Annotated in this window: 102 protein-coding genes and 1 pseudogene (2 of these 103 running past the window's edge); 42 read left to right on the forward strand and 61 right to left on the reverse strand. The window is 71.8% G+C overall.

The window, feature by feature from the left end:
• Positions 1–537, reverse strand: the beginning of a protein-coding gene (locus ACZ5VD_RS19340; RefSeq protein WP_468549006.1) for a serine/threonine-protein kinase. It extends 1,059 nt beyond the left edge of the window; 537 of the gene's 1,596 nt are visible here — the first part of the coding sequence; its start codon is at positions 535–537; the stop codon falls past the left edge of the window.
• Positions 538–943: 406 nt separating this feature from the next.
• Here ACZ5VD_RS19340 and ACZ5VD_RS19345 point away from each other — a divergent pair, with 406 nt between their 5' ends.
• The gene (locus tag ACZ5VD_RS19345) at positions 944–1,165 is read left to right on the forward strand and encodes a CarD family transcriptional regulator (protein ID WP_468549007.1); all 222 of its coding nucleotides are present in this window, start codon (positions 944–946) and stop codon (positions 1,163–1,165) included.
• Positions 1,166–1,720: 555 nt separating this feature from the next.
• On the opposite strand, the gene ACZ5VD_RS19350 is transcribed toward ACZ5VD_RS19345, so the two are convergent.
• The 4 genes from ACZ5VD_RS19350 to ACZ5VD_RS19365 form a co-directional block, all read right to left on the reverse strand.
• On the reverse strand, positions 1,721–2,581 hold the full coding sequence (locus tag ACZ5VD_RS19350; protein WP_468549008.1) for a PaaX family transcriptional regulator: 861 nt from the start codon (positions 2,579–2,581) through the stop codon (positions 1,721–1,723).
• A gap of 52 nt (positions 2,582–2,633) precedes the next feature.
• Positions 2,634–4,025 (reverse strand): alpha/beta hydrolase family protein, encoded by a 1,392-nt coding sequence (locus ACZ5VD_RS19355; RefSeq protein ID WP_468682777.1) that lies wholly within the window; start codon positions 4,023–4,025, stop codon positions 2,634–2,636.
• On the reverse strand, positions 4,022–5,392 hold the full coding sequence (locus ACZ5VD_RS19360; RefSeq protein WP_468549010.1) for an MFS transporter: 1,371 nt from the start codon (positions 5,390–5,392) through the stop codon (positions 4,022–4,024). The genes ACZ5VD_RS19355 and ACZ5VD_RS19360 overlap by 4 nt, the downstream gene beginning before the upstream one ends.
• Before the next feature lie 150 nt (positions 5,393–5,542).
• On the reverse strand, positions 5,543–5,974 hold the full coding sequence (locus ACZ5VD_RS19365; RefSeq protein WP_468549011.1) for a hypothetical protein: 432 nt from the start codon (positions 5,972–5,974) through the stop codon (positions 5,543–5,545).
• A 205-nt stretch (positions 5,975–6,179) separates the two neighbouring features.
• On the opposite strand from ACZ5VD_RS19365, the gene ACZ5VD_RS19370 reads away from it, so the two are divergent.
• Positions 6,180–6,665 (forward strand): cation:proton antiporter regulatory subunit, encoded by a 486-nt coding sequence (locus ACZ5VD_RS19370; RefSeq protein ID WP_468549012.1) that lies wholly within the window; start codon positions 6,180–6,182, stop codon positions 6,663–6,665.
• Between the two features lie 31 nt (positions 6,666–6,696).
• Here ACZ5VD_RS19370 and ACZ5VD_RS19375 read toward each other — a convergent pair whose 3' ends face one another.
• The 3 genes from ACZ5VD_RS19375 to ACZ5VD_RS19385 form a co-directional block, all read right to left on the reverse strand.
• Complete coding sequence (locus ACZ5VD_RS19375; RefSeq protein WP_468549217.1) at positions 6,697–7,767, reverse strand: PucR family transcriptional regulator; 1,071 nt, start codon at positions 7,765–7,767, stop codon at positions 6,697–6,699.
• Positions 7,768–7,885: 118 nt separating this feature from the next.
• On the reverse strand, positions 7,886–9,106 hold the full coding sequence (locus tag ACZ5VD_RS19380) for a cation:proton antiporter (protein WP_468549013.1): 1,221 nt from the start codon (positions 9,104–9,106) through the stop codon (positions 7,886–7,888).
• Between the two features lie 484 nt (positions 9,107–9,590).
• The gene (locus ACZ5VD_RS19385) at positions 9,591–9,875 is read right to left on the reverse strand and encodes a DUF3040 domain-containing protein (protein ID WP_468549014.1); all 285 of its coding nucleotides are present in this window, start codon (positions 9,873–9,875) and stop codon (positions 9,591–9,593) included.
• Between the two features lie 205 nt (positions 9,876–10,080).
• Between ACZ5VD_RS19385 and ACZ5VD_RS19390 the strand changes: the two genes are divergently transcribed.
• Positions 10,081–11,064 carry a HAMP domain-containing sensor histidine kinase gene (locus tag ACZ5VD_RS19390; protein ID WP_468682778.1) on the forward strand — a complete coding sequence of 328 codons (984 nt, stop codon included), beginning with the start codon at positions 10,081–10,083 and terminating at the stop codon, positions 11,062–11,064.
• A gap of 3 nt (positions 11,065–11,067) precedes the next feature.
• Here the strand turns inward: ACZ5VD_RS19390 and ACZ5VD_RS19395 are convergent, their stop codons facing one another.
• The 3 genes from ACZ5VD_RS19395 to ACZ5VD_RS19405 form a co-directional block, all read right to left on the reverse strand.
• The gene (locus ACZ5VD_RS19395) at positions 11,068–12,399 is read right to left on the reverse strand and encodes a cation:proton antiporter (RefSeq protein WP_468682779.1); all 1,332 of its coding nucleotides are present in this window, start codon (positions 12,397–12,399) and stop codon (positions 11,068–11,070) included.
• Positions 12,400–12,590: 191 nt separating this feature from the next.
• A complete protein-coding gene (locus ACZ5VD_RS19400; protein ID WP_468549017.1) occupies positions 12,591–13,817 on the reverse strand; it encodes a DegT/DnrJ/EryC1/StrS family aminotransferase in 1,227 nt (408 codons plus the stop codon).
• 153 nt (positions 13,818–13,970) lie between these two features.
• Positions 13,971–15,086, reverse strand: coding sequence for a GNAT family N-acetyltransferase (locus ACZ5VD_RS19405; protein ID WP_468549018.1), 1,116 nt, complete (start codon positions 15,084–15,086; stop codon positions 13,971–13,973).
• Between the two features lie 238 nt (positions 15,087–15,324).
• Between ACZ5VD_RS19405 and ACZ5VD_RS19410 the strand changes: the two genes are divergently transcribed.
• Positions 15,325–15,834 carry a glutathione peroxidase gene (locus ACZ5VD_RS19410; protein ID WP_468682780.1) on the forward strand — a complete coding sequence of 170 codons (510 nt, stop codon included), beginning with the start codon at positions 15,325–15,327 and terminating at the stop codon, positions 15,832–15,834.
• A gap of 82 nt (positions 15,835–15,916) precedes the next feature.
• A complete protein-coding gene (locus tag ACZ5VD_RS19415) occupies positions 15,917–16,801 on the forward strand; it encodes a MerR family transcriptional regulator (protein ID WP_468682781.1) in 885 nt (294 codons plus the stop codon).
• Between the two features lie 157 nt (positions 16,802–16,958).
• Here ACZ5VD_RS19415 and ACZ5VD_RS19420 read toward each other — a convergent pair whose 3' ends face one another.
• From ACZ5VD_RS19420 to ACZ5VD_RS19430, 3 genes are all read right to left on the reverse strand, one after another.
• Positions 16,959–17,153 (reverse strand): DUF397 domain-containing protein, encoded by a 195-nt coding sequence (locus ACZ5VD_RS19420; RefSeq protein WP_468549021.1) that lies wholly within the window; start codon positions 17,151–17,153, stop codon positions 16,959–16,961.
• Between the two features lie 177 nt (positions 17,154–17,330).
• The gene (locus tag ACZ5VD_RS19425) at positions 17,331–18,188 is read right to left on the reverse strand and encodes a helix-turn-helix domain-containing protein (RefSeq protein ID WP_468549022.1); all 858 of its coding nucleotides are present in this window, start codon (positions 18,186–18,188) and stop codon (positions 17,331–17,333) included.
• 392 nt (positions 18,189–18,580) lie between these two features.
• A complete protein-coding gene (locus tag ACZ5VD_RS19430; protein ID WP_468549023.1) occupies positions 18,581–19,336 on the reverse strand; it encodes a GOLPH3/VPS74 family protein in 756 nt (251 codons plus the stop codon).
• A 228-nt stretch (positions 19,337–19,564) separates the two neighbouring features.
• Between ACZ5VD_RS19430 and ACZ5VD_RS19435 the strand changes: the two genes are divergently transcribed.
• On the forward strand, positions 19,565–22,288 hold the full coding sequence (locus tag ACZ5VD_RS19435) for a D-alanyl-D-alanine carboxypeptidase (RefSeq protein ID WP_468682782.1): 2,724 nt from the start codon (positions 19,565–19,567) through the stop codon (positions 22,286–22,288).
• Positions 22,289–22,463: 175 nt separating this feature from the next.
• Complete coding sequence (locus ACZ5VD_RS19440; protein WP_468549025.1) at positions 22,464–24,320, forward strand: MFS transporter; 1,857 nt, start codon at positions 22,464–22,466, stop codon at positions 24,318–24,320.
• 106 nt (positions 24,321–24,426) lie between these two features.
• Here the strand turns inward: ACZ5VD_RS19440 and ACZ5VD_RS19445 are convergent, their stop codons facing one another.
• Positions 24,427–25,329: a hypothetical protein gene (locus tag ACZ5VD_RS19445; protein ID WP_468549026.1), complete on the reverse strand. Its 903-nt coding sequence runs from the start codon at positions 25,327–25,329 to the stop codon at positions 24,427–24,429.
• 80 nt (positions 25,330–25,409) lie between these two features.
• On the opposite strand from ACZ5VD_RS19445, the gene ACZ5VD_RS19450 reads away from it, so the two are divergent.
• Together ACZ5VD_RS19450 and ACZ5VD_RS19455 are read left to right on the forward strand one after the other, a co-directional pair.
• Positions 25,410–26,195 (forward strand): SDR family oxidoreductase, encoded by a 786-nt coding sequence (locus tag ACZ5VD_RS19450; RefSeq protein ID WP_468549027.1) that lies wholly within the window; start codon positions 25,410–25,412, stop codon positions 26,193–26,195.
• 175 nt (positions 26,196–26,370) lie between these two features.
• The gene (locus ACZ5VD_RS19455) at positions 26,371–27,945 is read left to right on the forward strand and encodes a sodium:solute symporter family protein (protein WP_468549028.1); all 1,575 of its coding nucleotides are present in this window, start codon (positions 26,371–26,373) and stop codon (positions 27,943–27,945) included.
• A 28-nt stretch (positions 27,946–27,973) separates the two neighbouring features.
• On the opposite strand, the gene ACZ5VD_RS19460 is transcribed toward ACZ5VD_RS19455, so the two are convergent.
• Positions 27,974–29,089, reverse strand: a complete 1,116-nt coding sequence (locus ACZ5VD_RS19460) for an ADP-ribosylglycohydrolase family protein (RefSeq protein ID WP_468549029.1) — start codon at positions 29,087–29,089, stop codon at positions 27,974–27,976.
• A gap of 228 nt (positions 29,090–29,317) precedes the next feature.
• Between ACZ5VD_RS19460 and ACZ5VD_RS19465 the strand changes: the two genes are divergently transcribed.
• Positions 29,318–29,824, forward strand: a complete 507-nt coding sequence (locus tag ACZ5VD_RS19465) for a DUF2165 domain-containing protein (RefSeq protein WP_468549030.1) — start codon at positions 29,318–29,320, stop codon at positions 29,822–29,824.
• Positions 29,825–29,875: 51 nt separating this feature from the next.
• Here the strand turns inward: ACZ5VD_RS19465 and ACZ5VD_RS19470 are convergent, their stop codons facing one another.
• The 5 genes from ACZ5VD_RS19470 to ACZ5VD_RS19490 all read right to left on the reverse strand — a co-directional run bounded on the left by ACZ5VD_RS19470 (position 29,876) and on the right by ACZ5VD_RS19490 (position 35,313).
• On the reverse strand, positions 29,876–30,064 hold the full coding sequence (locus tag ACZ5VD_RS19470) for a hypothetical protein (protein ID WP_468682783.1): 189 nt from the start codon (positions 30,062–30,064) through the stop codon (positions 29,876–29,878).
• Positions 30,065–30,070: 6 nt separating this feature from the next.
• On the reverse strand, positions 30,071–30,643 hold the full coding sequence (locus ACZ5VD_RS19475) for a hypothetical protein (RefSeq protein WP_468682784.1): 573 nt from the start codon (positions 30,641–30,643) through the stop codon (positions 30,071–30,073).
• A 76-nt stretch (positions 30,644–30,719) separates the two neighbouring features.
• The gene (locus ACZ5VD_RS19480) at positions 30,720–31,598 is read right to left on the reverse strand and encodes a DUF4231 domain-containing protein (RefSeq protein WP_468682785.1); all 879 of its coding nucleotides are present in this window, start codon (positions 31,596–31,598) and stop codon (positions 30,720–30,722) included.
• Positions 31,599–31,699: 101 nt separating this feature from the next.
• Positions 31,700–34,303, reverse strand: a complete 2,604-nt coding sequence (locus ACZ5VD_RS19485) for a bifunctional FO biosynthesis protein CofGH (protein WP_468549034.1) — start codon at positions 34,301–34,303, stop codon at positions 31,700–31,702.
• 164 nt (positions 34,304–34,467) lie between these two features.
• A complete protein-coding gene (locus ACZ5VD_RS19490; RefSeq protein WP_468682786.1) occupies positions 34,468–35,313 on the reverse strand; it encodes an LLM class F420-dependent oxidoreductase in 846 nt (281 codons plus the stop codon).
• A 143-nt stretch (positions 35,314–35,456) separates the two neighbouring features.
• Here ACZ5VD_RS19490 and ACZ5VD_RS19495 point away from each other — a divergent pair, with 143 nt between their 5' ends.
• Complete coding sequence (locus ACZ5VD_RS19495) at positions 35,457–36,989, forward strand: CehA/McbA family metallohydrolase (RefSeq protein ID WP_468549036.1); 1,533 nt, start codon at positions 35,457–35,459, stop codon at positions 36,987–36,989.
• Positions 36,990–36,995: 6 nt separating this feature from the next.
• Here ACZ5VD_RS19495 and ACZ5VD_RS19500 read toward each other — a convergent pair whose 3' ends face one another.
• The 6 genes from ACZ5VD_RS19500 to ACZ5VD_RS19525 all read right to left on the reverse strand — a co-directional run bounded on the left by ACZ5VD_RS19500 (position 36,996) and on the right by ACZ5VD_RS19525 (position 41,059).
• A complete protein-coding gene (locus ACZ5VD_RS19500; RefSeq protein WP_468549037.1) occupies positions 36,996–37,421 on the reverse strand; it encodes a hypothetical protein in 426 nt (141 codons plus the stop codon).
• Positions 37,422–37,434: 13 nt separating this feature from the next.
• Positions 37,435–37,968, reverse strand: a complete 534-nt coding sequence (locus ACZ5VD_RS19505) for a protease inhibitor I42 family protein (RefSeq protein ID WP_468682787.1) — start codon at positions 37,966–37,968, stop codon at positions 37,435–37,437.
• A gap of 19 nt (positions 37,969–37,987) precedes the next feature.
• A complete protein-coding gene (locus tag ACZ5VD_RS19510) occupies positions 37,988–38,380 on the reverse strand; it encodes a type VII secretion target (RefSeq protein ID WP_468549039.1) in 393 nt (130 codons plus the stop codon).
• 40 nt (positions 38,381–38,420) lie between these two features.
• Positions 38,421–38,549, reverse strand: coding sequence for a hypothetical protein (locus ACZ5VD_RS19515; RefSeq protein ID WP_468682788.1), 129 nt, complete (start codon positions 38,547–38,549; stop codon positions 38,421–38,423).
• Between the two features lie 9 nt (positions 38,550–38,558).
• Positions 38,559–40,010: a peptidoglycan-binding protein gene (locus tag ACZ5VD_RS19520; RefSeq protein WP_468682789.1), complete on the reverse strand. Its 1,452-nt coding sequence runs from the start codon at positions 40,008–40,010 to the stop codon at positions 38,559–38,561.
• Between the two features lie 221 nt (positions 40,011–40,231).
• The gene (locus tag ACZ5VD_RS19525; protein ID WP_468682790.1) at positions 40,232–41,059 is read right to left on the reverse strand and encodes an endonuclease/exonuclease/phosphatase family protein; all 828 of its coding nucleotides are present in this window, start codon (positions 41,057–41,059) and stop codon (positions 40,232–40,234) included.
• A gap of 270 nt (positions 41,060–41,329) precedes the next feature.
• Here ACZ5VD_RS19525 and ACZ5VD_RS19530 point away from each other — a divergent pair, with 270 nt between their 5' ends.
• The gene (locus ACZ5VD_RS19530) at positions 41,330–41,524 is read left to right on the forward strand and encodes a DUF397 domain-containing protein (RefSeq protein ID WP_468549042.1); all 195 of its coding nucleotides are present in this window, start codon (positions 41,330–41,332) and stop codon (positions 41,522–41,524) included.
• Positions 41,525–41,535: 11 nt separating this feature from the next.
• Positions 41,536–41,871 carry a hypothetical protein gene (locus tag ACZ5VD_RS19535; RefSeq protein WP_468682791.1) on the forward strand — a complete coding sequence of 112 codons (336 nt, stop codon included), beginning with the start codon at positions 41,536–41,538 and terminating at the stop codon, positions 41,869–41,871.
• A 15-nt stretch (positions 41,872–41,886) separates the two neighbouring features.
• Here ACZ5VD_RS19535 and ACZ5VD_RS19540 read toward each other — a convergent pair whose 3' ends face one another.
• On the reverse strand, positions 41,887–42,327 hold the full coding sequence (locus ACZ5VD_RS19540) for a hypothetical protein (RefSeq protein WP_468682792.1): 441 nt from the start codon (positions 42,325–42,327) through the stop codon (positions 41,887–41,889).
• Between the two features lie 117 nt (positions 42,328–42,444).
• On the opposite strand from ACZ5VD_RS19540, the gene ACZ5VD_RS19545 reads away from it, so the two are divergent.
• On the forward strand, positions 42,445–42,837 hold the full coding sequence (locus ACZ5VD_RS19545; protein ID WP_468549045.1) for a nitroreductase/quinone reductase family protein: 393 nt from the start codon (positions 42,445–42,447) through the stop codon (positions 42,835–42,837).
• Positions 42,838–42,955: 118 nt separating this feature from the next.
• Here the strand turns inward: ACZ5VD_RS19545 and ACZ5VD_RS19550 are convergent, their stop codons facing one another.
• From ACZ5VD_RS19550 to ACZ5VD_RS19565, 4 genes are all read right to left on the reverse strand, one after another.
• On the reverse strand, positions 42,956–44,407 hold the full coding sequence (locus tag ACZ5VD_RS19550) for an aldehyde dehydrogenase family protein (protein WP_468549046.1): 1,452 nt from the start codon (positions 44,405–44,407) through the stop codon (positions 42,956–42,958).
• Positions 44,408–44,433: 26 nt separating this feature from the next.
• Entirely contained in the window at positions 44,434–46,164 is a 1,731-nt protein-coding gene (locus ACZ5VD_RS19555) for an N-acyl-D-amino-acid deacylase family protein (protein ID WP_468682793.1), read from the reverse strand.
• A 120-nt stretch (positions 46,165–46,284) separates the two neighbouring features.
• The gene (locus ACZ5VD_RS19560) at positions 46,285–47,403 is read right to left on the reverse strand and encodes an LLM class flavin-dependent oxidoreductase (RefSeq protein ID WP_468549048.1); all 1,119 of its coding nucleotides are present in this window, start codon (positions 47,401–47,403) and stop codon (positions 46,285–46,287) included.
• 134 nt (positions 47,404–47,537) lie between these two features.
• Complete coding sequence (locus tag ACZ5VD_RS19565) at positions 47,538–48,314, reverse strand: SDR family NAD(P)-dependent oxidoreductase (RefSeq protein ID WP_468549049.1); 777 nt, start codon at positions 48,312–48,314, stop codon at positions 47,538–47,540.
• Between the two features lie 211 nt (positions 48,315–48,525).
• Between ACZ5VD_RS19565 and ACZ5VD_RS19570 the strand changes: the two genes are divergently transcribed.
• Both ACZ5VD_RS19570 and ACZ5VD_RS19575 read left to right on the forward strand, forming a co-directional pair.
• Complete coding sequence (locus ACZ5VD_RS19570) at positions 48,526–49,260, forward strand: hypothetical protein (RefSeq protein ID WP_468682794.1); 735 nt, start codon at positions 48,526–48,528, stop codon at positions 49,258–49,260.
• Positions 49,261–49,313: 53 nt separating this feature from the next.
• Complete coding sequence (locus ACZ5VD_RS19575; protein WP_468682795.1) at positions 49,314–50,105, forward strand: hypothetical protein; 792 nt, start codon at positions 49,314–49,316, stop codon at positions 50,103–50,105.
• A 47-nt stretch (positions 50,106–50,152) separates the two neighbouring features.
• Here ACZ5VD_RS19575 and ACZ5VD_RS19580 read toward each other — a convergent pair whose 3' ends face one another.
• From ACZ5VD_RS19580 to ACZ5VD_RS19590, 3 genes are all read right to left on the reverse strand, one after another.
• Positions 50,153–50,803 carry a LuxR C-terminal-related transcriptional regulator gene (locus ACZ5VD_RS19580; protein ID WP_468549052.1) on the reverse strand — a complete coding sequence of 217 codons (651 nt, stop codon included), beginning with the start codon at positions 50,801–50,803 and terminating at the stop codon, positions 50,153–50,155.
• Between the two features lie 150 nt (positions 50,804–50,953).
• Complete coding sequence (locus tag ACZ5VD_RS19585) at positions 50,954–51,883, reverse strand: TIGR03619 family F420-dependent LLM class oxidoreductase (protein ID WP_468549053.1); 930 nt, start codon at positions 51,881–51,883, stop codon at positions 50,954–50,956.
• Positions 51,880–53,109 (reverse strand): amidohydrolase family protein, encoded by a 1,230-nt coding sequence (locus tag ACZ5VD_RS19590; protein ID WP_468549054.1) that lies wholly within the window; start codon positions 53,107–53,109, stop codon positions 51,880–51,882. Before ACZ5VD_RS19590 ends, ACZ5VD_RS19585 begins: the two co-directional genes overlap by 4 nt.
• Before the next feature lie 212 nt (positions 53,110–53,321).
• On the opposite strand from ACZ5VD_RS19590, the gene afsR reads away from it, so the two are divergent.
• The gene (gene afsR / locus ACZ5VD_RS19595; RefSeq protein ID WP_468682796.1) at positions 53,322–56,339 is read left to right on the forward strand and encodes an SARP-family global regulator AfsR; all 3,018 of its coding nucleotides are present in this window, start codon (positions 53,322–53,324) and stop codon (positions 56,337–56,339) included.
• 231 nt (positions 56,340–56,570) lie between these two features.
• Positions 56,571–56,756, forward strand: a complete 186-nt coding sequence (locus ACZ5VD_RS19600; RefSeq protein ID WP_468549056.1) for a hypothetical protein — start codon at positions 56,571–56,573, stop codon at positions 56,754–56,756.
• Between the two features lie 189 nt (positions 56,757–56,945).
• On the opposite strand, the gene ACZ5VD_RS19605 is transcribed toward ACZ5VD_RS19600, so the two are convergent.
• Entirely contained in the window at positions 56,946–58,541 is a 1,596-nt protein-coding gene (locus tag ACZ5VD_RS19605; protein WP_468549057.1) for a FadD3 family acyl-CoA ligase, read from the reverse strand.
• Between the two features lie 94 nt (positions 58,542–58,635).
• Here ACZ5VD_RS19605 and ACZ5VD_RS19610 point away from each other — a divergent pair, with 94 nt between their 5' ends.
• Genes ACZ5VD_RS19610 through ACZ5VD_RS19625 form a run of 4 tightly spaced genes read left to right on the forward strand, consistent with a single transcriptional unit; the run spans position 58,636 to position 61,981 of the window.
• Positions 58,636–59,784, forward strand: a complete 1,149-nt coding sequence (locus tag ACZ5VD_RS19610) for a lipid-transfer protein (protein ID WP_468549058.1) — start codon at positions 58,636–58,638, stop codon at positions 59,782–59,784.
• Between the two features lie 5 nt (positions 59,785–59,789).
• The gene (locus ACZ5VD_RS19615; RefSeq protein WP_468549059.1) at positions 59,790–60,209 is read left to right on the forward strand and encodes a Zn-ribbon domain-containing OB-fold protein; all 420 of its coding nucleotides are present in this window, start codon (positions 59,790–59,792) and stop codon (positions 60,207–60,209) included.
• Positions 60,206–60,976: an enoyl-CoA hydratase/isomerase family protein gene (locus ACZ5VD_RS19620; RefSeq protein WP_468549060.1), complete on the forward strand. Its 771-nt coding sequence runs from the start codon at positions 60,206–60,208 to the stop codon at positions 60,974–60,976. Before ACZ5VD_RS19615 ends, ACZ5VD_RS19620 begins: the two co-directional genes overlap by 4 nt.
• 36 nt (positions 60,977–61,012) lie before the next feature.
• Positions 61,013–61,981, forward strand: coding sequence for an alpha/beta fold hydrolase (locus tag ACZ5VD_RS19625; protein WP_468682797.1), 969 nt, complete (start codon positions 61,013–61,015; stop codon positions 61,979–61,981).
• A gap of 136 nt (positions 61,982–62,117) precedes the next feature.
• Here the strand turns inward: ACZ5VD_RS19625 and ACZ5VD_RS19630 are convergent, their stop codons facing one another.
• The 3 genes from ACZ5VD_RS19630 to kbpA form a co-directional block, all read right to left on the reverse strand.
• On the reverse strand, positions 62,118–62,648 hold the full coding sequence (locus tag ACZ5VD_RS19630) for a hypothetical protein (RefSeq protein WP_468549062.1): 531 nt from the start codon (positions 62,646–62,648) through the stop codon (positions 62,118–62,120).
• A 41-nt stretch (positions 62,649–62,689) separates the two neighbouring features.
• On the reverse strand, positions 62,690–65,053 hold the full coding sequence (afsK, locus tag ACZ5VD_RS19635) for a protein serine/threonine kinase AfsK (protein WP_468549063.1): 2,364 nt from the start codon (positions 65,051–65,053) through the stop codon (positions 62,690–62,692).
• Between the two features lie 180 nt (positions 65,054–65,233).
• Positions 65,234–65,971 carry an AfsK-binding protein KbpA gene (kbpA, locus tag ACZ5VD_RS19640; RefSeq protein ID WP_468549064.1) on the reverse strand — a complete coding sequence of 246 codons (738 nt, stop codon included), beginning with the start codon at positions 65,969–65,971 and terminating at the stop codon, positions 65,234–65,236.
• Positions 65,972–66,105: 134 nt separating this feature from the next.
• Between kbpA and ACZ5VD_RS19645 the strand changes: the two genes are divergently transcribed.
• Complete coding sequence (locus tag ACZ5VD_RS19645) at positions 66,106–66,741, forward strand: TetR family transcriptional regulator (RefSeq protein WP_468549218.1); 636 nt, start codon at positions 66,106–66,108, stop codon at positions 66,739–66,741.
• Between the two features lie 102 nt (positions 66,742–66,843).
• Here ACZ5VD_RS19645 and ACZ5VD_RS19650 read toward each other — a convergent pair whose 3' ends face one another.
• Together ACZ5VD_RS19650 and ACZ5VD_RS19655 are read right to left on the reverse strand one after the other, a co-directional pair.
• Entirely contained in the window at positions 66,844–67,314 is a 471-nt protein-coding gene (locus tag ACZ5VD_RS19650; RefSeq protein WP_468549065.1) for a nitroreductase family deazaflavin-dependent oxidoreductase, read from the reverse strand.
• Entirely contained in the window at positions 67,311–68,579 is a 1,269-nt protein-coding gene (locus ACZ5VD_RS19655; RefSeq protein ID WP_468682798.1) for an acyl-CoA dehydrogenase family protein, read from the reverse strand. Before ACZ5VD_RS19655 ends, ACZ5VD_RS19650 begins: the two co-directional genes overlap by 4 nt.
• Positions 68,580–68,699: 120 nt before the next feature.
• Here ACZ5VD_RS19655 and ACZ5VD_RS19660 point away from each other — a divergent pair, with 120 nt between their 5' ends.
• From ACZ5VD_RS19660 to ACZ5VD_RS19675, 4 genes are all read left to right on the forward strand, one after another.
• Positions 68,700–69,878 (forward strand): thiolase C-terminal domain-containing protein, encoded by a 1,179-nt coding sequence (locus ACZ5VD_RS19660; protein ID WP_468682799.1) that lies wholly within the window; start codon positions 68,700–68,702, stop codon positions 69,876–69,878.
• Between the two features lie 79 nt (positions 69,879–69,957).
• On the forward strand, positions 69,958–70,749 hold the full coding sequence (locus ACZ5VD_RS19665) for a hypothetical protein (RefSeq protein ID WP_468682800.1): 792 nt from the start codon (positions 69,958–69,960) through the stop codon (positions 70,747–70,749).
• Positions 70,750–70,831: 82 nt separating this feature from the next.
• Entirely contained in the window at positions 70,832–71,257 is a 426-nt protein-coding gene (locus ACZ5VD_RS19670; protein WP_468682801.1) for a pyridoxamine 5'-phosphate oxidase family protein, read from the forward strand.
• 36 nt (positions 71,258–71,293) lie between these two features.
• Entirely contained in the window at positions 71,294–71,962 is a 669-nt protein-coding gene (locus ACZ5VD_RS19675) for a pyridoxine/pyridoxamine 5'-phosphate oxidase (protein WP_468682802.1), read from the forward strand.
• A gap of 44 nt (positions 71,963–72,006) precedes the next feature.
• On the opposite strand, the gene ACZ5VD_RS19680 is transcribed toward ACZ5VD_RS19675, so the two are convergent.
• The 3 genes from ACZ5VD_RS19680 to ACZ5VD_RS19690 form a co-directional block, all read right to left on the reverse strand.
• Positions 72,007–72,633 (reverse strand): GNAT family N-acetyltransferase, encoded by a 627-nt coding sequence (locus tag ACZ5VD_RS19680; protein ID WP_468549071.1) that lies wholly within the window; start codon positions 72,631–72,633, stop codon positions 72,007–72,009.
• 95 nt (positions 72,634–72,728) lie between these two features.
• Positions 72,729–73,145 (reverse strand): Zn-ribbon domain-containing OB-fold protein, encoded by a 417-nt coding sequence (locus tag ACZ5VD_RS19685; protein WP_468682803.1) that lies wholly within the window; start codon positions 73,143–73,145, stop codon positions 72,729–72,731.
• Entirely contained in the window at positions 73,142–73,591 is a 450-nt protein-coding gene (locus ACZ5VD_RS19690; RefSeq protein WP_468549073.1) for a DoxX family protein, read from the reverse strand. Before ACZ5VD_RS19690 ends, ACZ5VD_RS19685 begins: the two co-directional genes overlap by 4 nt.
• 522 nt (positions 73,592–74,113) lie before the next feature.
• Here ACZ5VD_RS19690 and ACZ5VD_RS19695 point away from each other — a divergent pair.
• The 4 genes from ACZ5VD_RS19695 to ACZ5VD_RS19710 all read left to right on the forward strand — a co-directional run bounded on the left by ACZ5VD_RS19695 (position 74,114) and on the right by ACZ5VD_RS19710 (position 80,701).
• Complete coding sequence (locus tag ACZ5VD_RS19695; protein WP_468682804.1) at positions 74,114–75,736, forward strand: subtype B tannase; 1,623 nt, start codon at positions 74,114–74,116, stop codon at positions 75,734–75,736.
• Positions 75,737–76,177: 441 nt separating this feature from the next.
• Entirely contained in the window at positions 76,178–77,401 is a 1,224-nt protein-coding gene (locus ACZ5VD_RS19700; protein WP_468682805.1) for a flavin-containing monooxygenase, read from the forward strand.
• Positions 77,402–77,595: 194 nt separating this feature from the next.
• Complete coding sequence (locus ACZ5VD_RS19705) at positions 77,596–79,821, forward strand: acetate--CoA ligase family protein (protein WP_468549076.1); 2,226 nt, start codon at positions 77,596–77,598, stop codon at positions 79,819–79,821.
• A gap of 58 nt (positions 79,822–79,879) precedes the next feature.
• Complete coding sequence (locus ACZ5VD_RS19710; protein ID WP_468682806.1) at positions 79,880–80,701, forward strand: enoyl-CoA hydratase/isomerase family protein; 822 nt, start codon at positions 79,880–79,882, stop codon at positions 80,699–80,701.
• Between the two features lie 41 nt (positions 80,702–80,742).
• Here ACZ5VD_RS19710 and ACZ5VD_RS19715 read toward each other — a convergent pair whose 3' ends face one another.
• Positions 80,743–81,765, reverse strand: a complete 1,023-nt coding sequence (locus ACZ5VD_RS19715; RefSeq protein ID WP_468682807.1) for a hypothetical protein — start codon at positions 81,763–81,765, stop codon at positions 80,743–80,745.
• A gap of 78 nt (positions 81,766–81,843) precedes the next feature.
• Between ACZ5VD_RS19715 and ACZ5VD_RS19720 the strand changes: the two genes are divergently transcribed.
• Positions 81,844–82,440 (forward strand): flavin reductase family protein, encoded by a 597-nt coding sequence (locus ACZ5VD_RS19720; protein ID WP_468549079.1) that lies wholly within the window; start codon positions 81,844–81,846, stop codon positions 82,438–82,440.
• 113 nt (positions 82,441–82,553) lie between these two features.
• Here ACZ5VD_RS19720 and ACZ5VD_RS19725 read toward each other — a convergent pair whose 3' ends face one another.
• Complete coding sequence (locus tag ACZ5VD_RS19725) at positions 82,554–83,939, reverse strand: MFS transporter (protein WP_468682808.1); 1,386 nt, start codon at positions 83,937–83,939, stop codon at positions 82,554–82,556.
• Between the two features lie 72 nt (positions 83,940–84,011).
• Between ACZ5VD_RS19725 and ACZ5VD_RS19730 the strand changes: the two genes are divergently transcribed.
• On the forward strand, positions 84,012–85,202 hold the full coding sequence (locus ACZ5VD_RS19730; RefSeq protein WP_468682809.1) for a GlxA family transcriptional regulator: 1,191 nt from the start codon (positions 84,012–84,014) through the stop codon (positions 85,200–85,202).
• Here ACZ5VD_RS19730 and ACZ5VD_RS19735 read toward each other — a convergent pair.
• From ACZ5VD_RS19735 to ACZ5VD_RS19750, 4 genes and pseudogenes are all read right to left on the reverse strand, one after another.
• A pseudogene (locus ACZ5VD_RS19735) lies at positions 85,128–86,489 on the reverse strand (MFS transporter); the annotation flags it as partial. The gene ACZ5VD_RS19730 and the pseudogene ACZ5VD_RS19735 overlap by 75 nt on opposite strands.
• 172 nt (positions 86,490–86,661) lie before the next feature.
• A complete protein-coding gene (locus ACZ5VD_RS19740; protein ID WP_468549082.1) occupies positions 86,662–87,711 on the reverse strand; it encodes a Zn-dependent alcohol dehydrogenase in 1,050 nt (349 codons plus the stop codon).
• On the reverse strand, positions 87,711–88,865 hold the full coding sequence (locus tag ACZ5VD_RS19745; RefSeq protein WP_468682810.1) for an acyl-CoA dehydrogenase family protein: 1,155 nt from the start codon (positions 88,863–88,865) through the stop codon (positions 87,711–87,713). The genes ACZ5VD_RS19740 and ACZ5VD_RS19745 overlap by 1 nt, the downstream gene beginning before the upstream one ends.
• Positions 88,866–89,031: 166 nt before the next feature.
• Positions 89,032–89,946 carry an SDR family NAD(P)-dependent oxidoreductase gene (locus ACZ5VD_RS19750; protein WP_468549084.1) on the reverse strand — a complete coding sequence of 305 codons (915 nt, stop codon included), beginning with the start codon at positions 89,944–89,946 and terminating at the stop codon, positions 89,032–89,034.
• Between the two features lie 84 nt (positions 89,947–90,030).
• Between ACZ5VD_RS19750 and ACZ5VD_RS19755 the strand changes: the two genes are divergently transcribed.
• Positions 90,031–90,966, forward strand: a complete 936-nt coding sequence (locus tag ACZ5VD_RS19755; RefSeq protein ID WP_468682811.1) for a cyclase family protein — start codon at positions 90,031–90,033, stop codon at positions 90,964–90,966.
• A gap of 501 nt (positions 90,967–91,467) precedes the next feature.
• Here ACZ5VD_RS19755 and ACZ5VD_RS19760 read toward each other — a convergent pair.
• From ACZ5VD_RS19760 to ACZ5VD_RS19770, 3 genes are all read right to left on the reverse strand, one after another.
• Complete coding sequence (locus ACZ5VD_RS19760) at positions 91,468–91,932, reverse strand: ATP-binding protein (RefSeq protein ID WP_468549219.1); 465 nt, start codon at positions 91,930–91,932, stop codon at positions 91,468–91,470.
• A 518-nt stretch (positions 91,933–92,450) separates the two neighbouring features.
• Complete coding sequence (locus ACZ5VD_RS19765) at positions 92,451–93,359, reverse strand: acyl-CoA dehydrogenase family protein (RefSeq protein ID WP_468682812.1); 909 nt, start codon at positions 93,357–93,359, stop codon at positions 92,451–92,453.
• 1 nt (position 93,360) lies between these two features.
• Positions 93,361–94,494 (reverse strand): acyl-CoA dehydrogenase family protein, encoded by a 1,134-nt coding sequence (locus tag ACZ5VD_RS19770; protein ID WP_468549087.1) that lies wholly within the window; start codon positions 94,492–94,494, stop codon positions 93,361–93,363.
• A gap of 139 nt (positions 94,495–94,633) precedes the next feature.
• On the opposite strand from ACZ5VD_RS19770, the gene ACZ5VD_RS19775 reads away from it, so the two are divergent.
• Positions 94,634–96,145 carry a class I adenylate-forming enzyme family protein gene (locus ACZ5VD_RS19775; RefSeq protein WP_468682813.1) on the forward strand — a complete coding sequence of 504 codons (1,512 nt, stop codon included), beginning with the start codon at positions 94,634–94,636 and terminating at the stop codon, positions 96,143–96,145.
• 19 nt (positions 96,146–96,164) lie between these two features.
• Here the strand turns inward: ACZ5VD_RS19775 and ACZ5VD_RS19780 are convergent, their stop codons facing one another.
• Together ACZ5VD_RS19780 and ACZ5VD_RS19785 are read right to left on the reverse strand one after the other, a co-directional pair.
• Complete coding sequence (locus ACZ5VD_RS19780) at positions 96,165–96,677, reverse strand: EF-hand domain-containing protein (RefSeq protein WP_468549089.1); 513 nt, start codon at positions 96,675–96,677, stop codon at positions 96,165–96,167.
• A 207-nt stretch (positions 96,678–96,884) separates the two neighbouring features.
• Complete coding sequence (locus ACZ5VD_RS19785) at positions 96,885–97,265, reverse strand: STAS domain-containing protein (protein ID WP_468549090.1); 381 nt, start codon at positions 97,263–97,265, stop codon at positions 96,885–96,887.
• A 353-nt stretch (positions 97,266–97,618) separates the two neighbouring features.
• Here ACZ5VD_RS19785 and ACZ5VD_RS19790 point away from each other — a divergent pair, with 353 nt between their 5' ends.
• Positions 97,619–98,200 carry a sigma-70 family RNA polymerase sigma factor gene (locus tag ACZ5VD_RS19790; RefSeq protein ID WP_468549091.1) on the forward strand — a complete coding sequence of 194 codons (582 nt, stop codon included), beginning with the start codon at positions 97,619–97,621 and terminating at the stop codon, positions 98,198–98,200.
• Positions 98,197–99,444 (forward strand): zf-HC2 domain-containing protein, encoded by a 1,248-nt coding sequence (locus ACZ5VD_RS19795; protein WP_468682814.1) that lies wholly within the window; start codon positions 98,197–98,199, stop codon positions 99,442–99,444. Before ACZ5VD_RS19790 ends, ACZ5VD_RS19795 begins: the two co-directional genes overlap by 4 nt.
• Before the next feature lie 188 nt (positions 99,445–99,632).
• Here the strand turns inward: ACZ5VD_RS19795 and purU are convergent, their stop codons facing one another.
• Positions 99,633–100,514 carry a formyltetrahydrofolate deformylase gene (gene purU, locus ACZ5VD_RS19800; RefSeq protein ID WP_468549093.1) on the reverse strand — a complete coding sequence of 294 codons (882 nt, stop codon included), beginning with the start codon at positions 100,512–100,514 and terminating at the stop codon, positions 99,633–99,635.
• A 47-nt stretch (positions 100,515–100,561) separates the two neighbouring features.
• Positions 100,562–101,062 carry an SCO4402 family protein gene (locus tag ACZ5VD_RS19805; RefSeq protein WP_468549094.1) on the reverse strand — a complete coding sequence of 167 codons (501 nt, stop codon included), beginning with the start codon at positions 101,060–101,062 and terminating at the stop codon, positions 100,562–100,564.
• Between the two features lie 117 nt (positions 101,063–101,179).
• Between ACZ5VD_RS19805 and ACZ5VD_RS19810 the strand changes: the two genes are divergently transcribed.
• Complete coding sequence (locus tag ACZ5VD_RS19810; protein WP_468682815.1) at positions 101,180–102,487, forward strand: ABC transporter substrate-binding protein; 1,308 nt, start codon at positions 101,180–101,182, stop codon at positions 102,485–102,487.
• Between the two features lie 52 nt (positions 102,488–102,539).
• Here ACZ5VD_RS19810 and ACZ5VD_RS19815 read toward each other — a convergent pair whose 3' ends face one another.
• Both ACZ5VD_RS19815 and ACZ5VD_RS19820 read right to left on the reverse strand, forming a co-directional pair.
• Positions 102,540–104,345: a hypothetical protein gene (locus tag ACZ5VD_RS19815; protein WP_468549096.1), complete on the reverse strand. Its 1,806-nt coding sequence runs from the start codon at positions 104,343–104,345 to the stop codon at positions 102,540–102,542.
• Positions 104,346–104,524: 179 nt separating this feature from the next.
• Positions 104,525–105,910: a transcriptional regulator gene (locus ACZ5VD_RS19820; RefSeq protein ID WP_468549097.1), complete on the reverse strand. Its 1,386-nt coding sequence runs from the start codon at positions 105,908–105,910 to the stop codon at positions 104,525–104,527.
• Positions 105,911–106,230: 320 nt separating this feature from the next.
• Here ACZ5VD_RS19820 and ACZ5VD_RS19825 point away from each other — a divergent pair, with 320 nt between their 5' ends.
• From ACZ5VD_RS19825 to ACZ5VD_RS19835, 3 genes are all read left to right on the forward strand, one after another.
• The gene (locus ACZ5VD_RS19825; RefSeq protein ID WP_468549098.1) at positions 106,231–106,893 is read left to right on the forward strand and encodes a bifunctional DNA primase/polymerase; all 663 of its coding nucleotides are present in this window, start codon (positions 106,231–106,233) and stop codon (positions 106,891–106,893) included.
• A gap of 135 nt (positions 106,894–107,028) precedes the next feature.
• A complete protein-coding gene (locus ACZ5VD_RS19830) occupies positions 107,029–107,823 on the forward strand; it encodes an ABC transporter ATP-binding protein (protein WP_468682816.1) in 795 nt (264 codons plus the stop codon).
• Positions 107,796–109,427 (forward strand): transporter, encoded by a 1,632-nt coding sequence (locus ACZ5VD_RS19835; RefSeq protein WP_468682884.1) that lies wholly within the window; start codon positions 107,796–107,798, stop codon positions 109,425–109,427. The genes ACZ5VD_RS19830 and ACZ5VD_RS19835 overlap by 28 nt, the downstream gene beginning before the upstream one ends.
• 93 nt (positions 109,428–109,520) lie before the next feature.
• Here the strand turns inward: ACZ5VD_RS19835 and ACZ5VD_RS19840 are convergent, their stop codons facing one another.
• Positions 109,521–110,447 (reverse strand): alpha/beta fold hydrolase, encoded by a 927-nt coding sequence (locus ACZ5VD_RS19840; protein ID WP_468549100.1) that lies wholly within the window; start codon positions 110,445–110,447, stop codon positions 109,521–109,523.
• 601 nt (positions 110,448–111,048) lie between these two features.
• Positions 111,049–111,741, reverse strand: coding sequence for a metal-dependent transcriptional regulator (locus ACZ5VD_RS19845; protein ID WP_067020955.1), 693 nt, complete (start codon positions 111,739–111,741; stop codon positions 111,049–111,051).
• A gap of 213 nt (positions 111,742–111,954) precedes the next feature.
• Here ACZ5VD_RS19845 and ACZ5VD_RS19850 point away from each other — a divergent pair, with 213 nt between their 5' ends.
• On the forward strand, positions 111,955–112,680 hold the 5' portion of the coding sequence (locus ACZ5VD_RS19850; protein ID WP_468549101.1) for an SIS domain-containing protein. It continues 30 nt past the right edge of the window; only the first 726 of its 756 coding nucleotides appear in the window; it begins with the start codon at positions 111,955–111,957; its stop codon lies off the right edge, out of view.

The raw sequence follows: 112,680 nt of genomic DNA on the forward strand, positions 1-112,680 counted from the left end.
GCCCGTGGCGGTGTGCGAGGTGATGCCGGCGGCCAGCGAGATGCCGAAGTCGATCACCCGTGGGCCGTCGGCGGCCAGCAGCACGTTCGACGGCTTCAGGTCCCGGTGCACGATGCCGGCCCCGTGGATGGCCTGCAGTGCCTCGGCCACCCCCGCCATCAGCCACAGCACGGCCGGTATCGGGAGCGGGCCGCCCCGGAGGACGGCCTCCGCCAGGGAGGGGCCCGGTACGTACAGCGTGGCCAGCCAGGGGGGTACGCCGTCGGCGTCGGCGTCGATCAGCTCGGCGGTGTACGCGCCCCGGACCCGCCGGGCCGACGCGATCTCCCGGTGGAACCGTCGCCGGAAGGCCGGGTTGTCGGCCAGTTCCGGGCGTACGACCTTGATCGCCACCGGCCGGCCGCCCCGCGTGTGGGAGAGGTAGACCCGGCCCATGCCGCCCGCGCCGATCCGGGCGGCCAGGCGGTAGCCGGCCACCAGGGGCGGATCCTCCGCCTGGAGCGGTCGGAACACGGCAGTGGCGTCGTCGGTGTTCATCGGTCCCCGTTCCCCCTGATCCCCGTCCCCCTGATCCCCGATCTTCCGACCCAGGATCCCCGATCTCCTCCCTCGGGGGATCCCCGATCCCCTGATCCGGCGAGGCGATCAGAAGGAGCAGCCTAAAGGTTGACCGCCAGCGACCGGTCCACCCACGCAGAGCTACGGATCACCGCTCTCCCGGCGGCCTCGTGCCCCAGCCGTGGCGAATACGGGGGTCGGCCGCCGTCAATAAGGATGGTCGGCCGGTGCTGCCGTGTCCGCCGCCTCGGTCCGTGAAGCCGCAGGTCAGCGGCAAGGCGTGGGCGGATTTCCGCGCTGGAGCGGCTCTCGTGGTCCGGGGCTGTGACGAACAGCCGACGCGGACGGCCTCAGCAAGCGCCGAAGCAGGCCCATACTGGTAGGGATGACAAAGCCAGCTGCACCGAAGCGCTATTTGCCAACCAGCCCCTTCAAAGCCCCGGTGGCCCCGTCTCCCAAGCAGTTCGCGGTGGGTGACAAGGTCACACACGACATGTACGGCCTCGGCCGGGTGATCGGCATCGAGGACGGCATCGCCGTGCTCGTGGACTTCGGCTCCGCACAGGAGCGGATCCTGAGCCCGTACTCCAAGATGAGCAAGCTGTAGGACCGTTGTGCCCGGTCACGGCACGCCAGGTCCTTTCACGGCCCTGTAACGAATGGGAGACCTCTCATCGACCTGACCTCGCTGTTCTCCGCCCCGGAAGGGGCGACCCGTCATGCCACCGCGGCCTCGCCGCCTCCGCTGACGAACCCCTTCCAGGCCCCGGACTTCGGGGAGAACGAGGCCTTCCTGCCTGACGAGGAGCAAGACCCCTCCCAGGCATGGGAGCGGTACAACGCGGGGCGTACCGGCTCCGACCAGTGACAGTGGGTTCGGCCGTCGACCACGGGTCGTCGGCCTCGTTGACGTGGGCGTGGGGAGGGCCGGGACGGTAGGTGCTGTCGGCTGCCCGCCGACCGGAACGCGGCTGAGCCGAGGCGCGAGGGGCTCAGACGCGATGCGTTCAGGCGCGCCGCGCCTTGCCGTGCGCCCGCTCTCCACGCTTGAGCGCTCGGCTCTCCGGCGCTCGACTTTCCGGCGCTCGGCTCTCGAACGCTCGGCGCTCACCGGCGCGCGCCCTTCGAAGGCCCGGCTCCTGAAGGCTCAACTCCCGAAGGCTCAGCGGAGTTCCGTCGTCTCCAGCAGCTTCCGGGCCATCTGCTGTGCGGGCCTGGCCGTCTGGTCGGCGACGCGGCGGAAGGTCTCCTGGGCGGGGCGGGCCGGCCAGGCCGGGGGCAGGTGTCGGGCCGGGAGTCTGGGGTCCGTGCGGATGGTTCCGAGCCACTCGCTGACCAGGCGCAGCAGTGTGCCGATGGGGTCGTCCCCGGAGCCGGCGCCGAGGTGGGCGGTCCAGCGTTTGTCGAAGGTGACGTAGCGGGCGGCGATGGATTCCAGGTCCCAGGTGTCGCTGATCATCTGCTCGATGTCGATGGCCTGGTCCGCCTGGGCGTGGAAGATCTTGACGTGGGCGGTGAGCCCGAGTTCCGAGATGGTGGCGGAGACGTCGACGTTCCCGGGGGCGATCCACAGTCCGCTGTAGAGGGCGCCGAAGCCGGACCAGGTGAGCCGGGAGCGGAGGTCGTGGCGCCGGCTTTTCCAGGAGTCCGGGAGGGAGAAGCCGAGCAGTGTCCAGGAGCCGTCCCAGTCGTCGTTGACGGCGCCCTCCCGCCAGATGCGGGTACGGCCGTCCCGCAGGACGCGGGTCGCCTGTTCGGTCAGGCCGAAGTACATGCGGCGGCCCTCCCGTTGGCGCCGCAGCAGGCCGCGGTTGACCATGCGGGTCAGCGTGGAGCGCACGGCCTGTTCACCGACGCCGGCGCGGCCCAGGACGTCGATGATGCTGCCCGAGTAGACGCACAGCTGCCCCGCCTCCAGGACGTGGTTGCCGAAGAAGGCGAGCATGAGCGACTGGGGGCGCGACTGCGGGCCGTCGTCCGGGGAGTCGCCGCCCGAGGTGTCCTGGATGTCTTCGTCCTCCACGGTGGCAAGAGTACGACCGCCCGCGCGCGGTGCGGCAGGCGGTCGTACGGGGTCAGCGGCCGTCGGCCGGGTGGGCGAGGTCGTACGGGCGCGGGTACGGGGCGGGCCGGTACCGCACGTAACGTGCGGGGGTGGTCGGATCGGCCGCCGTGGCACGGGAGTTGAGGGACGCCGGGTCCGTGCCCCGCCACTTGCCGGTGGTGAGGCGGCCCTCCAGGGTGTGCAGGGCGGCGAGTTGTTCGGCGGGGCTGAAGGTGCAGTGGCCCGCGTTGTCGACGTACGCCTGGCGCAGCGAGGCGGCGGAGCCGGCGGCGGTGACGGCCCGCTTCAGGGCGCTCTCCGTCTGGACGGGGACCAGTGCGTCGCCGATGGTGTGGACGGAGAGCTGCGGCTTGGGCAGCTTGCCGGTGAAGGCGCTGGTACGGCTCATCCAGGCGACGGCGGCCGGGTCGGCTCCGATGCGCGGGGTCTTGTTGAGCGTGGCGAGGTCCTTGCGCAGGGACAGGCCGGCCTTCTTGTACAGCTCGGTGACCTCCTTGTGGACGGAGGATCGGCCGAGCAGCCTCGCGTAGTCGACGCCGGTGTTCCAGGACATGTTGCCGCCCGCGCGGGTCTCCGCCTCCAGCCTCCAGCTGAACGCGGGGCGCTGCACCATGCCCTTGAGGGCCGTGTACTGGTTGGTCTGCTGGGCGTCCCAGTCGGTCTCGGCGGGTCGGGGCTGGGACGGGTCGTTCCAGCCCGGGATGTTGTGCAGGGCGGCGGCGAGCGCGATGCGGGCCCGCCCCTCGGCCGTCTGCTGCGCCGAGTCCACCGCGGCCGTCAGGGTGCCCGCCGCGTTGGTGGCGGCCGTCTGGTCCGGGAAGTTCACCAGTGGGATGTCGGAGCCGGGCGCGAGGAGCGTCTTGAGGGCGAAGACCGGGTCGAGGGTGTTGTTCCAGTTGGCGACGCCGCCGTGGACGAGGCCACACAGGGAGAGGGAGCCGTCGATCCGCCGCGCGGCGCGCTCGGCGATGGCGGTGGTGACGAGCCCGCCGTACGACTGTCCCCAGGCGATGGTGCGCCGTGCGGGCCCGAAGCGGTCCTTGAAGGCGGAGAGGGTGGCGAGTTGGTCCGGCACCGCGTCCGTCACCGCCCAGCCGTTGGTGGCGTACGACGAGCCGATGAGGGCGTAGCCCTTGTCGAGCAGGAGGGTCTTGGTGGCGGCGTCCGTGACGTTCTGGGCGTCGTTGGGGACGCCGGCGGGGCGGTAGCCGTGACTGAAGAGCAGGACGGTGCCGTTCCAGTCGGCGGGGACGTCCATCAAGTACGTGGCGCCCGAGGGGAGTCGGCCCTCGATGTGGCTCGTGTCCGCCGCGGTGGCCGCGGTGGCGGGCAGGGCGGTGGCGGCGAGCAGGAGAGCTGCCACGCAGGCGGTGCGGGTGGTGGTGCGGGTGCCGGTCGTCATGCGGAGATCTCCTCCGTGTGGGGGGTGACGGGGCGTTCGGTGGCTTCGGTGAGGGAGTCCTTGCTGGTCTCGCGGACGAGGAGGACGGTTACGGCGGTGATGGCGGCGCCGCCGCACAGCAGCAGGGCGACGGGGGTGCCGTTCCCGCTGCCGGCCACCAGGCCGCCGGCGATCATCGGGGAGAAGCCGGCGCCGATGAGGGTGGCGCCCTGGTAGCCGAGGGAGGCACCGGTGTAGCGGACCTTGGTGCCGAACATCTCGGTGAGCAGGGCGCCGAGCGGGCCGTACATCGTGGACTGGGCGATGCCGTGGCCGAGGACGACGGCGAGGATCAGCAGCCCGGGCGACCCGGAGTCGACCAGGGCGAGGACGGGGAAGGCGAGCGCCCCCGAGGCGAGGGCTCCGGCGAGGACGACCGGGCGGCGGCCGATCCGGTCGGAGAGCGCGGAGGCGCAGGGCAGCACGACGAGGGCGACGCACGCGGAGACGGTGAGCGCGGTGAGCACCTGCGGGCGGGCGTATCCGATGCCGGTGGCGTACGCGATCATGTAACTGGTCAGCAGGGACTGGGCGGTGAAGGCGCCGATGCCGACACCGCAGGCCAGCAGCAGGGGGCGCGGGCGGCGCAGGACGTCGAGGATGGGCAGGCTCGACTCGGCGCGGTCCTTCTTCACCTCGGCGAAGAGCGGGCTCTCGACGACCTTGAGGCGGACGAAGAGGCCGACGCCGAGCAGCAGGAAGCTCAGCAGGAACGGCACCCGCCAGCCCCAGGCCGCGAACTCGTCGCGGGGCATGGCGACCACGAGGGTGACGACCACCGAGGAGAGCAGGGAGCCGAGCGGGGCTCCCATCTGCGTGAAGCTGGACCACAGGCCGCGCCGCCGCTCTCCGGCGTGCTCGACGACCATCAGGGTGGCACCGCCCCATTCACCGCCGATGGCGATGCCCTGGACGACGCGCAGGGTGATCAGCAGGACGGGCGCCCACACACCGATGGTGTCGTACGTGGGCAGCAGGCCGATGAGGAAACTGGCGCCGCCCATCAGCCCCATGGTGAGCAACAGCATGGACTTACGGCCGAGTCGGTCACCGAAGTGCCCGAAGACGATGCCGCCGAGCGGACGGGCGACATAGCCGGCGGCGAAGGTGCCGAACGCGGCGACCGTGCCCACGGCGGGATCGGCGCCGGGGAAGAACAGTTCGCCGAAGACGAGGGCGGCGACGGTTCCGTACACGAGGAAGTCGTAGAACTCGACGGCGGTGCCGAGCAGTCCTGAGAGCGCCACTCGGCGCAGCTGCCGGGTGCGTTCGGAGTCTGGGGACGGGGAGGGTGACGGTGACGTGGATGCGGCGGGGGACGGGGGCATCGCGGTCTCCCTTGACCGGGGGAAGGACACCGCGAACCTAGGCGCCTATATGACTCTCGTCAATAAAGTGCACAACATCAGTCTGCGCGGGAGTGCCGAACGGCCACAGCCCGAACATGGCCCGAACATGGCTCGGATGCGTCGGATCCGTCAGACGCGGTCGTCAGGATCCGTCGCCGTGAAGCCCTGGACGGCGATCCGGCGGTACGCGGCGCGGGCGTGCCCGATCCGGGCCAGGGTGGTCCCGAGGAGGGCCGCCGCGCACAGACAGGCCAGCCAGAAGGTGTCCCGGTGACCGGCCCAGGTGAGGGTGCCCGCGGGCGGGATGGCGAAGCCGTTGAGGAACAGCCAGCACAGCACGGCCGTACCGGGGGCCGCGGTGAAGCGCGCGCACACCCCGAGCAGGGCGGCCAGCAGGGACAGCGCGGCCAGCGCGGGACCGGGGCGGCCCGTGCCCACCAGCGTGTTGTGCAGCGCGACCAGGATCAGGGCGCCGGCGAAGGCCGTGGCCCACACCAAGGGAGTGTCGACGGGCCGGGGTACGGGTCTGGCGCCGGCCCTGAGAGTCACCCACCTGATCATGCTGCACGCCTCCTTCGTCCTCCCCCGTGCACAAGGGGCCAGGCCGGCACGGCGGCACGGACCCCGGACGCGGATTCTCCCACCCGTCCGCAGGCCTCCACACTCCCGTTGCCCGATTCCAGGCGGTGCCCAGAGCTTGTCCTAGGGTGGCAACGACAGGGGTCGACAGGGTCCGAGCCGATGCCCGACCAGACAGGAGACAGCCGTGGGTGCACCGCGCCTGAGCAGTACGCCGTTGCCCGGTATCGGGGTCCGCTACGACCTGACCACGCGGGAGCGGCGCCGGCTGTCGGTGGTCGCGCACCGCGACGGCGCCCGGACCCTGAACGCCTACCGCGAGGACGACCCCGACGCCTGCGCCCTGTCGGTGCGGCTGTCCGCGGACGAGGCGGCCACGCTCGTCGACGCGATGACGCCGGCGCACCACAGCCCGAACCTGCTGTCCACCACCGAACTGGGGCTGGTGGCCGAGCGGATCGAGCTGTCGGCGACGTCGTACTGGAACGGGCGGCTGCTCGGCGAGACGCGGATGCGTACCGAGACCGGGGTGTCGATCGTGGCGGTGCTGCGCCGCGCCGAGGCCGTGCCCTCGCCCAAGCCCGACTTCCGGCTGGCCGGCGGCGACATCCTGATCGTGATCGGCACCCGGGAGGGGGCCACGGCGGCGGCGACGATCCTCGAACGGGAGTGAGACCCGGCGGCGACCGGTTCGCGGGCGGTTCCTAACGCCCGGCCGAATTCAGGGGTCTGGTCGGCCAGTCGAGCAGGCGGGCGCCGATGACCGCGGTCTGCAGGGTGTAGCGGTGGGCGAGGTCGGTGGGGTCGGTGCCGGTGAGCGTGTGGATGCGCTGCAGCCGGTAGGTGAGCGCGCGGACGCTGAGCGACAGCCGGCGGGCCGCGGCGGCGGCCACGCAGCCGGTGTCGAAGTACGCGCCGAGGGTGTCGAGCAGCGGGCGCGCTCCGCCGCGCGCCTGCTCCAGCGGCCCCAGGGAGCTGTGCACCAGGTCCACCAGGGCCTGCCGGTCCCGGGCGAGGACCGGGAAGACCAGCAGGTCGGCGGCGCGCAGCAGCGGCTCTTCGAGGCCCATGCGCTGGGCCACGTCCAGGGCGTTGAGGGCTTCCTCGTAGCTGTGCCCGATGCCGATCGCACCCGGCCGCGGCCGGCCGACGGCGACCTGGGCCCCGCCGGTCGCGGCGTAGACGCGTTTGGCGAAGTGGGTGAGGACGTCGTCCTGGTCTCCGGGGGCGACGCACAGCATCCGGCCGTCCTTGGTGGTGAACAGGATGCGACGGTTCTCGAAGCGGGCGAACAGTTCGCCCGCCACCTGCCGGGGAACGGGGTCGCTCTCGTCGTACTCCACCGGCCCCTCGGCCACGGCGACCGCGTGGGCGCGGGACAGGCGCAGCCCGAACCGTTCGGAGCGGGCGGCGAGTTGGCCCGGGTCGCCGCGCCCGTGCAGCAGGTCGTCGATGAACTCCCGGCGGGCGACGTTCTCCTTGCGGACCACGAGTCGCTGCGCGCGCTCGTAGCCCTCGGCGAAGGCGTCCACGGCCTGTTCGACGACGGCCAGGACACTGTCCGTGTCGGCCGACCGGGGCCGGGCGGAACGGCCCGCCGCGAGGTGGGCGCGGACGAGGGCGCGCCAGCCGTGCCCGGCCTCGGCCGCCCGCGCGCCGAGGGCCCGGCGGGACTCGATCTCCTCGCGGGTCAGCCGGCGGCCGGTGGCCGCGGCGTCCGCCAGGATCTCCTCGAACCCGTCGAGGTACGGCTCGGCCGAGGCGGTCGATCCGATCGCCGGAGCACCCGAGGCGCCCGTGGCCGCTACGACTTCCGCGGCTCCTGCGGCATCCACGACTTCTGCGGTTCCTGCGGCTCCTGCGGCCTCCGTGCACACCGCTCTCCCCATGTCCTCAGTGGCTCGCATGCGCGGCCTCCGCGGGCTCGGTGGGCGTGGTCGGGTCGAGGGGGGTGTCCTGGGGGCGCGGGGCGGTGAGGAGGCGGGCCAGGGGTTCGGTCCAGCGGGCGGCGAGCGGGCCGAGGATGACGAGGATCAGGACGTAGGCGGTGGCCAGCGGGCCGATGCGCGGTTCGACGCCGACGGCGAGTCCGGCGATGACGATGGAGAACTCGCCCCGCGCGACCAGTGTGCCGCCCGCCCGCCAGCGGCCCTTCGCGGAGATCCCGGCCCGCCGGGCGGCCCAGTAGCCGGTGGCGATCTTCGTCAGGGTGGTGACGGCGGCCAGCGCGAGGGCGGGAAGCAGGACGGGCGGGATGTCCGCGGGGTCGGTGTGCAGGCCGAAGAAGACGAAGAAGACCGCCGCGAACAGGTCCCGCAGCGGGACCAGCAGACTGTGCGCGCCCTCGGCGACCTCGCCGGACAGGGCGATGCCGACCAGGAACGCCCCTACGGCCGCCGACACTTGGAGCTGCTGGGCGAGGCCCGCCACGAGCAGGGTGAGGCCGAGGACGACCAGCAGCAGCATCTCGGCGTTGTCCGAGGAGACCGCGCGGCTGATCAGACGGCCGTGGCGCAGGGCGACGTAGAGGACGGCGCCGACGGTGCCCAGCGCGATCAGGAGGGTGACGGTGCCGCCCGCCAGGCTCACACCGGCGAGCAGGGCGGTGAGGATCGGCAGGTAGACCGCCATGGAGAGGTCTTCGAGGACCAGGATGCTCAGGACGACCGGCGTCTCACGGTTGCCGAGCCGGCCCAGGTCGCCGAGGACCTTGGCGATCACGCCGGAGGAGGAGATCCAGGTGACGCCGGCCAGGGCGACGGCGGCGACCGGGCCCCAGCCCAGGAGCAGCGCCATGACGGCGCCGGGGGCCGCGTTGAGGACGAAGTCGACGACACCGGAGGGGAATTGGCTCTTGAGGTTGGTGACGAGTTCGGAGGCGCTGTACTCCAGGCCGAGCAGGAGGAGCAGCAGGATGACGCCGATCTCGGCGCCGGTGGCCACGAAGTCCTCGCTGGCCTGCAACGGCAGGATGCCGCCGTGGCCGAAGGCGAGGCCGGCCAGCAGGTAGAGGGGTATGGGTGAGAACCCCACCCGGCCGGCGAGGCGTCCCAGCAGGCCGAGGACGAGGATGATCGCGCCGAGTTCGATGAGCATGGCGGTGGTGTCGTGCACGGGCGTCTGTCCTCCGTGGTCGATGCGGCGGCGGCGTCTGTGCCATGTCGGGTGCCTCCCCGTGACACCTGTCACTGCGTCAGGGAGCGCGGACGGCTGGGGAGTTGGGTGTGGCGAGTGGGCCGCGTCGGCCGAAGTGGCCGGGCCCGGCCGCCCAAGGGGTGCGCGGCGGTACCGGCAGTGCGGGTGTGCGCGGACGCGGCCGGGCGGGGCCGAACGCGGTGAGCGGCGCGGCGGGCGGCGCGTCAGCGCAGAGGGCGGCGGTTCAGGCCGGTGCCGCTGGTATCAGGAACGCCGTCACGAGCGGCGTTGTCGACGCGTACGCGGATGACCCGACCCATGTCACGCCCCCACTCACGTCGGTTCCGAACCACGGCTGAGCGCACTTACGCTCACCGGAGCGTAAGCACTCCGTAAAGAAGTTTAGCGCATATCGAAAACCGAAGATCAGGAACCGAACGCCCCCGGACCGCCCCGGACCGGCTCAGCCGCGCGGCGGGCGACGGTTTCCCCGGCCTCGATGCGGGTCGAAGAGCTGCGCCGCGATCCCCGCCAGGACCAGGCCCGTGGCGATGAGCAGGCCGTCGGCCACGACCACGCCGGTGACCAGTACGGCCAGGGAGACCGCCAGGGACCACCAGGCGCGGGTGTGCCGGTACTCCCGGGGCCGGGAGGGGCGCCCGGCACGCATGGCCCGGGCGAACCGGGGGTCGTCGCGCTCGAAGCGCGCTTCGAGCGCGACCAGACGCTCGTCGTCGGACTGGGGCATGGCTTCTCTCCTCCGGCGCCGAGGCAGTGCGGGGCTCTCGCACCGGGCTCCAGCCTTGCGCCCCTCGGGCGGCCCCCGCCATCAGGCCCACCATGCATTCTTCCTGCCGGCCGACCCCCACAAACGATGGGTGCCGTCACGGATGGCCGCCCCGCCCCGCGCCGGTCACCCTGGACCGTGGTCCACGTCGAGGAGGCGATGCGCGGTGCCCCTGTTCTGGCGGATCTTCGTGCTGAACGCCGTCGTCCTCGTCACGGCCACCGCCCTGCTGCTGGGCCCGGTCACGGTCTCCACGCCCGTGCTGCTCACCGAGGCCGCGGTCCTCACCGGCGGGCTGGCCGCCATGCTCGGCGCCAACGCCCTGCTGCTGCGCGTGGGACTCGGCCCGCTGCGACGCCTCACCCGGGCCATGACCACCACCGACCTGCTCCGCCCGGGGCGCCGTCTCCCGGTCGACGGCCACGGGGAGATCGCCGAGCTGATCACGGCGTACAACGCCATGCTCGACCGGCTGGAGGAAGAACGCGCCACCAGCAGTGCCCGCGCGCTCTCCGCCCAGGAGGCCGAACGGCACCGCATCGCGCAGGAACTCCACGACGAGGTCGGCCAGACCCTCACCGCCGTGCTGCTCGAACTCAAACGCGTCGCGGACCAGGCACCGGCCACCATGCGGGCAGAGCTGCACCAGGTCCAGGAGACCACCCGGGGCAGTCTGGACGAGATCCGTCGCATCGCCCGCCGGCTGCGCCCCGGCGTCCTGGACGAACTCGGCCTGGCCAAGGCGCTCAAGGCCCTCACCGGCGAGTTCACCAAGCCCGGACTGTCGGTGCGGCACCACCTCGACGCGGCGCTGCCGCCCCTGGACCGCGAGACCGGGCAAGAGGCAGGCCCCGGGATCGGCCGCGATGTCGAACTCGTCCTCTACCGGGTGGCGCAGGAAGGGCTCACCAACACGGCCCGCCACTCCGGCGCCCGGCACGCCCGGCTCGCCCTGCGCCGTTCGCCGTCCGGCGTGGAACTGAGCGTCCGGGACGACGGCCGGGGCATCGGCGACGCCCCCGAGGGAGCCGGTATCCGCGGCATGCGCGAGCGCGCCCTGCTCGTCGGCGCCGACCTCGTCGTCGGCCCGGGCCCGGACGGCGGCACGGAGATACTCCTGACCGTCCCGCTCCGGACTCCGGTCCCCTGAGGGCTAGTTGGGCTGTCGCTCGACCTCGGCACGGAGCGTGGCCGCCTCCGGCGCGAGGGTCTCGGGTGCCGGAGCGTCGGACCCGGGAGCCTCAAGTGCCGGAGCATCGAGGGCCGGAGCATCGAGGGCCGGAGCATCGGGCCTACGGCTTTCCCGGCCCGGCCGGAGTGCTCCCACGGCGACCAGCGCGCGTGCCAGCAGATGGGCCCGACCGGCGACCACCGGGCCCAGGACGGCGAGGACGAGGACGTATCCGGCGATGAACGGCGCGAGCCGCTCGTCCAGTCCGGCGGCGGTGGCCATGGCGGCCAGGATCAGCGCGAACTCCCCGCGGGCGACCAGGGTGGTGGCGATGTCCGCGGCGTGTTCGGGGCCGTAGCGGTACAGGCGGGCGACGAGCAGTCCCGCGATGATGTTCATGACGATGGTCAGTGCCGCGGCGGCGGCGACCGGTCCGGCGACGGCGGCGACGACACCGGGGTCGATGGCCAGTCCGAAGGCGAAGAAGAAGATCGCGGCGAAGGCGTCCCGCAGGGGGTGCACGAGCCGGCGGATCCGGGGACCGGAGGGCGTGCCGGCCAGGATCAGGCCGACCATGAACGCGCCGATCGCGTCGGCGACCCCGAGGACCTCCGAGACACCGGCGACGAAGACGGCCCCGCCGAGGAAGCTGATCACGAGGAGTTCGTTGTCGCGTACCGCGATCAGGCGCCCGACCAGCCGGGTGCCGTAGCGGGCCGCGGCGGCCAGCACCAGCAGGAACCCGAAGGCCTTGCCCGCCTGCACCAGCATGTCCACGGTGCCCTGGGCGCCGCCGATGACGGGCTGGAGGGCGGCGAGATAGAGGGCGAGGAAGATGTCCTCCACCACGACGACACCGAGGATGAGGCGGGTCTCGGGGCGGCCGATACGGCCCAGGTCGATGAGGATCTTGGTGACGATCGCGGACGAGGAGATCCCGAGGACACCGGCCAGCACCAGCGCCTCGCGGGCGCCCCAGCCCAGGGCGAACCCGAAGCCCAGGCCCGCGCCGACGTTCAGCAGCAGATAGATGCCGCCGGCTGCGAGGAGCCGTCGGCCGCCCTTCCGCAGATCGTCGACGTGGAATTCCAGGCCGAGGTAGAACAGCAGCAGCACCAGCCCGAGCGCGGAGAGCATCTCGAAGTCGTGCGCGTCCTCGACCAGTACGAAGCCCGGGGTGTGCGGGCCGAGCAGGATGCCGGCGAGCATGAACAGCGGGATGGTCGGCAGCCCGATCCGGCCGCCGAGGCGGGCCAGGAACGCGGCGGCCAGGAAGGCGCCGCCCATGGCGAGGAGCGTGTCAGCGTGTCCCATGGGTCACCGCCTTCGCGGGCGCGAGAGGTCGGAACGTCTTCCCATACGGCGGGCGAATGCGCGGATGGATACAGGTTCTCCTTCGTCGGAGTGCGGGCGAGGTGCTGCCGGAGCCGGGCCGGCTCGCTGCCGGCCGGCTCGTCGTTCCACGCTCGCAGGACGAAGGGGGTCCCGAACATCCGTGCTGCCACTCATTTTCGCGTCGGCGGCCTCCTCGTGTCCGGGACCGGGGCCGGCACGGGCGGTGGGGCCGTCGTCGTGCGCTCCTTGGTCAGGGCGCGGATGATCTGCCGGGCCAGGAGCGGGTCCGCCGGCAGGACGTGGGAGGCGAACCAGCGGGCGGGCCCCGGGTCGGGCGAGGGGTCCGCGAACTCGGCGCCCGCGTAGTCGTCGAGCGGTGGGTCGTAGAGGTAGCCGCAGACGATGCCGTGGTCCACGAGGCGTTCCACCAGGGCGTCGCGCCCGTCGACCAGGAGCGGGGCGCGGAAGAGCGGGTAGGGGCCGTCGTCGGCGGAACGGGCGCGCAGCGCGGGCGAGGCCCAGGCGGTGCCCGTGAGGAGGGTGACGCCCGCCCTGCGGTGGGTGAGGTCGGTGTCGAGCCGGGCCATCCGTAGCCCCAACTGGGCGCGGACCAGGGCTCCGTGGCGGGTGCGGAAGTCGTGCAGGTCGACGCGGACCCAGGGTTCGTAGGCGGTCAGGTCCGGTGCGCGCAGGCCCGCACCGGACAACTGCGAGGCGTGCAGGGGCATACGGAACGTGTCGCGTTCGAGCAGGCCCAGGCGCTGCATCGTGCGCCAGGCCGGGCGGACCAGGTGGAGGTTACGGACGGCCGAGCGGGCCAGCGGGCGCAGGGTCGCGGCCAGGTCGGCGCGGAGCCGGCCCGGTGCGAGGAGGTCGTCGCGCAGCAGCTCCAGCTCGCGCCGGGTGCGGGCGTCCTCCACCGCGAGGAAGCCGCCCGCCTTCCCCGCCACATGCTTGGAGAGGCTGAAGGCGGCGGCCCGGCCGAAGGTCCCGATGGGCTGTCCGTCCACGTGCGTGCCGATCGCGTGGGCCGCGTCCTCGATCAGCGGGATGCCCAACCGGTCGCAGCGCGAGCGCAGTTCGCCGACCCGGTCCGGGATGCCGTACAGGTTGGTGGTCAGGACCGCGTCCACCCCGCGCCAGGTGGACTCCGGTACGGCGGCCGGGTCGATGTTGCCGTCCCAGGGCGACACCGGGGCCTGCACCGGGCGCAGCCCGGCCGCGAGGACGACGAAGAGGATCACGTCGTCGTTGACCGGCGACATCAGTACCCGGCTGCCGGGCCGGCACCAGCGCCGCAGTGCCAGGTACAGGGCCAGCCGTGCCGAGGGCGTGTAGACGCACTCCCGTCCGAGTCGCCGCGTCATCGTCGCGGCGAGCCGCGATCCGTACGGCATCGTCACCTCTCTCCGTCGATCGCCGAGGAAGTTCAGGAAGTCGAGCAGGCCGAAAGGACTGCGAAGGCCGATGGGGATGAAGGGGAGGATGGGGATGAAGGGGCCGCCGAGGCGGATGCGGCGACCGGGAAGTCGAACAAAGGTGGAGGAAGCTCAGGAGCCGGGGCGGAATGACGACGTGCGCAGGCCGCCGACCGTCTTGAGCAGGCGGTCGGCCGGTTCCCGGAGGCGGGGGTGGGCCAGGACCGTGTTGCGCAGGCCGCGGACCGGTCTGCGCCACAGCCGGTGGACCGCGGCGACCGGGTGGGGCCGGGTCGCGAAGCCCTCGCCCACGCGCAGTTCGCGGGTCTTGAGCCAGTCCTTGTACTCCTTGTCGCCGCGCCCCATGTCCATGAGCCGCACGCCGTCCCGGCCGGCCGCCTCCGCCATCCGCAGATGCATGATCAGGCCGGGCGAGTAGTAGTGGAAGTCGGGGTCGTACGCGGTGAACCAGGCCGCGAACACCGTGCGCGACCGGGGACCGAAGTGTGCGGCCACCGGCCGGTCACCGGCGTAGACGACGGACAGCACGCCGGTGAAGTGTTCCTCGCGGACCTGGAAGAGGTGGTCGACGAGGTCCACGATCCAGGGCCGCGCGAACCGGTCCATCCGCCCCGTCCTGCGGTACTGCGCGGACTTCCACTCCATGAGCCGGCGCAGCATCCGCGGGTCGCGCTCGTCGTGGACGAACCGCATCTCGCCGACGTTGCGGCTCAGGCGGCGCTCCTTCTTCAGGGTCGTCTTGGCCAGCCCCGGGTACGCGGCGCGCAGCCACTGCGGGTAGCCGGTGTCGCCGCCGTCCTTGAGGTCGATGACCGGGGAGGCGAACCTTCCCGTCACGGAGGCGGCGAAGGGCTTCTGCTCCTCCACGAGGTGGTCGAACTCCAGGACCGACAGCCCGCAGGCCCGCAGCAGTTCCGTGGCGTCCCAGGTGACGCCGGGGCGGTGCACGAGGGCCTGGCAGTCGGAGAGGCCGAGCCCGATGGCCCGGCCGACACCGAAGGCGCCCCGCTCGTACGGCAGGAAGCCGACCGGCTCCCCGTGCTCGTGCAGCACGGCCACCCGGGCCGCCCCGCCGCGGTGTGTGCCGACCCCGGCCGCGAACTCCGGTGCCAGGAAAGGATTCGCGTAGTCCGGCGACTCGTCCATCGCCCGGTGCCAGGCCGCGCGCAACTGGGCGCCCAGCTCCTCAGGTCTGTGGATCGTGATGTCCGCCCCGGTCCCGCTCATGGCTCGCACGGGCGACCGCCCCCCTGTTTTTCCCCGTTGTCCCCCCGGCGCGCGCACTCCGCGCCCTGCCCCAGGATCAAAAGTCGCGAAACAGCACGCAGACTGTCAAGAGTGTCGCTCGTAATGGATCGGTATAGATCGGCACCGATCGGGTACGGCTCTCCGGCGGGACCTCGGTGGCCTGCCCGGCGGGACACCGGTGGCCCGGGGTTCGCCCCGCGGCGTTAGCATCCGAGGCATGACTGTAGACAGCAACGGTGTGTCCCCCCTCGACGTCGAGATCAACGCCCTCAAGGGCGGTCCCGCGGACCTCTCCCAGTACGCCGGCCGGGCGGTACTGGTCGTGAACGTGGCCTCCAAGTGCGGGCTGACCCCGCAGTACACGGGCCTGGAGAAGCTCCAGGAGCAGTACGCGGAGCGCGGCCTCACCGTGCTCGGCGTGCCCTGCAACCAGTTCCTCGGGCAGGAGCCCGGCAGCGCCGAGGAGATCGCCGAGTTCTGCTCGGCGACGTACGGCGTGAGCTTCCCGCTGACCGAGAAGGTCGAGGTCAACGGGGAGGGCCGGCACCCGCTGTACGAGCGCCTGGTGGGCTTCGCCGACGCCGAGGGCCACAGCGGCGACATCCGCTGGAACTTCGAGAAGTTCCTCATCGGCCGCGACGGCACGGTCGTCGGCCGTTTCTCGCCGCAGACCGAGCCGGAGTCGGACGAGGTCGTGTCGGCGATCGAGGCCCAACTGGCCGGTTGAGCCGGTCGGTTGAGCGGGCCGGTTGACCTTGCCCCTGGGGCAGGGCTGAGCGTTCCCGTCACCGGGCGGAGGAAGCCGCCCGGTGACGGAGGATGACAGGGTGGACGAGGTGGATCTGCTCACCATCGGCGCGTTCGCCGCACGGGCCCGGCTGTCGGCCAAGGCCCTGCGGCTGTACGACCGGCTCGGACTGCTGTCCCCGGCACACGTCGACGAGGTCAGCGGCTACCGCTACTACCGCGCGGACCAGGTGCAGCGCGCCCGGCTGGTGGCGATGCTGCGGCAGCTCGACATGCCGCTGGCGCGGATCGCCGAGGTGGTCGGGGCGGCGGACGGGGCCGGGAGCGCCGACCGGCTCGCCGCGTACTGGGCGGACGTCGAGACGCGGGTGGCGGGGCAGCGGACGCTCGTCGAGTACCTCCGTGGACGACTGTCGGGGAGGAGCTCCGAGATGTACGGGAAGTTCGTGGTCGAGACGGTGGACGTACCGGCCCAGGTGGTGATCACGGAGACCCGGCACACCCTCGCGGACGAACTGCCGGCCTGGATCGGCGCGTCGCTGGGGCGGCTGGAGGAGGCGTCCCGGGAGTGCGGTGGCATGACGGCCCCGCCGTTCGTCGTCTACCACCGCGAGGTGTCGATGGAGAGCGACGGCCCGGCCGAGTCGTGCGTGCCGGTCGCCGACGAGGCCGCGGCCCGCGCGTGGGTGGCCGCACAGGGGCAAGGGCGGTGCCGGGGACGGGAGTTCACGGTCCGGACAGAGCCGGCCCGGCGGCTCGCCCGCACCCGGATCACCAAGGCGCAGGTCGCGCATCCGCAGATCCTGGCCGCGTTCGAGGCGGTGGAGGCGTGGATGAAGCGGGAGGGGCTGGAGTACGGCGGCCCGTGCCGGGAGGTCTACTTCGCCGACTGGGACGCGGCAGGCCCCGAGGACCCGGTGTGCGATGTGGCGTTCCCGGTGAACTGACGTCGTACGCCCGTCGGTTCGGGGCACAAGCCGAGCCCTCTCGGCAAGGACGGCGATCTGGTCGAGAGGGCTCTTCAGTGGTGCTTGTGCAGTTGTCGGTCGTGCAGTTGTCGGTCGTGCATCGGCTGGGGAGCAGGGGATCAGAAAGACCGCTCCCCTACTCCTTGACCGAGGATACGAAAGCGGTCCACGCGTCCGCGGGGAACCTCACCTTGACTCCGTCGGGGCCGACCTTCGTGTCCCCCACGTCCAACGACGACGCGGTGGTCGACCTGACCATCACGCATGCGCCGTTGTTGTTCGTGTAGGAGGACGTCCTCCACGTTTCCGCGGATCCCAGGCGAATCGCCATTTTTTACTCCGTTACGCAGTAGCACAGTTCGGTTTCCGCCAACCTTTACTGATCGTTGGCGTGATCGACGCTACTCGCCGTCTTCCTCTTTCGGAGCAGGCGTTCACTCTTCTGGATGGCATATTCCAGGGGATACTTCCAGTGGGACCCGGCCGAGGTGTACGATCCCGCCTTCCCTCAGCGCGCGTACTCCTTGGCCACGTCCTCGATGAGCTGGCGCGACTGGTCCACGTTCAGCGCCTGCGCTCTCAAGTGCTCGTACATCACCGTGTACTTCTGCACATCATGGGCCTTCTCCAGATAGAGATCGCTGGTGACGCCCTCGATGTACACCACGCTCGAATCGGCCGCGTCGGAGAACTCCAGGATGGAGTACTGGCCGTTGATGCCCGGATGCGCTCCCACGTCGAACGGCAGCACCTGCACCGTGATGTGGGGTCGCTGGGACGCCTCGGCCAGGTACTCCAGTTGCTCCCGCATCACCAGCCGGCTCCCGATGACCCTGCGCAGCGACGCCTCGTCCAGGACGACCCAGAGCCGCAACGGGTCCCGCTCGGCGACGATACGATCCTGCCGCCGCAGCCGGACCTGTGCGCGCTTGTCGATCTCGGTGTCCGAAGTCTCCGGCGAACCGCCCCTGATGATGGCCTCGGCATAGGCCCGGGTCTGCAACAGCCCGGTGATGATCTGGGGTTCGTAGACCCGCAGCGACTCCGCGTCGGTCTCCAGACCGATGTAGACGCTGTACGGGATGTCCCCGAAGGCGTGCCACCAGCCCTGCTGGCGCGAGTCCTTGGCCATCTGCATCAGTGACTCGACGATCCGCTGGTCCTCGACCTCGTACACCCCGCACAGATCGCGGACGTCACGCTGGCTGATACTGCGCCGGCCGTTCTCCAGCCGGCTGATCTTCGACTGCGACACGAGCAGTCGCTCGGCGACCTCTTCGGCCGTCATGCCCTTGAGCTCGCGGAGCCGGCGCAACTCCTGGCCCAACCGGCGTCGCCTGACAGTGGGATTGACATTGGACGCCACGGGACGTGCACCTCCGGCTGCGTGCCTCATACTTGCCACTTTGCGTATCTGCTGTTGAGCAGACTGCCACCAAGGGGCTTTCTACCGCTGGGAAACGGTGGATATGCGCAGGGCCCGCACACAGCCGCGCGGGACGAGGGAACCGGGACATCGTCCGATGTACAGACGTACGGTTCCCTCGCCCCGCGCGGACCAGCGGCTCCCGAACCGGTCCTGGGACTGCGGCGCGGCGCTCGACGGTGCGTGGTGCTCGTGGTGCTCGTGGTGCGTGTGTGGTGCTCGGTGGTGCGTCGGCATGCCCGTTGCGGCCGGGCAGGCCAGGCATGCCGGACGTGCTCGACGTGCCTTCGGTGCGGATCGTGCTGCCGTGGCGCCTGTCGTGGGACCGCGGCTCAGTGAGCCACGACGCGCGCCATCGATCCACGGTGCGGTTGCATCGGAACGCCGCGGGCGGGCTCCGGTGCGGGCCTGGCTCCGGGCGCGGCCTGCCGGCCGGTCGGTGCCGGGTTGCGGCGAGGCTGGGCAGCCGCGCCGTTCTGGACGTCCATCACGGCGTGCGCCACGAGGCCGCCCATGGGGTCGTGCCTGATCAGGTCCCGCAGCCGGGATCGGGACGAGCGTCCCTCGTTCCCCGGATACAGGTGCTTGCCGAGGCCGACCGCGTGCGCCAGCGCGGCGAGCGCCGCGGTCCGCGGGTCCGGCGGTACGCCGGTGCGGATCGCGGAGTCCAGTCGGGCTCTGATCTCCCGGCTGATCTCGGTCTGACTCGCCTGGTAGCGAGTCGTAGGCAGCACTCCGCACATCTGACCCGCCACGGCATGCACCATGCCGCACCGTTCCAGATGCGAGAGGTAGGTCTGGCGCAGCCCTAGACGCGGCCCGCCAATCCAGTGGATCGCACGTACCGGAGCGCCACGCCTTCGCAGCAACTCCAACGCGCAGTCCAAAGTCGGATCTCCGGTCGGCCGTGGGGACACCACGGCGATACGATCCCCGTCTGGGGCTATCCGTCCGGCCAGCGCCAGCTCCACTAGCTGCGCTCCGGCCAGACCAAGGTCGAGCGACTGCGGCTGTGCGGTGGTACCCGTGGTCGGGTCCAGCGCCAGAAGCAGAAGCTCCTCCGGAAGTGTTCTGCGGCTCATGCCCATCCATGCCTCCCCGCGTGGATGAATGACAGGGTGACCCCTCTCACAATGGTCTGTCGAGGGTGCGTGACCTGTTTGTGAGGGAACCGATAGGTATGTCGTTCTCGTCTACCGCTTGGGTCAAGCCCACACACAGGACACTGGTACATGGTTCGGACACTGCGGGGGAGCGGTGTTCCGTTGACGGTTCACGGTTTCGATAGGCGCACGGACACGGGTCGCGTGCGGCGCATGGAGGAGGCATCGGTGGCGGGCGAGTCCCCCGACAGGTCGAAGCAGCGCGAGTCGTCGGCAGAACCGACGTCGGGGAGTGCGGGGCCGGTTCCCGAGGCGAGGACGGAGTCACCCGAGCCCTCCGGGAAGCGCGATCCGCGCCTCGCGGTGGCCCGCGACTCCGGCACGACCTCCACGGCCTCCACGGCCCGTGGCGGCGTCGACACGGCGACGCGGGTGTTCTCGGTACGGGAAGTCACCGCGGAGGCGGAGAAGGCCGAGGAGGCCGCGGAAGACACCACCGGGCCGGAGACCGACGCGGCGGAAACGGAGACCGACACCGCGGAGGCGGGTACCGACGCCGCGGAGACCGACACCTCGGAGGCGGAGACGGAGACCGACACCTCGGAGGCGGAGGCGGGTACCGACACCTCGGAGGCGGAGGCGGGTACCGACGCTGCGGAAGCGGAGGCGGGTACCGACGCTGCGGAAGCGGAGGCGGGTACCGACGCTGCGGAAGCGGAGGCCGACACCTCGGAGGCTGAGGCGGGTACCGACGCTGCGGAAGCGGAGGCCGACACCTCGGAGGCGGGCACGAAGGCCGACTCCGCAGAGGTGGAGACCGAGACCTCGGAGGGCACCGGCGAGTCTCCGGGCGAGGCCGCCGAGGACTCCGAGGAAGCCGCCGTGCCGGAGGGTGACGCGGCCGACGCGCCGGACGAGAACGGCGACACCGAGGATTCCGACACCGACGCCGAACCCGAGTCCGAGTCCGAGTCCGACGGTGGTGACGCATCCGGTACGCCGGGTGATGACCGGCTCCGTGAAGCCGTGGCCGCGTGGGTGGCGACGGCGGACGAGGAGACGGACACCGAGGGCGAGACCCCCGAGGGCCAGGCCGAGGACACCGCCGCCGCCGACGACTCGGACGCGGGGACGGACGTAGCCGAACCGGCGGTCGAGACCGACGACGGCGACGCGGACGCCGAGACCGACGGGACCGACGGGACCGACGGGACCGACGGGACCGGCGACGAGCCCGCCTCGGACGCCGAGGCCGAGCCCGGCGGTGAGCCCGGCGAGTCCGCTCAGGACGCCGAGCCGGAAGCCGGCGGCGACACCGAGCGGGCCCCTGAAGCCGCCGCAGGCGATGACGCCCCCGGCGACTCCGGCGACTCCGAGCCCGCCCTCGACCACCCCACCGCCGTCTTCAAGGCCCCCCGACCCTCCGCGCCCGCCGTGGACCAGCCGACGACCATGCTGAAGCTCGGCGATGTCGGCAAGAAGCCCGAGGCGGCCCCCGAGGGCGAGGTCAAGCCCGAGGCGCCGGCCGAGCGGACCAGCAGGTTCGTCGCGCTGAAGCCGTTGGACGACCCGGCGGTGCGCCGCCCAGAGCCGGCCGATGCCACCGCCGCCGTCCCGCAGGTCGGGCCGGAGCGGACGACCCAGCAGCCGTTGCCACCGCTGCCGCCGCTCGACCTGCTGGCGGAGCTGACGAACACCCCGCGGCCTCCGGAGACGCCGGTCCGGACGATCGTGCGGCGGGTCAAGATCTGGACCCCGCTGGTGCTGCTGCTCGCGGTCGCGTTTGCGATCGTGCAGGCCGTGCGTCCGCTGCCGAGCCCCGAACTGAAGCTCACCGCCGCCGACAACTACACCTTCGAGGGCGACGCGCTCGACATCCCGTGGCCGTCCGACGGACAGGCCGCGCTGGATGTCCAGGGCATCGGCTCGTTCGGCTCGTCGGGCGGGCAGAAGCCCGTGCCGATCGCCAGTGTCGCCAAGGTGATGACCGCGTACGTCATCCTGCGCGACCACCAGCTCAAGAGCGGCGCCGACGGCCCGAAGATCACGATCGACCAGACGGCCGAGGACCAGTCGAACGCCGGTCAGGAGTCGACCGTCAACGTGACCACCGGCGACTCGATCTCCCAGCGCGAGGCCCTGGAGAGCATCCTGATCGCGTCCGCGAACAACGTGGCGCGGCTGCTGGCCCGTTGGGACGCGGGGTCCGAGAAGGCGTTCGTCACGAAGATGAACGAGGCCGCCAAGGACCTCGGGATGAGCAACACGACGTACACCGACCCCTCGGGGCTGAACAACACGACCGTCAGCACGGCCGTGGACCAGGTGAAGCTGGCCAAGAAGGCGATGGAGGAGCCCGCCTTCCGCGAGGTCGCCGCGATGATGTCGTACATCGACTACAAGGGCACCAAGCACGACAACTGGAACCGTCTGGTCGGCTCCAACAACGTCGTCGGCATCAAGACCGGCACCACCACCTCCGCTCTCGGCAACCTCGTCTTCGCGGCCAAGAAAGAGGTCAACGGCGAGGTGCGCAGGGTCATCGGCGCCGTCGTGCGCCAGCCCGCGGGCGGCGCCGACAACACCATCCTCGGTGCGGCCCTCGACTCCAGCGACAAGCTGATCCGGGCCGCGCAGGACGCGCTGAAGTCGGCGACGATCATGAAGAAGGGCGAGGTCGTCGGGTACGTCGACGACGGCCTCGGCGGCCAGACCCCGGTCGTCGCCACGAAGGACGTCACGGCCGTCGGCTGGTCGGGCCTGAAGGTCGAGCTGACCTTCTCGGCGGACGAGCTGCCGCACACCGCGAAGGCCGGCGCCAAGGTCGGCTCGCTCACCGTCGGAGACGGCACGACCGGCTCGGTCAAGGTGCCGGTCGCCCTTCAGGAGGACCTCGTCGAACCGGCCTACGCGGACAAGCTGACCCGACTCGGCTGATCCGGGCCCATAAGTGCACCGCACACCCCGTCCACCGGAACCCGGCCAGGTCCCGGTGGGCGGGGTGCGTGCTAGCGTCGCGAAACGGGGCAGGTCGCTCGCGGGACGCGGCCGGGAACAGAACGCGAACAGAAGACGCGAACAGAAGACGGGACACCACGGGGAGTGCCTTCAGGTGGCCACAGCGGAGCCGACACGCGCCGACGACACCGACCCGGGCCCGGGTACCGGCCCGCGAATAGGGGTGCCCGCACCGGACACCGGGGATGACGGGAACGGCCGTAGACCCTCTTTCCGGCAGCGGTTCGGGACCGGCTTCCTCGCCCTGCGCGAGCGGCTCCTGCGGCACCCGGTCCTCTCCGTCACCGCGCTGTCCGGCGCGTTGCACATCGTCTGGTTCTTCACGTTCGCCAACAGTGGCGGCGACCTCGCGGCGCAGGACGCGTGGGCCGAGTTCGTCGGCCGGCATCCCGACTCCGCGTACAACCTGGCCTGGTACGGCGGGATGCACCCGGTGTCGTACAGCGTGGTGTCGCCGTATCTGATGTCGGTGCTCGGCGTCCGGACGACGATGATGATTGCGGGGACGGTCTCGGCCGGGCTGCTGACCATGGTCCTGATCCGCAGCCGCTCGGTGCGGAACCCGCTGTGGGCGTCGCTCGCGGGCGTGTTCGCGTTCCTGTGCAACGCGGCGTCGGGGCGGGTGACGTTCGGGCTGGGCACGATGTTCGCGCTGGGCGCGGTCGCGGTGGTGTTCTGCTGGCCGCACCGCTGGCGCTACAAACGCTGGGCGAAGGCGCTGTGCGCGGCCCCGCTGGCCGCGCTCGCGACGATGGCCTCGCCGGTGGCGGGCCTGTTCGTGGGGCTGGTGGCGGCGGCCCTGTTCCTGCAGAAGCGGCGGCCGGGCGCCTGGGCGCTGGGTATCGCGCCCACCGCGGTCGTCGCGCTGTCCGCCTGGCTGTTCCCGTTCTCCGGCACCCAGCCGATGAAGATCGGTTCGGTGGTCCTGCCGCTGGCCGCCGCGCTCGTGGTGCTCTTCCTCGTGCCGCGCGAGTGGAAGACGGTCCGGATCACGTCCGGGGTGTACGCCCTGGGGATCGTGCTGGTCTGGCTGGTCAGCTCGCAGATCGGCTCCAACATCTCGCGTCTGGCGATGCTGTTCGCGGGGGTGGCGCTGGTGGCCGCGCTGCCGTTCGCGGTGCCGCGCTCCCGCAAGTGGTACGCGATCGTGCTGGCCTTCGTCGGGTTCACCGGGTGGATCGGTTTCAAGTCGGTCGACGACGTCGTCCATACGACGCCGACGGCGTCCTGGGCGCGTGAGCTGGCGCCGCTGGTGAACGAACTCCAGCAGGTCGGCGCCGAGAAGGGCCGGGTGGAGGTCGTCCCGGCCCGCTCGCACCGCGAGGCGTCCGCGCTCGCGCCGTACGTCAACCTGGCCCGCGGCTGGAACCGCCAGGCCGACATGGAGCGCAACCCGCTCTTCTACGACGACACCCTCAACTCGGCGAACTACCACGACTGGCTGGCGCGTTGGGCCGTGCACTTCGTGGTGCTCCCGAAGGACGAGCCGGACGGCGACGGCGGCGAACGGGAACGGGAGCTGGTCCAGCGGGGCATGCCCTATCTGGAGCAGATCTGGGGCGACGCCAACTGGCAGTTGTTCAAGGTGACCGACCCGGCGCCGCTCGCCGAGCCGAACGCGGTCGTCGACCGGGCCGCGCAGGGCGAGATGACGATGCGGGTGAAGAAGGCGGGCCGGATCCTCATCCGTATCCCCTACTCGCCCTGGCTGAGCATCGTCGACGCCGAGGGCAACAAGCTGAAGCCCCCGCAGGAGACCGAGGCGTCCAAGGACCGCGCCGACGGCATGCCGAAGGCGTACGACAACGTCAACGGCTGCCTGTTGGAGACGGAGGAGGACGCGGACGGCGACAAGTGGACGATGCTGATCGCGCCCAAGGCGGGGACGTACCGGCTGGCGGCGCCGTACACCGTGCCGCGGGGCACCCCGTGTCCGGACGAGTTGAAGTGACCGTGAGCGGGCCGTGCGCCCCTGGGGCTCCACCCCTAGCCCCCCGGCCCTGCGCCCACCCACTGCCCGACTCGGTCAGAGAAAAGGGTGCCCTCGAAAAGAACCTTCAGCGCAGCCGGTCGACGTAGGTGTCCGTCCCCGCAATCGTCGGCACGAACGGTGCCAGTAGCTCCACCCTCCCCAGCCCGGACTCCTTGACCGCCTCCTCCAGCCCCGTGAAGTACGGGTCCCAGCACTCCCTGGGGTCTCTCTCCAGGAACCACAGCAGGGTCAGGCGGGTGTCGACGCCCTCGACCTGCTTGACGTACGACATGCGGTCGCCGGGGAGCGGGGTCGGGCGGAAGACGGTCACCAGGGCCGCCGGAGCCGGCACGTTGTCCCTGGGCGCCAGCCGTTTCGGGAGGTGGCGGGAGAGCAGCCACTCCAGCAACCGCGCGCGCTGCCCGGCGGATTCGGCGTCGACGACCTGGAGGACCAGGCCGGCGTAGGGGTGGTCGAGGGCGTGGAAGTCGCGCGGTCCGGCCGCCCCGTCCCGGTAGACGGTCGCCTCGTGGTCCTGGAAGGCCGTGAAGACGTGGGTGCGGTCGCGGTAGACGCGCCCGTCCCGGTTGAGGCGCTTGTTGATGCCGACGGTCCAGCGCATGTGGTCGTCGTAGCGGCCGTCGGTGATCCAGTACGTGGAGAGGTAACAGCCGGCGGTGACCGGTTCGGCGACGGCCGACTTCTCGGGGCGGCGCAGGAGTTGCAGGTCGCGGGTGGCGACCCAGCGGCGGCCGGCGTACATCCAGGGCATGGCCATCGCGCCGGCGTAGTAGTGGTCGTCCTCGTACCAGCGGTTGTAGGCGTACTCGTGGCCCGGGTGCGGTTCGACCATGGTGATCAGCGCGTGGCCGGGGTGGACTCCGTACGGTCCCAGGGCGGCCAGTTCGGCGTAGGTCTCGCTGCGGGTGTCCTCGGACTTGGACCCGGACCCGGACACGGGCTCGGACTCGGACTCGGACTCGGACATGGGTGCTTCCCTTCCGTCCTCCTGTGGTCGCCCATACTCTGACGCTCCGTCAGATAATGCGCCAGGGTCGGGAGGCTCTCATGTCACTGCTCGCGGGCAGGACCGTCGTCGTGTCGGGTGTCGGGGCCGGGCTCGGCCATCAGGTCGCGGCGGCCGTCGTACGGGACGGCGGGAACGCGGTGCTCGGTGCGCGGACCGAGGAGAACCTCGCCAAGAGCGCGGCCGAGATCGATCCGGACGGGGCACACACGGCGTACCGGGCGACGGATGTCACGGACGAGGGGCAGTGCGAGGCGCTGGTCCGGCAGGGGGTCGAGCGGTTCGGGCGGATCGACGCGGTGGTCCATGTGGCCGCCTGGGACAGCTACTTCGGCGGTCTGGAGGACGCCGACTTCACCACCTGGCAGTCGGTGATCGACGTGAACCTGCTGGGGTCGCTGCGGATGACGCGGGCGTGCCTGCCGGCGTTGAAGGAGCGCGGCGGGTCGGTGGTGTTCATCGGGACGCAGTCGGCGGTGGCGGCCCCGTCGCAGGTGCGGCAGGCGGCGTACGCGGCGTCGAAGGGGGCGCTGACGAGCGCGATGTACTCGCTGGCGCGGGAGCTCGGGCCGTACCGGATCCGTGTCAACACCGTGCTGCCGGGCTGGATGTGGGGGCCGCCGGTGCGGGCGTACGTGCGGTTCACGGCGGAGACGGAGGGGGTTGCGGAGGCGGAGGTGCTGGAGCGGCTGAGCGGGCGGATGGCGCTGCCCGATCTCGCCTCGGACGGCGATGTGGCGGACGCGGCGGTGTTCCTCGCCTCGGACCGGGCGCGGGCGATCACGGGGCAGTCGCTGCTGGTCAACGCCGGGGAGCTGATGCGCTGACCTGATCCTTTTCGGCCACCCCGACACCCCTTCAGGTTCAGGTACATGAACCGAGGACACCTCACCGAACAATTTTACGCCCTCTTGACCTTCCGCTTGCTTGCCGTGGGCATGGCACCGAATCCAGAGTTCACATGCCTGACCCGGGCCACGGACTCTGGAAGGAAGGGGGCACATGAACAGTCTCGACTGGGCCGTGCTCATCAGCTACTTCGGTGTGATGGTCGCGATCGGCATCTGGTCGCACAAGCGTGTGGACAACGTCAGCGACTTCTTCACCGCCGGCGGCAAGATGCCCTGGTGGCTCTCCGGCATCTCCCACCACATGTCGGGCTACAGCGCGGTCATGTTCACCGGGTACGCGGGCATCGCCTACACCTACGGCGTGACGTCCTTCGTGACCTGGTCCTTCCCGATCGCGCTCGGCATCGCCATCGGCTCGAAGCTGTTCGCCCCGCGCATCAACCGGCTGCGGTCACGGCTCCATGTGGCCTCGCCCCTCGAATACCTGAAGAACCGCTACGACCTGAAGACCCAGCAGGCCCTGGCCTGGTCCGGCATGCTGCTGAAGATCGTGGACGTCGGCGCGAAGTGGGCCGCCATCGCGACCCTGTTGTCGGTCTTCACCGGCATCTCGCTGAACCAGGGCATCCTCATCACCGGCAGCATCACGGCCGTCTACTGCACGATCGGCGGCCTGTGGGCGGACGCGCTCACGGAGTTGGGCCAGTTCGTCATCCAACTCCTCGCCGGTGTCGCGATGTTCATCGCGGTCGTGCTCAAACTCGACGACAAGGGCATCGGCTTCTTCGGCGCCTGGGACGAGCCGGAGCTCCAGGGCCACGGGGAACCGCTGGTGGGGCCGTACGGCACGGTCTTCCTGCTCGCCTTCCTCTTCATCAAGCTCTTCGAGTACAACGGCGGCATGCTCAACCAGGCCCAGCGCTACATGGCCACGTCCAACGCGCGGGAGGCCGAGCGCTCCGCGCGGCTGTCGGCGATCCTGTGGCTGGTGTGGCCCGTCGTCCTGTTCTTCCCCATGTGGATGTCACCGCTGCTGGTCGAGTCGCAGAAGCCGGACGGTTCCGACTCCTACGGCCTGATGACCGAACAACTGCTCCCGCACGGCCTGTTGGGGCTCGTCATCGTCGGATTCTTCTCGCACACCATGGCCATGTGCTCCTCCGACGCCAACGCCATCGCCGCCGTCTTCACCCGGGACTGCGCGCCGGTGGTGTGGCGCCGGGCACGGACCTGGAACGAGGGCCAGGGGCTGCGCGTCGCCCGGATCACGACGGTCGTCTTCCTCGGCCTGTCGATGGCGGCGGCCACCCAGGTCAACTCCCCCACGTTCAACGACATCATCACGGTCGTGATCAAGTGGGTGGCCGGACTGATGGGCCCGATGGCCATCCCGATGATGCTGGGCCTGCTGCGCCCGTTCCGCCGCTCCGGACCGACGGCGGCGCTGGTCAGCTGGTCGATGGGCCTGCTCGCGTTCTGGCTGGTGAACTACCCGATCAACTGGAACGTCGACGGCGGGGTCCCGCTCCAGTACCAGGTGTCGATCCCGCTGGCGGTCTCCCTCGTCCTGTACATCCTGATCGGCTTCCTGAAGCCGGAGGACACCCCGGAACGGCTCGCGATCATCGAGCGGATCAACACGGACGGGGACGACGACTCGGCGGCGGCGGCGATCCCGACGCCTGCCGGGCCGGCGGAGGACGTGGTGCGCATGGCGAAGGACTGAGCGCCCGAGGGGGCGGGCGGCCGTCCCCTCAGGCCCTCGGGTATCTGGCCAGCCAGCCCGGGGAGGATCCCGCCGGACCGTGCAGCGCCGGGCCCTGGGTCATCTCCATCGCGAAGTCGTCGGCCAGTTCCAGCAGGGTGGGACGGCCCTCCAGCTCGGCCAGCCAGGCCGGCGGGAGGGCCGTCTCGCCGTGCAGGGCACCCAGCAGGCCGCCGGTCAGGGCGCCGGCGGCGGCCGAGGGCCCGTCGTGGTTGACCGCCAGACACAGCCCGTGCCGTACGTCCTCCCCCACCAGCGCGCAGTACACGGCGGCGGCCAGCAGCCCGTCCGCCGAACCGTCGCCCATGAGCTCGCCCACCCGCGCCGGGGTGGGCATGCCCTGCCGTACGGCGCCCAGCGCGTGCTGCAGCCCGTCCGACACGCTCTGGTGCCCGGCACGGGCGGCGAGCAGGGCGAGCGCCCGCTGGACGCCGCTGTCGAGGCTCTCACCGAGGGCGAGCGCGTGCACGATCACGGCGTACGCGCCGGCCGACAGATAGGCGGCGGCGTGGCCGTGGCTCTGCGCCGCGCACTCCACGGCGAGCTGGACGACCAGTTGCGGCTCCCAGCCCACGAGCAGCCCGAAGGGCGCGGACCGGGCGGCGGCCTCGGGTCCGGCGTCGCCGGGGTTCTTGGGCCTGTCCAGCGTGCCCATGGTGTCGTCCCCGAAGCCGAGGAGCAGGGAGCGGGCCGGGTCCCTGCGCGCGTACAGCCACTCCTCCCGGGCCAGCCAGCCGTCGTCCTTGCGGCGCTCGTCGGGGCCCCAGTCGCGCTGGGTGGCGGCCCAGCGCAGATACGCCCGGTGCACATCGGTGGGCGGATGCCAGGCGCCGGTGTCGCGCCGCACCTGGGCGCGTATCAGCCCGTCCACGCTGAAGAGGGTGAGCTGCGTGAGATGCGTGACGGCACCGCGGCGCCCGTGCCCGAACCCGAGGTCGACGAGCCCCTCGGCCCCGTACGTCTCCCGGATCTCCTCCAGCCCGAGCCCGTCCACGGGCGCGCCCAGCGCGTCCCCGACGGCCACCCCGAGCAGGGTCCCCCGGACCCGCCCCCGAAAATCCTGCTGCTCGGCACGTCCCCAGACGGCCCCGGCTGTCGCACCCACCAAGACCTCCCTCTGGCACCCGTCCGCACGTACGACAGTTGTGCACTGTAATCGAACGCGAACGGTGTGTTCAGGGGGCGGATCGGAATGCCTGGAGTAGCAGTAATGATCGCGAATGAGCCAAAGTGGTCAGTTATCAGCCGTACCAGGTGCCCTCACGGATGTGGGGCGGGGCCCTTCTGGCTCAATAGGCATGCTGGTCCGCCGGATGCGGGAAAGATGACCGCCATGGCCACAACAACCTCACGTAACGCACTGACCCTTGCCGCCACCCTCCTCACCGGGACCGTCGCCCTCTACATGGCGCTCGTCGCCTTCGGGAACATCACGGACTTCGGTACGAACCAGCAGTTCGTCCAGCACGTGCTCGCCATGGATACGACCTTCAAGGACGACGACCTCATGTGGAGAGCCGTCACCAGCAAGGGACTTCAGGACGCGGCGTACGTCGCGATCATCGTGTGGGAGACGGTCGCCGCGCTGGTGCTCCTGTACGGGACCTGGCTGTGGGCGCGGAACGACGCCGGGGCCCGGCGGTTTTCGACATACGGGCTGCTCATGGTGATGCTGCTGTTCGGGGCCGGGTTCATCGCGATCGGCGGCGAGTGGTTCGCCATGTGGCAGTCCGGGGACTGGAACGGGCTGGACGCGGCGACGCGGGCGTTCCTGTTCAGCGGAGTCGTCCTGCTCGTCAACCACCTCCCGGCGGGGGCCGGTTCGGTCCGCTCCGACTAGGTCGTCCCAGGCGGCCCGGCAGGCCCAGCAGGCCCAGTAGGCCCAATAGTCCTAGCTATCGCCCTGCGACCGGCCCGAGTCCCGGTTCCGGCGGCCCGAGCGGCGCACCAGTTCGCCCGCCGTGAGCGTCACCGTCGCGATCACCCGCACCCAGCGCGGGCCGCCGCGGCTCGCCCACACGACACAGACGACACCTGCGACGACGAGCACGAGAAGGCAGGACAGGAACAGCAGGATCATCGTCGTCTACTCCACCACTCGTACGGTCGTGCCCGTCTCGCCGAACGTCCACAGCGCGTCCCCGTCGGCCGTCTTCATACGGATACCGCCCGTGCGGGCGCCCGCGGCCGGCGGGGGCGGCGAGGAGCCGTCCACGGCACTGGAGAAGGCGATGTTGACGCCTGACGCGGTGGCGAAATAGACGATGTGCTCGATCCGCACCCCGTCGGAACCCGTCGTCGCGTCCGTGCGGGTCCCCACGGTGTAGGTGCCCGCGGCGGGATCGACGGTGCCCTGCCAGACCGCGAACGTACGGCGGGCCGCGTCGCTCGCGTCGACGAGCCAGACCCGCTTCTGCCCGAGGGAGTAGACGATGCGCCGACCGGTGCCGGAGCCGTCCGGCACCGCGGCCGGTGCCTCGGACTTCGTGGGCGTGGGCTGCGCGCCCGTCGACGCCGAGGCGGTGGGTCGGGCGGCGCTCGCGGCCGGGTGCGGGCCCTTGTCCGCCTGCACGGTCAGGACGGTGACCGCCACGACCGCACCCACCGTCAGACCGGTCACCCAGACCCAGGAGGGAAGCCGTCGGGCAGGCACGGGCACGCATCTCCTCAGCTACAGGACCCCACACATCGGGGGTCCGATCATCGTACTGTGAGCCCGCCCGCCTCGGATCCCCTCACCCGGCCCCCCGAGACGCCCGCCACATCGTGTGCTCCCTGCTGATCGCCTCCTCCGCGTCCGAGACCTCCTGGGCCCAGGCGGCGGCGTCGGTCTGGTTCAGCCGGTCGTGGATGACGCTCAGCTCGGTGGCGGCGAAGGTGTAGGCGCGGCCCAGCGTCTCGTACTGCCGGACCGCGAACCACGCCGAACCGGCGCCCAGGACCGCCGCGAGGACACCGGCCAGGTCGAAGTGCAGGACATCGGTGAGCCGCAGGATCGCCGCGGTCAGGCCGAGCCCCTCGACGGCGATGAGCAGCAGCCGCCAGCGCCGCGCCCGGACGACGTTGGCCTGTGCCTTCGTCGTGTACCACTGGAGCTGGTCCTCGACCCGGTGCTTTATGTACGTCTGTTTCCGGACGGCGAAGTCCAAGCCGCGCAGGTCGTTCATCGCGTCCGTGACGGCGGCCGAGCCCATCGGGGTGAGGCTCGTGGCGGGAGCCTCCCGCAGCAGGTCGCGCAGCCGCGCGAGGAAGCGGAGCTGGGCCTCGGCCAGGGACAGGTCGGCCGGGAAGGGGGCGCCGCCCACCGCGTAGCGCCAGGCGAGGGTCTTCGTGGACTCGGCCAGGGCCCGGCCGTCGTACCAGGCCTGCTCGGGGCGCTCGGCCAGCAGCCAGACCTCCACGAGGAGCGTCGCCACGAACACGGCGACCAGGGCGAGGAAGGCCGCCTGATGGTTCAGGATCCCGCACACCGCGGCGCCCACCGCCAGCACCAGCCGCCACTTCGTGCCCCGGATGTGACGCCGCTGGCCGGTCAGCGACGCGGTGTCCGCGGAGCGGAACACCACGGGCAGATCCTTGTCGCGCAGCCCGTCGGCCGCCGTCGTGCCGCTCACGGTCCGTCCCCCTCGCCATCTGATCAAGCGCCCAACAGGCTCTTTCTACCGCCTGGTTGACGTCTGGTCGACAGCGAGGGAGGGACCGCTCCCCGTTCCGCTCAGTCCAGCACCGGCAACAGTTCCGGCAGTTGGCCGTCCGACGCCGTCGCCGCCCGCTGCCGTTCCTCGGACACCTCGCCGTACAGCGTGGTGCGCGGGCGGGCCGGGCGGCCCGCCGTCTCCGCGACCTCGATCAGGTCCTTGACGGACTTGTAGGAGCCGTAGGAGGAGCCCGCCATACGGGAGATGGTCTCCTCCATCAGAGTGCCGCCGAGGTCGTTCGCGCCGGAGCGGAGCATCTCGGCCGCGCCCTCCGTGCCCAGTTTCACCCAGCTGGTCTGGATGTTGGGGATCCACGGGTGGAGGAGGAGCCGGGCCATCGCCGTGACCGCCCGGTTGTCCCGCATGGTGGGGCCGGGGCGCGCGATACCCGCCAGGTACACCGGGGCGTTGGTGTGGATGAAGGGCAGGGTGACGAACTCCGTGAAGCCGCCGGTGCGTTGCTGGATCCCGGCCAGGGTGCGCAGGTGGCCGAGCCAGTGGCGGGGCTGGTCGACATGGCCGTACATCATCGTGGAACTCGACCGGATGCCCAGTTCGTGGGCGGTCGAGACGACCTCGATCCAGGTCGCCGTCGGGAGTTTGCCCTTGGTGAGGATCCAGCGGACCTCGTCGTCGAGGATCTCGGCGGCCGTGCCCGGGATGGAGTCGAGGCCCGCCTCCTTCGCGGCGGTCAGCCACTCGCGGATCGACAGGCCGGTCCGGGTCGCGCCGTTGACGACCTCCATCGGCGAGAAGGCGTGGACGTGCATGCCGGGGACGCGTTCCTTCACCGCCCTGGCTATGTCGAAGTACGCCGTGCCGGGCAGGTCGGGGTGGATGCCGCCCTGCATGCAGACCTCCACCGCGCCCACCTCCCAGGCCTGTTGGGCACGGTCGGCGACCTGGTCCAGGGAGAGGGTGTACGCGTCGGCGTCGGTGCGGCGCTGTGCGAAGGCGCAGAAACGGCAGCCGGTGTAGCAGACGTTGGTGAAGTTGATGTTCCGCGTGACGATGTACGTGACGTCGTCGCCGTTCACCGACCTGCGGACGTCGTCGGCGATCCGGCAGAGGGCGTCCAGGGCCGGGCCGTCCGCGTGCAGCAGGGCGAGGGCCTCGGCGTCGGTGAGGCGGGTCGGGTCGTCGGCCGCCGTGGCGAGCGCCTGGCGTACGTCGGTGTCGATGCGCTCCGGGACCATGCCGGGGGCGGCGGCCTCGCGCAGGGCGCCCCAGTCGCCGTAGACCTCGTCGAAGTCGTCGCGGCGGTCGGACGTACGGCCCTCGGTGTCGATGGTGCGGTGCAGGTCGGTGCGACCGGACGCCTCGAAGACCTCCTCCGGCTCCTGCCACGGGCGGCCCTCGACGACCGCGTCGGGCAGGGCGAGGCCGGTCTCCGGGTCGGCCAGCGCGCGGACGTGCGGACGCAGCCGCGGGTCCAGCCAGGGTTCGCCGCGCCGGACGAACTCCGGGTACACGCAGAGACGTTCCCTCAGCTCGAACCCGGCGGTCGCGGAGCGTGCGGCGAGCTCCTCGATCTGCGGCCAGGGGCGCTCGGGGTTGACGTGGTCGATGGTCAGCGGGGAGACGCCTCCCCAGTCGTCGATGCCCGCGCCGATCAGCCGCTCGTACTCCGAGTCGACGAGGTTGGGCGGCGCCTGGAGACAGGCGGCCGGGCCCATGATGTGCCGGGCGACGGCGATGGTGGCGACGAGTTCGTCCAGTTCCGCGTCCGGCATGCCGCGCATCGCGGTGTCCGGCTTGGCGCGGAAGTTCTGGATGATCAGTTCCTGGACGCCGTGGTACGACCGCGACACGCGCCGCAGCGCGAAGAGGGAGTCGGCGCGCTCCTCGTAGGTCTCGCCGATCCCGATGAGGATGCCGGACGTGAAGGGGACGGAGGAGCGGCCGGCGTCCTCCAGGACGCGCAGCCGCACCGCCGGTTCCTTGTCCGGGGAGCCGTGGTGGGGGCCGCCGGGCTCGGACCAGAGCCGGGTAGCCGTCGTCTCCAGCATCATGCCCATGCTGGGCGCGACGGGCTTGAGACGCTGGAAGTCCGTCCAGGTCATCACCCCGGGGTTGAGGTGGGGCAGCAGGCCCGTCTCTTCCAGGATGCGGATGGAGATGGCCCGGACGTAGGCGATGGTGTCGTCGTAGCCGTGCGCGTCGAGCCACTCGCGCGCCTCGGGCCACCGGTCCTCCGGCTTGTCGCCGAGGGTGATCAGGGCTTCCTTGCAGCCGAGGGCGGCGCCCTTGCGGGCCACGTCGAGCACCTCGTCCGGGGACATGAACATGCCGTGGCCGGCCCGGCGCAGCTTGCCGGGGACGGTGACGAAGGTGCAGTAGTGGCACTTGTCCCGGCACAGCCGGGTGAGGGGGATGAAGACGCTCTTGGAGTACGTGATGACACCGGGGCGGCCCGCCGCCTCCAGGCCCGCGTCCCGCACCCGGGCGGCGGACGCGGTGAGGTCGTCGAGGGCCTCGCCGCGGGCCTGGAGCAGCACCGCGGCCTCGGAGGCGTCGAGGGCGACGCCGTCACGGGCGCGTTTGAGGGCGCGACGCATGGAGTTCTCGGTGGGGCCGGGGCGGTCGGCGGGTCCGGTTCCGGAGGTCGCGGAGGTCGTCATCCTTTGAGCATACGATCGCGCTCCGCTGGTTCAGCAGGGTCGGGGGGTGAGGGAGGGGCGCGGCTCGTGACCGGGTGCGGGTCTGTTGTGGCTGGTCGCGCCCACGCGGCGGAGCCGCAGATCGACACAGCCCCGCGCCTCTGGGGTGGGTGGTGGCCCCTCGCTTACGAGTACTGGGCGTATTCGTCCAGCAAGGGCAGCACCTCGTCCTCCCCCGTCGGTGGCAGCTGGACCACGACCTCCTCGATGCCCAGCTCGGCGTAGTGGGCGAGTTTGCCGGGGGTCGGGAAGACGGCGTACGGGACGAACTGGAGGGCGGCCGGATCGCGGCCCGCGTCCGCCCAGGCGGCCCGCAGCACGGGCAGGGACTCCGTCAGGCCGCGTCCGCCGATCGGCAGCCAGCCGTCGGCGTACTCGCTGATGTGTGCGAACAGTTTCGGCCCGGCCGCGCCACCGACCAGCGTGCGGGGGCCGGTCACCGGGCCGCGCGGCTTCTGTACCGGCTTGGGGTACGCGAAGCTCGCCCGGACGCTCCCGAACTCCCCTTCGTACGCGGTCGGTTCGTCCGCCCACAGGGCGCGCATCAACGCCATCCGGTCCTGGACCAGTTCGCGTCGGGTACGCCACTCGACGCCGTGGTCGGCGGCCTCCTCGACGTTCCAGCCGAAGCCGAGGCCGAGGGTGAACCGGCCACCGGACAGGTGGTCCAGCGTCGCGATCTGCTTGGCGAGGTCGACGGGGTCGTGCTGGGCGACCAGGGTGATGCCGGTGCCGAGGCCGAGCCGCTCGGTGACCGCGGCGGCCTGGCCGAGCGCCACGAAGGGGTCCAGGGTGCGGCCGTACTCGGGCGGCAGCTCGCCTCCGGCCGGGTACGGGGTGGTCCGCTCGACGGGGATGTGCGTGTGCTCGGGCAGGTACAGCCCGGCGAACCCGCGCTGCTCCAGCTCACGGGCGAGCCGGGTCGGGGTGATCGTCTCGTCGGTGAGGAAGATCGTCACGGAGATACGCATGGCCCATCTGTACCGGGCCGCACCGGATCTGTCCATACCGACCGGTCGGCACAGTTCGGTCAGGTTCTTCGGTCAGGTTCAGGGAATGCGCCAATTCCCCCGCTCTTTCCACGGCGGTCACACGCGTCCGGCACGGTGGTGGCATGTGTGACGCCCATGACGACGACCACGTCCACCCCGGCGACGGCGTCGCGAGACGCGCGCTCTTCGTGACGGGAGCCGCCGCCGCGCTCACCTCGGCCGGCGTGAGCTTCGCCGCCGCCGAGGACGGCGGCCAGGAGACGCGGACGGTGCGCGGCACCCTGCCCACCGGCTCCCCCGACTTCGTGTACGTACCCGTCGAAGTCCCTTCCGGGGTACGGGAGATCAGGGTCGCGTACACCTACGACCGGCCGTCCGTCCCGGCCGGCACCACCGGCAACGCCCTCGACATCGGCATCTTCGACGAACACGGCACCGACCTGGGCGGAAAGGGCTTCCGGGGCTGGTCGGGAGGCGCCCGCACCGAGTTCTTCCTCCGCGCCGACGAGGCCACACCGGGCTATCTCCCGGGACCCGTGCGGGAGGGCACCTGGCACATCGCGCTCGGCCCGTACACGGTCGCCCCGCAGGGACTGTCGTACGAGATCACGGTCACGCTGACCTACGGCGCACCCGGCGCCGTCGTCCGGCCGACGTACCCGCCACCGCGCGCGAGAGGCCGGGGCCGTGCCTGGTACCGCGGGGACTGCCATCTGCACTCCTGGTACTCCGACGGCCGCCGCACCCCCGCCGAGATCGGGGCGCTGGCCCGCGCGGCCGGCCTGGACTTCATCAACTCCTCGGACCACAACACGCATGCGGCGCACGCACATTGGGCCGATGTGGCGGGCGAGGACCTGCTGGTGCTGCTCGGCGAGGAGATCACCACCAGGAACGGCCATGTGGTCGCCCTCGGGACGGACCCCGGCACGTTCGTCGACTGGCGCTACCGGGCCCGCGACAACCGCTTCGGCCGCTTCGCCCGGCAGATCCGCCGCGCGGGCGGACTGGTCGTCCCGGCCCACCCGCACGCCACCTGCATCGGCTGCAACTGGAAGTTCGGGTTCGGCGAGGCGGACGCGGTGGAGGTGTGGAACGGGCCGTACACGCCGGACGACGAGGTGGCGTTGGCGGACTGGGACGGGATGCTGGTGGCCGGGGTGCGCTCCGGTGCCCGGACCTGGCTCCCGGCGATGGGCGGCAGCGACGCCCACCGCGACCCGGACGCGGTCGGGCTCCCCCAGACGGTGGTCCTGGCCGACGACCTGACCCGGGAGGCGATCCAGGAGGGCATCCGGGCCGGGCGCTCGTACGTCGCCGAGTCGAAGACCGTGTCCCTCGTCTTCACGGCGTCCGGTGGGCGCGGCGAACACGCGGGCGTCGGCGAGCGGTTGGACGTCGACCGCGACACCCCGGTCACCATCCGCGTCGAGGCCACCGGCGCCCCGCGCCGCACGGTCCGCCTCGTCACCGACCAGGGCGTCCTGTTCACCGGCGGCCCGCTGCCGGTGTCGGGTGCGGGGACCTTCGAGTGGCGTACGACGGCTGCCTACGCGGCGTACGTCCGGGCGGAGTTGCGGCACGAGACGGCGGCGGGGCCGCTGCCGGGGGCCTTGGCGGCGTTCACGAACCCGATCTTCCTGGGGCGGGCGTAGGCCGGGTCAGTTCCGCGGGGGGCGCGAGGTGCGTGCCCGCTCCAAGTGCTTCACCTCGATGATCGTCGCCACGGCCCCCAGCCAGCGGGCCGCCGCCTCGTCGGCGGGGGCGCCGCCCGCGAGGTGCGTGGCGGTTTCCAGCCAGTCGCGGACGAGCCCGGCCGCCTCGGGGCGCGGCAACGGCTCGGGCAGCTCGGCGGCGTACGCCAGTCCCCCGGCCCGGACCACCTCGGCGAGGAAGGCCACCGAGCGCGGCTGGGTGCCGAGCCGGTCGAGCCTGACCGCGGCGGCGGCGGCACCGTCGCCGAAGAGGGCGGTGCGGCGGGGGCCGGGGTCGGCGGTGAGGCCGTAACGCAGCAGGACGTCGACGTCGAACCCGGCCAGTTCGTCGTCGGTGTGGGACGGGTGGGACGCGTCGGAGGGCGTGTTCATCTCGGGCCTCGGCTCAGCTGACGGTGACGGTGTAGGTGACCCGCTCGGGCTCGGACGGGGCGGTGGACGCGGATGCCGTGGAGGAAGGGGAGGAAGAAGAGGAAGGGGAGGCAGGGGCAGCGGTCGAGGTGGCCGGGGTGTTGCCGTCGCCTCCCCCGTCGCAGGGTGCGGCGAAGGTGCAGTGCAGCAGCACGATCTCGGTGCTGCCCTTGCCGGTGGCCTCGAAGGTGAAGGTGAGTTCGCTGCCCGCGCCGGGCACCGGCTGTTCGTCGCCGGAGTCCGACGCGCTCCGGTGGCCCCGGCTGCGGACCACCGAGGTGTCGGGCTCGGGGGCGGCCAGGGACCAGCGCTCGCGGGTGGAGGCGTTCTCCTCGACGGTGAGGGTGAAGCGCTCACCGACCTGCGCGGAGATGCTGTGGTCCTGGGTGGGGTGGCTGGAGGGTTCGTCGGTACCCGGGTCGGCGGTGTCCTTCCCGCACCCCGTGACGAGGGCGGCGAGCGCGAGGAACGCGACCGCGACGGACGCCGTACGAATGGTGGAGTTCACTGTGCGCATTCCCTCGGCACTAGTACTGGGACAGGACCGAGGGCCGCTCGGCGAAGGTCGGCATCGTCGTCGTCAGGGCGCTGTCGTCCGCGTCCACGCCCGCGACCCGGGTCTCGACGAGGACGTCGCTGCCGGTGTACGCGCCCTTGGCCAGGCGCAGTTTGTCGGCGAGTTCGTGCAGGGCGTCCTCGATGGTGCGGGCCTCCGCCGTCCAGGCCGCGGCGTAGGAGTTGAACGCCTCGGCGGAGTCGGCGCCGCCCAGGGTGTCCGTCGCGTAGCAGGCCCGGGAGTCGATCGCGGTACGGATCTTCCCGGCGTCGTCGCCGGCGCCGTTCAGCTCCTTCGCCTGGCCGGTGAGGCCGCTCTTCTTCAGGGCGAAGTCCGGCGCGGCCGTGTCCTGTGAGGTGGTCATCGTCATCCCCCGTTGATCGTAGGGCCTGGGCCGGCAGGGCCTAGGCCGGGACGTACACGCTGTACGCGTCGTCGAGTTCGCCGTTCGACGCCTTGCCCATGTGGCCGTTGACGAAGTCGTCCTCGCTGACCCAGGTGGTGGTGCCCCAGGGGTTGTAGATCTGGAGCATGTCGCCCTCCTAGCCGATGATGGTCATCGCGTGGGCGCCGTCGTCGCTCTTGACGTCGACCGGGACCGGCTTGCCCTCCGCGACCGCCTTCTCCACCTCGGCCAGGACCTGCCTGCGCTCGTCGGCGCTGTTCATGTCGTGGCGCCGGTAGTCGTCGCCGGTGGCGCCGCCGATGGCGTCGTCGGCGATGCGTTCCTGGCCCTCGGGGCCCATGCCGGTCCACTTCTCGCCGCCGTCGCCCTCGGTGTGCAGCCGGTGCTGTTCCTCCACCAGGCGCCGCTTGAAGGCCTCGGGGTCGTCCTCCTGGCCGCTGGGGCCGCCGGTGAGTTCGAGGGCGTAGAGCGGGTCGACCATGGCGCGTGCGGTGACGGTGGAGGAGGCCACGCAGGTGCCCTCCGAGCCGTCGCCGCCCTGCACCCATTTCTGGCCGTTGAACAGCTGGTCGTCGATGTTGACGTTGGACCCGTTGGCGTTCGTGCCCTCGTTGTCCAGGCTGTCGCCCCGGGTGGTGATCGGCGAGAGGTGGCTCTGCAGCCACGCCGGGTCCTTGCCCCGGATCTTGTACGCGAACTCGTCGATCTCGTCGACGCCGCGGCCCGCGGCGAGGGCCTTCATGAGGTACGCCTTCTCCTGCGGGGAGGAGGTGTCCGCCATGAGCAGTTCCATGCGGGCCCGGTCGTCCTCCGGGAGGTTCTCCAGGGCGCGGCCCGAGCGCTCCAGCTCGTTGGCGCTGAGGATCTCGTTGTACTCGGCCTCGCCGTTCACGCCGCCGGCGTCGGCGAGCATCAGCCGGTCGACCGGGGAGAGTTCGTCGGTGTCCAGCTTCCCGGCGCGGGCCTCGGTGGCCCACTTGTTGAGGTCCCGGGCGGCGACCCGGCGGGCCTCACCGGCGGCGAGGACGGCCTTCCGCATCAGGCCGACGCCGTAGGAGGCGAAGTGGGCGGCGCTCTTCCGGTCCCACTCCTCCTCGTCGTTCTCGCGCAGGTTGTCGAGGAAGCCCTCGCGGTCGCCGCCCATCTCCGTCAACGCCTGCTTCAGCTTGCCCCGGCCCTCGCTGTCCTGGTTCTGGGCCTCGCCGAGCGCGTCGGCCAGGACGATCAGCGCCCGGGACCCGCCCTCGAAGGCCTCCGCCATCTCCGACACCGCCCGCGTCACCGCGCTCACCGCGTCCTGGGCGAGGACGCTCGTGTCGCCGACCCAGACCTCCGGGAGCCCCTTGCGGGCCACCCGGTCCACCCGTTCGCCCAGGCCCATGACCTCGTCGAGCTGCTCGCGGTACCGCCGGCCCAGCGATTCCAGTGTGGCCGGTTCGCCCTCCGGCGGGTGCTCCGAGAACGCCAGGTCGATCAGGTCCAGCAGATCGTTCTTGCTGCCGGCCTTCAGCATGCGTTCGCCCAGTCCCGCCAGCCGCTCGGCCCGCTCGGTCGCGGACTCGTTCGCCCGTCGCAAGACTCCTGCCATCGCCGGCCCCGTTCCCCCGTTTTCCGGCCCCGCGCTACCGAATCCGGCAACCCGGCCTCCGCTGCGGGGCGTTGAACATGATCATGCCCGCGGGACGCTAACACGGTCCGGACATGTACACGCCGGGAGACCACATGCCTCGCACACGCCTCGCACAGCATCCCCGCGACGGGAACGGTCACGTGCCTGCCGGGTGCCTGCTCGGCCGCCGCCCGGCTCCCCTACTCGACCGCCTCGGCGGCGAGGTCCGCGACCACGGCCGCATGGTCCGAGGGCCATACGCCGTCCACGGGGCCGTCGCCCGCCCGCCGCACCACCCGCACCCGGCCGAGCCCGCCGGGTCCGGGCCGCCCCACGTGGACGTAGTCGATCCGCACGTTCGGCCAACCGCTGGACGCGACATAGGGGTTGTCGGCGAGCCAGGTCGCGGAGGGGGCGGCCGGGTCGGCGTACTCCCAGGCGTCGAAGAGGACTTGGCCAGGAACGGCGGGGGCCGTGCGGTAGCCGCCGAAGAGGCGGATCTCGTCGGAGTCCGGCCAGGCGTTGAAGTCGCCGGTGACGACGGGTGGGAACGGGGTGTCGCCGTGGTGGCGGGCAACGAACTCGGCGAGCGCGGTGACCTGGCGGCAGCGGACGTCCGACGCGTGAAGGGGTGAGGTGAGGTGGGTGGTGAAGAAGGGGATCTCGTGGGAGGGCGTGCCGAGGCGGGCGTACAACGCGAGCCGCCCGTCGTCCAGTTCGGCGGGGGCCGGCAACGGCAGCACCTCGCTCGCCACGACCGGCCATCTGCTCAGCACCGCGTTGCCTATGTCGACGCCGTCGTCCCCGATGCGCTCCTGCCAGCGCTCGGGGGCGTGCGAGGGTGCCCAGGTCCAGTGCAGTCCGAGTTCGTCCGCGAGCCATCCGGCGAGGTTCTCCCCGCCCGCGGCCCACACCTCCTGGAGCCCGACGACATCGGGCCGCAGGCCCCGCAGTACGTCGAGGATCGCCTTCTGCCGCGCTTCCCAGGGCCCGAACCGCCACCACAGGTTCCAGGTCACGACCCGCATCCGCAGCCCCGTTCCTCGCGTTCCGACGCGTCGACGTCGCGCATCATTGAAGCAGCCGTACGCATGGCTCCGGCGTCCCTCGCGTGACAAAGGAGGGCGGGCCCACCGCCGACGTCCTGCCTTCCCGTGACGGTGGACGCGGTCACGCGGACGCCCTCCGAGCCGAGAGGTACCGGCGTCTCCTGGACAGCGTCGCAACCATGGCCCTCGGCCCGGAGAATTCCCGGGACCTGATCCGTTCTCTCGCCGAGAACCTCTGAAGGAGTCGAGATGTCCACTCCCCTCTGGCAGAAGTCGTCCTACTGCCAAGAAGGCGACGCCTGCGTCCACATATCCACCCCCACCACCGTCCACCTCACCGAAAGCGCCGACCCCTCCCGCGCCGTCCTCACCACCGGCCGTGCCGCCTTCGCCACCCTCCTCGACCTCCTCAAGGCATCCGCCACGAGGGACCTGAATCCGTGAGGTTCCGGGGCGTGTTGGTCGCCTTGTTCCTGCTGCCGCTGCTGTGGGGAGCGCTCTGTCTGCTGCGGGGCGGGGCCTCGTACGGCATTCCGGACTGCCCGGGGCTTGTGCTGGGGGAGGACGGTGAGGACCATCCCGGCCCCATGCGCCGGACCGACACCTGCGAGCTCTCCTACGACACCGACGGAGGCCGCACGGCCGGCACGAGCACCTACGAACAGCTGGAATACGCGCAGGAGTTGAAGCGCGAGGGCCTCTACCGCCAGGGGGCGCTGTTCACGCTGTACGGGGCGGCGGGGCTCGGGCTCGTCATCGCCGCCGCCCGGAAGCGCGAGCCCGCTCCCTAGCGGGCGGCCGGGACGTCAAACCCTGCCCCAGCCGGTCAGGTCCACGAGGAGATCGCAGTGCGGGTCGTCCGGGGCGGGCCGGCGGTACTGCCGCTCCTCGATGAGGCCGGGGATCGAGGCGATGAGCGCCGTGGACGCGTCGGTCAGGCGGATGTCGGTCCCGATGACGCCCGCGCCGCCGGGAGACTGCACGTACAAGCGCAGCAGGCTGTCGCTCCGCATCAGGAAGCCGACCAGGAAGGGGTGTTCGTCGTCGCCGGGGTCGGTCAGAGCGCGCAGGACGGTGAGTGCCTGCTCCTCTTCGGGCTCCAGGCCCGGATCCGGGGAGACCTCCTCCGGGCGGAGGCGGATGAGCGTCATCCCCATGGCCTCGCCGACGTCACCGCTGCCGTAGATCCGGGTGCCGGCCAGGACGGTGCGCAGAAGTCCAAGGCATGCATCACCCTTTTGGGGCACACCGTTGTACCGAGGGTGACCTGGAGCGCCCGGGACGTGGGGCCGCCCACTGCGGCACCATGAGGAGACAGCACTTCCACCCCACAGCACCTCCCACACTCAGGAGGCCCCGCCGCCATGTCCCGCCCTTCCGAGCAGAAGTACCGGATGGTCACGGCGTTCCAGCGCACCATCAACCCGCTCCTGCGCCGCCTCCCCACCCACACCGTCCTGGAGACCACCGGCCGCACCTCCGGGCTGCCGCGCCGGACCCCGCTGGGCGGCCGGCGTGTGGGGGACTCCTTCTGGCTGGTGTCCGAGTTCGGCGAGCGGTCCCAGTACGTGCGGAACATCAAGGCGGATCCGCGGGTCCGGGTGCGGCTGCGCGGCCGGTGGCACGAGGGGACGGCCCATCTGCTCCCCGACGACGACCCGGTCGCCCGGCTGCGGGGCCTGCCGCGGCTCAACAGTGCGGCGGTGCGGGTGATGGGGGCGGGGCTGCTCACGGTACGGGTGGATCTGGACGGCTGACCGGCACGAGGGCGGGACGTCGGCCTCATCTCCGGCGATACCGCCGCCCCCCTCGCCCTCGCCGTCACCCTCGGCCGTACCGTCCGCCGTCCTCACCCCCGGCCGCGGGCCGCCCTCGTCACCCCGGCCACACGATCGCCTGCACCTCGCTGTACGCGTGCAGCGCGTACGACCCCACGTCCCGTCCGACCCCGCTCCGTTTGAACCCGCCGAACGGCGCCTCCATGTTCCGTCCGACGGTGTTCACTCCGACCCCGCCCGCCCGCAGTCGACGCGCCACCCGGAAGGCGCGGGCCACGTCCGCCGACCAGACGTAGTCGATGAGGCCGTAGTCGGTGTCGTCGGCGAGTTCCACCCCCTCTTCCTCGTCGTCGAAGGGGATGACGGAGACGACCGGGCCGAAGATCTCCTCGCGGGTCACCCGCATGTCGGTGGTGCAGTCGGCGAGGAGGGTGGGGGCGACATAGAAACCGCGGTCGAGGGGCGGACGTTCGCCGCCCGCCACCACCACCGCGCCTTCCTTCCGGCCTAGTTCGACGTACGACTCGACCCGGTCCCGGTGTGCCGCCGAGATGACCGGGCCGACGACCGTGTCCCGCTCGCCCGGGTCGCCCACCTTCAACCGGCGGGCGTACCCGGCCAGTTGCTCGACGAGCCGGTCGTAGACGCCCCGCTGGGCGAGGACCCTGGTCGGTGCCGTGCAGATCTGGCCGCTGTAGAAGGAGAAGGTCGTGCCGATGCCGGCCACCGCGGAGCCGATGTCCGCGTCGTCGAAGACGAGCGCCGTGCCCTTGCCGCCCAGCTCCATCAGCTGGCGTTTCATGTCCCGGCCGCAGACGGCGGCGATGCGCTGGCCGACCGTCGTCGATCCGGTGAAGCTCACCATGTCGACGTCGGGGGACGCCACGGACTCCTCTCCCACCTCCGCCGACCGGCCCGAGACTACGTTCACGACGCCGCGCGGCACTCCGGCCGCCTCCAGCGCCTCGGCCATCCGGTAGACGGAGAGGGGGTCCTGCGGGGCGGGTTTCACCACCACGGTGTTGCCCATCGCGAGGGCGGGGGCGACCTTGCCGGCCGGGTTCGCCCAGGGGTTGTTGTAGGAGGTGATGCAGGTGACGACCCCTACGGGCTGCCGCACGGCCAGCGCGCCCATCACCGCCGCCCTGCCCATCGGTCCCGCCTCGTTGACCTGCGGCGGGATCGGCCACTCGGCGGGCTCCACGCGCGCGTAGCGCCGGAACCGGGCGGCGGCCACGCCGACCTGCATGGCCCGCGCGGTCGCCGTGGTCGCGCCGGTCTCCGCGCGGGCCAGCACGGTGTACGGCTCGACGCGGTCGCGGATGATGTCCGCGGCCCGGCCGAGGATCGCCGCCCGCTCCTCCGGCGCCGTACGCGACCACGGCCCGAAGGCCTCGCGGGCCGCGGCGCAGGCCTCGCGCACCTGATCACGCGAGGCCTCCGGTGCCAGGCCGACGGTCTCCTCGGTCGCCGGGTCGACGACCTCGTAGTGACCGCCGTCCGGTTCGACCCACGCCCCTCCGACGAACAGCCTTTGTCTCTCGCTCACTTGACGCTCCGGCGCCCGCTCCCGCGTCACCTGGTCGCCACCGTCCGGGTGTCCTGCCCCGAGCGCAGCACCTTCCCCGGTACGGCCCCGCTCACCACGTCGTCCCGGATCGCCTCGACGCCGTTGACCCACACGGCCCGGATCCCGATCGCCTTGGAGTCCAGGCGGGGGCTGTCACCCGGCAGGTCGTGCACCAGGGTGGCCGTGCCCGCCTCGATCCGCTCCGGGTCGAAGAGGACGAGGTCCGCATGGAAGCCCTCCTGGATCCGGCCCCGTTCGCGCAGCCCGAAGAGCCGCGCCGGGTCGTCGGTCAGCATCTTCACGGCCTGCTCCAGACCGGCCAGCTTCCGCCCGCGCAGACAGTCGCCGAGGAAGCGGGTGGTGTACGGGGCTCCGCACATCCGGTCCAGGTGCGCGCCGGCGTCCGACCCGCCGAGCAGGACGTCCTCGTGCTGCCAGGTCTCGGCGCGCAGGGCCCAGGACGCCGGGTCGTTGTCGGTGGGCATGGGCCACAGGACCGTCCGCAGGTCGTCGGCCGCGCAGATCTCGACCAGGCACTCGAACGGCTCCTGTCCGCGTTCCGCCGCGATGTCCCGCACGACCCGTCCGCTCAGGCCCCGGTTCGTCTCGCTGTACGTGTCGCCGATGACGTACCGCCCGAAGTTGGCCAGCCGCCGGAAGACGCCCGCCTCCTTGGAGCCGGCCCGCTCCAGCATCTGGGCCCGTACCTCCGGGTCGCGCAGTTTCGCGAGCCGCTCCGGGACGGGCAGGCCGAGGATCGGGCCCCACCCGGGGATGAGGTTCAGGGCGCAGAACGTGCCCAGGGACATGTTCATCGGCGTGAGGATCGGCATGGTCAGCGCCACCACCCTGCCGCCCGCCTTGCGCGCCTGTTCACTCGCGAGCAACTGCCGGGGCACCCGCTCGGGGACGGACGCGTCGATGGTCAGGACGTTCCAGTTCAGGGGGCGTCCGGCCGCCGCGCTCATCTCCACGAACAGGTCGATCTCGGCGTCGCTGAACTGGTCGAGGCAGCCCGCGACGATCGCCTCGATCTGGGTGCCCTCGTGTTCCCCGACCGCCTTCGACAGGGCCAGCAGTTCGGCGGGGCGCGCGTGCCGGGAGGCGACGGGCTGTCCGTCGCCGTCGGAGTGGGTGGACGACTGGGTGGTGGACAAGCCCCAGGCGCCGGCGTCCATCGCCTCGTGGAACAGCCGGAGCATCTGGGCGAGTTGCTCCTCGCTCGGCTGCCCGCCGACGGCCTCCGCCCCCATCACATACCGTCGCAGCGCACAATGCCCCACCATGAAGCCCGCGTTGACGGCGATCCGTCCCTCCAGCGCGTCCAGGTACTCGCCGAACGAACTCCAGCTCCAGGGCGCCCCCTCCTCCAACGCCACCAGCGACATCCCCTCCACCTTCGACATCATCCGCCGGGTGTAGTCGGCGTCCGAGGGGCGCTCCGGGTTCAGCGGCGCGAGCGTGAATCCGCAGTTCCCGGCGGCCACGGTCGTCACCCCGTGGTTGAGGGAGGGCGTCGCGTAGGGGTCCCAGAAGAGCTGGGCGTCGTAGTGCGTGTGCGGATCGACGAAACCGGGGGTGAGGACGAGGCCGTGCGCGTCCTCGGTGCTGCGGGCCTCCTCGGTGACGGTACCGATGACGGCGATACGGCCGTCACGGATGCCGAGGTCGGCGGTGTACGAGGGCGCGCCGGTCCCGTCCACGACGGTCGCGCCTCTGATGACGTGATCAAGCATGGGGTTCCCTCCTCGAACTCCGGCCCGGTGCACCTGCCTAGGGGCGCGGGGCCGTGTCACTGTGCGGCTCCGCCGCGTGGGCGCGACAAGCCACGACGAACCCGCACCCCGCGACGGCGACTACGTGGCGGCTCGGAACCGGGACGTCCGGTGGACGGGATCCGTGTCGATCTTCGGAATCACGTGCTCCCCGATCAACCGGATCGTCTGCAACGTCTCCTCCTTGGGCACCCCCACCGGCAACCCGAAGCTCAACTGGTCCGCCCCGGCCTGCTCCCACCGCTTGCACTGCCGGACCACCTCGTCGGGATCCCCGCAGATCAGCAACTCCTCCTCGATGAGGAGCTCGACGAACTCGGCGTTGTACTCGGGCAGCGTCTCCGGCCACACCGGGAACCCCTCGGGGCGAGGGAACGTGTCGTGGTACCGGAACACCAGCGAGGGCAGGTAGTGCAGTCCCCCGTTCACGGCGACCTGGATCGCCTCGTCGTGCGTGGGCGCGCAGATCGCCGTCGTCGTCACCATCACGTTGTCGTTGACGAAGTCCCCGATGGGCTCGGCGTCCACGACCGCGGTCTTGTACTGCTCAAGGACCCACTCCATGTCGGAGACCTTCTGCACGCTGAAGCCGAGGACCCCGAGGCCCTTCTTCGCTGCCATGGCGTACGAGGGCGGCGAGCCGGCGGCGTACCACATGGCGGGGTGGGACTTCCCGTACGGCTTCGGCAGGATCTTCCTCGGGGGGAGCTGCCAGTGCTTGCCCTGGAACCCGACGTACTCGTCCTGGAGCCACATCTTGGGGAACTCGGCGATGGTCTCTTCCCAGATCTCCTTGGTGTAGTTCATGTCGGTCACGCCCGGTATGAACCCGAGGATCTCGTGGGATCCGGCGCCCCGCCCGCTGCCGAACTCGAAGCGGTTCTCGGTGAGATGGTCGAGCATGGCGACCTTCTCGGCGACCTTCACCGGGTGGTTGACCTGGGCGAGCGGGTTGAAGATGCCGGAGCCGAGGTGGATCCGCTCGGTGGCGTGCGCGAGGTAGCCGAGGAAGACGTCGTTGGCGGAGAGGTGCGAGTACTCCTCCAGGAAGTGGTGCTCGGAGGCCCAGGCGTACTTGAAGCCGGACTTGTCCGCCTGGATGACGTACTCGGTCTCCTCCATCAGCGCCTTGTGCTCGGCCAGCGGGTCGGTCTCGGCGCGCTTGCCCACATATCCCTGTACAAAGAGCCCGAATTCCAAGGAGGTTCACCGTCCCCACGGTCAGTTCCGATAGTTCCGAACGGTCACTTCTGACGGATCGTCAGATTCATGGGTCCGACTGTTCCACCGGCCACCGGGAGCGTCAATAGCTGACGTTCCATCAGAAACGCCGGTCACAGGACACTGACGCCCGCCAGCCAGCCCCCGTCGATCACGAACGGCTGGCCGGTGATGTACGAGGAGTCCTCGCAGGTGAGGAAGAGTGCGAGCCGCGCCACCTCCTCGGGCCGGCCGATCCGTCCGAGCGGCACGAGCTTGCGGTAGAAGCGGTCGAGGGCGCGTGAGGCCTCCTCGGTGTCCGCCGCCCCGCTCGGGTCCAGATGGGCCGGGTTGGACATCGCGGTGTCGATGGCGCCGGGACACATCGCGTTGACCCGGATGTTCCGGGCGGCCAGCTCCAGGGCGGCGACCCGGGTGAGTCCGAGGATGGCGTGCTTGCTGGCCGCGTAGGCGCCGACGGCCGCCATGCCGGTCACGCCGGTGTAGGAGGCGGTGTTGACGATCGTGCCCCCTTCGGACATCCGGGCGGCCACGGTCTTGATGCCGAGGAAGCAGCCGACCTGGTTGACCTCGACGATCCGCATGAACTCGTCGAGGGGGGTGTCGAGGAGGGTGTTGAAGCGCAGGATGCCGGCATTGTTGACCAGCCCGTCGACCCGGCCGTGCCGGTCCATGACGCCGTCGACCGCGGACCGCCAGTCGCCCTCCCGGCTGACGTCGAGATGGACGTACAGGGCGCCGAGTTCCTTGGCGAGGTCCTGGCCCTGGTCGTCGAGGACGTCCGCCACGACGACCTCGGCGCCCTCCGCGCGGAACAGCCGGGCCTCCTGCTCCCCCTGACCTCGTGCCGCGCCGGTGACCAGGACGACCCGCCCGTCGAGCTTGCCCATGCCGAACCCCTTCGCATCGCACCGCTGGTGTCCAGCATCGTAACTCCGCATCTGACGACACGTCAGATAGCGGTTGCGGATTGCTCCGCGTTGCGGCAGCACACCTCAAGTGACTTGCAAGTAGGGATATTTGACTCTGTCGTCCACCCATGAAGAACCCCAATACTCCTCCAAGGAAAAGCAAAGCCACCCCCAAGGACGGAGCACCCCCATGGCCAAGAGGAGACTACGGAACAGGAAAGTGCGGTACATCGCGATCGGCGCGGCCCTGGCGACCGGCGGAGCCGTCGTCGCCATGCTGCCGTCGGCGAACGCGGCCGACGCGAAGACACCGGACCAGATCATGCGGATGTGCGAGAGGTCCGCGGTGGTGAGCGGAAAGCAGCGGTCGGTGAGGGACTTCGGGGGCGCCTTCGCGGACGGTTTCGAGGCCGACAACTGCGACTACGTCGAGACCAAGTTCGAGACCTTCGACGGCCCCACCGAGAAGGCGTCCATCGATTTCCCCAACTGTGAACCGAACGCCACCGAACCGGCGAAGGTCTCCCTCACCTGGTCGGCGACCGCGGCGCAGGGACAGGGCACCTACAAGGCGACCCAACAGGGCGGCGGCGGTGGCCTCTTCGGATTCCTCAGCGGATCCTGGCTCAAGCACAAGGGCACCCTCGACATGACCGTGGAGTCGGCGACGGCGGGCGACACGGAACAGCGCGACGTGCCGGTCGGCAAGGTGCTCCACATGGAGTTCACGCCGAAGATGCAGCGGATGACCGGCGAATGGCGGGTGCGTGTCGACGCCAACCCCGGCAGCTTCGCCGTGAACCCCTCCCCCGAGCAGAACTTCGTGGCGCCGGAGGTCGTCGAGGGCCCCGTCATCCTGCCCGGCGCGGCCGGTGCTCCCGGGATCGCGGACGGCACCGCCAAGCCGGTCCTTGAGGACTGCTGACCCCCGACCACCAGCCCGTTCACGCACCTTCCCCCCTCCGGAGGACCCCCCCCATGAGCCGTGCCGGCCGCACCAGAAGCCACCGCAGCAAGAAGAAGCGCGTCACCCTCGCCCTCGCCCCGCTGGCCGCCCTCGCGGTGGCCGTTCCGCTGATGAACCAGGCGGGTGCCGCGACGCCCTCGGAAGTGAGCGCCGACTGCGCGGCGGACTCCGACCGACTGGCGAACTGCGAGTTCGTCGACGTCCAGTTCAAGGCGGACAGCCTCGGTCCCAACCAGCGGGTCTCCACGGTGACCGACAACTGCGGGTCGACGGGCACCGCCTCGAAGACGTTCAACGTGAGTACGTCGGTGACCCGGACCATCCAGCTGGAGGACGGATTCACCGTCGCGGCCGACACGAAACTCGGGAGTTCCTTCTTCGAGATCGGCATCAAGTTCAATTCGACGGAATTCAACATCACCCGCGACGACACCGCGACCGGGCTGGCGTTCAGCCGCACGGACACCGTGCAGAGCGACAGCATCGCCTTCTTCATGTGGTCCGCCAAGCGCACCGACGTCAGTGGATTCCTGAAGGCCACGTACAAGGAGGAGCAGGACGGCCAGAAGGTGTTCTTCTCGCCGAGCGAGGGCGCCGCGACCGTGCACGTCTTCTATCCGCAGATCCTGAAGAACGGAACGCCGGACGGCCGGCTGTGGCTGCGCAACGTGAAATGCGGGACTCCGGAGGCGAACGGAATCCTGAACTCGGGGAACAGCCTGCGGGCGGAACCCGGATTCGGTGAGGGCGGCGGCAATGTGACCGACGTGGAAATCCCGGCGGGCGAGATCCCGGCGTCCTGACGCCGCCCCCGTAAGGGAACCGGCTCCATGAGGGAGCCGATCCGTTCTCAGGTGCGAAGCACGGGCGTGGCTCCCAGCCAGCGCAGGACCGCGTCCGTGCCGCCCCGGGCGTCCAGCTTGGCGTAGATGTTGCTGAGGTTGTTGCGGACGGTCTTCTCGCTCAGCCGCAGCCGCAGCCCGATCTCCTGGGCGCCCAGGCCGGTCGACAGCAGCTCCATGATCTGCTGTTCGCGCGGGGAGAGCAGGGCCCGCAGCCGCTCCATGGCGTCGCCGGCCGTGGGCATCCGCCGGGCCCCCTCGCGCAGGGCCGCACACGCGCTCGGCGAGAGGTAGGTGTGCCCGACGGTGGCCGCCATGACGGCCGAGGACAGCATGTGGCCGCAGTAGTCGCCCTCGACGAGATAGCCCGCCCCGCCCCGGAACACCTCGATCACCGTGTCGACGTCCCGGCGGGGGCTGACGACGATCACCGGGACGTTCCGGGTGCCGAGGGCCTCCAGGAACTCCGGGAAGGACACCGAGGGGTCCGGGCAGCACAGCACGAAGACGTCCGCCGCGCACTCCCGCAGCCCGCGGTACGGCGGGGGGACCCGCAGCACCCGGTCCACGTACGGATCGTCCGGGGCCGGCCAGTCGTCGTGCGGCCAGCCGCCCTCGGCGCAGGCCAGGGCGACGGAGAGTTGTTCGGAGGATCGCACTGCACGGGTCCTTCCGCCGGAGCCGTCTCGTCCGTACGTCCGTACATACGCGACCCGGCGTGGACATGTTCAAAGATTCAAGGAGAGAAACCCCGGCTGTCTGACAGGTTGGGCGACCGCCCGCGCGACGGCTGCCCTACGACCGTCCCCCTACGACTCCCGCAACAGCGGCCCCACCTCGGTGCCGAACGCGGCCATCTGGTCGGTGAGTTCGCTCCGGCTCCGGCTGCGGAAGCGGACCTGGATCTGGTCGACGCCCATCGCGCGGTAGGCGCGCAGGGACTCCGCGAGGCTCTCGGGCGGGCCGGTGAGGACCCTGCGGCCGACATCCCAGGCGGGGCTGCCGACGTACAGCGGCTCGGCGATGGCGCCGACGACGAACGCCCCCTGGACGGAGTGCTGTTCGCGGATCTCGCGGATCCTGGCGATCTGCGCGGGCAGCCGCTCACGCGGATCGCCCTGCGGCAGCCAGCCGTCGCCCTTGAGCGCGGCCCGGCGGACGGCGGCGGGCGAGGAGCCTCCGACCCAGAGGGGCACGCGGGGCTGGGCCGGCCGGGGGCGCTGGCCGAGGTCCTGGAAGTCGTAGAACTTGCCGTGGTGTTCGGGGAACTCCTCGGGCCCGAGGGCCTCACGCAGGGCGTCGACGGACTCGTCGAGTACGGACCCGCGTTGCCGGAAGTCGACGCCGAGCACCTCGAACTCCTCCTGCACATGCCCGGCGCCGACCCCGAGCAGCAGCCGCCCGCCGCTCAGGTGGTCGAGGGTGGCGTACTGCTTGGCGGTGAGGAGCGGGTGCCGCAGGCCGACGACAGCGACGTGGCTGAGCAACTGTACCCGCTCGGTCGCGGCGGCCAGGAAGGCGAGGGTGGCCACCGGGTCGTACCAGACCGTGCTCATCGCGTCCGCGAGGCGGCGCGGGATGGCCACGTGGTCGCAGCAGGCGATGTACGCGAACCCGGCCCGGTCGGCGGTCCGGGCGATCTCGACGAGGTCGTCCGGCCCGGCGGCGGCCTCCCACGGCTCGGCGTAGATCGTGGACTGGGACTGGACCGGGAGCTGGATGCCGTAGGCGAGGGTCACCGCGCGCTCCACAGGCCGTCCGGGGTGAGCCCCAGCAGGTCGATGGCGTTGCCCCGCACGATCCGTTCCACCACGTCCGGGGCGAGGTGGCCCATCTGGGCCTCGCCGACCTCGCGGGACTTGGGCCAGGTCGAGTCGGAGTGGGGGTAGTCGGTTTCGTACAGGACGTTGCCGACGCCGATGGAGTCGAGGTTCCTGAGCCCGAAGGCGTCGTCGAAGAAGCAGCCGTAGACGTGCTCGGTGAAGAGTTCGGACGGCGGGCGGTGGACCTTGTCGGCGACTCCGCCCCAGCCGCGGTTCTCCTCCCACACCACGTCGGCGCGCTCCAGGATGTAGGGGATCCAGCCGATCTGGCCCTCCGCGTACATCACCTTCAGGTTCGGGAAGCGTTCGAACTTGCCGCTCATCAGCCAGTCGACCATCGAGAAGCAGCAGTTGGCGAAGGTGATGGTGGAGCCGACGGCGGGCGGGGCGTCCTCGGACGTGGACGGCATCCGGCTGCTGGAGCCGATGTGCATGGAGACGACCGTGCCGGTCTCGTCGCAGGCGGCGAGGAAGGGGTCCCAGTAGTCGGTGTGCACGGAGGGCAGTCCGAGGTGCGGGGGTATCTCGGAGAAGGCGACCGCACGGACCCCGCGGGCCGCGTTGCGCCGGACCTCCGCCGCGGCCGATTCGGCGTCCCACAACGGGATGAGGGTGAGCGGGATGAGCCTGCCCCGGGCCTGCGGCCCGCACCACTCCTCCACCATCCAGTCGTTGTAGGCCCGCACGCAGAGCAGGGCCAGTTCGCGGTCCTTGGCCTCGGTGAAGGTCTGGCCGCAGAAGCGCGGGAAGGTCGGGAAGCAGACGGCGGACTGGACGTGGTTGACGTCCATGTCGGCGAGGCGCTGCGGGACGTCGTAGGAGCCCGGCCGCATCTGCTCGTAGGTGATGACCTCCAGTTTGATCTCGTCCCTGCTGTAGCCGACGGCGGTGTCGAGGCGGGTGAGGGGGCGGTGCAGATCCTCGTAGACCCACCAGTCGCCGATGGGGCCGTCGTCGCCGGGCCGGCCCATCACGGGCTTGAACCGGCCGCCCAGGAAGGTCATTTCGCGCAGGGGGGCGCGGACGGTGCGGGGCCCGATGTCGAGGTACTTCTTCGGGAGCCGGTCCTGCCAGACGGTCGGGGGCTCCACCGTGTGGTCGTCGACGGAGATGATCAGGGGAAGCGGGGTCTGGGTGTCCATGCCGCTGACGGTAGCGCCGATCTGACGATCCGTCAGCTATGCGGAAGCCGGACCGATGGAGACTTCCCCGTGCCCGGCAGGTGGGGAGAGAGCGTGAGGGGCTTGTGACATCCCGCGCGTCCATCTGTGATCGCGCTCTCCACAGCTGACGCATCTGCCATGAACAAGGCAAACTGGCGGGGTTGCTCAGGACTTCTAGGGGGACGACGGCCATGGACGGTGTACCGCGCGTGCCGGAGGTACCGCGTGTGCCGGAGCAGAGGCGTCCCGGCTCCGTGGCGAAGGCCGCGGTGACGACGGTGACGACGGTGACGGCCGAAGCGGTGGTGACGGTGGAGGCCGCCCTGCTGCGCTTCGGCGTGCTCGGGCCCGTGCGCGCCTGGCGCGGCGGGGAACCGCTGAACACCGGCTCACCCCAGCAACGCGCCCTGCTGGCCGCCCTGTTGCTGCGCGAGGGCCGTACCGCGACCGCGGCGGAGCTGATCGACGCCCTGTGGGGCGAGGAACCGCCCTCGCAGGCACTGGCGGCGGTACGGACGTACGCCTCGCGGCTGCGGAAGATACTGGACCCCGGCGTCCTGGTCAGCGAGTCCGGCGGATACGCGGTCCGGGGGCTGCCCGACGGCGCCCTGGACCTGTCGGTCGCCCAGGACCTGGCGACCGAGGCGGAGAAGGCGAAGAACTCCGGGGACCTGTGCCACGCACGGGAGGTGCTGGGGCGGGCGCTGGCCCTGTGGGACGGCGAGGTACTGGCCGGGGTGCCCGGCCCGTACGCGGAGGCCCAGCGGGTCAGGCTGGAGGAGTGGCGACTCCAACTGCAGGAGACCCGCCTCGACATGGACCTGGAACAGGGCTGCCACGCGGAGGCGGTGTCCGAGCTGACCGCCCTCACCGCCGCGCACCCCCTGCGCGAGCGCCTGCGCGAACTGCTGATGCTGGCCCTGTACCGCAGTGGCCGCCAGGCGGAGGCCCTCGCCGTGTACACCGACACGCGCCGGCTCCTCGCCGACGAACTGGGCGTGGACCCGCGCCCCGGCCTGCGCGAACTCCAACAGCGCATCCTCCAGGCCGACCCGGGCCTCGCGGAGCCCTCGGCGTCGAAGGCGGAGCCCGCGTCCGTCTCCGTCCGCCCGGCCCAACTCCCCGCGACCGTCCCGGACTTCACCGGGCGCTCGGCCTTCGTGACGGAACTCGGCGAGGTGCTGGCCTCCGCCGAGGGCCGTGTCATGGCGGTCTCGGCGCTGGCCGGCATCGGCGGCGTCGGCAAGACCACGCTCGCCGTGCACGTCGCCCACCAGGCCCGCCGCTCCTTCCCCGACGGCCAGTTGTACGCCGACCTCCAGGGCGCCGGATCACGGGCCGCGGACCCGGAGACCGTCCTCGGCTCCTTCCTGCGGGCCCTCGGCACCTCCGACTCCGCCGTCCCGGACTCCCTGGAGGAACGCGCGGCGCTGTTCCGCTCGGTCCTGGACGGCCGCCGCGTGCTGGTGCTGCTCGACAACGCGCGGGACGCCGCCCAGGTACGGCCCCTGCTGCCGGGCACCGAGGGCTGCGCGGCCCTGATCACCTCCCGGGTCCGGATGGTCGACCTGGCCGGGGCCCACCTGGTCGACCTGGACGTGATGTCCCCGGACGAGGCCCTGTCCCTGTTCACGAAGATCGTCGGCACCGAGCGGGTCGGCTCCGAACGGCAGGCCGCCCTCGACGTGGTGGCGGCCTGCGGCTTCCTCCCGCTGGCGATCCGCATCGCGGCCTCCCGGCTCGCGGCCCGCCGCACCTGGACCGTCTCCGTCCTCGCCGCGAAGCTGGCCGACGAACGGCGCCGGCTGGACGAACTGCAGGCCGGCGACCTCGCCGTGAAGGCCACCTTCGAGCTGGGATACGGCCAGTTGGAGCCCGCCCAGGCCCGCGCGTTCCGGCTCCTGGGCCTGGCCGACGGCCCGGACCTCTCGCTGGCCGCCGCCGCGGCCGTACTGGACCTGCCGGTGGAGGAGACCGAGGACCTCCTCGAATCCCTCGTCGACACCTCCCTGCTGGAATCGGCGGCCCCCGGCCGCTACCGCTACCACGACCTGGTCCGGCTCTACGCGCGTGCGTGCGCCGAACGCGACGAACAGCCGCCCTCCGAACGGGAGGCGGCGATGTCCCGGCTGCTGGACTTCTACCTGGCGACGGCCGCCGGGGTGTACGCCATCGAGCGGCCGGGCGACCGCCTGGTGGACCACATCGCCGCGACCTCCCACGCCGGGCTCGTCTTCGAGGACCAGGACTCGGCCCTGGACTGGCTGTTCACCGAGGCCGAATGCCTGCTGTCCTGCGTCCGCCAGTCGCTGCGCGCCCCCACCCTCCGCCGCGCGGCCAGTCTGCTGCTGTCGGCGAAGGACCTCTCCGAGTCCGGCGCCAGCTCCCTCTCCTACGAACGGGCCGCCGCGGCCCTGTGCCACGCCGCCCGCGAACTCGGCGACGCCCGGGTCGAGGCCCAGGCCCGCACCACACTGGCTCAAGTCCACGTGTACGCAGGACGGTTCGACGAGGCCGGCGCCGAAGCCAGCACCGCCATGTCCCTCAGCTCCGCCGAGGAGCCCTGGTCGCACTGCAACGCGCCTCTGGAACGCGGCGTCATCGCCTTCTACCGCAACCAGCTCGAAGACGCCGAGAACTACCTGCGCATCGCCCTGGACAACTTCCGCACGGACGCGAACGCGCCCGGTGAGGCCAGCGCCCTGTGCAACCTGTCCCGGGTCCGTCTCGCCCTCGGCAAGACCGACTCCGCGATCTCCCTCGTCGAGCAGGGCATCGCGATCTACGACGGTCTCGGCTCGGCCCTGCGACTGGCCAACGGCCGGTACGCCCTCGGCCTCGCCCTGAGCGCCGCCGACCGTTACGAGGAGGCGCTCGCCCACCTCACCTCCGCCCTCACGGGGTTCCGGGAGAACCGGCAGCCGCTGTGGGAGGGCGTGACGCACTTCCGCATGGCCGAGGTGCACCTCGCGGCCGACCGCGCCACGCTCGCCGCCGCCCACGCCGAGCAGGCCATCGCGCTGCGCGGCATCGGCGGCGAGTGGCGCCGGGGCACCGTCCTGACCGTGCTGGGCAAGGCGCTGCTCAGGCTCGGCCAGGACGGCCGCGCACAGGCCTGCTGGCGCGAGGCCCTGAGCATCTACGAGACGCTGGGCTCGGCGGAGGCGGCGGAGGTCCGCGGGTTGCTGGGCAGCCCGGTGGCGGCCTGACCGAAGCGGCCGATCTCCCAGGTGGGAGGCCGGGTGGGGGCGTTCATCGTTCGTTTATCGCGAGGCGTCACTCTCTTGGTTACCAACCCGTCGCGTCGGGGGGCAGGCGGCTTGGCAGGTGGTCGTACGGATACGGTCTACGGCCACAGGACGCCCGTCCGGCAACCCTCGGGGGAGTTGCCGGACGGGCGGTCTCGTGAAGCGACGAATGCCGAAGAGAGGGATCACGACATGAGCGACAAGATCAAGACCGAGGACACCCACATCTCCGGCGGGAAAGAGGGCGAGGTCAAGCCCGAGGACACCCACATCTCCAGCGAGGAAGCCGAGCTGGACGACGTCAAGCCGCTCGACACCCACATCTCCGGCGGCACCTACAACCCGCTGGACACTCACATCTCCGACGAGAAGGCCTGAGCCTCGGTCCCACGGGGGGACACGGGGGTCGGGGGAAGCACGGGGGATCCGGGGATCGGGGGAACCGGGGATCGGGGGAACCGGGGGAAACACGGGGAACCCAGGGGGAATTCGGGGGACCCATGGGGGAGATCGGCCGCGGTGGCGCGGAGGGGGAGCCGCCGCGGCCGACGCGTGTCACCCCACCCCCTACCGCCGCAACTCCCCCTTCACCACCTTCCCGCTCGCGTTCCGCGGCAGCTCCCCCACGAACTCCACCGCCCTCGGCACCTTGTAGTTGGCCATCTCGCGCCGTGCCCAGGCGATCAGGTCGTCCCCCGTGAGACTCACCCCCGGCCGACGTACGACGTACGCCTTGCCGACCTCGCCCAGCCGCGGGTCCGGGACGCCGATGACCGCCACGTCGGCCACATCGGGGTGCAGGCCGAGGAGTTGCTCGATCTCCGCCGGGTAGGCGTTGAAGCCGCCGACGATGAACATGTCCTTCAGCCGGTCGGTGATACGGAGATTGCCGTCGGCGTCCAGGACGCCGACGTCTCCCGTGCGCAGCCAGCCGTCCGGGTCGAGGACCTCCGCGGTGGCGGACGTGTCCTCGTAGTAGCCCCGCATGACGTTGAAGCCGCGGACCAGCACCTCGCCGGGGACGCCGGGCTCCACGGGTGTGCCGCCCGCGTCCACCACCCGCAGCTCCGTCCCGGGTATCGCCCGGCCCGACGTGGACGCGATCACCGACGGGGCGTCGCCGCGCCGGCACATCGTGACGATGCCGCTCGCCTCCGAGAGGCCGTACGCCGTCAGGACCGTGTCGACGCCCAGTTCTCCGCGTAGGCGCTCGACGAGCCGCAGCGGCACCACGGCCGCGCCGGTCACCACCAGGCGCAGGGCGGACAGGTCGTGGGCGTCGCGCGCCGGGTGGTCCAGGAGCGACTGGTGCAGGGTCGGCGGGCCGGGGAGGACCGAGACGCGTTCCGCGGCGATGTTCGCGAGGACCGTGCCGACGTCGAAGACCGGCTGGGGGATCATCGTGGCGCCCCGCATCAGGCACGCGATGACGCCCGCCTTGTAGCCGAAGGTGTGGAAGAACGGGTTCACGATGAGGTAGCGGTCGCCCTGTCGCAGGCCCGCCAGGTCGCTCCACACCTCGTATGCCCGCAGGGTCTGCGCGTGGGTGATCACCGCGCCCTTGGGGCGGCCCGTCGTCCCGGACGTGTAGACGAGGTCGGAGGGCATCTCCGGGAGCACCGCCGCCGCCCGGGACCGCACCTCGCCCTCCCCCACGCCGTCCCCGCTCGCCAGGAACTCCTTCCAGGTGCGGAAGTCGGCCGGTGCGTCGTCCGAGAGGACCACCACCTGTTCCAGCGCGGGCAGCCCCGGCAGCGGGCCGGTGCCGGTCCCCTCCCCCGCCGCGCGCCGCAGCGAGGCCACGTACGAGGTGCCGAGGAAGGTGCCCGTCACGAAGAGCAGCCGGGCCCGGCTGCGGGCCAGCACGTCCGCCACCTCGGCGCCCTTGAAGCGGGTGTTGAGGGGCACGAGCACCGCGCCCGTGGAGACCGCGCCCAGCGCGGAGACGATCCAGTCCAGGGAGTTGGGCGCCCAGATCGCGACCCGGTCGCCCGCCTCCACCCCGGTCGCGACACAGGCCGCCGCGGCGCGTTCCACGCGGGCGCCGAGCTCGGCGTACGAGATCCGGTGCCGGCCGTCCACCACCGCCTCGACGTCCGCGTACCGTTCGGCCGCCGACCTCACCAGCCCCGGAATGCTGCCCCACTCCACGTCTTCGCGCATCACAGCCCCCAAACGCATAGCTGACTGACCGTCAGATTAGCTGTAGCCTGACGCCCTGTCAGCAGCCCCGGGATCACGCGGAGGTGCACAGCGCATGGCCGGACTCAAGGACGCCACCGCCATCGTCGGCATCGGACAGACACCCTTCGCCAAACACCTCCCCGACGACGAACGGACCCTGGCCTGCAGGGCCGTGCTCGCCGCCCTGGACGACGCGGGCATCGCGCCCGGCGAGGTCGACGCCCTCGCCTCCTACACGATGGAGGAGACCGACGAGGTGGAGCTCGCCAAGGCGGTGGGCTTCGGCGACCTCACCTTCTTCAGCAAGGTCGGCTTCGGGGGCGGCGGTTCGTGCGCCACGATCGCCCATCTCGCCGCCGCCATCACGAGCGGCCAGGCCACCGTCGGGGTCGCGTGGCGGTCCCGCAAACGCGGCTCGGGACCCCGCCCCTGGCGGAACACGAGCGTCCAACTCCCCACGCCCGCCCAGTGGACGCGCCCCTTCGGCCTGCTCCGCCCCGCCGACGAGATCGCGATGCTCGCGCGCCGCCACATGCACGAGTACGGCACCACCCGGGACCACCTGTTCAACGTCGCCCTGGCGTGCCGCAACCGGGCCAACCAGAACCCCGCCGCGATCATGTACGACCGTCCCCTCACCCGCGAGATGTACATGACCTCCCGCTGGATCAGCGAACCGCTCTGCCTCTTCGACAACTGCCTGGAGACGGACGGGGCGTTGGCCTGTGTGGTCGTCAGCGCCGAGCGGGCCCGGGACTGCCGGCACCGGCCCGTCCACGTCCACTCGGCCGCCCAGGGACTGCCCGCCCAGCACCACGGCATGGTCAACTACTGGAACGACGACCCCCTCACCGGCCCCGCCTGGACCGCCGCCCGGCACCTGTGGAAACACGCCGACTTCACCCCCGAGGACGTCGACGTGGCCCAGATCTACGACGCCTTCACGCCCCTGGTCCCGCTCTCCCTGGAGGGCTACGGCTTCTGCGGCCGCGGCGAGGGCGGCGCCTTCACCGAGGGCGGTGCCCTGGAGATCGGCGGACGGCTGCCCCTGAACACCGGCGGCGGCGGGCTCTCCGAGGCGTACGTGCACGGCTTCAACCTCATCAACGAGGGCGTGAAGCAACTGCGCGGCACCAGCACCGCGCAGGTCCCCGGCGCCACCACCTGCCTGGTCACCGCCGGCGAGGGCGTCCCCACTTCGGCGCTGCTGCTCAGGAGTTGATCACCATGCTCACCCCCGTCACCGACCCCGACGGCGCCCCCTTCTGGCAGTACGCCGCCCAGGGCGAACTGCGCGTGCAGGCCTGCGCGGACTGCGGCGAACCCCGCTTCCCGCCCCGCCCCTGCTGCCCGCACTGCCAGTCCTTCACGAGCACCTGGCAGGCCATGTCCGGGCTGGGCCGGATCTGGTCGTACGTCGTCCCGCACCCACCCCTGCTGCCGGAGTACGCGGCACTGGCCCCGTACAACGTCGTCGTCGTGGAGCTGGCGGAGGCACCCCGCATCCGGCTGGTCGGCAACCTGGTGAGCGAGCCCGGCGCGGCGCTCGACTCCGTCGATCCGCACGGCATCCGCATCGGCGCCCGGGTGCGCTTCACCCACGACGGGGCGACCGGGCTCCCGCAGTGGATCCTGGAGCGGCCGTGAGTGTGCGCGCCGACAAGGACAAGGAGACCGGCGTCGCCGTCGTCACCCTCGACCGGCCCGACCGGCTCAACGCGATCGACCTCGCCATGGCCGGGGAACTCCGGGACGTATGGCGGGAGTTGAGGTTCGACGACGCCGTGCGGGCCGTCGTGCTCACCGGGGCCGGGGAGCGGGCGTTCTGCACGGGCATCGACCGGGACGCCGTCGTGCCGCAGCCGACCTCGCCGTACATGCAGGACGATCCGCTGCTCACGGTCGGCCCGAAGGCGAACGACCTGTGGAAGCCGGTCGTGGCCGCCGTGTCCGGGATGGCCTGCGGGGGCGCCTTCTACCTGCTCGGCGAGTCGGAGTTCGTGATCGCGGACACCACCGCCACCTTCTTCGATCCGCACACCACGTACGGGATGGTCAGTGCGTACGAGGCGGTCCTCATGGCCCAGCTGATGCCGCACGGGGAGGCCGCCCGGACGGCCCTCATGGGGACGGCCGAGCGGATGTCGGCGCGGCGGGCCCACGAGGTCGGGTTCGTCTCCGAACTCACCGAACCGGGCGGGGCGTTGGCAGTGGCAACCGATTCCGCCGCGATCATCGCGGGGTATCCCACCGAGGCCGTCCAGGGGACGGTACGCGCCCTGTGGGCCGCGAGGGAGGCATCCCTCGCCCAGGGGTACGCGCAGGCACCGCACCTGGTGGCGCTCGGGAACCTGCCGGGCGAGCGGCAGGGCGAACTGTTCCGGACCCGACAGCGCGAGTTCAGATTGCGGTAGCAATTAGATGCGTCATGCAGATATATACTCGTGGGCATGGTTGAGCACCGCATGATCGACGTGAACGGCATCCGACTGCACATCGCGGAGGAGGGCGAGGGACCGCTGGTCGTGCTGCTGCACGGCTTCCCCGAGTCCTGGCACTCCTGGCGCCACCAGTTCGGTCCGCTGGCCGCCGCCGGATTCCGGGTGGTCGCACCCGACCAGCGCGGATACGGCGCCAGCGATCACCCCGAGGACGTGGACGCGTACAGCATCCTGCACCTCGTCGGGGACGTCGTCGGTCTGATCCACGCGCTGGGCGAGGAGCGGGCCTTCGTCGTGGGCCACGACTGGGGCGCGCCGGTGGCCTGGCACACCGCGCTGCTGCGGCCTGACGTGGTGCGCGGCGTGGCGGGGCTGAGCGTGCCACCGCCGTTCCGGGGCGAGCGACCGCCGCTGGAGGTCATGCGGGAGCGGTTCGAGGGGCACTTCTACTGGAACTACTTCAACCAGCCGGGGGCCGCCGACGCCGAGTTCGGCAAGGACCCCCGCTCGGCGCTGCGCAGGCTGCTGTACGGCGCCTCGGGCGACGGCGCGGGCCAGGGGCGCTACGAGCAGGCACTGGTGACCGACCTGGAGAAGGGCTGGCTCGCGGACATGCCGGAGCCCGAGGCGCTGGCCGACTGGCTCACCGAGCAGGACCTCGACGAGCTGGCCGAGAGCTTCGCGAAGGGCTTCACCGGCGCCCTCAACTGGTACCGCAACCTCGACCGCAACTGGGAGCTGACCGCCGCCTGGCACGGCGCGGTCGTCAGCCCGCCCGCGCTGTACGTGTACGGCGACCGCGACCTGGTCCCGGCCTTCCCCGGCACCCCGGAACTCATCGCGCAGCTCCCGCGGTTGATGCCCAACCTGGTCCGCGAGCCCCTCGTCCTGCCGGGCTGCGGCCACTGGACCCAGCAGGAGCGGCCGAACGAGGTGAACGCGGCGCTGATCGAGTTCCTCACGGAGCTGCGGGGCTGAGCCGGGCTGAAGGGCGTGCGGGCTCACGTGCCTGAGGCCCGCGAGGCCGAAACGACGGGCCGGACCTGACGGCCCGGCCCTCCTGCCGACCTCAACCCTCGACCTCGGTCTCGGCCCTCGACCTCGGCCCTCGCTCTCAGCCCCGGTTCTCGGCCTCCGGATCCGCCTCGCAGTGGTCGACGGAGGCGATGAGCCGCTTCTCGACCTCCACCCGGGCGGTCGCCCTGCCCTTGGCCGGCACCGTCACGATGCGGGAGGAGTCCGTGAGGACCTGGCCGCCGTCGGCGTCGTAGAAGGTCACCCGGGCCTGGAACCCGGCCTTGCGCTTGTTCGGGTTGGTGATCTCGACCGTCGCGTAGGGCGTCGCCTCGGTCGCGCAGCTGATCAGCTTGACGGTCCCGTCCTGCGTCGTCGTGGCACGGCCGGTACTGGAGGAACTCCCGCTGCCGTAGTTGCCGTTGCCGTAGTTGCCGTTGCGATAGCCACCGCTGCCACTGCTGCTGTTGCTGCTGCTGTCGTGCCGCTGGCTGGAGCTGCTGCAGCCCCCGCCCCCTCCGCCGCTCTTGCTCTTGCCCCTGCTCTTGTGTCCGGAAGAGAACCCGGTGAGCGACAGCACCACCACTACCGCCATGACCGTGAACTTGAGTGTGCGTCCCCGTAGTTGCATGTGATCACTCTATGCAACGTCCGGCGCGCGGTCTTGCGGGCTCAGGAAGTCCGCGCGGTCCCCGTCCCCTTCTCCGCGTCCAGCGCGTACACGCAGCGGTCCTTGCTGCACGCGTACACGACGCCGTCCTTGACGACCGGGGAGCCGGTGATCTCGCCGCCGGTGGCGAGTTTCCAGCGGAGGCGGCCGTCGTCGGCCTTCAGGGTGTAGAGGAGGCGGTCGGTGGAGCCGAAGTGGATGCGGCCCTCGGCGACGGCGGGGGCGCCGACGATGTCGCCGCCGGCCTGGAAGCGCCATTTGGGGGTGCCGGTGACCGCGTCGAGGGTGTAGAGGCCCTTGCCGCTGCCGACGTGGACGTGGCCGCCGGCCACCAGGACCGGGTCGCCGGAGGAGCGGGCCTCGGTGGCGATGCGCCAGCGGTCGCGGCCGTCGGCGGCGTCGAGGGCGTAGACCGTGCCGAGGTAGTCGGCGAGGTAGACGCCGCCGCCGGTGACGGCGGGGCCCGGCACGAAGGTGGGCGGGCAGAGGAAGACGGCCGGGGCCTCGAAGTGCCAGCGGACGAGGCCGCTGACCACGTCGAGCGCGAGGACCCGGGTGCCCGCGGACACGTAGACGTAGCCGTCGTGGGCGTGGGCCACCCGGACCGGTACACCGCCGCAGGAGGCCGAGTCGCCGATGGGGTACGACCAGCGTTCGTCGCCGGTGCGGGCGTCCAGGGCGCGCAGGCGGGCGTCGTGCCAGAGGTAGACCGTGCCGTCGTGCAGGGCCGGGCCCGCCTCCGGGGACTCGAAGTCGGTCTGGCAGCCGGTGAGCTCCCACAGCTTCTGGCCGCCGGAGGCCTCCCAGGCCTGGACGCCGCCGCCGCGGGTCCCGGTGATCACGGTGCCCCGGTCGGCCTTGAGGGAGTACACCCAGGCGTCCGTGGACAGCCGCCACAGGTCGCCGCCCTCGCGGGCGTCCAGGGCGAACAGGGTGGGCCCGTCGGAGGCGTGGATACGGCCGTCCGCGACCGCCATCGACCAGGCCACGTCCCGCGTCTTGAAGCGCCGCCGGCCGGTGGCCACGTCCAGGGCGTGGACCTCGAAGGAGGTGACGTAGACGAGGTCGCCGGCGACCGAGGGGGTGCCCCAGACATCGTTCGACATACGGAAACGCCAGGGGCGCCAGCCGGCCGCGGTGTCCGGGAGTACGGACGGCGCGGCCGGTACGGCGGGGCCCACGGCGGGTTCTGTGCCGTTGACGCCGGGGCGGGGCTTGGACCAGGAGGCGACCAGGCCGGTCTCCGGCGGGGGTGCCTTGACGGCGGCGGCGCGGGCGTCGACGACGCGCGGGCCGGGTCCGATGGGCACCTGGGCGCCGGCGAGGCGCACGGGGCCGGTGTCGGGGGCGCCGACGGAGACGGGCGACGGAGCGGGCCCCGGGAACACCGGGTCGCGGGACGGCGGCGGCGGGACCGCCGCGGGACGGCCGCCACTGCTGCGTCCGCCGCTCTGCGCGGGTTTCGGCGCCCGGCCGCCGCGGCGGGTCTCGATGAGGCCCACCGCGCGCTCGGGCAGCCACGCCGACGCCGTACCGCTGTCGTCGGAGCCGGAGCCGTAGAGGTGGGGGGCCAGCTGGGACTGGAGGTCGGCCGGGTTGGGGCGGGCCGTGGCCTCCATCTGCATACAGGACTCGATGAGGGGGCGCAGCTCGTCCGGGAGGCCTTCGAGGTCCGGGCCCTCGCGCAGCAGCATGAAGACGGTCTCGACGGGGTTGGCGCCGTGGAAGGGCGGGTGGCCGGTGGCGGCGAAGACCAGCATGGAGCCGAGCGAGAAGACGTCGCTGGCGCCGGTGACGCTGCGGGAGTCCTTGGCCTGCTCGGGCGACATGTAGGCGGGGGTGCCGACGGCGACGTTCGTCATCGTCAAACGTGTGTTCGAGACCCCGGACGCGATGCCGAAGTCGATGACCCGGGGACCGTCCTCGACCACCAGGACGTTCGACGGTTTCAGGTCCCGGTGCACCAGCCCGGCGCCGTGGATCGACTGCAGCGCCTCCGCGACCCCCGCCGCCAGCCAGCGCACGGCCTGGGCCGGCATCGGCCCGCACTCGTTCACCATTTCTTCCAGCGAGGGCGCGGGCACGTACGCGGTGGCCAGCCAGGGCACGGCCGCCCGCGGGTCGGCGTCGACCACGGCGGCCGTGTAGAAGCCGGAGACCGCCCGGGCCGCCTCCACCTCACGGGTGAAACGGACGCGGAAGAGCTGGTCCTCGGCGAGCTCCGTACGGACCGTCTTGATCGCCACGCGCCGCCCGGAAGCCGAGCGCGCGAGATAGACCAGCCCCATGCCGCCGGCACCCAGCCGTCCCAGCACCTCGAACGGCCCGATGCGCCGCGGATCGTGCTGCGTCAGCTGATCCACCACTTGCCTGCCACCTCCCCGTACGAGCCACGCCATTCCACATATGTACGCGACCCCGTGCAGCGTCTCACCACCGCACCGCCATGGCGGCACGCACCCCGATTCTTCCTGGCCGGGGCGCTGGTTGCGAACCCGGAAACAAATGGGGTGTCTCACATCAAAGCAGCATCGAACCGGGGTTCCCTACCGCTCCAGCAGGGCGAACGACGCCCCCTGATTGTCGGTGACCACGACCACCCGCCCGTACGACGTCTCAAAAGGCGGCGCCTGGACGCGCCCGCCGAGCCGGTGCACCGTCCCGAGAGCGGCCTGGCAGTCCGCGACCGCGAAGTGGACGAGGAAGTGGGGCGGCATCTCGGTGGGGAAGACGTCGGAGACGGGGGCGCGGCCGAAGTCGGGCCGGGCACCGGGCCCGAAGAGGGCCTCGTGGAAGAGCCCGCCGTAGAAGGTGTTGGCGGTCTCGGTGTCCCGGGTGTACAGCTCGGCCCAGGCGAAGCTGCCCGGCTCGTGCCGCCGGCCGAACCCGGTGTGGGTGCCCGGTTCCCAGAGGCCGAAGACGGCCCCCTCGGGGTCGGTGACCAGGGCCGCCGTGCCCAGGTCGCCGACCGGCTGGGGCGCGGTGAAGACCTGCCCGCCGGCCGCCCAGATCCGGTCGGCGAGGCCCTCGACGTCCGGGGTGGCGAAGTACACCGTCCAGACGGTGGGCAGCCGGCCGTCCGTCTTGCGGGCGAGCGCGGCGACCGGCTCGCCGTCCCGCAGGGCCCGCACGGACCCCCCGTACGACTCCTCGAACGTCCACCCGAAGAGCTCACCGTAGAACCGCTTGCCCGCCTCGACGTCGGGGAGCTGCGCGTCCACCCAGCAGGGGACGCCCTCTCCGTAGACGTCCTCTCCGTACCCGGATGCCCTGTTTTCGGCCATGTCGCCAAAGTAACGGCGTCCGGCGCACCCCGCAGACCAGGCACACCCGCCTCTTCTCGCCCCCGCACCCCATTTGCAGTCGGCCGAATCGCGCTCCGATCACCCCTCGGTAAGCTGACGGCATGACAGGACAAGTGCGTACCGTCGACGGCCGCGTGGCGGGTCGGCGTGGGCAGGCGACCCGGCAGAAGCTGCTCGACTGCCTCAGCGAGATGCTCAGCTCCTCCCCTTACCGGGACGTCAAAGTCATCGATGTCGCCCGGAAGGCGGGGACTTCACCCGCGACCTTCTACCAGTACTTCCCGGACGTCGAAGGCGCCGTCCTGGAGATCGCGGAGCAAATGGCCGCCGAGGGCGCCGCGTTGACCCAGCTCCTTGAGGGGAGATCGTGGGTCGGCAAGGCCGGCTGGCAGACCGCGCAGGAACTCGTGGACGGCTTCCTTGAGTTCTGGCGCCGCAACGACGCGATCCTCAGGGTCGTCGACCTCGGGGCCGCCGAGGGCGACAAGCGGTTCTACAAACTCCGTATGAAGATCCTCAACTCGGTGAACAACTCCCTCTCGGACGCGGTCGCCGAACTGCAGGCCAAGGGCCGGGTCGACAAGGACGTCAACCCCGCGGCCGTGGCGGGTTCGCTCGTCGCGATGCTCGCGGCGGTCGCCTCGCACCAGAAGGGCTTCCAGACCTGGGGTGTGAAGCAGGCCGAACTGAAGCCGAACGTCGCGCTGTTGGTGCACCTGGGTGTGACCGGCAAGAAGCCGACCAAGTGATCCGGTAGACCGGAGTTCCCCCGTCCTGTCACGCGGGCGGCAGTCCACCCGGGTGGACTGCCGCCCGCCGCGCTCCGCGGGGCGCCTCCGAGCGCGCCCCGGTCACCTCCGGACGATCCTGAAGAGCCGGATCTCCCGCTCCACCCGCGCCTGATAGGTCGCGTACGGCGGCCAGAAGGCCAGCGCCGCCTGCCAGACGGCCGCGCGCTCCTCCCCGGCCAGCAACCGGGCCGTGACGGGGATGTCCTCGCCCTTCCAGCTGACCGTGGCGTCGGGGTGGGCGAGGAGGTTGGCGGTCCAGGCGGGGTGCCCGGTGCGGCCGAAGTTGGAGCCGATGAGGACCCAGCCGCGCCCGCCCTCCTCCGGCATGCAGGCGAGCGGCGTTCGCCGGGGCAGCCCGCTCCGCGCCCCGGTCGCGGTGAGGACCACCCCCGGCAGCATGTGCGCGCTGAGCAGGACCCTGCCGCGGGTCAGCCGGTGCACGGCCCGGTCGAGCGCCGGGATCACATGCGGCGCGACCTTGGCGAAGCCCCGCGTGGACGACACCTTCTGGACGACCCGTTCACCGATCACACCGCCACCCCCGCACTCTTCGGACTCTCCGCGCCCTTCGTGCCCTTCGCACTCCCCGGCCGCTCGAACAGGTGCGCCGTGTCGGCGGCGTGCGCCCGCAGCCGGTGGACCGGCCCGAACAGCAGCTCGTCCCCGGTGGCGCGCTTGAAGTACAGATGGGCCTCGTGCTCCCAGGTGAAGCCGATGCCGCCGTGCAGCTGGATGCCCTCGGCGGCGGCGGACCGCAGCGCTTCCAGCGCCTGCGCGAGGGCGAGGGCGCCGACGCGCTCGCCCGCGTGACCTCCCTGCGCGGCGGCCCAGGCCGCGTAGTACGCCGCCGAGCGGGCCGCCTGCACCTGGACGTACACATCGGCCAGCCGGTGCTTCACCGCCTGGAAGGACCCGATCGCCCGCCCGAACTGCTCGCGCCGGCGCACGTACTCGACGGTCAGCCCCAACGCCTGGTCGGCGGCCCCGACGGCCTCGCCCGCGAGGACGGCGGCGGCGGTGTCGCCGACCGCGGCGAGCGCGGCGAGTACGTCCGCCTCCTCGTCCCCCAGCAACTCGGCTTCCACGTCCCGCAGCTGGACGCGCGCCTGAGGCCGGGTCGCGTCGAGGGCGGTCTGCCGAGTCCGCACCAGCCCGACGCCACCCCCGCCGCCCCCGCCGCCCCCACCGTCCCCTTTCACCAGGAAGAGCAGCGTCCGGGAGCGGGCGAACCCGCCCGCGTGGGCGGCGACCAGCAGCAGCCGTGCGCTGTGCCCGTCGAGCACCTGGTCGGCCTGTCCGTACAGGCGCCAGCCGTCCCCCACCCGCCGGGCCTGCACGCCCCCGGCCCTGCCGCCGCCCGCCCAGTCGCCGGCGTTGTCGCCCGTGAGGGCGAGGGCGGCGGCGAGGTGGGTGCCGGGGACGACGAGGGCGGCGGTGAGCGTGCCGGCGGCGATCCGCGGAAGCAGCTCGGCACGCTGCGCCTCCGTACCGAGGGCCAGCAGCAGCGGGGCCGCGAGGACGGCGGTGGCGAACAGGGGCGAGGGGACGAGGAAACGGCCCGTCTCCTCGCAGGCGAGGGCGAGTTCGGTGACCGAGCAGCCGACCCCGCCGTAGGTCTCGGGCAGGGCGAGTCCGGGCAGCCCGAGATGTGCGGCGAGGTCGGTCCACAGCGCGGGGTCGTGTCCGGCCGGGGTGTCGACGGCGGCCCGCAGTGCGGCGGGCTCGCAGCGCTCCCGCAACAGGTCGCGGAGGGTACGGCGGATCTCGTCCTGCTCGGCGGTGAAGCCGGCGTCCATGGGTCCTCCCCGGAGCGGCCGTCCGTATCTGACGGTCCGTCATGTTAGGCCGGGGGAACCGGGATGCCCACCCCCACGACACCTGCCACGGGGAGCCTTATCTGATGTACCGTCAGATTCATGAGGACGGGCTCCCGGAAAGTCGCGATCGTCGGCGTCTCCCTCTCCGACTGTGGCCGCGTGGACGACGCGACGCCGTACACCCTGCACGCCCAGGCGGCCCGCCGCGCCCTCGCCGACGCGGGCCTCGGCAAAGAGGTGATCGACGGCTTCGCGTCGGCCGGCACGGGCGTCCTCGCACCCGTCGAGGTCGCCGAGTACCTGGGCCTGCGCCCCACCTGGGTCGACTCCACCTCGGTCGGCGGCTCCACCTGGGAGGTCATGGCGGCCCACGCGGCCGACGCGATCGCCGCCGGTCACGCCAACGCGGTCCTGCTGGTGTACGGCTCGACGGCCCGCGCGGACATCAAGGCGGGCCGGCGAACCGGAAACCTCTCGTTCGGCGCCCGCGGACCCCTGCAGTTCGAAGTCCCCTACGGCCACACCCTGATCGCCAAGTACGCGATGGCGGCCCGCCGCCACATGCTCGAACACGGCACGACCATCGAGCAGTTGGCGGACGTGGCGGTCCAGGCCCGGGCCAACGCCGCCCTGAACCCCGAGGCGATGTTCCGCACCCCGATCACGGTCGACGACGTCCTCTCCGGCCCGATGATCGCGGACCCCTTCACCAAGCTCCACTGCTGTCTGCGGTCCGACGGCGGGGCGGCGGTGCTGCTCGCCGCCGAGGAGTACGTACCCGACTGCCGTACCGCACCCGTGTGGATCCTCGGCACCGGCGAACACGTCTCGCACTCCGCGATGTCCGAATGGCCCGACTTCACGGTGTCCCCGGCGGCGGTGAGCGGACGCCTGGCCTTCGAGCGGGCGGGGGTGCGGCCCCAGGACGTGGACTTCGCGGAGATCTACGACGCCTTCACCTACATGACCCTGGTGACCCTGGAGGACCTCGGCTTCTGCGGGAAGGGCGAGGGCGGGGCGTTCGTGGAGAAGGGACGGCTCAGGGTCGAGGGCGGGGAACTCCCGGTCAACACGGACGGGGGCGGGCTGTCGGCCCAGCACCCCGGGATGCGGGGGCTGTTCCTGCTGGTGGAGGCGGTGCGCCAGCTGCGGGGGGAAGGCGGCGACCGTCAAGTGCGACGGCCGGACGGGCGGCTGCCGGAGGTGGGGGTCGCGTCGGGGACCGGCGGGTGGTTCTGCTCGTCGGGGACGGTGGTGCTGGGGCGGGAGCGGCCGTAGGGGGCCGGGGCGAACGCGTGACAGGGCTGCGATCATCATGGGGACGGTGAAGGCGGAAGGGCGTGGCCGAGGGGGCGGGATGATTTCCGAGCCGGAGATGGCGGCGGAGACCGGTGCAGCCGGCACGGTCGGCGCGGTCGGCGCGGTCGAATCCGGCGACGTGATCGGCGACCTCGACCGAGAGCCTCGCGGGGAACGCCGGTCGCGAAGGCCGTGGCTGTGGGCGCTGGGCGGGGCGACCGTGGCGTCGGCCCTCTGGGCGGCGGCACTGCTCCCGTCCGGATGGGGCGACACAGCGCCGGACCTGCACGGATACCGGCTGGACCAGAGCCCGTGCCCCTCGGTGCGGCTGAGGTCGATCGGCGCGGAGATCGCACCGCGCGAGCCCACCTCCGCCGCCGATTCGAGCCTGCTGCACGATGCCGCCCTCGACCGGGTCCGGTGCGTTGTTCCGCTGCGCTCCCAGGACGCGGCGGTGCGGTCCGGGAGCGGCTGGATCGTCGGCCACACCGTCGACATCACGGTGGAACTGCACAAGAAGACCGACCCCGCCGCCGAGTTCGAGGCGCTGCGACGGGTGACCGAGGGCGGCGTCCTCACGGAGGAGCAGGTCGAGACGGTCCCGAACCTCGGCGACACGGCGTATCTGCTGACCCTGGACGACGACAGCGAGGAGCTGCGGGTACGGGACGGCGGAGCGGTCTTCTCACTCGGCCTGTCCGTCTTCACGAGCTATCAGAGCGACAGCCAGGGCGAGGGCGCGGTCGACGACAAGGGGATCGACGACCAGCCGGACCTGCACGATCTGTCCCCCTACCGGTCGGCCATGATCAGCGACATGCGTGACCTGATGGCGAGCCTCAAGCACTGAGCCCGGCACCGGGAACAGAGGGCCCACCGGCGGGTGTTGGGGCGTACAGGACGATGACGCCCGAGCCGCCGGAGGAAACCGAATGGCCCTGACCCGCGAAGAGCGTGCACAGTTCCTGGCCGAGCCGCATATCGCCGCGCTCGCGGTCGACGCGGGGGCGGGGCGTGCTCCACTGACCGTGCCGATCTGGTACCAGTACGAGTCCGACGGCACCGTGTGGATCATGACGGGGCTGGAAACCCGTAAGAACGAACTGATCCAGGCCGCGGGCCGGTTCAGCCTGATGGTCGACCGGCTGGAGCCCACCATCCGGTACGTGTCCGTCGAAGGGCCGGTCCTCGACACCGCACCCGCCACCGTCGAGCAGCTCCGCGAGATCTCCGCGCGCTACCTCCCGGCCGACAAGGTGGACGGCTATGTGGACGCGGCGTGGAAGGAGCACGGCGAGCAGGTCGTGATCCGGATGCGGCCCGAGCGCTGGCTGTCGTCGGACCTGGGCGCGGTCTGAGACACCGGTACGGCGGGCGCGCGTGACAATCGGGGTATGAGTAAGACCGATCTGCACGAGCTGCTGAGGTCGCTGCGGGTGTGGGACCCGGAGGTCACCTCGCTGGCGCCCTTCGACCCGGCCGCCGCCCCCGCCGCCCCCCTCCCCCTGTTCACCACGTGGTTCGCGGAGGCCGTCGCGGCCGGCCAGGCCGAGCCGCACACCCCGTCCCTCGCGACGTCGGACGCGGAGGGCCGGCCGGACGTACGGACCGTGATGCTGCACGGCGCCGACGCGGACGGCTGGTCCTTCGCGACCCACGCGACCAGCCGGAAGGGCACCCAGCTCGCCGCCCGCCCGTATGCCGCCCTCGGCTTCTACTGGCCGGTCCTGGGCCGCCAGGTCCGCGTCCGGGGCCCGGTCACGGCCGCCCCCGCGCAGGAAGGCCAGGCAGACCTCCACGCCCGCTCCACCGGAGCTCTGGCCGCCGCGCTCACCGGCCGCCAGAGCCAAGTCCTCGCCTCCCTCACCGAGTTGGCCGACGTCTCGCGGTCCGCCTGGGAGCGGGCGCAACACGCGCCGGACACCCCCGTCCCGTCCTGGACGCTGTACCGCCTCCAGCCGGAGGAGGTGGAGTTCTTCCAGGGGGATGCGCGACGCCAGCATGTACGGCTGCTCTACCGGCGGGCGGAGGACGACTGGAGCAGGAAACTGCTGTGGCCGTAACAGACGCAGCCGGCCGCCAGAGTGCCTCCACCCCCCTCCATCCCCTACGTCGGCTCCGGGTCCGTGGCCAGCCGTGCGTGCAGGTGGACGTCCCGGAAGGCGTCCTTGCGGCCCGACTCGAACATCGCGCCCCGGAGCGTGCCTTCGGGGCGGAACCCGCAGTGCTCGGCGACCCGGCAGGACGCCTCGTGGCCGAGGGCGTGGCCGAGTTCCAGGCGGAAGAGGCCGAGGTCGGTGAAGGCCCAGTGGGCGGTGAGGGCGAGGGCCCGGGTGGCGACACGGCGGCCTCGGGCCTCGGGCAGGACCCAGTAGCCGACGCGGCCGAGGCGCAGATCGCGGTCGATGGCGTTGACGCCGATGTGCCCCAGCGCCGCACCGGTGTCGGCGTCCGTCACGCAGTACGCCACCGACAGCCCCTCCGCCTGCTGCACGGCCCTGGAGCGCAGGGACTCGCGGGCGTCGGCCAGGTCGGTGATCTCCCTCGTCGGGGTGTTCCAGCGCCGGAACTCCGCCTCCGTCGTACCGCGCAGCCAGGCCGCCACGTCGGTCTCGGACCAGGGGTCCCAGGGCCGCAGGCGCAGACCGGGACCGAACAGGTCGGGAAAGGCGCGGCTGGGGCTGTCGTGCCCGTCGCCGTACTGATTGCCGTACTGGTCGTCGACATGGGTCATCGGGCCATTGAAGCGGGTCGGCCCCGCCGGTTGAAGCAGTAAAGCCCCTCGATGCGCCGGAAACCGGACAGCGGCCCCCCTCCCAGCCCCCTGCCTCACCCACCCGCCGCGGAACGCGCCTCGCCCCCGGGCCGGAACACCGGCACCCCCTCCCGGAAGGCGACCTCCAGTTCCATCCCGGCCTTGAGCCGGTCCGCCGGGCACTCGACGACCTCCGTCATCATCCGCGGGCCCTCGGCGAGGTCGACGACGGCGGCGGTGTACGGGGCGCGTGCGGCGAAGGGCGGCAGATCGTTGCGGTGGACGACGGACCAGGTGTAGAGCGTGGCCCGGCCGGCCGCCCGCTCCCAGGTGACGTCCTCGCTCCAGCAGTACGGGCAGAACTCGCGCGGATAATGGTGGGCCCGGCCGCACGCCCCGCAACGCCGGATCAGCAACTCACCCCGCGCGGCGGCCTCCCAGTACGTCCGGGTGAAGGCGTCGGCCTCGGGGAGGTCGTACCGCGCGGTCATTGGAAGAGCCCCAGCGCGCTGTCCAGCGACCAGGTCTGCCCGGCCATCCCGAACAGCGCGACCACGGAGATCAGCGCCATCATCGAGTTCTGCCCCTGCTCGGCCCAGTCGTGGATCATCAGCACGAGGTAGAGCAGGTTGAGCAGCAGCCCGCCGACCAGGGCGACCGGCGTCAGGAACCCGAGAATCAGCCCGAGGCCGAGGGCCAGCTCCGCGTACACGACGACGTACGCCATGGTCTTCGGCCGCGGCGCGACCACCACACCGAACCCGCTGCGCACCGGCGTCCACCGGTGCTTGGCGGCGATGTCCGCGGCCCAAGTGATCCCGCCGCCCTCGAACCAGGTCCGCTTGTCCTTGTGCCGCCAGCTTTCCAGCCACCACAGCCCGAGCCCGATACGCAGCACGGCCAGCCACTCCGCACCGGTGAGCCAGATCGTGTCCATGAACGCTCCCGCCGGGGCCGGCAACATATCTGACGGTACGTCAGTTCAGCGGACGGACGCGGTTCGCGCAAGACGTCGACACCGGGCAATCCCCGAACCACGCACCACGACACCCCGGGGCCGGGCGCCACAACTCCCCGGTCCGCACGCCCCCCGGGACCTCTCACCACGACCCCCTGCGACCGGGCGCCACGACACCCCGGGACTGGGCGCCACAACTCCCCGGCCGAGAGCCGGACATCCTCCGTCTCCGGTTCGCGAGCCGGAGCCGGAGGATGCCCGACTCTCGACCATCGCGAACCTCGCGACCATCGTGAACCTCTCGACCATCGTGAGCCTCGCGAACCTTTGCGATTCCCAAGGAGCCACCCAGGGATTCCTGTGCAACCCCCATGAAACTGTGCGTCCACCATGAATGCCACAGGATTGTTGGCAATTTTGTTGGCGCCGAATTACGTTCACTACCGCAAGGCCGAAACCGGCACCTGCCGCGCAGGAAACGGCACGAGAGAGGCATTCACGGTGAAGCACAGGGCAGTGAAGCGCAGGTCCGTCGTCCTCGGGATCGGGGCGACCGCGGGCGTCGCGGCAGTCGGCGGTATCGCCCTCTCCGCCCAGGCCTCGGACGACACAACCAGCACGACGGCGTCCGCCGGCTCCCTCGTCTTCGACAAGGACGCGTACACCGAGCTGACGAAGACGGTCACCGACACGGACGGCACCGAGCACGCGGTGACGTACCACTTCTGGAAGGCGATCACCTATGTCGCCAAGCCGGTCGACGAGACCTACCAGAGCCTGATCGTCAGCGCCCCCGTCAAGATCGACGGCAAGGCGGTGGACGCCACGAACGCGCCCATCCTGCTCGCGAACTCCGTCGGCGGCTACATGCCCTCCTCCGTGGCGGACGCCACCGAGGTCGGCGGCGGAGGCTCAGCCATGGGTGGCGGCGGCGCCCCCACCGGCGCCACACCCAGCACCTCGCCCTCCACCTCCACCTCCACCGCGAACGCGAACGGCAACACCAACGCCACCGGCGGAGCCACCTCCAGCAACCAACTCCTCGCGCTGGCCGCCGGCTACGTCGTCATCGAGCCCGGCGCCCGCGGCCGTACCCTCAAGAACTCCGCAGGCGAGTACTACGGCACCGCCCCCGCCGCGATCGTCGACCTCAAGGCGGCGGTGCGCTACATCAGGTCCAACAAGGGCCGCATTCCCGGCAACGTCGAGCGGATCGTCTCCGCGGGGACCAGCGCGGGCGGCGCCCTCTCCGCACTCCTCGGCGCCTCCGGTGACAGCGAGATCTACGACAAGCTTCTCAAGGAGATCGGCGCGGCCGACGCCTCCGACGCGATCTTCGCGACCGGCGCCTGGTGCCCGATCACCGACCTGGAGCACGCCGACGGCGCCTACGAGTGGAACTGGGGCGCCAACAAGCTCAGCACCGGCAAGCAGGTCGACCAGACGGTCTCCAAGGCACTGCAGTCGCAGTTCGCCGAGTACCAGGCCGCCCTGAAGCTGAAGGGCCTGAACCGCTTCGGCCCGCTCACCGCCCGCAACTACGACACGTACCTGGTCAAGCAGTACCTGGAGCCGTCGGCCACCAAATACCTCGCCGCCCTGTCGGACTCCGACCGCGCGACCTACCTCGCCGCCAACACCTTCCTCACCTGGTCCGGCGGCAGGGCCGCCTTCACCTGGGCCGACTTCCTCACCCACGTCGGCGCCCGCAAGAAGTCCGTGCCGGCCTTCGACGCCTTCGACCTCTCCGCCGGCGAGAACAACCTGTTCGGCGCCGGCACCACCGAGAGCCGCCACTTCACGGCGTACGGCGCCAAGAACGACTCCACGGGGCTCAGCACCAAGCGGGTCGCGAGCGACCTCCCCGCCAAGCTCGACCTGATGAACCCGATGTACCACCTGGAGCGCAAGAACCCCAGCCGTTCCAAGCACTGGTGGATCCGTCTCGGCACCGAGGACTCCGACACCTCGCTGACGGTCTCGGCCAACCTCGCCGCCGCCGCCAACGGCCTGGGCGACGACGTCAACCACCTCTACTACTGGGACCAGGGCCACGGCGCCAACACCGACCCCGGCGACTTCATCACCTGGATCGCCAAGGTGACCGGCCACAAGAAGAGGTAGCCCAACACAGGGCCCCCGGACCGCGGTCCCGGTTTCCCGTCAGTCACCGGACACCGCAGCCGCGGCGCCGAGCCTCCGCACCACGCGGACTCGGCGCCGCGGCGCTTTCCACGGCCGCAAGGGGACGTGTCGGGGGGTGTTCGCCCGCAGCGGGCGGCGCGGCCAACGCCGGCACCTTCTTGAGAAACAGCTCCGCGCCGTTCCGAGGACGGACACCCCCCGACGCGGCCCCGACCCACACCCCACCCCCGCCACGCTCGCCGCCCCGCCGCCCCGCCGCCCCCGCCGCCCCCGCCACACCCCTCCCGTTCATGTCGCCCGCACAACCGGTCGCCCTACGCCACGCACCCCACCCATTCCGCCTACAGGCGTGATCAATCCGCAACCAATTCCGGTCTTGACCGAGACCCATCAACCCAGTGCGTGATTACGCTCGCGCTCATGGCCGACTCCAGATCCGCAGGACATCCCGAATCCTCAGGACCCCCTGAATCCGCAGAACACCCCGACCGCCCCGTGTACGTCATCGGCGGCGGCCCCGGCGGACTCGCCGTCGCGCACGCGCTGCGCGCCCAGGGACTGCGTGCCGTCGTCCTGGAGAAGTCGGACCGCGTCGGGGCGTCCTGGCGGCGCCACTACGACCGGCTGCACCTGCACACCACCCGCCGCCTCTCGGGTCTGCCGGGGCTGCCGATGCCCCGCCGGTTCGGGCGCTGGGTCTCCCGGGACGACGTGGTGCGGTACCTGGAGAAGTACGCCGAGTTCCACGAGCTGGAGATCGTCACCGGCGTCGAGGTCTCCCGCGTCGAGCGCACCCCCGACGGCACCGGCTGGCTGCTGCACGCCACCGGCGGCCGGGAGCTGACCGGCGCCGCGGTGGTCGTCGCCACCGGCTACAACCACACCCCGCGCGTGCCCGACTGGGCCGGACGCGACGACTACACCGGCGACCTCCTGCACGCCGGCGACTACCGCAACCCCGAGCCCTACGCCGGCCGTGACGTCCTCGTCGTCGGCATCGGCAACACCGGCGCCGAGATCGCCGTCGACCTGGTGGAGGGCGGCGCCTCCCGGGTCCGGCTCTCCGTACGCACCGCCCCGCACATCGTCCGCCGCTCCACGGCCGGTTGGGCCGCCCAGTACACGGGCGTGCTCGTACGGCACCTGCCGGTGTCGCTCGTCGACCGGCTCGCCCGGCCGATGGCCAAGCTCAGCGTGCCCGACCTCGCCGCGCACGGTCTGCCCCGCCCGGACACCGGCCTCTACTCCCGCGTCACCGACGGTGCGATCCCCGTGCAGGACGTCGGCCTGATCAACGCGGTCCGCAAGGGCACGGTCGAGATCGTGGCCGCCGTAGAGGCCTTCGAGGACGGCAAGGTCGTCCTCGCCGACGGCACCCGTGTCGAACCGGACGCGGTGATCGCGGCCACCGGTTACGCCCGCGCCCTGGAGAACCTGGTCGGCCACCTCGACGTGCTCGACACCCGCGGCCGACCGGTCGTGCACGGCCCCCGCTCCCCCGCCAACGCCCCCGGCCTCTACTTCACCGGCTTCACCAACCCCATCAGCGGCATGTTCCGCGAACTGTCGATCGACGCGGTGAAGATCGCTAAGGCGGTCGCCAAGGACGGGACACGATCGGCGTCCCGCCTCCCGGTGACCTAGAAGAAGACGGAGAAGAAAAACGGAGAAGACGCACACGACACAGAAGGAGTACAGAGCGAAGAAGACCTCGAACGCATGAAGAGGGTCAACTCCCGGGCATCCTTTGCGTGCAGGCCCATTCCTGACATCCCGTCAGTTCTGTAATCTGACACTGCGTCAGGTAATGTGGCTGTCACACAGGAGCGGGCGGACCGATGCTTGGATCAACCCACGGCACCCTCACCACCGACTCCCGCCGGGCCCGGATCCTCGCCTGTGGCGAGCAACCCGGACCCGCCGTCCACGGCCGGCCGGCCGAGGTCGACGATCTCGATGTCAGCGGCCGGCCGTTGTATTCCGACGTCCCCGATCTGGACCGGTTCTTCCGGCCCGAGTCCGTCGCGGTCATCGGCGCCTCGGACGCGGAGGGCCGCCCGAACACCGGCGTCACCCGCCAACTCCTCGCCTGGTCCGAGCGGGTCGGCGCCCGCCTGCATCCGGTGCATCCCACCCGTCCGTCCGTCTTCGGCATCCCCTGCTCCCCGTCCGTCGCCGACCTGCCCGAAGAGGTCGACCTCGCGGTGCTGCTGGTCGCCGATCCCCTGCCCGTGATCGAGGAACTCGCCGAGGCCAAGGTGAAGTTCGCGGTGGTCTTCGCGTCCGGGTTCGCGGAGACCGGCCCGGAGGGCGCGATCACGCAGGCCCGGCTCGCGGCGGCGGTCGGCCGGACCGGGATCCGGATGCTGGGCCCCAACACCAACCTCAACGCCTTCGAGCACTTCCGGGAGGACCTGGACGGTCCGGCGATCGCGCTGATCACCCAGTCCGGCCACCAGGGCCGCCCCGTCTTCGCCCTGCAGGAGCTCGGCATCCGCCTCTCCCACTGGGCACCCACCGGCAACGAGGCCGACCTGGAGACCGCCGACTTCCTCTCCTACTTCGCCGAGCGGCCCGAGGTGGGCGCCATCGCCTGCTACGTCGAGGGGCTGAAGGACGGCCGCTCCTTCCTGCTGGCCGCCGACCGGGCCGCCCGGCGCGGGGTACCGGTCGTCGCGGTCAAGGTGGGCCGCACCGAGACCGGCGCCCGCACGGCCGCCTCCCACACCGGCAAACTGACGGGCGCGGACACCGTGGTGGACGCGGCGATGCGGCAGTACGGCGTGATCCGCGTCGACGGTCTGGACGAACTCCAGGACACCGCGGCCCTGTTGGCCCGCGCCCGGCCGCCCCTCGCCGAGGGGGTCGTCGTCTACTCGATCTCGGGCGGCACGGGCGCACATGTCGCCGACCTGGCGACCGAGGCGGGTCTCTCCCTGCCGGAGCTGTCGCAGTCCAAGCAGGCCGAACTGCACCAGTGGATACCCGAGTACCTGAACGTGGCGAACCCCGTCGACAACGGCGGGCACCCGGTCGGCGACTGGCGCGGCCGGAAGATCATCGACGCGATCCTCGACGACCCGGAGGTCGGCGTCCTCATCTGCCCGATCACCGGCCCCTTCCCGCCCCTGAGCGACCGGCTCGTCCAGGATCTGGTGGACGCGGCCGAGCGGACGGACAAGCTGGTGTGCGTGGTGTGGGGGTCGCCGGTCGGTACCGAGCCGGCGTACCGCGAGGTCCTGCTCGGCTCGTCCAGGGTGGCCACCTTCCGTACGGTCGCCAACTGCCTGACCGCCGTACGCGCCCACCTCGACCACCACCGGTTCACGACCGGCTACCGCTCCCCCTTCGACTCGGCGCCGCGCACCCTCTCGCCGTCCTTCCGCAAGGCGCGCGAGCTGATGCGCCCGGGACAGCAGCTGAGCGAGCACGCGGCGAAGCAGTTGCTGCGGGCGTACGGAATCCGTGTACCGCGCGAGCAGTTGGTGACCAGTGCGGCGGCGGCCGTGCGCGCGGCGGGGCTGGTGGGCTACCCGGTGGTGATGAAGGCGTCGGGTGCGCAGATCGCCCACAAGACCGAACTCGGCCTGGTGAAGATCGGCCTGACCTCGGCCAGCCAGGTCCGGGACGCCTACCGGGAGTTGACCGACATCGCCCGCTACGAGGATGTCTCCCTGGACGGCGTCCTCGTCTGCCAGATGGTCGAGCGGGGCGTGGAGATGGTCGTCGGTGTCACGCACGACGAGTTGTTCGGGCCGACGGTGACGGTCGGACTCGGCGGGGTGCTCGTCGAAGTGCTGCACGATGTGGCCGTACGTGTGCCGCCCTTCGGCGAGGAGCAGGCGCGCGACATGTGTGCGGAACTGCGCGGGCGGGCCCTGCTCGACGGGGTCCGGGGGCGCCCCCCGGCGGATCTCGACGCGCTCGTCGAAGTCGTACTGCGCGTGGAGCGGATGGCCCTGGAGCTCGGGGACCATGTCGCGGAACTCGACATCAACCCGCTGATGGTGCTGCCCCGCGGGCAGGGAGCCGTGGCGCTGGACGCACTGGTGGTGTGCGGCTGAGATGAACACGCCTACGACAGACCCACCCCCGACCGACCGAAACCCGACGGACACGAACATGCCCAATCCCTCCCCAGAGCCCCGAAATCCCCTTGAGTCATTGATACGGCACACCACTGACAATCAGGTCTGCCGCATCACCCTCAACCGCCCCGAGGCCCTCAACGCTCTCACCCCCGACCAGCGCGAACGCATCATCCTGCTGCTTTCGGAGGCCTCCGCCGACCCGGACGTACGGGCGGTCGTGATCACCGGTACCGGCCGCGGCTTCTGCGCGGGCGCGGACCTGCGCGGCGGCCCCCCGGCAGGCGAGCGGGTGGCCGGTGACGTGGCCCGTACGATCCGCGCGGGCGCCCAGCGCCTGGTCGCCGCCGTCCTCGACTGCGAGAAGCCGGTGATCGCCGCGGTGAACGGTACGGCGGCGGGCCTCGGCGCCCATCTCGCGCTCGCCTGCGACCTCGTGCTCGCCGCGGAGTCCGCCCGGTTCATCGAGGTGTTCGTCCGGCGCGGTCTGGTCCCCGACGGCGGCGGCGCCTATCTCCTGCCCCGCCTGATCGGACCGCAGCGCGCGAAGGAGCTGATGTTCTTCGGCGACGCCCTGAGCGCACCGGAAGCCCAGCGGCTCGGGCTGGTCAACCGGGTCGTCCCGGACGGGGAGTTGGACAAGACGGCCCGGGAGTGGGCCGAGCGACTGGCCACCGGCCCCACCCGCGCCCTAGCCCTCACCAAGCAGCTGGTCAACTCCTCCCTGGACAGCGACCGCGCGACCGCCTTCGCCGCGGAGGCCGCCGCCCAGGAGATCAACATGACGACGGCGGACGCCCGGGAGGGCGTGACGAGCTTCGTGGAGCGGAGGAGCCCCGAGTACCGCGGCCGATAGGCGCGACCTCCAGGCCTATCCGGGCCGTCCGGACGGCCGGGCTATCCGGACAGCCCGGGCTGCCGCAGGATCCACAGTTCCACGTCGTCCTGGTCCCCGAAGCGGGCGAACAGCTCGGGCTCGGCGTACGTGCCGCCGATCGTCCAGTACGTGTCCTGCCCGCATCCCCCGTCGATCCGTACGACGACGCCCGTGCGCCCCGCGCCCATGGGTCCCTGGTCGCCTTGGTGGTCGAAGGACCAGGTTCCGGTCCCGTCGCACTGCTCGTACGGCGGGTAGGACACGTCGTCCCCGCCCGCCGGTCCGGCCGCCATCCTGGTCACCTCGGCCTGGAAGCCGTCCTTCAACCGCAGTTCGCTGCCGTCGCGCCCCTGCCACGTGCCGAGGACCTGCTCGGCCGACAGCTCGGGAGGCTCGTAGGCCGGGTAGAGACCGACCGCCTGGGCGGTCGCCGCACCACCGACGAGCGCCCCGCACAGACCCGCGCACGCGAGCCCCGCCCGGAACCAGACGCGCGACGCGCTCCACAGCTCCCCCGTGCCCAGCTCCCGACGCCGCACATGGGCGACGCCGAGCACGGGCAGCACGGCGAACGCGGAGACGACACCGACGAGTTGAAGCAGTACGACGATGCCGGCCTCCCCGGGGCCCGCCACCAGCACGAACGTCCAGAGCGTCCCGAGCACCACGACGAACACCGCCTGCCAGAGCCCCTGCCATAGCCCCTGTCGGAGTCCCTCCCGGAGCCCCTGCCGGACTCCTGGCGGACCGGGTACCCGCCGGGCGGCCAGGCGGCCGAGGAGCACCGCCGGCATGGTGTGCAGGACCGCGTGCACCATCCCCAGCACGAGCAGCAACAGGGGCGCGAGCACGACGAGGAGGAGCGTGTCGAAGGCGACGTCGTACCCCCTGCCGTAGCTGTCGTCGTCGAAGGTGCGGACGAACGCGAAGGCCGCCAGCACCGTGATCTGCGCCGCGCACACCGCGGCCGCCGCGGTCCGCTCCGCGGGCGTCCAGTGGTGTCGCACCCGTACAAGGCCCCGCCGTATGTGTCCCCAACCCATGTGCGCAGGGTACGCACCCTCCTCCGCGGTTCACCGCCCTTCCCATCTGACAGACCGTCAGCTTCAATGGTGGATGTGATGGGACACGCAGGAATGGCCGCAGCAGCCGTCCGCTACCTCCGGTCCGGGCCGCACCCCGGACCCGTGGAGCCCTTGCCGCGCCCGGAGTTGCGCTGTGTGCGCGAGGACGAGCGGGCGCCGGTCGAACAGGGTGAGTTCCGGCGGGTGCTGGGGACCTTCGCGACCGGAGTGACCGTGGTGACGGCGCCCGCCGCCGACGGCGAACCCGGCCCCGCCGGTTTCGCCTGCCAGTCCTTCTCCGCCCTCTCCCTGGACCCGCCCCTCGTCTCCTTCATGGTCGGCCGTACGTCCACGACCTGGCCCCGCATCGCCCGCGCGGGCGTCTTCTGCGTCAACGTCCTGGCCGCACACCAGGGCGAGTTGTGCCGCGGGTTCGCGGTGCGCGGCGCGGACAAGTTCGCCGGGGTCGTGTTCGACGCGGCACCAGTGTCCGGCTCCCCGCGCCTCGCGGGCACGCTCGCGTGGATCGACTGCGCGATCCACGCGGTGCACACGGGCGGCGACCATCTCGTCGTCGTGGGACGCGTGGACGCGCTGGGGACGGGCGCCGAGGAGGCGGCACCTCTGGTGTTCCACAGGGGACGGTTCCTCTAGACCACGACCGGGCGGCCGGGGTCCGAGCCGGGCCTCAGCCGCGACCGAGCGGCCGGGGCTCAACCGGGCCCCAGCCTCATCTGGGCCACATCGAGTTACCCCGTCACCGCGGCCTACCCCACCTGCCCCACCTGCCCCACCTTCGCCTCCGAGTCGGTCGGCCCCGTCAGACCCGTCGGATCGGCCGGATCAGCCGCATCGACCGGATCGGCCGGCCCCGTCGGCCGTCGCCGGATCACCAGCGCCATCAGCGCCGCCACCGCGCACAGCGCCCCCGACGCGTACCAGACCATGTCGTACGTACCGAAGACGTCCCGGGCCACGCCTCCGAGGAACGCGACGAGCGCGGCGCCGAGTTGGTGGGAGGCGAGGACCCAGCCGAAGACGATCGCGCTGTCCTCGCCGTAGTACTCCCGGCACAGGGCCACGGTGGGCGGCACGGTGGCGACCCAGTCGAGGCCGTAGAAGACGATGAAGAACAGCATCGGCGGGTGGACCGACGGGGCCAGCAGCAGGGGCAGGAAGAGCAGCGAGACGCCGCGCAGGGCGTAATAGACGGCCAGCAGCCGGCGCGGCTCGTAGCGGTCGGTGAACCAGCCGGAGGCGATGGTGCCGACGACGTCGAAGACGCCGATGACCGCGAGCAGCGAGGCCGCCGCGGTGACGGGCATGTGCGCGTCGTGGGCCGCGGGCACGAAGTGGGTCTGCACCAGGCCGTTGGTGGAGGCGCCGCAGATCGCGAAGGTCCCGGCGAGCAGCCAGAAGGGGCCGGTGCGGGCGGCCTTGAACAGCACGGTCACGGCCCGGCGCGCGGCACCGGTCACCGGGGGCGGCTTCGGCACGAACTCCTGGGCGCCGTACGGCTTCAGGCCCACGTCGGCCGGATGGTCGCGCAGCAGCAGCCATACGAAGGGCACCACCGCGAGGGCGGCGAGGGCGACCGTGACGGCCGCCGGACGCCAGCTGTGGGTCTCGACCATCCAGGACAGCGCCGGCAGGAAGATCAGCTGCCCGGAGGCGGAGGCGGCGGTGAGGATGCCGGTGACCAGGCCGCGCCGCTCGGTGAACCAGCGGTTGGTGACGGTCGCGGCGAAGGCCAGCGCCATGGAGCCGGACCCGAGGCCGACCAGCAGGCCCCAGCAGAGCAGCAGTTGCCAGGCCGCCGTCATCCAGACGGTGAGGCCGGACCCGATCGCGATCACCGTGAGGGCGACGGCGACGACCCGGCGGATGCCGAAACGGTCCATCAGCGCGGCGGCGAAGGGCGCGGTGAGCCCATAGAGCGCGAGGTTGACGGAGACGGCCGCCCCGATCGTCCCGCGCGACCAGCCGAACTCCTGGTTCAGCGGGTCGATGAGCAGCCCCGGCAGGGAACGGAAGGCGGCGGCGCCGATGATCGTCACGAAGGTGACGGCGGCGACGAACCAGGCCCTGTGCAGCCGGATCCTCTTCCGTCGTCCGCTGGATGCCTCTACGGCGGCTTCGCTTGTCTGGGTCACGACATAAAGCTTCCGGGTCGACCGCTCCCGAGATCGAGTGGCCCGAAAGACAGTATTCGCTAGGATCGGGCCATGGAAACGGCCACAGGTTCCGCGGACCACCGCCCGCACCGCGTCGTCGTGCTCGCCCTCGACGGCCTGCTCCCCTTCGAGCTGGGCATCCCGCACCGCATCTTCGGCCGCCCCAAGAAGTCGCCTCGCCGCCCCTACTACGAGGTCGTGACCTGCTCGATCCGCCCGCCCGGCCCGGTCGAGACCGACGCCGACTTCGCCATCCAGGTCGCCCACGGCCCGGAGGTCCTGGCCACCGCCGACACGGTGATCATCCCGGCGTCGTACGAACTGGGCCCGGTCTTCGAGCAGGGCGTCCTCACCGACGAACTGGCCGCCGCGCTCGCCCACATCCGGCCCGGCACCCGGCTCGCCTCCATCTGCACCGGCGTCTACGTCCTGGCCGCCGCCGGCCTCCTGGACGGCCGGCCCGCCACCACGCACTGGGCCGACGCGGAGCACCTCCAGCGTCTCTTCCCACGGATCAAGGTCGACGCGGACGTCCTGTTCATCGACGACGGCGACATCCTGACCTCGGCGGGCGTGGCGGCCGGCCTCGACCTGTGCCTGCACATGGTGCGCCGCGACCACGGCACGGCCGTCGCCAACGAGGTGGCCCGCCGCACGGTCGTACCGCCGCACCGCGACGGCGGCCAGGCGCAGTACATCCACCGCCCCGTGCCCGACCCCCAGTTGGCGACCACGACCTCGGCCCGCGCCTGGGCGCTGGGCCGGCTCCACGAGCCGATCCAGCTGCGGGACATGGCCGAGCAGGAGTCCATGTCCGTACGCACCTTCACCCGCCGCTTCCGTGAGGAGACCGGCGTCAGCCCCGGCCAGTGGCTCACCCAACAGCGGGTGGAACGGGCCCGGCACCTGCTGGAGTCCACCGACCTCTCCGTCGACCAGATCGCCCACGACGCGGGCTTCGGCACGGCCCAGTCGATGCGCCAGCACCTACAGACGACACTCGGGGTCACACCCACCGCGTATCGCCGCACCTTCCGGGCCGGGACCGACGGGACCGGTGGGGTCGGCAGGGCCCACCGAACCGATGAGGCCAGCAGGACCGATGAGGCCACTGTGCCCGGCAGCGACCGGGCCGCCGACAGCGCCAGCCGAAGCGACACAGCCGACAGCGCCACCCGCTCCGGCGGAACCGGCAGAACCCCCCGAACCGACGGTCACGCCCCCGTCCTCGCCCCGCGCTGAACGATCGCCGGAGCGCACCTCGCCCCACCACCCCACGGCCGTCAGGACCAGCGTCAGGCCCACGCCGGCCAGGACGGCCGTGGACGGTGACGTCACCCGGAGCAGGGCGCCCGCGAGCGAACCCGCCGCCGCGTACCCGACGCTGCCGGCCGCGTACATGACCGAGTAGCCCGAGGCCAGGGAGCTCTCCGGAAGTGCCTCGCGCAGGGCCAGATTGCGGGTGACCAGCGCACCCGACTGGAACATGCCGCCCACGGCCAACGCGGCGGCGATCCCGGCCGTGGACGGCGTCAGCGCGGCAAGGGCCACGCAGGCCGACGTGCCACCGATCAGCACCGCGCTGCGGGTGCGCAGCCGCCCCGGCCAGGCCCGAAGACCATAGAGAAAGGCGCCCAGTCCCGCGCCCACAGCCATCCCCGTCAGCATCGGGCCGGACCAGCCGACGCCGATGTCCCTCTGTTCGAGCAGCGCGGGCAGGACGATTTCGGCCAGGCCGAGCAGGGTGAGACCGGCCGCACCGGTGACATACACGGGCCAGGCACCGATCAGGAGCCCCAGCACCGAAGGTCCCGCCCGCTCCGCTCCTTTGCGCCCAAGCCCGTCGCCGGTCCCCTTACCCCGACGCTCGTCGTCCGTCTCCTTACCGCCGCGCCCATCCTCCCTCTCCTTACCGCCGGGCCCATCGCCCGCCCCCTTCCTTCCCCGCCCGTCGTCCACCTTCCACCCGGCCGGAAGCAGCCACAGCCCTCCGACCGACAACGCCATCAGCGCGGCCCCGAGGAGCAGCGGAACGCGCGGTGCCGCGCCGAGCGCGAGGCCGGCGACGGTGGCCGGAGAGACGGCCCAGATAACCGAGTTGAGCATCGACTCGGTGGACAGCGCCTGCGTCACGGCCCGCGCCGGGACCAGGCCGGTGAGCAGCGCGCGCAGCCCGCCGGCGACGGCGGCCGGAGCGGCGCCGGCCAGGGAGGCGAACGCGGCGAGGAGCACGGGATGCGCGCCCGGGAAGACTCCGAGTGCCGCGAACCCCGCGGCCCCGGTCGCGAGGGCCGCGACCAGTTGGGGTCTGGCCCGGTCGGGACGCAGCCGCATGCCGAGCACCGGCGCACCGACGATCTCCCCGACGACATACGCGGCCGCGAGCACCGCCCCCAGGGCATAGCCGCCCGGGCGTTCGCGCACCAGGAACACCAGGGCCAACGGGGCCATGGCCACCGGCAGGCGGGCGGCGAGGGAGGTGCAGGCCCAGATCAGCACCTGCTTGGAGGCGACGTCGCGGTAGGTCATGCGTCGACGCTAGAGGCGGGCACCGACAACGCCCCAGGAAAATTCCCGCACCTGTGGAAAACCTCTGGCACACCGCGGACATTCCCCCGAACCACCCTCAGAACCCCACCCTCCCCCAGAACCACTGCCCCCGAACCCCACCCTCCAGAATTCGGCCCTCAGAACCCCACCCTCAGAACGTCAACACCCCCCGAGCAACCCGCCCCGCCTCCGCGTCCCCCGCCGCCTTCTCGAAGTCCTCGACCGGATATGTCTCCGTCACCAGTTCGTCGAGGAGCAGCCGTCCCTCGCGGTACAGCTCGGCGTAGAGGGCGATGTCCCGTTGTGGGCGGGAGGATCCGTACCGGCAGCCCAGGATGGACTTGTCCAGGTACATCGAGGAGACCAGGAAGGACGCCTCGGCGGTGGCCGGCGGGACGCCGAGGAGGATCGCCTGTCCGTGCCGGTCCAGGGCGTCGATCGCCGCCCGGATCAGTTCGACGCGGCCTACGCACTCGAAGGCGTGGTCCGCGCCGGTCGGCAGGATGTCCCGCACCCCGTCCGCCGAGGTGAGGAAGTGGGTCGCGCCGAACCGCCGGGCCACCGCCTCCTTCGCCGGGTTGGCGTCCACGGCGACGATCCGCAGGGCGCCCGCGATCCGCGCGCCCTGAAGGACGTTGAGCCCGATCCCGCCGGTGCCGATCACCAGCACGCTGTCCCCGCGGTCGACCCTGGCCCGGTTGAGCACGGCGCCGACGCCGGTCAGCACCCCGCATCCGATGAGCGCGGCGGAGGGCATGGGGATGTCCTTGGGGATCCGCACGGCCTGCACGGCCTTCACCACCGTCCGTTCGGCGAAGGCCGAGTTGGACGCGAACTGGAACACCGGCCGCCCGCCCCGGGTGAACGGCCGCCCCGGCCGCCCGATCGCCTGCCGGCACATCGTCGGCCGTCCCCGGTCGCACTCGGCGCACGCACCGCAGTTGGCGAGCGTCGACAGGGCCACGTGGTCCCCGGCCGCCACATGGGTGACCCCGGCTCCGACGGCCTCCACCACCCCCGCACCCTCGTGGCCGAGCACCACAGGGACGGGGAACGGGATGGTCCCGTCCACCACGGACAGATCGCTGTGGCACAACCCCGCCGCGGAGATCGCGACCAGCACCTCTCCCGGCCCCGGATCCCGCACTTCCAGATCGTCCACGACCTCGATCTGCTTCCCGTCGAACAGCACACCGCGCATCACACGACTCCCTTGGGCTCCCTAGGCAGACCGAGCACCCGCTCGGCGATGATCGTGCGCTGGATCTGGTCGGAGCCCCCGTAGACCGTGTCGGCCCGGGAGAACAGGAACAGGTGCTGGAGCGCGTCGAGTTCGTAAGGCGCCGCGTCCGACCACACCTGGGGCCCTACGACGGCCCCCGCGCCCCGTGCCAGCATCGCCAGCTCCCCGAGCCGCTGATGCCACCCGCCCCACAGCAGCTTGGCGACGCTGGGCGCCCCGGCGTCGCCCGAACTCCCCAGCGTGCGCAGGGCGTTCCACCGCATCACCCGCAGCTCGGCCCACTGCCGCACCAGCCGTTCCCGTACGACGGGATCGCGCACCGCGCCGGACGCGACGGCCGCCTCGACGACCCGCCCCAACTCCTGTGCGAAGCCGATCTGCTGGGCGAGCGTCGACACTCCCCGCTCGAACCCGAGCAGGCTCATCGCGACCCGCCACCCGTCGCCCTCGCCCCCGACGACGTGCTCCCCGCGCGCGTGGGCCCCGTCGAAGAAGACCTCGTTGAACTCGCTCGTGCCGGTGAGCTGCCGGATGGGCCGCACCTCGATCCGGCCGGGCTGGTCCATGGGTACGAGCAACAGACTCAGTCCGCGGTGGCGCGTCGAACCGGGTTCCGTCCGGGCGAGTACGAAGCACCAGTCCGCCTCGTGGGCGAGCGAGGTCCAGATCTTCTGCCCGGTGATCCGGTAGCCCGTCCCGTCCGCGGAACGCTCGGCCTTGGTCCGCACCCCGGCGAGGTCCGACCCCGCGCCGGGCTCGCTGTATCCCTGACACCAGAGTTCCTCCCCCGCGGCGATGGGCGGCAGGAACCGGGCCCGCTGCTCGTCGCTGCCGTGTGCGAGGAGTGTGGGCGCGAGGAGGTTCTCCCCGATGTGCCCGGAGCGCGGCGGCGCCCCGGACCGCGCGTATTCCTCGGCCCAGACGACCTGCTGGGTGAGCCCGACGGTCCGGTTCCCGAACCCGTCCTCGGCCCAACCCATCCCGATCCAGCCGGCTTTGCCCAGGGTGCGTTCCCAGGTGCGACGGTCGAGCGACCCGTCGACATGCGTGACAAGCCAATCCCGGACTTCCCCCCGGAACACCTCGTCCGCGGCGCTGACCCCAAAGTCCACAGACCTCTCCTTCCGATCTTTCCGACGCCGACGCGATGTCCTACCTGGGGGAACGGGGCGGTGTCCGGTGGGCGGCTCCCCCGTGCGGGCACGACCAGCCACAACGCGCCCATGCCTGCACCGGCACCACAACCCACACCACCCACCCCGCACCCCGCACCCCGAGCTACTGGGCGTTGGGCCGCGCACCTTCCCTCGCCGCCCGCTCCATCCCCTCCAACCGCGCCAGCATCGGCATCGGGTCCACTCCCACAGACCCCGGCAGGAACTCCGCTATCGATTCCGGCGTCCAGCCGCCGGAGGCGTACGCCGATCGCAGTTCCCGCGGCTGGGCCCACACCGCGATCTTCGGCCCGGCGATCGTGTACACCTGCCCGGTGATCCCCTGCTCCCGGGCCTTCTCGGACAGCAGGTACACCACCAGCGCGGCCACGTCCTCCGGCTCCCCGATCTCCGCCAGCTCCATCGGCACGTTCGCCGACATCCGCGTACGGGCGACGGGTGCCACCGCGTTCGCGGTCACCCCGTACTTGTTCAGCCCCAGCGCGGCGCTGCGCACCAACGAGATGATCCCGCCCTTGGCCGCGCTGTAGTTGGCCTGCGACACCGAGCCCTGGTGGTTGCCGCTGGTGAAGCCGATCAGGGTCCCGGACCGCTGCTTGCGCATCACGGCGGACGCCGCCCGGAACACGGTGAACGTGCCCTTGAGGTGGGTCGCCAGGACCGGGTCCCACTCCTCCTCGGACATGTTGAACAGCATCCGTTCGCGCAGGATCCCGGCGACGCAGACGACGCCGTCGAGCTGTCCGTACGCGCTCAGGGCGGTGTCGACGACCCGCTGCCCGCCCGCCATCGTGGAGATGTCGTCGGCCACGGCGACCGCGTCGCCGCCCGCCGCCGCTATCTCCTTGACCACGGACTCGGCGATCTCGCTCGTGGGTGAGCCGCCGTCCATCGAGACGCCGTAGTCGTTGACGACGACCCGCGCCCCCTCGGCCGCCGCGCCCAGTGCCACCGCACGGCCGATCCCCCGCCCGGCGCCCGTCACGGCGATCACTCTGCCTGCCAAGAAGTTCCCCATGCCGGCCCCTTCCCGCGGTTTCTGACGGACCGTTAGATTTTATGACCCGTCAGACACACGGAGACAAGCCCCCGGAGACCACCGATGTCACTGCCCTCGCTGCCTGCCGCGTTCCACGACATCGCCAAGCGCGTGAACAACTGGGGCCGTTGGGGGGAGGACGACGAGATCGGCACCCTCAACCTGATCACCGACGAGGTGGTCCGCGAGGCCGCGGCCTGCGTACGGAGCGGGCGCCGGGTGCCGCTGGCGCTCGCCCTGCGCGAGGACGGCGTACAGACCGGACTGATTCCGGGCCGGGTCAACCCCCTGCACGCCATGGTGCAGATCAACCAGGAGATCTTCGGCCCGGGGACGGTGGCGTGCAGCGACGACGCGGTGACCATGGGGCTGCAGGCCGCCACCCACTGGGACGCGCTCACCCATGTCTCGCACTCGGGCCGGCTCTACAACGGCCGCCCGGCCGGCACCATCACCGCGCACGGCGGCGCCGAGTTCAGCGGCATAGACAAGGCCCGGCACATCGTCTCGCGGGGCGTGCTGCTGGACGTGGCACGCGCGCGTGAGGTGCACCGGCTGGACGGCGGGCACGCCGTCACACCCGAGGACCTGGAGGCGGCGGAGGAACTCGCGGGCACGCGCGTGCGGGCCGGTGACATCGTCCTCGTCCGGACGGGGCAGGTGCAGACGTATCTCGCGGGCGACCGGCAGGCGTACGGCTTCCCCTCTCCCGGTCTGTCGGTCCGTACTCCGGAGTGGTTCCATGCGCGCGATGTCGCCGCGGTCGCCAACGACACCCTCACCTTCGAGATCTTCCCGCCGGAGATCGAGGACCTGTGGCTGCCCGTGCACGCGCTCCATCTCGTGGAGATGGGGATGCTCCAGGGCCAGAACTGGAATCTCGAAGAGTTGTCCACAGCCTGTGGACAAGAAGGCCGCTACGCGTTCCTGCTGTCGGCGATGCCCGAGCCGTTCGTCGGCGCCACGGGGACGCCGGTGGCGCCCGTCGCGATCCTGTGAGGCCGCCGGCGACCTTCCGGGACCGTCGGACAGCGGCGCGCCTCGCCCGCCCCGAGCACGGCATCGCGCGCCACCGTCCGACTCGGCGCGCCCGCTCCCCTCCCCCTGGCCCTGAGGGAACCGGCACCGAATCACGACCCACGCTCGTCGAGGGCTTCCGTCACCGAAGCCCTCGCCGTCCCCTCGCGGCGAATCGCTGACCACAAGCGTGATCAATCGGTCACGTGGCGTCAACACCCGTCCGGGGATTTGTTCGCCTACGACCTGTTTTGCCATGGGCGCGCACAGAAGCATGTCCCGGCGCACGGATTCACCGCCCGTCGGGTGACGACAGCGCCTTCCACGGCCGCGTACCAGGCCACCGGCATGTTCCAGGACCGCGCCGGACCGGAGCAGCCCGTGCGCCGGTACACGCCGAGGTTCTTGTCGGCCCTGTCGGGCTCAGCGCCGACGCGTCCTGCCGAGGCCTCGCCGACATCCCGCAGACGTGTCCCGTCGACGTCACACCGACTCGAACGCGAGCCCCTCGTAGGCCGAGAAGCCGTCCCCGTAGGTCGTCGCGGCCCCTCGGGATCCGGCGGTGCACCGGTCCAGTTCGCACCAGATCCGCTTGCCGGCGCCCTCGGGACTCCAGCCCCAGCGGTCGGCGAGCCCGTCGACGAGGGCGAGGCCCCTCCCGCCGGTCTCCTCGCCGTCCACGCAGCGCGGCACCGGGGCGCGGTCGCTGCGGTCGGCCACTTCGAGGCGGACGGTGGCCGACTCCGCCTCCACGGGCGGCAGGGACAGGCGCAGCACGGCCGGACAGCCGGTGTGCACCACGGCGTTGGTGACCAGTTCGGAGACCAGCAGGATGAGGATCTCCGCGAGTGGCTCGTCATCTCCTATGCCGGACCCGGCGAGTCGGGAGCGGGCCCACTTCCGGGCCCGCCCCACCTCAGTGGGGTCGGGACGGATCTCCAGCTGCACTTGAAGCACCTGCACCGTTCACACCATCCGAACCGGCGGACACATAGCCTCGCGCCTCACGAGGGCCACGATCGTAGCCATTTTTTGCATGGCCAGAACAATGGCCAAAGCCGGGGTCACGGAACGTGAATCCCTTATGAGACAGCATGGTTGACGTACAGTCACCCCAACAAGCGCTTCGGGCATATTCCAGCGCGAAGGAGTACCCGTGCGGGATACTGTGCGACGCTCGCCGCGGGGAGTCGAACAGGCGGGGGCCGAGGGCCCTTCCACCTTGCGAACAGCGACGCGCACCGCCGGATCCGGAGTGGCCTCCAGGGCGACACCGTCATGGCTCGTGCTCGGAACCACTCGCATCCCAGACAAGGTACCGGAGCCGTCGGCCGACTCCGGGACGTGACGAGTCACGCCTAGGACACAACCCGGTATCAACGCTGCGTGATTCCGGTGTGCCACAATCCGCGACACCCGTCCCGGCCGCCCCGGTGGCCACACGGCTCACTCGCCCATCTCGCCGTTCAGCCCACCAGATCGGCCGCGAGCAGCTCCTCGCTCTCCGTTCCGCCACCGCCGCGTCGCGCCCGCACCCAGGCCCGTTTGAGGTGCAGGTGGACCTCGCTCTCCCAGGTGAACCCCATTCCGCCGTGCACCTGGAGACAGTCCCGGGTGCCGCGCAGGGCGGCCTCGTCGGCGAGCAGCCGGGCCGCCGCGATGTCGGCGGGGTCCGCGGTGACGGCCGCCGCGTACACCGCTGCCCGAGCCACCTCCGCCCGCACCAGCATCTCGGCGCACAGGTGCTTGACCGCCTGGAAGGCCCCGATCGGCTGCCCGAACTGCTCACGCGTCCGGGCGTGTTGCACGGCCAGCTCGCACGCGCGTGTGGCGGTACCGAGCTGCTCGGCCGCGGTGAGCAGTCCGACAGCGGGGTCGGGGAGGGGACCTGGCCCGGGGGCCCGGGTCGGCGCACCCGCGGAGGGCACCCGGTGCAGTGGCGTCAGCGGATCCACCGACCGCAGGGGCACGGCCCCCGCGATGTCCGCGCCCTCCGCATCCCCCCGTACGACGTCCGCCTCCTCCAGCCACTCCACCAGCCCGCCGTCCACGGCCGCCACCACCGTCTCCCCGGTCGCCGCTCCCGGCACGCTTCCCGCGGCGAGGTGGGTGGCGATCAGCGGCCCGGGCAGCAGCACCCGGCCCGCCTCCTCGAAGGCCAACACGGCTTCGGGCAGGCCCAGTCCGACGCCGCCGTCGGCCTCCGGCAGCCGCAGCGCGAAGAACCCGGCGGTGCCGAGTTCGCGCCACAGCGCGCGGTCCAGGCCCGGTGCCGCCACGGACGCCCGGAGCGCCTCGCGGTCGAAGCGGCGTGCCAGCAACTCCCGTACGCCGCCGCGCAACGCCCGCTGGTCGTCGGTCAGTCGGAAACGCACGTCATCGTCCCTTCGGCAGTCCGAGGATCCGCTCGGCCACGATGTTGCGCTGGATCTGCGAGGTCCCGGCCGCGATGGTGTACGACAGCGAGGACAGCCGGTCGAGGGTCCAGGGCCGGTCCAGGTCCAGGCAGTCGGGGCCGAGGACGTCGGCGGCGGCGTCGTAGAGCTCCTGGCGGGCCACCGAGTAGCGCAGCTTGAAGACCGAGCCGCCCACGCCCGGGACGCCGCCGCTCGCCTCCGCCTCGCTCACGTTCCACTGCGTGAGCCGCCACAGGGCGCGGAACTCGGCGTTCAGTCTGCCCAGCCGCCGCCGGAGCGCCGGATCGTCCCAGCGGCCGTTCCGCCGGGCCGTGCGGGCGAGTTCGCCGAGCACACGCCGGCAGGCGACGACCTCGCCGACGAAGGCCGTGCCGCGTTCGAAGGAGAGCGTCACCATGGTCACGCGCCAGCCGTCGTTCTCGTCGCCGACCCGGTTGGCGACCGGCACCCGCACCTCGTCGAGGAACACCTCGGCGAACTCGGCGGACCCGGCGAGGGTCGTGAGCGGCCGTACGGTGATGCCCGGGGCGTCCATGGGCATGGCCAGCCAGGTGATACCGCGGTGTTTGGGCGCCGACGGGTCGGTGCGGACCAACAGCTCGCACCAGTCGGCGACTTCGGCGTGCGAGGTCCAGATCTTGGAGCCGGTCACCACGTAGTCGTCGCCGTCCCGGTACGCGCGCGTGCGCAGGGCCGCGAGGTCGCTGCCGGCGTCCGGTTCGCTGAAGCCCTGGCACCAGACCTCCTCGCCCCGCAGCACGGGCGGCAGCCAGCGCTCCCGCTGCCCGGGGGTCCCCTCGGCGGCGATCGTGGGCCCGGCGTGCAGCAGTCCGACGAAGTTGGCTCCCACATAGGGGGCGCCGGCCCTCTCGGTCTCCTCCAGGTAGATCAGCCGCACGGTCGGGGAGGCGTCCCAGTGCACGTGCGCGTATCCGGCGTCGTGGAGCGTCCGCTGCCAGCCGAGGTCGTAGGCCCGGCGGGCGGGCCAGTCGCCGGGGGACGGCTTGGGCGGCAGGGTCGGCAGCGCCTTCCCCAGCCACTCCCTCAACCGCGCCCGGAACTCCTCCTCTTCGGGCGTGTACGTGAGGTCCATCCGTCCCCCCACCACTTGCCTGACGGTTCGTCAGATCGACTGTCCCAGCAGGCTAGCCCCGCACCCCTGGACCGACAAGGCGTCGAGCCCTACGCTCTGCCCACCATCTGACTGTCCGTCAGCTCTTCAGGGGGCCGCTGTGAACGACACCGCCCGCGCGCTCGGCACCTCCCGCACCCTCTGGGACCTGGTCGCCCGCCGCGCCGACCTCACACCCGAGAGCCCGGTCCTCCTCCAGGAGGAGCGCGCGCTGAGCTTCGGGGAGCTGCGCAACCGCTCGGAGCGGGTCGCGGCGGGCCTGTACGACCTCGGCGTACGCCCCGGCACGGTCGTCGCCTGGCAGCTGCCCACCCGCATCGAGACGGCCCTGTTGTCCTTCGCGCTGGCCCGCCTGGGAGCCGTCCAGACCCCGGTCATCCCGTTCTACCGGGACCGCGAGGTCGGCTTCGCGCTGCGGGAGTCGAAGGCGGAGTACTTCGCGGTGCCGGGCGAGTGGCGCGGCTTCGACCACACGGAGATGGCGCGGCGGCTCGGCGCGAAGGGCGTCATCGAGGCGTACGACCGGCTGCCCGACGGCGATCCGTCCGTGCTGCCCCCGCCGCCCGCCGAGGGCACCTCGGTCCGCTGGATCTACTGGACCTCGGGCACCACCTCGACCCCCAAGGGCGTTCTGCACACGGACCGTTCGCTGATCGCGGGCGGCTCGTGCCTGGCCCACGCGCTGCGCCCGACGGCCGCCGACGTCGGCTCGATCGCCTTCCCGTACGCCCATATCGGCGGCCCGGACTACATGGTGATGCTGTTGCTGTACGGCTTCCCGGCGGTGATGTTCGAGCAGTTCGCCATGCCGGACGCGCTGGCCGGGTACCGCGGGCACGGGGTGACGATCGCGGGCGGGTCGACGGCGTTCTACTCGATGTTCCTCACCGAGCAGCGCAAGCGGCCCGGGACCCCGGTCGTCCCGTCGCTGCGGCTGCTGGCGGGCGGCGGGGCGCCCAAGCCGCCGGAGGTGTACCACGCCGTCGTACGGGAGCTGGGCGTGCAGCTGACCCACGGCTACGGCATGACCGAGGTGCCGATGATCACGATGGGGGCGCCGGACGACACCACCGAGATGCTGGCGACGACGGAGGGACGGCCGCCGGAGGGCATGGAGATACGGATCGTGGACGGCGAGGTGCGGCTGAAGGGCGAGGCCGTGTGCCAGGGGTACCTGGACCCCGCCCAGACCGCGGAGGCCTTCGACGCGGAGGGGTTCCTGCGCACCGGGGACCTCGGGCGGCTGACGGACACCGGCCATCTGGTGCTCACCGGGCGGCTCAAGGACGTGATCATCCGCAAGGGCGAGAACATCTCGGCGCAGGAGGTCGAGGACCTGCTGCACCGGCATCCGGGCGTCGGGGACGTGGCGGTGATCGGGCTGCCGGACGCGGAGCGCGGGGAGTTGGTCTGTGCCGTCGTCGAGGCGGCGGAACAGCCCGGGGGCGAGGCCGGGTTGACCCTGGAGGCGATGGTCTCGCATCTGCGCGCGGAAGGGCTGTCGACCCACAAGCTGCCGGAACGGCTGGAGGTGGTGGACGCCCTTCCGCGGGGCGAGACCCTGCGGAAGGTGCTCAAGTACAAGCTGCGGGAGCGCTATTCGGGGACGTAGGTCCGCGGATCGGCGGGCCCTACTCCGGGACGGTGAAGTAGCGCGCGAACGCGGTCACGATCTCGTCCTCGCCGATCCTGCCGTCGCCGTCCGTGTCGAGCGTGGTCGCGGCGGTCCGGGCGACGTCCTCGGGGACGCCGAGGATCCCGAGCACACGCGCGGTGTTCTCGACGGTGGCCGCGCCGTCCCCGTCCGGGTCGGCCACGGCGAGCGCGGCGTGCAGGAAGGGGCGGGCGATCTCGGCGAACCGGTCCGGGTTGTCGCGCAGCCGCTTGACGGCGCCGCCCACGAACTCGTCCTGGGTGATGCGCTGGTCGCCGTCCCGGTCCGCTATGCCGGCCATACCCTGCCAGAACGCCTCGGCACCGAGGTACAGGGCCTGTCCCTTGTCGGACCGGGCCGCCGTGCCGAACTCGGTGAGCAGCGCCTTGGCCGCCACGTTGAAGTCCGCGCGGTCGATGTAGCCGTTGCCGTCCTGGTCGAAGGTGGCGAACCGGGCACCGATCCTGCGCTCGTACTCGCTGCTGACCATGTCTCTTCGTGCCGCCTTACGTGACGTCGGGGTGGTGCCGTCTGGCACGGAGCGTACGACGTGGGAGGCCTTCGGGGCTGGGGAAGGTGACGCTTGTGCCAGGACTGGGGGAAACTTGGGACAACGGTGTGGCAGGAGCGGACGGCGCCCGCCGTCCACCGGCCACCGATCCACCCGCCACGGGCAACCGGTCACCGGCCGCCGGCGTCACGCCGACAGCGGGTCCGCGTCCTCCGAGACCGCCGAGTCGACGTCCGGGTGGACGTCGAACAGGCGGCGGACGCCCAGCGCGCCCAGGACCCTGTTGACGTGGGAGCCGTCCTCCGCGCCCTGCGCCGGGAGGATCAGCCGCAGTCTGCCCTGGCAGGAGCGGATGAGGCGGCGGGACGCTATGAGCACGCCGACACCGCTGGAGTCGCAGAAGAAGACGTCGGAAAGGTCCAGGACGATGCTGTGACCGCCCTCGGCGACCACATCGTGCACCCCCTGCCGCAGCGCGGGTGACGTCACCAGATCCAGTTCGCCCGACACCTGGAGCACGGCCCACTCGCCCTGCTCACTGCCGGTCACATTGAACGCCACCACCATGCCCTTCGTTCGCCGGATCTCAACCGGAAGTCATCCCTTCGCTTCCTTGCAGCGCGGCTGCCCAGCGGCCGTTCCCTGAAACTCCGGCCCAGAAACGGAAGCAAACCGAAAGAGGCTTGTTTCCGTCGTATTCGATCCTGTTCGATCAGGCCTGATCGGGCGCTACGCGGGTAGGCACCGCCAAGGTCATTACCACCTGGCGCCCACCGGGGGCGCGCATTGGCACAAAGGGGCGTGCACCGCCGCAGGTGCCGACTACATTCGAGGAGACGGTGGGCGCACGCTTGACAGGCACACGGGTCGGGACACGAACCGGGACACAGGCAGGGACACGGGCAGGGCGAGAGGGCCACATGGCGAAGAAGGACGCACCGCCCCGCTGGGACCGCAAGATGCAGCAGCGGCTGGCACGCGGTGAGGCAGCGGCCCTGGGCGAGCTCTACGACCGTTTCGCCTCCCTCGTGCACGGCCTCGCCCACCGCGTCCTCGGCGACGAGCGCGCCGCCGACGGCATCACCCGCGAGGTCTTCGCCCACGTCTGGGAGCACCCCGACGCCTACGACCCCAAACAGGGCCCCCTGCGCTCCTGGGTCGCCACCCTCACCCACCGCCTCGCCGTGCAGCGGCTGCGCGCCACCGAGACCGCCGCCCTCGCCCAGGACGGCCACGGCACCGCCGAGGACCTGGAGCGCAAGGTCCGCCACGCCTCGGTCGCCGCCCGCGCCGACTACATCGTCCAGTCCATGCCCGTCCCCCTGCGCGCCGCCCTGGAACTCGCCTACTTCCAGCGCCGCGACTACCGCCAGACCGCCGCCGACCTCGGCGTCACCGAGGACGAGGCCCGCCGCCGCCTCCGCCTCGGCCTGCAGCTCCTCTCCACCGCCCACGACGCGGGCGCACCCGGGTCACCCCCCGGATACGGGGGTGCGGCATGAGTGGATCCGACCCCGACCTCACTCCTGAGCCGGACCCCGACCGCTCCCCCCACATCCCGATGCCCCGCGCCTCCGTCGAGGACGGCGGCCTCCCGCTGCCCGAGCTGGACAGGCTGCCTCCCGCCCCGCCGCTCGTGCTGGAGCACCGCGTCCTGAAGTCGCTCCTCGGCGCGTGGGCGCTGGCCGCCTGCTCCGCGGAGGAGACCCTCGCCGTCGAGGAGCACCTCGGCGACTGCGGAAGCTGCGCGGACGAGGCCCTGCGGCTGCGCGAGGCGGTCGGTCTGCTGCAGCGCCCCGAGAGCCTCGACCTCGACCCCGGCCTGCGCACCCGCGTCCTGGCGGGCTGCCTGGACCGGCGCCCGCCGCGCATCCCGGTGCCGGTCTGGGCGACACCGTACGACGCCGAGACGGCCCGCCTGGACGCCCTGCTCCAGGACATAGGCGACGCCGAGTGGCACGCGCCCGTGCGGCTGCGCTGGTTCGAGGCCGACGAGCCGACGAGCCGTCGTACGACCGTCGCCGGGGTCATCACCCACCTGCTGACCGTCGACGGGCTGGTCGCCGTCGCCCTCGGCCTGGACGACCCGCTCGGCGCGGTCGTCTCCGAGGCGCCGACACCGGCCGCGCGGACCGAGGCGTACTGGCGGGCCTCGCACTTCCCGCCGACCCGCTCGGTGCGCGGCCCCTGGCGCGAGCAGAGCCACGACCTGGTGCGCACGGTGTCCTTCACCGGCGGCACCAACGGCGGACTGACCGTCCCCTACGGCGCCTTCGAACTGCCGCTGCGGGACGCGATGCTGGACCGCGCCTTCGAGTGCTGGGTGCACGCGGAGGACATCGCCGAGGCGGTGGACTACCCCTACGGGCCGCCCTCCCCGCGCCATCTCAACCGCATGATCGACCTGGCGGCCCGGATGCTGCCCGCCGTGCTGGCCGTCCGCCGCAAGGCCGGACTCGCCGCACCGGCCCCCGGCCGGCACCTGGTGACGGCCGGCGAACCGGGCCGCAGCCTGCGGCTGGAGATCGAGGGACTCGGCGGCGGCGAGTGGCTGATTCCGCTGGACTCCCCGGCCGCGGTGGGCTCCGCCGCGCACGAGGTCGCGCATGTCGCCCTGGACGGCGTGGAGTTCTGCCGGCTGGCGGCGGGCCACGTGTCTCCCGCGGAGGCGGCGGCGGGGCAGCTCGGTGACCGCGAGGCGATCAGGGACGTGCTGTTCGCCGCGGCGAGCTTGAGCCGGATGTAGGGGCGGGTCGCCGATGCGTCGGCGACTGCGGGTGGTTCGTGGTTGCTCGCGCAGTTCCCCGCGCCCCTCAGGTGCGTCCGGTGGACGTGCTCAAGGGGCGCGGGGCTGTATCGATTTGCGGCTCCGCCGCGGGGCGCGACCAGCCCACGACCACCCGCAGCCGCCCGACAACCAGACGGCCCGAGCTCCTAGGCGAAGACGACCGTCCGGCGGCCGTTCAGCAGGATCCGCCGTTCCGCATGCCACTTCACGGCCCGCGCCAGCGCCTGGCACTCCACGTCCCGGCCGATCGCGACCAGTTGATCCGGAGTGACGTCGTGCGCCACCCGCTCGACCTCCTGCTCGACGATCGGGCCCTCGTCGAGGTCCGCCGTCACGTAGTGCGCGGTGGCACCGATCAGCTTCACCCCGCGGGCGTGCGCCTGGTGGTAGGGCTTGGCGCCCTTGAAGCTCGGCAGGAAGGAGTGGTGGATGTTGATGATCCGGCCGCTGAGCTGCTTGCACAGGTCGTCGGAGAGCACCTGCATGTAGCGGGCGAGGACGACCAGTTCGACGTTCTCCGCGCGGACCAGCTCCAGGAGCCGCGCCTCGGCCTGGTCCTTCGTGTCCTTCGTCACCGGGATGTGGTGGAAGGGGATGTCGTACGACCCCACGAGTTCGGCGAAGTCCGTGTGGTTGGACACCACGGCGGCGATCTCCACCGGCAGGGCACCGGTGCGGGCGCGGAAGAGCAGGTCGTTCAGGCAGTGACCGAACCTGCTGACCATGAGGACGATCCGCATCCGGTCGTCGGCCCGGTTGATCTGCCAGTCCATGTGGAAGGCGTCACCGATCGCCGCGAAGCTGGCCCGCAGCTTGTCCACGGTCACCGGCGCCTCCGCCGAGAAGTGGACGCGCATGAAGAACAGTCCGGTGTCGTGGTCGCCGAACTGCTGACTGTCCTCGATGTTGCAGCCGGTCATGAAGAGGTAGCTCGACACGGCGTGCACGATGCCCTGCTTGTCGGGGCAGGAGAGGGTGAGGACGTACTGGTCGGCGGGAGCCTCGGCTCGGCTGGACTGCGCGTTCATGCAGGACAGGGTCCCATATCCGGTACGGCCACGGTCCCGCCGTCTCGCTAGGCAGACCGCGTCACGATCCGCAGTACCTCCAGCGTGCTCGGTGACGCGTCCGGGTCCTCCCCGTCGGCCACCGCCATCCGGACGTGCGCGTCCCGCGCCGCCCGTATCGCGTCCGGCCACCCCTGGTGGTCGACGTAGGCGGAGACGGGGGCGTCCGGCCCGACCTGGTGCATGATCCGCAGCACCCGCAGTACGGCGGTGTCGACGAGGGCCGCCTCCTGGGAGTCCCGGAAGATCGTGCCGACGTACTTCTCGGCGGACCAGTTGTCCAGCCAGGTGTCCTCGACCAGGCGGTACACGGCGTCGGTGACGTCCCCGTACCCGTCGACACCGGCCAGCCAGACGTTCTGCTGGAACACCGGATCGGAGAGCATGTGCAGCGCGGAGCGCACATTGCTGCGCCAGCGCCACCACGGCATGTCGTTCTGTGGCATGCCGCCCATGGTGGATGAGCGACGGCCGCGACGGGAAGAGTTCTCCGAACCTTGCACGGTCACCGATCGTACGTTCTTCCCCTCCCGGGTCCCACCGGCCCCCGCTGTTCACCTGCCCGTCACCACCCCCTAACCGTGGGTGACACCGGGGTTGGTGATGTGGCGGAAGCGTGTGGGCCCATGACCGGCAGGCGACGCAACCGCAGCACCTTCCTCCCCACCCTCACCCGGCCCGTCAGAGCCGCCGCCCGCGCCACGGGGGCACTGATGGCCTGCGCGTGGCTGACCGCGGGCTGCGGGATCGTCCCCGGTGCCGCGGAGGGCTCCGGGAACGACCCGATCAAGGTCATGACCTGGGCCCCCCAGGGCACCGACGCCACCAACAAACCCGGCATGCCCGCCTTCGCGCAGGCCTACGCCCGCTGGATCAACGCCAACGGCGGCCTCAACGGCCGCAAGCTCACCATCCTGACCTGCAACGACCACAACGACAGCGTGACCGCGGCGAAGTGCGCCCGGCGCGCGGTCCAGGAGAACGTCGTCGCGGTCGTCGGCTCCTACAGCCAGTACAGCGACTCCTTCTTCCCGCCCCTGGAGGGCGAGGGCATCCCGTACATAGGCGGCTACGGCACCACCACCGACGAGTTCACCAGCCCCCTCTCCTACCCCGTCAACGGCGGCGCCCCCACCCTCCTGGCCGGCCTCGGCAAGGCCCTCGCCCCGCACTGCGGCCCCGTGGCCCTGATCCGGCCCGACACCATCGCCGGCGACGAACTGCCCGTCCTGCTCGACTCCGGCCTGACCGCGGGCGGCCACCCGGCCGCCGCGGACCTGCGGGCGGCGGAGGACGCCACCGAGTACTCGGAACAGTCCGAGGCGGCCCTGAAGCGCACCACCACCGACGCGGCGAAGAAGGGGTGCGTGGTCCCCTCGATCGGCGACCGCACCGGCACCTTCATGGACTCGTTCCGCCGGGCCCGCCAGGACTACCCCGACGTACGCACCGGCACGGTCCTCGGCAGCGTCGACCAGACGGTGATCGACGCGTCCGGCGGACCGTCGGGGCCCTACGAGGGGTCGTACATCACCGGCTGGTACCCGGTGGAGACCGACGCCCGCTGGGCCGCCATGAAGAAGGTCATCAGCCAGAAGGCCTTCGGCGACAACCGGATCGACCCCGCGGACGCCGGTGTGCAGACGACCTGGATCGCGTACACCGTCCTCAGGGCGGCCGTCGAGTCGCTCGGCGACTCCGAGGTGACCTCCGACTCCGTGCGCCGGGCCCTGGACGACGGGCTCAAGGTCAACACCGGCGGTCTGACCCCGACCCTGCACTGGGAGTTCCAGGCGGGCCTCGCCTCCGTGGGCTTCCCGCGCCTGGTCAACACCGAGGTGACCCTTCAGGTCGTACGGTCCGGGCGGCTGGTGTCCGCGAAGGACGGCTTCACCGACGTGACGGAGACCCTGAAGAACGCGGACCTGGGCTGAGGGGCTCCCCCCTCGGGGCGCCCCTCAGTCACCCGTCCGGGCCGGAACGGGGTCAGAGCTGTGTCGGCTGGCGCTGGGTCAGGCCGTACGTCTTCGCGATCGTGTTCCACAGCTGCGAGGCCCGGACCTTCTCGGTACTGGCGGTGCCGCTCGCCCTGTTGCCGGCCTGGGTCTGGCCGGTGACGCGCGCCTGGCCCTTCTTGCAGCCCTTCTTGCCGGCGGCCTGGTCGGCCCACGCCGCGTAGTGGTCGTCGGCCGACGCGGACGCCTTCCACGCCTTGGTGAGGGCGTCGGTCAGGCCCGCGCTGTCGGGCAGCTTGTCGACCTCGATCCCGGAGAGCCGGGTGACCAGGCCGGTGCGCTGCCGGGCCGCGTCCCGCAGGTCCTTGGCCGCCTGGCCGAGGTTCTTGCAGGACTTCACGTTGGCCACCGCGCTGATCACCGAGGTACGGCTGTCCCCGCTGTCCGCGAGCAACTTGTCCAGCGCGAGGGCCTGTTCCTTCGCCGGGTCGGCGCTCGGCGACGCGGACTCCTCGGTCGCGGGGGCCGTCGCGGACACGGTCTGGTTCTTGTCGCCCTGGTCGTCGCCCCCGCCACCGGCGAGCATCGCGCCCGCGCCGATCCCGAGCACGACGATGCCGATCCCGACGGCGGCGATGACCGGCACCCGCGACCGGGAACGGCCGCCTCGGCCATGGTCGCCGTCCCCGTCGTCGTGCGCCCGCGGCCGGGGCGGACCGGCGTACGGCGGCTGCGCGGACTGTCCGTAGGGCGGCTGCGCGCCGGGGGCGCCCTGCTGGACGCGCGGCATCTGCTGGGTCGCCCCGGCCGGTGACTCGCCGCCCGGCCCGCTGCGGAAGAGGTTGTCGAACTCGGCGGGCGGCTGCCGGTCCCCGCCGGACTGCGCGGGCACGGGCGGTATGTACTGCGTGGCCTCGGCGTCGGGCCCGGACAGGGGCGGCATCGGCCCGGATCCCGCGCCCGCTCCGGCACGCGGACCGGTGCCGAGGAACTGCGTCGACTCACCGGGCGACTCGGCGCGCACCTCGGGCGGCAACGCCCCTGGCCCCACCGGCGGGAGGTACTGCGTCGCCCCCTCGTCCCCGCCCGGCACGGCCGGAGGACTCGGGTACTGCGCGGGCCCGTTCCCCACGACCGGCGGGAGGTACTGGGTGGCGCCCTCGTCGGCCGGCGGCAGCGCGGCGCTCTGGGCGGGGTGCGGGGCCGGGTTCGGGGTGCCGTCCGGGGTGTGCTGCGCCTGCGCCGGGAGGGCGCCGTACGCGCCGCCGTACGGGTCGGCGGGCGGCAGCGGCGCCCCGGAGGCGGGTGAGCCGTAGGAGTCGGCCGGCGGCAGGGAACCGTAGCCGTCCGTGGCGGGCGGGCCGTACTGCTCGGGCTGCGGCGCGGGAGCGCCGTAGCCGTCCGCTCCGTACGCCGGTGTCCCCTCCGGCGGCAGGGGGCCGGACGGGGTGCCCCAGGACTGGTCGGGGCTGTGCCACGACTGTTCGGGCGGGCTCTGCCAGCCCTGGCCCGGCGGCGGGGCCGGTGCCTCGTGCCGGCCTTGGTGCTGCGACTGGGCCTGGTACTGATCGGGGCCCCAGGGGGTGCCCCAGGACTGGCCGCCGGCCGGACCGGGCGGCGGGCCCTGGCCGGGTGCCTGATCCGACGGCTCGTGCCGGCCGTAGCCGCTCTGGGCGGGGCCGTAGCCGTTGCCGACGGAGTTACCGCCGTCGCTGTTGCTTCCGCCGTATCCGCCCGTCGTTCCCGGCAGCAGGGGTTCCCCGCCGTCGGAGGGCAGCACGATGCCTTCGCGCGCCTCGCGCGGCGAGGGCTCCTCGCCCTGTCCACTCTGCGTCACCGGGACTCCTACTAATGGGGGACCTTCGGAATCGTCGGCTCACGCTACCGGGTCTCCCGAGCCGGGTGCCACGCAGCTCATGTCGTGACCTGCGTCCCTGTGACGGCCGTAACAGATCACCATGCGCCCGGTGCCGGACCCGGTCCCCCATCCCGCTTCTACGGTTCCTGCGGTCCCTTCTACGCCGCCGCCTGAAGGTCCAGTCGCGCCCCGAACTCCCTTACCACGGGCTCGTCCCGGAACGGCTCCAGCCGCTGCTGGAAGTCGTCCAGGTACTCGGCGCCCCGGTTGGAGCGGAGCGTCTCCAGCAACTCCACCGCCTTGAGGCCGGTGTTGCAGGCCTGCTCCACCTCACGCTGCTGCACCTGCGCGGTGGCCAGCAGCACATAGCCGATGGCCCGGCGCCGGGCCCGCGACTCGGGGTGCCCGGTCAGCGACTCCTGCGCGCACCGCGCCGCCGCCTCGGCCTGCCCGAGGTCCCGGTGGCAGTGCGCCAACTCGTCGGCGAGATAGGCCTCGTCGAAGTGCGCGATCCACGCCGGGTCGTCCCCGGCCGACGGGTCCGCCTGCTCCAGCGCGTTCACCGCCCGCCCGGACGCCACCTGGGCCGCCCGCGCGTCGCCCAGCAACGCGTGCCCCCGCGCCTCCGCCGCGTGGAACATCGACTCCGCGCGCGGGGTGACCCGCCCCCGCGCCCCTTCCTGCGCCGCGCGCGCCAACTGCGCGATCTCACGCGGGTTCCCGAGCTGCGCGGCGAGATGGCTCATGGAGGCGGCGAGCACATACCCGCCGTAGCCACGGTCACCGGCCGCCTGGGCGAGCCGCAGGGCCTGGATGTAGTAGCGCTGCGCGAGGCCCGGTTGGCCGGTGTCGACGGCCATGTAGCCCGCCAGTTCGGTCAGTCGGGCCACCGCGGCGAACAGGTCCCGGCCGACCGCCTCCCGGTAGGAGCCGGCCAGCAGCCCGGAGACCACGCTGTTGAGGTAGTGCACGACGACCGGGCGGACGTGCCCGCTGCCGTACTGGTGGTCCAGATCGCACAGCGCCTGCGTCATCGCGCGGACCGCCGCCACGTCGGACTGCCCCACCCGCGGCCCCGCCGCGCGCGCCACCTGCGAGTCCGGCGAGGAGATCAGCCAGTCGCGGCTCGGCTCGACCAGCGCGGACGCGGCGACGGAGGAGCCGGACAGGAAGTCCCGGCGGCCCACGTCACTGCGCCACAGCTCACACACCTGCTCGATGGCTCCCAGTACCGTCGGCGAGAACTGGAGGCCGACCCCGGACGCGAGGTTCTTGCCGTTGGCCATGCCGATCTCGTCGATCGTGACCGTACGGCCGAGCTTGCGGCCGAGCGCCTCCGCGATGATCGCCGGGGCGCGGCCACGAGGCTGCTGTCCGCGCAGCCAGCGCGCCACGGACGTCTTGTCGTACCGCAGATCCAGACCGTGCTCCGCGCCGCACATGTTGACCCGGCGGGCGAGCCCCGCGTTGGAGCAACCCGCTTCCTGGATGAGCGCCTGCAGCCGTTCGTTCGGCTGCCGCGCGACGAGAGGCCTTGCGGCCATGGCGTACCCCCTGTGGCTGCGGTGCCTGCCCACGCACCGAGTTGACGTGTCTTCCACGGACGGAACGAGCCCGGAGCACCGGCTGGTGCACCGAAAAGATCCGGCCGTGAAGATCAATGCCCCGCGGCCATAGCGAAGATGCGAGACATGTGAGGATTGCCGGGGTAAAGGCGGTTGCCGCCCCCACACCTGGCTACCCACCCCACGCCCGGCTTCCCCCTGCGCGCCCCCACCCATGCATCCATGCGCCCCGGATGCGGGATCGATGCTCCTCCCCGGCGCGCGGGTCCTGGCCGTAACTCCAGGTGGGTGCGGGAGTTGTGTTGGGCGTGGAAGAGACGATCGCGGGCACCGAAGCCGCTCAGATTCCGAAACAGCGCGGGGAATCGCTGCTGGAGACCGCCGTACGCTACGCCGAGGAGCGCCACTGGGACGTCTTTCCCGGCACCTGGCTGGAAGCCGCCGAAGGGGTGCAGCGCTGCTCGTGCGGTGACTCCGCGTGTGCCGCGCCCGGCGCTCATCCGGCGCGGGAGGACTGGGCGACACAGGCGACCGGCAGTGCCACCGTCGCCCGCCGGATGTGGCAGAAACAGCCGACGGCCTCGATCCTGCTGCCGACCGGGCGGACGTTCGACGCGATCTCGGTGCCGGAGACGGCCGGGTTTCTCGCGCTGGCGCGGATGGAGCGGATGGAGTTGACGCTCGGTCCCGTGACGTTGACGCCGGATCGCCGGATGCAGTTCTTCGTGCTGCCGGGGGCGTCGGTGAAGGTGCCGGATCTGGTGCGGAAGATGGGCTGGTCGCCCGCTTCCCTCGATCTGCTCGCGCTCGGCGAGGGGGCGTACGTCGCGGGGCCGCCCACCCGGTTCGGATCTCGGGGGGCCGTGCAGTGGGCCTGCCGTCCGACACCCGCGAACCGGTGGCTGCCGGACGCGGAGGAGTTGATCTCGCCGCTCGCGTACGCGTGCGGGCGGGACCGGTAGTCGCCCGGAGGGTGCCCGGTCGATCCGGTCGGCGCCCGCGGGTCGTCCGTGACCGGTCGCGCCCACGCGGCGGAGCCGCGTATCACCCAGGGTCCCGCGCCTCTGGGTGGCGCCGGTGCCCCGTAGGGTTCGGGCATGACGTCGGGAGCAGTGGCAGGTGCAGCGGCCGTGCGGGTGCGGGGGCTCTGGAAGCGGTTCGGGCAGCAGGTGGCCGTCTCCGGGATCGATCTCGACCTGCCCGCGGGCAAGTTCATCGGTCTGGTCGGGCCGAACGGGGCCGGGAAGACCACCACGCTCTCGATGATCACCGGGTTGCTGCGGCCCGACGACGGGTCCGTCGAGGTGGTCGGGCACGACGTGTGGCGGGACCCGGTGGAGGTGAAGGCGCGGATCGGGGTGCTGCCGGAGGGGCTGCGGCTGTTCGAGCGGCTGTCGGGACGTGAACTGCTCACCTACTCGGGGCGGCTGCGCGGCCTGCCCGGCGCCGAGGTCGACAAGCGGGTCACCCAGCTCCTGGACGTCCTCGACCTGGCCGGCGCACAGCACAAGCTCGTCGTCGACTACTCGACCGGCATGCGCAAGAAGATCGGGCTCGCCGCCGCGCTCCTCCACAACCCCGAAGTGCTGTTCCTCGACGAGCCGTTCGAGGGCGTCGACCCGGTGTCCGCGCAGACCATCCGGGGCGTGCTGGAGCGGTACACCGCCTCCGGCGCCACCGTCGTCTTCTCCTCGCACGTCATGGAGCTCGTCGAGTCGCTGTGCGACTGGGTCGCGGTGATGGCCGCGGGCCGCATCCGCGCCCAGGGCACCCTCGCCGAGGTCCGCGGCGACGCACCCACCCTGCAACACGCGTTCCTCGAACTCGTCGGCGCGAACGGCCGTGACACCGGCTCCCATCTCGACTGGCTGGGCGGCGGGGCGGCCCGGTGAGCACCCACAGCGCCCCCGCCCCGGACATCACCCCGGTCGTCGTACGGCTGAAGCTGTCGCTGCTGCGCAACGGGCTGCGGCAGTCCAGCGGCCGGCGGGCCGCCTACATCGCCTCCGGCGTCGCCGTGCTCCTCGTCGCCGTGCTGCAGCTGCTGGGCCTGATCGCGCTGCGCGGGCACGCGCACGCCGCGTCCCTGGTGGTACTGCTGATCGCGGTGCTGGCGGCGGGCTGGGCGGTGATGCCGCTGTTCTTCCCCGGCGGTGACGAGACCCTCGACCCGACCCGCCTGGTGATGCTGCCGCTGCGGCCCCGCCCGATGGTGCGGGCGCTGCTCGCCGCCTCGCTGGTCGGCATCGGGCCGCTGTTCACGCTGTGCATGCTCGCCGGGTGCGTCGTCGCGGTCGCGCACGGGGGTGTGGCGTACGCCGTCGGCGTCGTCGGCGTGGTCCTCGCGCTCCTGGTCTGCGTGGCGCTCGCGCGGACCGTCGCCGCGGCCAACCTGCGGCTGCTGACCAGCCGCAAGGGCAAGGATCTCGCGGTGCTGAGCGGGCTGATCGTCGCGATCGGCGCGCAGGTCGTCAACTTCGGGGCGCAGCGGCTGGGTTCGGGCGGGCTCGGCCAGCTCGACGGGCCGGCCGACGTGCTGATGTGGGTGCCGCCCGCCTCCGCGATCGGCGCGGCGGACTCCGCGAGCAACGGGTCGTACGGTGTCGCCGTCCTCCAGCTCGCCCTGACCGCCGCCGCCCTGGTGGGCCTGCTCGCCCTGTGGTCGCGGCACCTGACCCGGCTGATGACCGCGCCGGACGGCTCCACCCTCCAGAGCGCCGACTCCGGCGCCCGCGAGCGGTCCTCGACCGGACTGTCCCGGCTGCTGCCCGCCGGCCGTACCGGCACGGTGATGGAGCGCAGCCTGCGCTATGTGTGGCGCGACCCCAAGACGAAGGCCGCCTGGGTGACGTCCCTGGCCATCGGCCTGATCGTGCCGGTGTTCAACGCGTTGCAGGGCTCCGGGTCGATCTACTTCGCGTGCTTCGCCGCCGGGATGCTCGGCGTGCAGATGTACAACCAGTTCGGGCAGGACACCTCGGCGTTCTGGATGGTCGCGATGACGATCTCCTCGACCCGGGACGCATACGTCGAGCTGCGCGCCCGCGCGCTGGCGCTGCTGGTGATCACCCTGCCGTACGCCACTCTCGTCACCGTCCTGACGACCGCGCTGCTCGACGACTGGCCGAAGCTGCCCGAGGTGCTCGGGCTGTCCTTCGCGCTGCTCGGCGCGATGCTGGCGACCGGCGCGTGGACGTCGGCGCGCTTCCCGTACTCCATCCCGCAGGAGGGCTACAAGAACGTGGCCCCCGGGCAGTCCGGGCTCGCCTTCATGGCCATCCTGGGCGGCATGGTGTCGGCGGCCCTGCTGTGCGCGCCCGTCATCGCCGGCACGATCTGGCTGAACGTCAGCGAGGGCGGCGAGGAGTGGAGCTGGCTGCTGCTGCCGGTGGGGACGGTCTACGGGGTGGCGATCACGGTGGCGGGGCTGCGGATGGCCGCCCCGCGCACCGCGCGCCAGCTCCCGGAGATCCTCACGGCGGTCAGCAAGGGATGACGCCGACGGGAACCGCCAGGGGCCGGTTCCCTAGGTCCGGCCGATTCTTGACGTCCGGTCGATTCGTGAGGTCCGGTCAGGTCCTGGATCCGGTCAGTTCTTGAAATCCGTGAGCACCGCGTCCAGGAAGGGCTCCACGGCGGCGCGCCAGGACTCCGGCTGGTCGTAGTGCACGAGGTGGCCGGCGTCGGCGACCTCCGCGTACTCGCCGCGGGGCAGCACCCGGACCATCTCCTGGGCCTCCGCGCGACCCAGCTCGCCGTCCAGACCGCGGACGACCAGGGCGGGGCACCGGACCTGGGCGAGTTCCTCCCAGTGGGCGTCGTACACCCAGGTCTCCCGGGATTCGAGCATCTGTTCCGGCTCGAAGACGGGGCGCCAGCCGTCCGGGGACTCCTGCATGACCTCGGCGTAGAACTCGCCGCGGGTCGGGTTCGGGCGCTCCACCCAGGGGTCGTCCTCGCCGAACCACTTGCGGACGTCGGCGAGGGTGGCGAAGGGGACGGGCCAGGCCCGGAACCAGTCCTCCCACTCGCGCTGCGAGGCGGCGCCGAGCGCGGAGGCCCGCATGTCGCAGATGACCACTCCGCGGACCAGGTCGGGGCGCCTGGCGGCGAGCTGCCAGGCGGTCAGCGCGCCCATCGCGTGGCCGATCAGCACGGCCGGCCCGAGTCCGAGCTGTTCGAGGGCTGCCTCGGCGTCCTCGACGTACGCCACGCGCGTGAAGGACGCCCGCGGGGGCTTGTCGCTCCGGCCGTGGCCCCGCTGGTCGAGGGCGACGGCCCGGTGCCGCTCGGAGAGCCAGCGGGCGGTGGACGCCCAGTGCGAGGCACGGCCCATCAGACCGTGCAGTAACAGCACGCCGGGGGCACGCTCGGGATCGTGCGGCCTCTGATCACGCTGGTCCGGATCACGCTGCTTCGGTACGTCCTTCGCCGGGTCGGTCTTGGGAGGGTCGCCGAACTCCCAGGCGGCGAGGTGTACGCCGCCCGCCCCGGTCACGTCGATGCGTCGCGCCACTGGTCCCGGCACCCCCCTAGCTCCGCCCAACCGCTGAACCGCGTTCTGCCCCGCAGGCTATCGAATACCCATTCGAGAATGCCGTTCTCGCCGGCAACACCCCTCGTTCGAGTGACCATGCTCAAGGAATGATCGCCGCTGCCGAGGGGAGACCTTCAGCGGGAGGCGGACCGCTCGGGGAAAACGGTCCGAAGGGGATGACCCTGGGAGCTCGGGGCTCCGGGTCAGCACAGGGGAGGACAGGCCCCGGCGCCACCAGGCGCCGGGGCCCTCCACACGTCTGCGGCACATCCTCCCGCCCCCTCCCCGGCCCGACGCGACATCGCTGTCGCGGCACGGCCAAGAGCCCTCAGGTCATATGCCTCACGCGACAGCCTCGCACGGGATGCGTCCGAGCGCTGCGATTCGGCACAGTGAATCTTGTGATTCGACGCGTTCGACGGAGCGCCGCCGAAGGGCCGGCGGAAGGTCGTCCGGCGTTCTCCGCGAAGACCCGCAACCACCCCGCAGGTCACGGACGTTGGAGCGACGGCCCGGAGACCGGAGAGCGAATGCCGGAGAGAGAGTGCCGGAGAGAGAGTGCCGAGGAACGAGTACCGGCTCAGCGCTTGGCGACGAACACGTGGGAGGCCACGTCCGCCTCCAGCTCCGCCGCCTCGCCGCCACTGCCCACGAGCACACCGCCCGCCGACTCCGTCACGCTCACCACCGAGCCGGGCTGCACGCCCGCCCGGCGCAGCGTGTACATCAGCTGGGCGTCCGTCTGGATCGGCTCGCCGATACGGCGCACCACGACCGTCTTGCCCTCCAGGCCCGGGTCGAGGTCGGCGAGCGACACCATGCCCTCGTCCAGGAACGGGTCCGCGCCGTCCTTCTCGCCCAGCTCCTCCAGACCCGGGATCGGGTTGCCGTACGGCGACTCGGTGGGGTGGCGCAGCAGTTCGAGCACCCGCCGCTCGACGGCCTCGCTCATCACGTGTTCCCAGCGACACGCCTCGGCGTGCACCTGCTCCCACTCCAGCCCGATGACGTCGACGAGCAGGCACTCCGCGAGCCGGTGCTTGCGCATCACGCGCGTGGCGAGCCGACGGCCCTCGTCCGTGAGCTCCAGGTGACGGTCGCTGGCGACGGACACCAGGCCGTCACGCTCCATCCGCGCCACCGTCTGGCTGACCGTCGGCCCGCTCTGGTCGAGCCGCTCGGCGATCCGGGCGCGCATGGGGACCACACCTTCCTCCTCCAGCTCGAGGATGGTGCGGAGATACATCTCCGTGGTGTCGATCAGTCCGGACATACGTGCCCCTTGATGAGATCTGCCGGAAGCACGACAGCTTCCCGGCTTGTGCGCTGGCCCTGACACCAATTCTGCCGGATACCGCTGACAAGCGTGCCGCGCCGGTGGAACCAAGGGGTTGCGGGCCCTTCTCACGGCCGTATTGACATCCCACTGGTCCAGACCGCACGGTGATCCGCGACACAGACTCCTGACGCTCCGAAGGGACCCCGCATGAGCGACAGCAAGCCGGCCGGTCAGTTCTTCGACGCCGCGATCGGCCTGCTGCAGCGGGTCCGGGACGAGGAGGCCGACGCCATCGAGGCGGCCGGTGTGCTCCTCGCCGACACCGTCGCCTCCGGTGGGCGGCTCTTCGCCTTCGGCGCCGGGCACTCCTCCCTCGCCGCCCAGGACGTCGTCTACCGCGCCGGCGGACTCGCCCTGATGAACCTGCTGGCCGTCCCCGGTGTCGTCGGTGTCGACGTCATGCCGGCCACGCTCGGCTCGGCCCTGGAGCGCGTCGGCGGCCTCGCGAGCGCCGTCCTGGACTCCTCACCGGCCCGCGCGGGCGACGCCCTCGTGATCATCTCCCTCTCCGGGCGCAACGCGCTGCCCGTCGAGATGGCCCTGAACGCCCGCGCCCTGGGCCTGAAGGTGATCGGCGTGACCTCGGTGGCGTACGCCACCGAGACGGAGTCCCGGCACTCCTCCGGCACCTATCTCAAGGACCACTGCGACATCGTCCTCGACTCCAAGATCGCCGTCGGCGACGCGGAACTCACCCTCGACACCATCCCGGCCCCCTTCGCCCCCGCCTCCACGGTCGTCACCTCGGCCCTCCTCCAGGCCGTCATGGCCACGGCGGCGGGCAGCCTGGCCGACCGCGGCATCGAGCCGCCCCTCCTGCGCTCCGGGAACGTGGACGGGGGCCACGAGTGGAACGGCCGGGTGTTCGAGGAG

Source organism: Streptomyces sp. NPDC032822 (assembly GCF_055578825.1).

Bases quoted from the DNA above. Each gene is read 5' to 3' on its own strand.
- ACZ5VD_RS19345 (WP_468549007.1), top strand. From the start codon at position 944: ATGACAAAGCCAGCTGCACCGAAGCGCTATTTGCCAACCAGCCCCTTC.
- ACZ5VD_RS19355 (WP_468682777.1), bottom strand. From the start codon at position 4,025: ATGACGACCGGCACCCGCACCACCACCCGCACCGCCTGCGTGGCAGCT.
- ACZ5VD_RS19360 (WP_468549010.1), bottom strand. From the start codon at position 5,392: ATGCCCCCGTCCCCCGCCGCATCCACGTCACCGTCACCCTCCCCGTCC.
- ACZ5VD_RS19365 (WP_468549011.1), bottom strand. From the start codon at position 5,974: ATGATCAGGTGGGTGACTCTCAGGGCCGGCGCCAGACCCGTACCCCGG.
- ACZ5VD_RS19385 (WP_468549014.1), bottom strand. From the start codon at position 9,875: ATGCCCCAGTCCGACGACGAGCGTCTGGTCGCGCTCGAAGCGCGCTTC.
- ACZ5VD_RS19395 (WP_468682779.1), bottom strand. From the start codon at position 12,399: ATGGGACACGCTGACACGCTCCTCGCCATGGGCGGCGCCTTCCTGGCC.
- ACZ5VD_RS19400 (WP_468549017.1), bottom strand. From the start codon at position 13,817: ATGCCGTACGGATCGCGGCTCGCCGCGACGATGACGCGGCGACTCGGA.
- ACZ5VD_RS19405 (WP_468549018.1), bottom strand. From the start codon at position 15,086: ATGAGCGGGACCGGGGCGGACATCACGATCCACAGACCTGAGGAGCTG.
- ACZ5VD_RS19410 (WP_468682780.1), top strand. From the start codon at position 15,325: ATGACTGTAGACAGCAACGGTGTGTCCCCCCTCGACGTCGAGATCAAC.
- ACZ5VD_RS19420 (WP_468549021.1), bottom strand. From the start codon at position 17,153: ATGGCGATTCGCCTGGGATCCGCGGAAACGTGGAGGACGTCCTCCTAC.
- ACZ5VD_RS19430 (WP_468549023.1), bottom strand. From the start codon at position 19,336: ATGGGCATGAGCCGCAGAACACTTCCGGAGGAGCTTCTGCTTCTGGCG.
- ACZ5VD_RS19435 (WP_468682782.1), top strand. From the start codon at position 19,565: ATGGAGGAGGCATCGGTGGCGGGCGAGTCCCCCGACAGGTCGAAGCAG.
- ACZ5VD_RS19445 (WP_468549026.1), bottom strand. From the start codon at position 25,329: ATGTCCGAGTCCGAGTCCGAGTCCGAGCCCGTGTCCGGGTCCGGGTCC.
- ACZ5VD_RS19450 (WP_468549027.1), top strand. From the start codon at position 25,410: ATGTCACTGCTCGCGGGCAGGACCGTCGTCGTGTCGGGTGTCGGGGCC.
- ACZ5VD_RS19455 (WP_468549028.1), top strand. From the start codon at position 26,371: ATGAACAGTCTCGACTGGGCCGTGCTCATCAGCTACTTCGGTGTGATG.
- ACZ5VD_RS19465 (WP_468549030.1), top strand. From the start codon at position 29,318: ATGGCCACAACAACCTCACGTAACGCACTGACCCTTGCCGCCACCCTC.
- ACZ5VD_RS19470 (WP_468682783.1), bottom strand. From the start codon at position 30,064: ATGATCCTGCTGTTCCTGTCCTGCCTTCTCGTGCTCGTCGTCGCAGGT.
- ACZ5VD_RS19485 (WP_468549034.1), bottom strand. From the start codon at position 34,303: ATGACGACCTCCGCGACCTCCGGAACCGGACCCGCCGACCGCCCCGGC.
- ACZ5VD_RS19490 (WP_468682786.1), bottom strand. From the start codon at position 35,313: ATGCGTATCTCCGTGACGATCTTCCTCACCGACGAGACGATCACCCCG.
- ACZ5VD_RS19495 (WP_468549036.1), top strand. From the start codon at position 35,457: ATGTGTGACGCCCATGACGACGACCACGTCCACCCCGGCGACGGCGTC.
- ACZ5VD_RS19500 (WP_468549037.1), bottom strand. From the start codon at position 37,421: ATGAACACGCCCTCCGACGCGTCCCACCCGTCCCACACCGACGACGAA.
- ACZ5VD_RS19510 (WP_468549039.1), bottom strand. From the start codon at position 38,380: ATGACCACCTCACAGGACACGGCCGCGCCGGACTTCGCCCTGAAGAAG.
- ACZ5VD_RS19515 (WP_468682788.1), bottom strand. From the start codon at position 38,549: ATGCTCCAGATCTACAACCCCTGGGGCACCACCACCTGGGTCAGCGAG.
- ACZ5VD_RS19520 (WP_468682789.1), bottom strand. From the start codon at position 40,010: ATGGCAGGAGTCTTGCGACGGGCGAACGAGTCCGCGACCGAGCGGGCC.
- ACZ5VD_RS19525 (WP_468682790.1), bottom strand. From the start codon at position 41,059: ATGCGGGTCGTGACCTGGAACCTGTGGTGGCGGTTCGGGCCCTGGGAA.
- ACZ5VD_RS19530 (WP_468549042.1), top strand. From the start codon at position 41,330: ATGTCCACTCCCCTCTGGCAGAAGTCGTCCTACTGCCAAGAAGGCGAC.
- ACZ5VD_RS19545 (WP_468549045.1), top strand. From the start codon at position 42,445: ATGTCCCGCCCTTCCGAGCAGAAGTACCGGATGGTCACGGCGTTCCAG.
- ACZ5VD_RS19555 (WP_468682793.1), bottom strand. From the start codon at position 46,164: ATGCTTGATCACGTCATCAGAGGCGCGACCGTCGTGGACGGGACCGGC.
- ACZ5VD_RS19565 (WP_468549049.1), bottom strand. From the start codon at position 48,314: ATGGGCAAGCTCGACGGGCGGGTCGTCCTGGTCACCGGCGCGGCACGA.
- ACZ5VD_RS19570 (WP_468682794.1), top strand. From the start codon at position 48,526: ATGGCCAAGAGGAGACTACGGAACAGGAAAGTGCGGTACATCGCGATC.
- ACZ5VD_RS19575 (WP_468682795.1), top strand. From the start codon at position 49,314: ATGAGCCGTGCCGGCCGCACCAGAAGCCACCGCAGCAAGAAGAAGCGC.
- ACZ5VD_RS19590 (WP_468549054.1), bottom strand. From the start codon at position 53,109: ATGGACACCCAGACCCCGCTTCCCCTGATCATCTCCGTCGACGACCAC.
- afsR (WP_468682796.1), top strand. From the start codon at position 53,322: ATGGACGGTGTACCGCGCGTGCCGGAGGTACCGCGTGTGCCGGAGCAG.
- ACZ5VD_RS19600 (WP_468549056.1), top strand. From the start codon at position 56,571: ATGAGCGACAAGATCAAGACCGAGGACACCCACATCTCCGGCGGGAAA.
- ACZ5VD_RS19605 (WP_468549057.1), bottom strand. From the start codon at position 58,541: ATGCGCGAAGACGTGGAGTGGGGCAGCATTCCGGGGCTGGTGAGGTCG.
- ACZ5VD_RS19610 (WP_468549058.1), top strand. From the start codon at position 58,636: ATGGCCGGACTCAAGGACGCCACCGCCATCGTCGGCATCGGACAGACA.
- ACZ5VD_RS19615 (WP_468549059.1), top strand. From the start codon at position 59,790: ATGCTCACCCCCGTCACCGACCCCGACGGCGCCCCCTTCTGGCAGTAC.
- ACZ5VD_RS19625 (WP_468682797.1), top strand. From the start codon at position 61,013: ATGGTTGAGCACCGCATGATCGACGTGAACGGCATCCGACTGCACATC.
- ACZ5VD_RS19630 (WP_468549062.1), bottom strand. From the start codon at position 62,648: ATGCAACTACGGGGACGCACACTCAAGTTCACGGTCATGGCGGTAGTG.
- kbpA (WP_468549064.1), bottom strand. From the start codon at position 65,971: ATGGCCGAAAACAGGGCATCCGGGTACGGAGAGGACGTCTACGGAGAG.
- ACZ5VD_RS19655 (WP_468682798.1), bottom strand. From the start codon at position 68,579: ATGGACGCCGGCTTCACCGCCGAGCAGGACGAGATCCGCCGTACCCTC.
- ACZ5VD_RS19660 (WP_468682799.1), top strand. From the start codon at position 68,700: ATGAGGACGGGCTCCCGGAAAGTCGCGATCGTCGGCGTCTCCCTCTCC.
- ACZ5VD_RS19665 (WP_468682800.1), top strand. From the start codon at position 69,958: ATGATTTCCGAGCCGGAGATGGCGGCGGAGACCGGTGCAGCCGGCACG.
- ACZ5VD_RS19670 (WP_468682801.1), top strand. From the start codon at position 70,832: ATGGCCCTGACCCGCGAAGAGCGTGCACAGTTCCTGGCCGAGCCGCAT.
- ACZ5VD_RS19675 (WP_468682802.1), top strand. From the start codon at position 71,294: ATGAGTAAGACCGATCTGCACGAGCTGCTGAGGTCGCTGCGGGTGTGG.
- ACZ5VD_RS19680 (WP_468549071.1), bottom strand. From the start codon at position 72,633: ATGACCCATGTCGACGACCAGTACGGCAATCAGTACGGCGACGGGCAC.
- ACZ5VD_RS19685 (WP_468682803.1), bottom strand. From the start codon at position 73,145: ATGACCGCGCGGTACGACCTCCCCGAGGCCGACGCCTTCACCCGGACG.
- ACZ5VD_RS19690 (WP_468549073.1), bottom strand. From the start codon at position 73,591: ATGGACACGATCTGGCTCACCGGTGCGGAGTGGCTGGCCGTGCTGCGT.
- ACZ5VD_RS19700 (WP_468682805.1), top strand. From the start codon at position 76,178: ATGGCCGACTCCAGATCCGCAGGACATCCCGAATCCTCAGGACCCCCT.
- ACZ5VD_RS19705 (WP_468549076.1), top strand. From the start codon at position 77,596: ATGCTTGGATCAACCCACGGCACCCTCACCACCGACTCCCGCCGGGCC.
- ACZ5VD_RS19710 (WP_468682806.1), top strand. From the start codon at position 79,880: ATGCCCAATCCCTCCCCAGAGCCCCGAAATCCCCTTGAGTCATTGATA.
- ACZ5VD_RS19715 (WP_468682807.1), bottom strand. From the start codon at position 81,765: ATGGGTTGGGGACACATACGGCGGGGCCTTGTACGGGTGCGACACCAC.
- ACZ5VD_RS19720 (WP_468549079.1), top strand. From the start codon at position 81,844: ATGGGACACGCAGGAATGGCCGCAGCAGCCGTCCGCTACCTCCGGTCC.
- ACZ5VD_RS19730 (WP_468682809.1), top strand. From the start codon at position 84,012: ATGGAAACGGCCACAGGTTCCGCGGACCACCGCCCGCACCGCGTCGTC.
- ACZ5VD_RS19740 (WP_468549082.1), bottom strand. From the start codon at position 87,711: ATGCGCGGTGTGCTGTTCGACGGGAAGCAGATCGAGGTCGTGGACGAT.
- ACZ5VD_RS19750 (WP_468549084.1), bottom strand. From the start codon at position 89,946: ATGGGGAACTTCTTGGCAGGCAGAGTGATCGCCGTGACGGGCGCCGGG.
- ACZ5VD_RS19755 (WP_468682811.1), top strand. From the start codon at position 90,031: ATGTCACTGCCCTCGCTGCCTGCCGCGTTCCACGACATCGCCAAGCGC.
- ACZ5VD_RS19770 (WP_468549087.1), bottom strand. From the start codon at position 94,494: ATGGACCTCACGTACACGCCCGAAGAGGAGGAGTTCCGGGCGCGGTTG.
- ACZ5VD_RS19780 (WP_468549089.1), bottom strand. From the start codon at position 96,677: ATGGTCAGCAGCGAGTACGAGCGCAGGATCGGTGCCCGGTTCGCCACC.
- ACZ5VD_RS19785 (WP_468549090.1), bottom strand. From the start codon at position 97,265: ATGGTGGTGGCGTTCAATGTGACCGGCAGTGAGCAGGGCGAGTGGGCC.
- ACZ5VD_RS19790 (WP_468549091.1), top strand. From the start codon at position 97,619: ATGGCGAAGAAGGACGCACCGCCCCGCTGGGACCGCAAGATGCAGCAG.
- ACZ5VD_RS19795 (WP_468682814.1), top strand. From the start codon at position 98,197: ATGAGTGGATCCGACCCCGACCTCACTCCTGAGCCGGACCCCGACCGC.
- purU (WP_468549093.1), bottom strand. From the start codon at position 100,514: ATGAACGCGCAGTCCAGCCGAGCCGAGGCTCCCGCCGACCAGTACGTC.
- ACZ5VD_RS19810 (WP_468682815.1), top strand. From the start codon at position 101,180: ATGACCGGCAGGCGACGCAACCGCAGCACCTTCCTCCCCACCCTCACC.
- ACZ5VD_RS19820 (WP_468549097.1), bottom strand. From the start codon at position 105,910: ATGGCCGCAAGGCCTCTCGTCGCGCGGCAGCCGAACGAACGGCTGCAG.
- ACZ5VD_RS19830 (WP_468682816.1), top strand. From the start codon at position 107,029: ATGACGTCGGGAGCAGTGGCAGGTGCAGCGGCCGTGCGGGTGCGGGGG.
- ACZ5VD_RS19845 (WP_067020955.1), bottom strand. From the start codon at position 111,741: ATGTCCGGACTGATCGACACCACGGAGATGTATCTCCGCACCATCCTC.